The sequence below is a fragment of the Pseudomonas sp. ok272 genome (assembly GCF_900109995.1).
Lineage (GTDB): Bacteria > Pseudomonadota > Gammaproteobacteria > Pseudomonadales > Pseudomonadaceae > Aquipseudomonas.
In genome coordinates, this window is the sequence record NZ_FOCB01000010.1 from 1 (window position 1) to 115,343 (window position 115,343).

Sequence of the window (115,343 nt, forward strand, 5' to 3'; positions counted from 1 at the left end):
GCTGGAATATCTGAACCTTTGCTCGGGTGGCTTATTGGTGCTAAGGGACTCAAGGGTATGGAGGCGAAAAACTACATGGACCGTGCTAGTAGTGAAATAAAGAACATAACCATATCTAGAAAGCAGCAACACGATTTGTTTTTGCCCATATACGAATCTATGGTGAGTGAGGTATTGCGCATATCTAAAAGCACCGAGGCACTGGAGAAATATGGTGCGTTAAATTGGAGCAACACCAATAAAAAAATTCAAGACGTGACAGTTGATCTAATTTATCGAGGAGATTACACACGAGACACCAGAATATTTTTACAAACCCACATCATAAACAATGATATCCCTCGATTTTCAGAAACCATTCGTTCTCGTTCAAACTGGCCGACCGTACCACTGGATAGATTTAATAAGCGCTCACAACACCTGGAAAATAACAGATGAAAAAAACAATCACCACAACCCTCTTAACCCTACTGACATTTCAATTTGCAAAAGCCGACACGCCAAATTACTCAACTGTATATGAAGTAAAATCCGAGAGAGCGGGAGGGGAATTAGTTCGCCATATAAAGAGATTTGATGATGACTGCTTTGACATTGAGATTCTTAGTGCGAAACAAAAATGGAAAGTCACTTCAACGCTGAATTTGTGCAGCTTCGAAGGCAAGTCATTTTCAAACGGTTTCGCTGACGTTGAATTTAAAGATATTTCATTCAAAGCAGACGGCCTTCACTTCAATCTAAGTACAACCCCTCTAGAACCTATTGGCGAGCAAATACGAGAGTGCTTAATCCCCATATCAAATAACAAACTAGGCAAACTTCAATGCTCCGACGTAAGAACTCCGGAGTAAAAATATTGTGATCACTCCCACGCCCTGCGCGGGAATACAATAACGAAAGATTTCACTACAGAGAAGTAGCCTAGCGCTTAGTAAAAAAGATACCAACATGAATAAATACTCAAGACACCTCCTGTACCCAGCCCTGATAACACTATTCTCTGTTCCAGCTCAAAGCTGCGAAGAAAACTTGCGTCCACACTACCTCACTTTTAATCAGACAAAAAAATGGCGCACCGACCGAGTGCGCCAAAAGCCGTAGAACACACAACGAAGTGTTAGGTAAGCCGTATCAGTCCAGCAGGGCCAGTGCCTCGGCGGTGCATTCCTGGATGCGGGCCCAGTCACCGTTCTTGATCCACTCCGGATCCAGCATCCAGCTGCCGCCCACGCACATCACGTTTTTCAACGCCATGTAGCTCTTGATGTTGGCCGGGCTGACGCCGCCGGTGGGGCAGAATTTCACTTCACCGAACGGGCCGCCCAGGGCCTTGATCGCGGCCACGCCACCACTGACTTCGGCCGGGAACAGCTTGAAGCGACGATAGCCCAGGCCGTAGCCCTCCATGATCCCCGAGGCATTGCTGATGCCGGGCAACAGCGGAATCGGGCTGGCCACGCTGGCTTCCAGCAGGTCGCGGGTAATGCCGGGGGTGACGATGAACTGCGAGCCGGCGGCCTCGGCAGCGGCCAGCATGTTGCGATCCAGGATGGTGCCGGCACCGGTGACGAGTTCCGGACGCTGCGCGCGCAGGATCTCGATGGCCTTGAGGCCGAACGGTGAGCGCAAGGTCACTTCCAGCGCCGTCAAGCCACCCGCGGCGAGGGCATCGGCCAGGGGCAGGACATCTTGCTCGCGGGCAATGGTGATGACCGGCAGGATCCGCGCCTGGGCGCAGAGGCGGTCAATCAGGGCAACTTTATCCGCCATGGAAACGACTGGGGATGGGTTTGGCATAGCGGCTGATCCTTGGCTCATGGGCACCAGTAAATCTCTAACGTGGGTTGCAGAAATGCGCGAATCGGCATGGCGGCGACATCATCACCGGCCAGCGCGGCGTTCAGGGTGGTCAGCTTGGACTGACCGCAAATCGACAGGATCGTGACCTGTGCCGACGCCAGCAGGGCGCGGCTCATGGTCAGGCGCTGATGGGGCACGGTTGGCGCGAGCATCGGCCAGCAGCGGCGGGTGCCGTCGGCCTGCAGGGCCATCTCCAGGTTCGGGCTGCCGGGAAACAACGAAGCCGTGTGGCCGTCGTCGCCCATGCCCAGCACCAGCACATCGATGGCGGGCAGCTCTTCCAGCAATCGTTCAGCCCGCTGCGCCGCCTCTTCAAGGCTGGCGGCCGCGCTGTACAAACTCAGGAACTGCGCCTTGGCGGCTACGCCCTGGAGCAAGTGACGCTTGAGCAGGCCGGCATTGCTATCGGCATGCTCCACCGGCACCCAGCGTTCATCCGCCAGGCTGACCACCACCTTCGACCAGTCCAGCCCTTGCTTGGCCAGGCTCTGGAAAAACGCCACCGGGCTGCGGCCACCGGACACCACCAGGGTCGCCGCACCGCGCGCGCTGATCGCGTTGCGCAACTGCTCGGCAACCTCATTGGCCAGGCCTTCGGCGAGCAACGCAGGGCTACGAAAGCCGTGGGCGTTGACGCCCTGCGGCAGTTTCACTTCAGATATCGCCATACCACGACCTCCCATCCCGCGTGATCAGTGCAATGGAACTCATGGGCCCCCAGGACCCAGCCGCGTACGGCTTGGGCGCGTCGCCGGACTTCTTCCACCCGGCGATCAACTGGTCACACCACTTCCACGCGGCTTCGATTTCATCTTTACGGACAAACAGGTTCTGATTGCCGCGCATCACTTCCAACAACAGCCGCTCGTAGGCATCGGGAATCCGCGCACTGCGATAGGTATCGGAAAAATTCAGTTGCAACGGACCGCTGCGCAACTGCATGCCCTTGTCCAGGCCTTGTTCCTTGGTCATCACCCGCAGGGAAATACCTTCGTCCGGCTGCAGGCGGATGATCAGCTTGTTGCTGATCTGCAAACGCTGCTCGGGGGCGAAGATGTAGTGCGACGGTTCCTTGAAGTGGATGACGATCTGCGACAGCTTGTCCGGCATGCGCTTGCCGGTACGCAGGTAGAACGGCACGCCGGCCCAGCGCCAGTTGCGGATGTCGGCACGCAGCGCGACGAAGGTTTCGGTGTCGCTCTGGGTGTTGGAGTTTTCTTCCTCCAGGTAACCCGGCACCGGTTTCCCCGCGCTGTAGCCAGCGATGTACTGGCCGCGCACCACCTGGGTGGTCAGGCCTTCCGGGCTGATGGGCGCCAGGGCCTTGAGCACCTTGACCTTCTCATCGCGGATGCTGTCCGCCGAGAGGTCCGCCGGTGGGTCCATGGCGATCAGGCACAGCAACTGCAGCAGGTGATTCTGGATCATGTCCCGCAACTGGCCGGCCTTGTCGAAGTAGCCCCAACGGCCCTCGATCCCGACCTTCTCGGCCACGGTGATTTCGACGTGGGAGATGTAGTTCTGGTTCCACTGGGTTTCGAACAGGCTGTTGGCGAAACGCAGGGCGATCAGGTTCTGCACCGTCTCTTTGCCCAGGTAGTGATCGATGCGATAGGTGCGGTTTTCCGGGAAGAAACGCGCCACGGCGTCGTTGACCTTGCGCGACGACTCCAGGTCCGAGCCGATGGGCTTTTCCAGGACCACGCGGGTATTTTCACTCAAGCCAACCTGCGCCAGGTGTTCACAGATCGAACCGTAGACGGCCGCCGGGGTGGCGAAGTAGGCAATCATCCGTTGCGCGGTGCCGGCCTGTTCGGCCAGGGCGACGTAGTCATCCGCCTTGAGGAAGTCGACATGCAAGTAGCTCAGGCGGGCGAGGAAGCGCTCGAGCACGGCTTCGTCCAGTTCCTTGTCATCCACATAGTGGCGCAGGTCACGGGCGATGAAGGCCAGGTGTTCCTCTGCACTGCCCGGCTCACGGGCCAGCCCGATAATGCGGGTATCTTCGTGCAACAGACCGGCGCCATCGAGTTGATACAACGCGGGGAACAGCTTGCGCAGGGCCAGATCACCCAGGGCGCCGAACAAGGCAAAGGTGCACGGTTCAACCGTTATCGAAGGCATGATGTTGGTTCTTTTATCAAGTTAAGCTACAAATACCTTTTTTCAAGGCATCGCTCAAGGAAAAATGTAGTAATAACCACAACATTTTCTCAGAATGCAGATTCGAAGTGGTGGTCGGCCAAGGCCATCAGTAGGATAGGCCACCGTTATGGGCCATATCAAAGGCCCAATTTGCATAGCCGCCGGCTTATTTGCAGGGCAACACCCTGATGGGCCGCGCCGAACCAAGGAATTCCATATGGACCGCGTGCGAAATTTACTGGAACAGATCCAGAATCGCCTTGCCGACCTGAACAAGGCCGAGCGCAAGGTCGCTGAAGTGATCCTGCTCAACCCACAGCAAGCCACTCGCTTCAGCATCGCCGCCCTCGCCCAGGCCGCCTCGGTGAGTGAGCCGACGGTCAACCGCTTCTGCCGCTCATTCGGTGTCAGTGGCTACCCTGAACTCAAGCTGCAACTGGCCCAGAGCCTGGCCAGCGGCGCGGCCTATGTCAGCCGGGCCGTGGAGGCTGACGACAACCCCGAAGCCTACACCCGGAAGATTTTCGGCAGCGCCATCGCCTCCCTGGACAGCGCCTGCCAGGCCTTGGACCCGAACCTGATCAGCCGCGCCGTCGACCTGTTGATCCAGGCCCGGCAGATCCACTTCTTCGGCCTCGGCGCCTCGGCGCCCGTCGCCCTGGACGCGCAACACAAATTCTTCCGCTTCAACCTGGCCGTCACCGCCCACGCCGACGTGCTGATGCAACGCATGATTGCCTCGGTGGCCCACACCGGCGAATTGTTCGTGATCATTTCCTACACCGGACGCACCCGCGAGTTGGTGGAAGTGGCCCGCATCGCCCGCGCCAACGGTGCATCCGTACTGGGCTTGACCGCCGAAGGCTCGCCACTGGCCAAGGCCAGTACCCTGAGCCTGAACATTCCGCTGCCGGAAGACACCGACATCTACATGCCGATGACGTCGCGGATCATCCAGCTGACGGTGCTCGATGTACTCGCCACCGGCATGACCCTGCGCCGTGGCGTCGACTTCCAGCCGCACCTGCGCAAAATCAAGGAAAGCCTCAATGCCAGCCGGTACCCGGTGGGGGATGAGTTCAACTGATTAGCCGGCCTGACACATCGTCATCGCGAGCAGGCTCGCTCCCACAGGGGAACTCATTTTTCATGGGGCAACTGTGGGAGCGAGCCTGCTCGCGATAGCCCCAGCTGTAACCCCGCAACACCCAACCTAAGCCCCCCTCCGCGCCTGCAAACTCAAATGCGCCCGCTCCCCCGGCGCCAGGCTCAAGCTGTGGGTGCCGCCGCGCGTGGCTTCGACGCAGACGAACTCCGAGACTTCATTCCAGCTCACCCCCAGCAGCGGTCGCGAGCCGGGGTGCCAGACCACGGTGTCGGCGCTGTCGCCGGTGTCGATGCATAACTGACGCTGCCAGGCGTGATCCTTGAGCTGTAATTCGCCCTCGTGCTGGAACACCCGCTGACAGCCGCCCTCGACCCGCAGCTCGCCTTCCTGCTGGCAGACTTCGCGCTTGAGCTGGTCGTAACCTTGCACGCCATCCAGCCCAGACAGCGCTACCTCACCAACATCGCCAATCCGCCAGTAAGCGTGCAATGCATGGCTCAACTGGCACGGCTGGCTGTCCTGGTGCTCGGTGCACAGGCGCAAGTCCAACTGTTCGCCCAGGTGCGCATGCAGGTCCACTTGCCAGTCGCACAGTTGCAACTGCCAGTGCAGGTGCACACCGTCGTCATCGCTGCGGCTGTCAATCAGCTTCCAATCGAGCAACCGTGCCCAGCCATGGGATGGCCAGGCGTTTTCACTCGGGTGGCGGCCATACCACGGCCAGCACACCGGCACGCCACCGCGAATGGCCCCGACCTGCGGCCACTTCGCCGCGCACCACAGCCAGGGCTTCTGGCCCGCCGGTTGGAAGTGCAACAACTGCGCCCCCTGGCGACTGAACACCGCCTGGCACAGCGGATGATCGATCACCAGCACCTCGCGCTGCTGGTACCGTTCCCAGGCGAACACCGGTCGCTCGCGCAGGGATTTGAAGAAGCGTTGTAGCGGATGCTCATGCATGTACCGCAGTCCTGAAATCGTGTGCCCGCCAGAGGGTGCGCGTCGCGAAAAAAAAGCGGACAGCCTTGGCTGTCCGCACTCTGCGCACGTGTGGGAGGAGCTTATCGCAGCTGAAGTCAGAACACCGACTGAATTTTCAAGCCGGCAACGACCGCATTGTCGACTTGATCGACACCGCCTGGGTGCGTGATGTACTGCAGGTTCGGGCGCACGGTCAGCCAGTTGGTGACGTGGAAACCGTAGTTGATCTCGTAGTTGTACTCGGTGCTGCGCAGCGGCGAATACAGCGGATCGTCGTAGTTGCCCACGCCATTGGCGAGGTTGAGCAACTCGGCGTTTTTCTTCACGTCATCGTTGACATGGATACGGGCGAAACCGATACCGACATCATCCTTAGGACGCGCATCGAACGGCCCTTTGTAGACAAACATCAGCGACTGGTAGTTGTCGACGACGTTGGTGTCCTTGTCATGGAATGTGGCGTTGGCCGCAATGTTCAGGCCACGGGACGCATCGCCGTTATGACTGGTGAGCTGTTGCTGCACCACAAACCAGTAACCGTGCTTGCTGTCGTGGCTGCGATAGGCGTCGCCCGTCGTCGCGGCGTCCTGGCCATTGATGTCCTCGCGAACATCAGCCGCCGGCGCGGTGCTCTTGTAGTAACCGACACGGTACTCGCCCGGCAGGCTGTTGACCTTGGGCGACCAGACCAGCTCGACCGGCAACACGGTGCCCTGGGTGCCGCTGCCGCTGAGCTTGAAGCCGTTACCGTGTTCCAACTGCGAGGGGTTCTGGTTATAGGCGCCGATCTGCGCAAAGAACTCAGGCGTGATGTTGTACTTGATGCGGATCGCCGCCTGGCTGACCGGCCAGTTGTACCAGATGTTGGTGGCCCAGTTGCCCACCTGGGAGCCGCAGAACGCCAGGTTCTGGAAGTCGCAAGGGAAGGTGTTGAAGTCCTCGCCTTCACCGAAGTAACCGGCCTTGACGTCCAGTGTGTTGTCGAGGAACTGGTGCTGGATCCACAGCTGGGTCAGGCGGACCATGTGGCCACGGCCGTAGACTTCCTGGGACGAACTCAAGGTGCCCGCACGCGGGTCGCCGACACGGTCATTGGAGATGTTCTGACCATTACGGTTGGTGAGTTGGATCTTGGCCTGGGTGTTGTCCCAGCCCATCAGTTTTTGCAGGTCCAACGCCACACCCAGGCCAAACTGGTCGGCGTAGCGCGCGGTCTTGTCGTCGTTGTAGCCGCCGTGCAGATTAGCGCCCACTTCACCGACGTAATCCATCTTGATGTCGATGCCTTGCTCGATCAGCCTGGTACGCTCGCCGCCCCAGTCGCCGGTCATCCACTGCGAGTCGGTGCTGAACGCCTCGGCCGCGTGCACGCTGGCCGCCAGGCTCATCGCCGCCACCGCTGACAGCTGGCAGATGAGCTGAACGTTGTTCTTGATCTTCATCCCTACATCCTCGTTTTATTGTTATTAACTGAATCGATCTAACGCGATTTACATCAGGTGCGACGAGCGACAGGTCGCGTGCCGCATATCCCTTGTGGGAGCGGGCTTGCTCGCGAAGGCGGTACATCAGCTGACATCCGTTTTGAATGGCAGACCGCATTCGCGAGCAAGCCCGCTCCCACAGTTGATCTTCAGCGGCCTTTGAACTGCGCCACGTTTGCCCCACGGCTGTCGGCTTGAGGTTGCTCCGCCGCCGCCAACCGCTCACCCGTCGTCGCATCGAACAACAGCACCTTGGTCGGATCAAATTGCAGCATCAGGGTTTCGCCCACCTGCGGCGCCACGTCCGGGGCCAGGCGGCAACAGACCTTGGTGTTGTTCAGGTTGACGAACACCAGGGTGTCGGGGCCGGTGGGTTCAGTGACCTGGACTTCGGCGCGAACGGTCGGCAAGCCATTGGCCTCGCTGCCCGCCAGCACGATCTGCTCCGGGCGCATGCCGAGGATCACTTCGCGGTCCTCAAGGCCGGCGTCCTGCATCCCCAGCGGCAGCTCGCAACGCGCCTGGCCACTGTCGAGCAAGGCCAACAGACGGCCGTCCTTGCGCTGCAAACGCAGGGGGATGAAGTTCATCGGCGGCGAGCCGATGAAGCTCGCCACGAACAGGTTGGCCGGGTCGTTGTAGATCTGCTTGGGTGTGCCGAACTGCTGGATGATCCCGTCCTTCATCACCGCCACTTTGTCCCCCAGGGTCATGGCCTCGATCTGGTCATGGGTCACGTAGACCGTGGTGGTTTTCAGGCGCTGGTGCATCAGTTTCATTTCGGTGCGCATCTCGACCCGCAGCTTGGCGTCGAGGTTGGACAGCGGCTCGTCGAACAGATAAATCTTCGGCCGCCGCGCCAGCGCACGGCCCATTGCCACCCGTTGTTGTTGACCACCCGAAAGCTGGCCCGGCTTGCGCCCCAGCAGGTGCTCGATCTGCAACAGCTTGGCGACCCGCGCCACTTCCGCGTCGATGTCGGCAGCGGGCATCTTGCGGATCTTCAGGCCGAAGGCGATGTTGTCGCGCACGTTCATGGTCGGGTACAGCGCATAGGACTGGAACACCATGGCGATGTCGCGATCCTTGGGGCTCATGCCGCTGATGTCGGCGTCGTCCACCAGGATCGCCCCGCCGCTGATGTTCTCAAGGCCGGCGATGCAGTTCATCAAGGTCGACTTGCCGCACCCGGACGGGCCGACCAGGATCAGGAACTCACCGTCGTCGATCTTCAGCTCGATGTTCTTCAGGGTGTCCGGCAGGCCGGCACCGTAGGTCTTGTTGACGTTGCGTAACTCAAGCGTTGCCATGTTCTACCCCTTGACCGCGCCGGACGTCAGCCCGCGCAGGAAATACTTGCCGGCGAAGATGTACACCAGCAGTGTCGGCAACCCGGCGATCATCGCCGCCGCCATATCAACGTTGTATTCCTTGGCCCCGGTGCTGGTATTGACCAGGTTGTTCAGGGCCACGGTGATCGGTTGCGCGTCGCCACTGGCGAACACCACGCCAAACAGGAAATCGTTCCAGATCTGGGTGAACTGCCAGATCAGGCACACCATCACGATGGGGATCGACATCGGCAGCAGGATCTTCGCGAAGATGGTGAAGAAGCCCGCGCCGTCCAATCGCGCAGCCTTGACCAGCGCATCCGGGATGCTCACGTAGTAGTTGCGGAAGAACAGCGTGGTGAACGCCAGCCCATAGACGATGTGCACCAGCACCAGGCCGGTGGTGGTGTTGGCCAGGCCGAGCTTGCCGATGGTGAACGAGGCTGGCAGCAGCACGGTCTGGAACGGCAGGAAGCAGCCGAACAGCAGCAGGCCGAAGAACAACTGCGAGCCGCGAAAGCGCCACATCGACAGCACGTAGCCGTTCAGGGCACCGATAAAGGTGGAGATCAAGACCGCCGGCACGGTGATCTTCACCGAGTTCCAGAAGTAGCCACCCACCGCGTCCCAGGCCTTGATCCAGCCAATACCGTCGATCACGTGCGGCCAGCTCAACAGGTTGCCGGTGCGAATGTCCTCCGGGGTCTTGAAGCTGGTCAGCAGCATCACCACCAGCGGGATCAAGTACACGGCAGCGGCCAGCAGCAAGGTCGCGTAGATGGCGATGCGGCTGAGGTTCAAACGTGGCTGATCAGTCATGGCGCTTGCCCCGCAACTCGGAGTACAGGTACGGCACCAGGATTGTCAGCACCGCGCCCAGCATCAGCATGGCGCTGGCCGAACCGATGCCCATCTGGCCCCGACTGAAGGTGAACGAATACATGAACATCGCCGGCAGGTCGGAGGAGTAGCCGGGACCACCGGCCGTCATCGCGGCCACCAGGTCGAAGCTCTTGATCGCAATGTGGGACAGGATCATGAAGGCACTGAAGAACACCGGGCGCAGGCTCGGCAGCACGATCTTCAGGTAGATGGTCGGCAGGCTCGCGCCATCGACCTGGGCGGCGCGGATGATCGACTGATCAACCCCGCGCAGCCCGGCCAGGAACATCGCCATGACAAACCCCGAGGCCTGCCACACGGCGGCGATCACCAGGCAGTACACCACGCGGTCCTGATCCACCAGCCAGTCCAGGCGAAAGCCTTCCCAGCCCCAGTCGCGCAGCATTTTGTCCAGGCCCAGGCCCGGGTTGAGCAACCACTTCCAGGCCGTACCGGTGACGATCATCGACAGCGCCATCGGGTACAGGTAGATCGTGCGGATGAAGCCTTCCTTGCGGATGCGCTGGTCCAGCAACACCGCCAAGAACACCCCCAGCACCAGGCTGATGCCAATGAACAGGCCACCGAACAACGCGAGGTTCTTGCTCGCCACCCACCAGCGGTCGTTGTCCATCAAGCGCAGGTATTGCTGCAGGCCGACCCATTTGTAGCTCGGCATGAAACTGGAGTTGGTGAACGACAGGACGAAGGTCCAGAGGATGTAACCGTAGAAGCCCACCAGCACGATCAGCATGCTCGGCGCCAACACCAGTTTGGGCAGCCAGCGTTGCAACGCGTCGAACGGTGAGGCTTTGCTAAAAACCGCCACAGAGCTCATCGAAGTCATCCAGGCAAAAAAAGATCGGAGAGTGCCTTGTGTGGGAGCGGGCTTGCTCGCGAAGGCGATGGATCAGCAGACATCCATGTTGAATGTCAGCCCGCATTCGCGAGCAAGCCCGCTCCCACAAGGGGTCGAATTGTGTCGAGGATTACTGGGCCGCCTTGACGGCTGAAGCCAGTTGCTTGGCGGTCTTGGCCGGGTCGGCGTCTTTGTCGTTCATGAAGTTGGTCACGACATCGAAGATCGCGCCTTGCACCGCCAGGGACGTGGCCATGTTGTGCGCCATGCTCGGTTGCAGGCCGCCGGTCTTGTCGTCCGCCAGGAAGTCCTTGGCCGACGCCTGGGCGCAGGCGTCGAAGCCCAGCGCGCTCATGTCGTCGAGCATGTCGGTACGCACCGGGATCGAGCCTTTGTTGATGCTGAAGACCTTCTGGAAGTCCTTGCCCAGCGCGACCTTGGCCAAGTCCTGTTGGGCCGCCTGGGTACCGGCGTCCTTGACCTTGAACACCGCCAGGGAGTCGATGTTGTAGGTGAAGGCTTTTTCGGTGCCCGGGAATGGCACGCACTGGTAGTCCTTGCCGGCGACCTTGTGCGCGGCGGTCCACTCGCTCTTGGCCCAGTCGCCCATCATCTGCATGCCGGCCTTGCCATTGATCACGTCGGCGGCGGCGATGTTCCAGTCACGCCCGGCGCGGTTTGGGTCCATGTAGCCGGTGAGTTTCTTCAGTTCGGTGAAGGACTTGACCATCTGCGGCCCGGAGAGCGTGTTCTGGTCCAGATCGACCAGGGCTTTCTTGTAGCCCTCGGCGCCCATGACCGACAGCACCACGTCTTCGAACACGGTGCTGTCCTGCCACGGCTGGCCGCCATGGGCCAGGGCGATGAAGCCCGCAGCCTTGAGCTTGTCGCCGGCAGCGTAGAACTCGTCGAGGGTGGTCGGGGCTTTGTCGATACCGGCTTTCTTGAACACCTCGGGGTTGATCCACAGCCAGTTGACGCGGTGGATGTTCACCGGCACGGCGACGTAATCACCTTCGTACTTCACGGTGTCGGAGACTTTCCGGACCAGCAGGCTGTCCCACTTTTCGTCCTTGGCCACGCCTTTGAGCAGGTTGCTGTCCAACAGGCCGATGCTGGCCCATTCCTGGATGTCCGGGCCCTTGATCTGGGCCACGCCTGGCGGGTTGCCGGCCACGGCGCGGCTCTTGAGCACGGTCATCGCGGTTGCGCCACCGCCACCGGCGACGGCGCCGTCCTTCCAGGTGAAGCCGTCTTTTTCGACTTGGGCCTTGAGCACATCGACCGCGGCTTTTTCGCCACCGGAGGTCCACCAGTGCACGACTTCCACGGTGCCTTTGGCATCGGCAGCAAAAGCGCTCAAGGGAAACAGGGAGGCAACGGAAATGGCAGCCGCGAGGCGAGCAATCGAATTCATCTGGGAAGTACCTTTCTTGTTGTTATGCATGCAAGTCTGGTGCTTGCGCTGCAAACGAGTTTAGACAGCGTAGTCCGTGCGGCAGGTAACGAAGCGACGCCGGAATGTCACCGCTTGGTTACATCGCCCTTGAGATAACGCCCTGGGCCAAGGCTGTCGCCATGCTCGGGGCCAGCGGCAAGCGCGGAATCAGCACCGCCTGCCAGGCGTGATAGAGGTCGGGCTTGCCACCCCAGATCCGCGCGCTGGGACGGTTGTGTTCATCGAGTTCGTGGTGCCAGCTGCCGTGGGCCCGGTCGATCAGGTAGCGCTCGTTGTACGTCCACAGGCGCTGATACCACACCTGGTACGACGCCAGCCCGGTGCGTTGAAACAAGGCACTGGCCGCCGCGCTCGCCTCGCAATGCACCCAATGCAAGCGCTGGCGCACCACGGGGCGGTGGTCCCAATCGAGGGTGTAGACCAGGCCCGGCGCCCCATCGACGGCCCAGGCATGCAGGCTGTTGTTGGCAAACAACGACTGCGCGTCCGTCAGCAGCCACTCGGGAACCGGCAAGCCGGCCTGCGTCCGCGCCGCCTCCAGGTGCAACAGCAGTCGTGCCCACTCAAACCCGTGGCCCGGCGTGGTGCCGTAGGGCCGGAAGCCGTCGGCCGGATGGGCGTGGTTGTAGTCCTTGAGCGGTTGCCAGCGCCGGTCGAAATGCTCGACCACCAGGTAGTCGTTGGCGGCCGCGTGAGCGTGGATGACCCGCTCGACAATCCGCAGGGCGCGGTCCAGCCAGCGGTGGTCCTGGGTCGCATCGGCCAGGGCGAGGAAGGCCTCGGTGGCGTGCATGTTGCTGTTGGCACCGCGATAGGCCTCTTCAACACCCCAATCCCGACTGAAGGACTCGCGCATCGCTCCCTCCCCTTCGCTCCAGAAATGCCCCTCGATGATCCGGATCGCTTCGTCCAGCAACCCCTGGGCACCGGGTCTGAGGGCAACCACGGCGGAGCTGGCTGCCAGGGCGACAAAGGCATGCAGGTAGGCGGCCTTGTCGGTGTCGCCCGCGCGGTGCTCAGCAGCGGCGAACCAGCCACCGGACTCGGCGTCACGCAGCGGCCCGAGCAAGGCGCTGACCCCATGATCGACAAGCTCGGCGTAACCCGCCAGCCCCTGGAGATGGGCCAAGGCGAAACTGTGGGTCATGCGCGCGGTGTTCATGGTCTGGGCGCAGGCCCCGGCCGGCAGTTGCCCCCGTGCATCCAGATTGCCGAAGCCTTCGGCGAGCGCCGAGGCCTTGGCGAAGTCCAGCAGGCGCAGGCCTTCGTCGGCCAGCCAGCGGTGATGGGCAGGCGTGTCCAGCCAATGGCGGGAGGTCGATGGGGGAGTGTCCATGGTGTACCTGTTTTTGTTGTGATGACGGTGTAGGAGTCTAAACACGCGGGAGGTGGGTGCAGGTCACGAAGGGGGTGGGGTGTGTCACCGGGCAGTGACATTGGTGTTGAGGCGAGCGGCGCTTTCGCGAGCAGGCTCGCTCCCACAGGTGACTGAGCTGCGCCCCATATGTTGGACATTTAAGGGGGTAAGGCTAGGCGGCGAAGAACGATAACGCGGGCTCACTGGTCCGCACTGCGCGGCAACTGCAACGTCACCCGCAACCCGCCCTCGCGCAGGTTCTGCAGGCTGACTTCGCCGCCATGGCTGTGGGCGATGTTGCGGGCGATCCCCAGGCCCAAGCCATAGCCCTGCTGCTGGCCGGCCAGGCGAAAGTGCGGCTCGAACACTTGCTCCAGGCGTTGCTGTGGCACGCCTGGGCCTTCGTCATCGACGTGCACGACGAGGGCGTGCTCATCGTCTTCGATATGCAGGTGCGCGTTCTGCCCGTACTTGAGGGCGTTGTCGATCAGGTTGCCGATGCAGCGCTTGAGCGCCAGGGGCTTGCCCGGATAGGCCGCCAGCGCCCGGCCTTGCTGGGTCACACGCCCATTGCCGTTGGGCGCCAGGTAAGGCTCGACCAGGCAATCGAGCACATGATTGAGGTCCACCGGCTCGATGTTCTCGTGGATGTCGGTGTCCTTGACGCACTGCAACGCGCCCTTGACCAACAACTCCAGCTCATCCAGGTCACGGCCGAACTTCATCTGCAGTTGCTCGTCCTCCAGCAACTCGACGCGCAATCGCAGGCGGGTGATGGGCGTGCGCAAGTCATGGGAGATCGCGCTGAACAACTGGCTGCGCTCGGTCAGGTAGCGGCTGATGCGCTCGCGCATGCTGTTGAAGGCGCGGGCCACCTCAACCACTTCGCTACCACCAACCTCCGCCACCGGCTGTACGTCCGCACCCAGCGACAGGTCCCGGGCCGCCCGCGCCAGACGCTTGAGCGGCCGGCTTTGCCAGTGCACCAGCAGGCCAATGAACAGCAACAGGAAACTGCTGGTGAGCAGGATGAACCACACTTGCTGCGACGGCAGGCCCTGTTCTTCAAGGCTGGTGTAGGGCTCGGGCAACAACGACGCGATGTACAGCCATTCGCCCTCGCTCAGTTTGATCTGGGTCACCAGCACCGGCGGGTTGATCGGTTCCAGGGTCAGGGCGTAGTGCGCCCAGGAGCGCGGCAGTTCGTCCAGCTTCAAGCCACTGTTGAAGATGCGCAGGTCATCGGGGCTGACGAAGTTCACCGAGATATCGGTCGTCGCCCCCAGCGACTGGCGCAGCACGTCATCCACCGCCGCCAGCACCGCCTGCTTGCGCGGGGTGGGGGGCAGCAATTGCATGTCCAGGGGTTTGTCGTTGAGGGTCACCACAAACCGGGTGCCGCCCATGCTGCGCAGTTGGTCGAGGACCATCGGCCGATAGGCCACGGGCAGCGAGCGAAAGTAGCTGACGCTGGCCGTCATCGAATGGGCCAGGCTGCGGGCGGCGGTGACCAGCCCTGCGAGTTGGGTGGCGCGCAGTTGCGAGACCCAGATCACGCTGGACAACGCCTGGGCGAACAACACCGCCAGCAAGGTCAGCAGCAACATGCGCCCCAAGAGCGAACGCGGCACCGGCACCTTGCGGATCAACCGCCTGATCACCTCAGCGGCCATTGCCGGCGACCACGTTGGCCGCCAGTTGGTAGCCGCTGCCGCGCACGGTGCGGATCAACCGCGCCGGCTTCTCGGTGTCACGCAGGCGCTGACGCAGGCGGCTGACGGCCATGTCGACGATCCGGTCCAGCGGCATCAGGTCACGGCCACGGGTGGCGTTGCCGATGGTGTCGCGGTCGAGGATTTGCTGGGGGTGATCGAGGAATAGCTTGAGCAGGGCGAAGTCGGCGCCGGAGAGAATCACTTCCTCGCCGTCGGTGTGGAACAGCCGGTGGCTGACCATGTCCAGGTGCCACTCATCGAAGGCCAGCACCTCGCCACCGCTGCGCTCCTGACCGAACTGGGCCCGGCGCAACAAGGCCTTGATCCGCGCCTGCAACTCGCGCGGGCTGAAGGGCTTGCCCAGGTAATCGTCGGCGCCCAGTTCCAGGCCAATCACCCGGTCGGCCTCATCGGAACTGGCGGTGAGCATGATGATCGGCACGCAGGCCTGGCGCGGGTGTTGGCGGATCCAGCGGCACAAGCTGAAACCGTCCTCGTCCGGCAGCATCACGTCCAGGATCACCAGGTCGCTCGACGCCTCGTTCAACGCCTGGCGAAACCCCGCGCCATCGGGCGTGGTGCGTACCTGGAACCCGGCTCGGCTCAGGTAGGTGTCCAGCAACTCGCGTATCTCTTGATCGTCATCGACCAATAAAATCGACTTGTTGACTGCGCTCACTGGGTGGCGTCCTTGTTGTGATGAGTGGGGCGGATCATGCCTTAAACAGCGCATCGACAAACACTGCACAGACCCTGTGGGAGCGAGCCTGCTCGCGAAGCGTCCTGTCAGCCACCGTGTATTCACTGGATGGACACCTTCGCGAGCAGGCTCGCTCCCACACTGAACGGCATTTCAGGTCGGGATTGATTGCTCCAACGCCACGCCCGCGCCGGTCAGCCCGGAGTATGGCGCCGTCACCAACCACACTGGAATGCCGGCGAAATACTCGCTCATACATCCCTTGTCGGCAAAGCAGCGGGCGAAGCCGCTTGCCAGGAACAACTCGGCGAACCGCGGAATCACGCCACCGACGATGTACACACCGCCGCGCGCGCCCGTGGTCAACACGTTATTGCCGGCTACGCGCCCCAGCCAGCAACAGAACTGCTCCAGCACCTCCAGGGCCACCGGGTCGCCCGCCAGCGCCGCGGCGGTGATCGCCTCCGGGGTATCGAGCACCGGCCGGTGCCCGTCCACCGCACAGATCGCCCGGTAGACCCGCGGCAATCCTGCCCCGCTAAGGGCAGTCTCGGCGCTGACGTGGCCCATCTCCGCGTGAAGGTGCTGCCACAGTTGGGTTTCTCGCGGGTGGCTCAGCGGCAGGTCGACATGCCCGCCCTCGCCCGGCAGTGCGGCCCAGCGGCCCTCGCCAAGATCGAGCAACGTGCCGACCCCCAAGCCGGTGCCGGGGCCCATCACCACCGCCGGGCACAGCGGCTGCGGCGTGCCTTCGCACACCACGCGGAACTCGCCCGGCTGCAGGCGGGTCATCCCCAGGGCCATGGCCGAGAAGTCGTTGACCAGCAGCAGCCGCTCGACCTGCAAGGCCTGGCAGAACGCCCGGCGACTGAGGCGCCAGTGATTGTTGGTGAAGCGAAACTCATCGCCGCTGACGGGGCCCGCCACCGACAGGCACACCGCACCGATGGCGCCGAGGGCCAGGCCTTGCGCCTTCAGATACACCGCAATGGCGTCTTCCGGGCAGGCAAAGTCAGCGGTCGCCAACACCTGGACCGACGCCAGTTGCTGGTCTTTCCACACGGCAAAACGGGCATTGGTGCCACCGATGTCACCGACCAGCGCTAACGTCACTTAAGGTTCTCCAGGGCCGAGGTAAAGGCGCTGGCGCCCTGCTCCGCCGAGCTGAAGGCCATGCGCATGAAACCGAACAGCTCGCGTCCGCAGCCAATGCCGTTGTCCAGCAGGCCCTTGGCCGGTTCGCGGGCGGCAAACGCATCGGCGTCCACCAGCAGTTGCAGGGTGCCGTTGACGCCATCGACGCGGATCATATCGCCCTCGCGCACGCGCGCCAAAGCACCGCCGACAAACGCCTCGGGGCTGACGTGGATGGCCGCCGGGATTTTCCCCGAAGCCCCGGACATGCGCCCGTCAGTCACCAGCGCCACCTTGAACCCGCGGTCCTGCAGCACGCCCAGGAACGGCGTCATCTTGTGCAACTCCGGCATGCCGTTGGAGCGCGGGCCCTGGAAGCGCATCACCGCGACAAAGTCCTTCTCCAGCAACCCGGCCTGGAAGGCATCGGCCAGGTCCTGCTGGTCCTGGAACACCATCGCCGGCGCCTCGACCACTTGATGCTCCGGCGCCACGGCCGAGACTTTCATCACCCCGCGTCCCAGGTTGCCTTCCATCACCCGCAGGCCGCCTTCGGGCGAGAAAGCGCGGGCCACCGGGCGCAGGATGTTTTCATCGAGGCTCGCGATCGGGCCTTCGTGCCAGACCAACCGGCCATCCTCCAGGAATGGTTCCTGGGTGTACCGGCTCAGGCCATGGCCGGCGACGGTGTTGACGTCCTCGTGGAGCAGCCCGGCGTCGAGCAGCTCGCGGATCAGGAACGACATGCCACCCGCCGCCTGGAAGTGGTTGATATCGGCCTTGCCGTTCGGATAGACGTGGCTCAGGGTCGGCACCACCTCGGAGAGGTCGGCCATGTCCTGCCAGGTCAGTTGGATCCCCGCTGCCATGGCGATAGCCGGCATGTGCAAGGTGTGGTTGGTCGAGCCGCCGGTGGCGTGCAGGGCCACGATCGAGTTGACCAGCGAGCGCTCGTCGACGATTTCGCCGATGGGCATGAAGCTACCGCTTTGCTTGGTCAGGCGCGTGATCTGGTGCGCCGCTTCGCGGGTCAAGGCGTCGCGCAGCGGGGTGTTGGGATTGACGAACGAGGCACCGGGCAAGTGCAGGCCCATGACTTCCATCAACAACTGGTTGGTGTTGGCGGTGCCGTAGAACGTGCAGGTGCCGGGGCTGTGGTAGGACTTCATCTCCGACTCCAGCAACTCTTCGCGGCTGGCCTTGCCCTCGGCGTAGCGCTGGCGCACGTCGGCCTTTTGCTTGTTGGAGATCCCCGAGACCATCGGCCCGCCCGGCACGAAGATCGTCGGCAGGTGACCGAAACGCAGCGCGCCCATCATCAGGCCCGGCACGATCTTGTCGCAAATGCCCAGCATCATCGCCGCGTCGAACATGTTGTGCGACAGCGCCACGGCGGTGGACATCGCGATCACCTCGCGGCTGGCAATGCCCAACTCCATGCCCGGCTCACCCTGGGTCACGCCATCGCACATGGCCGGCACGCCACCGGCGAACTGGCCGACCGAGCCGATCTCGCGCAACGCCTGCTTGATTTGCTCCGGGTAGGTCTCGTAGGGCTGATGCGCCGACAGCATGTCGTTATAGGACGAAACAATCGCCACGTTGGCGGCATTCATCATCCGCAGGCTTTGCTTGTCCTCGGTGCCGCATCCGGCCACGCCATGGGCAAAGTTGGCGCACTGCAACTTGCCACGCATCGGCCCGTCACTGGCGGCGCCGCGAATCAATGCAAGGTAGGCCTCACGGGTAGCGCGGCTACGGGTGACGAGCCGTTCGGTGACCTCAAGAACGCGGGGATGCATGTGTTGAACTCCAGGCTAACGGATGTGGCGACCTGTGCAGTCCATTCTGCTCAAGAGGCATCGACGCCAGTGGCGGCGGACGGGATTCTTGAGCATGCGGACCCGTTGAATCAGGCCACTCGTTGTAGATAGAACAAAATATTGCCATCAAAAAGGCTTGTTTTCTATTTTTTTGCGAATAATCTTGTAATTCCAACAACAAAATAGCGAAGGCGCTTTCAAATGACTCTACGAATCGCAATCAATGGTTTTGGCCGTATCGGCCGTAACGTCCTTCGCGCACTGTATACCCAAGGCTATCGTCAGGATCTGCAGATCGTTGCCATCAACGATCTGGGTGACAGCGCAATCAACGCTCACTTGCTCAAATACGACACCGTTCACGGCATGTTCGCCGCCGATGTCCAGCATGACCTGGAAAGCCTGACCGTCAATGGCGACCGTATTGCCGTCAGCGCCATTCGCAACCCCGCCGACCTGCCGTGGGCCGCGGAAAAAATCGACGTGGTGTTCGAATGCACCGGCCTGTTCACCGACCGGGCCAAGGCCGCCGCCCATATTAGCGCCGGCGCGCGCAAAGTAATCATCTCGGCCCCGGCCAAGGGCGCCGATGCCACGGTGGTGTACGGGGTCAACCACGACATCCTGCGCCCGTCGCACCAGATCATCTCCAACGCCTCGTGCACCACCAATTGCCTGGCCCCGGTGGCCCAGGTGCTGCACCGCGAACTGGGGATCGAAAGCGGCCTGATGACCACCATTCACGCCTACACCAACGACCAGAACCTGACGGACGTCTACCACAGTGATCCGTACCGCGCCCGTTCGGCCACCCAGAACATGATCCCGAGCAAGACCGGCGCCGCCGAGGCGGTGGGCCTGGTCCTGCCGGAACTGGCGGGCAAGTTGACCGGCATGGCCGTGCGCGTGCCGGTGATCAACGTGTCGCTGGTGGACTTGACCGTACAGCTCAAACGCGAAGCCAGCGCCGAGGACGTCAACGCCTTGCTCAAGGAAGCCAGCCGGCACTCCAAGGTGCTGGGCTACAACAGCCTGCCGCTGGTCTCCAGTGATTTCAACCACAACCCGCTGTCGGCGATTTTCGACGCCAATCACACCAAATCCACCGGCAAGTTGCTCAAAGTCCTCGCCTGGTACGACAACGAGTGGGGCTTCTCCAACCGCATGCTCGATAATTGCCTGGCCTTGTGTCACGCCGAATAAGACCGTGCCGCTGCAAACCCTCGTCCCGGCCTGTGCATCAGGCCGTGCACATCCCCTGCAATAACTAACACTTGACCTTCGATATGGATGATAAGCATTATCATTCGCTCGAAATGGATCAGGTTCTCTTGTGAGTCAATCTCGCTTCAATCACGTTTTCCTCGCGCAGCGCGTGTCGCTGCTGCGCACGCTGGAGCGGATGGTCAATAACCACAGCACCGCCGAGGACCTGCTGCAGGAAACCTACCTGCGCGTGACCCGGGCGCTGAGCGAGCGCGCCATCGACCACCTGGAACCCTTCGTCTTCCAGACCGCCCGCAACCTGGCGCTGGACCACCTGCGGGCACGGCGCATTCAATCCCGGACGATGCTTGAGGACGTGCCCCTGGACGTCCTGCAAAGTGTCGTCGCACCGCTCAGCAGCGCCGAGGACGCCGCCCACGCCGAACAAATGCTCGAGCGCTTGAACATCAGCCTCAATCAACTGACCCCGCGCCAACAGCAGATGTTCATCCTCAGCCGCTTGCACGGGCACAGCTACCTGGAAATTGCCGAACGACTCGACGTCTCCCTGAGCACCGTGCAAAAGGATTTGAAGCTGATCATGGCGATTTGTGTCGGTGTGGCCGATCGCCTCAACGGCAACTGAATGTCCAGGCATGGGTTTTACGCCACTGCGTCAGCACGCAGGCTTTGCTACCCTTGACCGGCGTTTGCACCATCCCCATTAAAAACCAGCCGCGCGCAGACGTGGCCGAGGAACACCCGTGACGGACAGCCCACACTCCCACCCGCCGGACCCGGCGCGGGACTCAACCCGCGCCAGTGCGATGGACCAGGCACTGGACTGGCTGATCGTGCTGGACAGTCCGAGCGAGGCGCAACGGCGTGAGTTCCAGGGGTGGCTGGCGGCCGACCCGCGTAACGTCGAGGCCTACACCAAGGCCCAGGCCATTTGGGACGGCCCGCACGTGGCGCAATGCGCACACTCGCTCGACACCCGCCAACGCAAACCCAACCTGGTCGCCCGCCTGCGCCCGCACTGGAAACCGCTGACCACTGCAGCCATCCTGGTCCTCGGCCTGCTCAGTTTCAGTAACCTGCCCATGCGCCTGCAGGCCGATCACCTGACAGTGGTCGGTGAGCGCCAGCGCTTGCAGTTGGAGGACGGCTCCAACGTCCTGCTCAACACCAACTCGGCGTTCTCCAGCACCATCAACGAGCAAAAGCGCGTGGCCCGCCTGTATCAAGGCGAGGCTTACTTCGAAGTCGCGGCCAATCGCGGCCAGCCAATGGAAATCGCCGCCGGCCCGGTGACCGCCAGCGTGCGCGACACCACGTTCGCCGTACGCTACCTGGACGGCATCGCCCAGGTCCGCGTACAGCGTGGCGCCGTCGATCTGCGCAGCACGCAAAACGATGCCCGCGTGCGCTTGAGCGCCGGCGAAAGCATCCGCATCGGCCCCAATGGCTTTGATCAGCCGGCGCGACTCGACCCGCTCACTGAGCTGGCGTGGGTCCAGGGACGCCTGGTGTTCGAGAACTGCCCGCTGAACCAGGTGCTGGCCGAATTGAGCCGCTACTACCCTGGCTGGATCATCAACAACAACCAGCAATTGGCCAACGTCGCCGTGACGGGCAACTACCGCCTCGATCGACCGCTGGACGTGGTCCGCTCGCTGGCCCACATCACCCGCGCCAAGGTCCAGGAGTTCCCGGCCCTGGTGATCCTGAACTGAATGAGAATTATTTTTACTCGGTAGTCACTTCCCGTACGTCTCGTTATAGTCAATGCAACTTATTCGCATCCTTGATGCCAATTTGCACCTATTCAGATTCGTGCGACACGGAGCGCTATCGATGTCCTCTCGCCTTACCCGCCGGTCCTCTTCACCTTCCGCCCGCGTGCAGAACTGCACGTTGTCCCTGCTGACGGTCGCCCTCCTGGTCGCCGGCGCGCACGCCGCACCCGTCCTGGCCGCCACCGCGACCCCGCAACCAAGCAGCATGGGCGATTACGCCTTTGCCATTGCCCAGCAGCCGCTGGTGTCGGCACTCAACGCCTTCACCGCTGTCACCGGCTGGCAGGTCGGCCTACCGGCAGAACTGGCGGAAGGCATCGCTTCACCCGGCGTGCACGGCGCCTTGAGCCCGGAAAAAGCCCTGGACCGCCTGCTGGCAGGGACCAACCTGAGCTACCGCAAGCTGGGCAACAACACCATCGTGCTGGAGAAGCGCACCGCGGCCGGCACCCTCGCCCTGCAACAGACCACCATCAGCGCCACCCGCCAAGAACAGAGCATCGACAGCGTCCCGGCCACCGTCACCGTGCACACCCGCGAAGAACTGGACCGCAACAACGTCAACACCATCAAGGAACTGGTGCGCTATGAGCCGGGCGTGTCGGTCGGCGGCACCGGCACCCGTGGTGGCATCAGCGGCTACAACATCCGCGGCATCGATGGCGACCGGATCCTGACCCAGGTCGACGGCGTCGAGATCCCCAACGGTTTCTTCAACGGTCCCTACGCCAAGAGCCAGCGCAACTACGTCGACCCGGAGATCATCAAGCGCGTGGAAATCCTCCGCGGCCCGGCGTCGGTGCTGTATGGCAGCAACGCCATCGGCGGCGCGGTCAGCTACTACACCCTCGACCCGGACGACATCATCAAGCCCGGCAAGGACGTCGGTGCCCGCCTCAAGACCGGCTACAGCTCCGCCGATGACAGCTGGCTGAAGTCCGCCACCGTCGCCGGCCGCACCGGTCAGTTCGATGGCTTGCTGCACTTCAGCCAGCGCGACGGCCACGAGACTGAATCCTACGGCCACAACAACGGCACCGGCCTCGACCGCACCGCCGCCAACCCGGAGGACGTACGCACCACCAACGTACTGGCCAAGGCCGGCTGGAACTACGCCGACGACGCCCGCCTGGCCCTGACCTACGAGAAGTACAAGGACGACCGCGACAGCGACCAGCAAAGCGTCGTCGGTGGGCCGTTCGACAAGGGCCAACCGTTGGGCATGTACCGCTGGCGGACCGGCAATGACACTGTCAGCCGCGAGCGCTTCGGCCTGCAAAACACCTTCGCCCTCGACTCCCGGTGGGTCGATAACGTCAAGTGGAGCCTGAACCACCAGATCGCCAAGACCCACCAGACCACCGTGGAAGACTACTTCCCGGTAGTCCGTCACGTGATTCGCTCGCGTGAAACCGTGTATGAAGAAAAACAGTGGGTATTCGACGCCCAATTGGACAAAGCCTTCGACATCGCGAACACCAGCCATGTGCTGACCTACGGCACCACCCTCAAGCAAGAAAAAGTCACCGGCTCGCGCAGCGGCAGTGGCACGTGCCTGGCGGTCGGTCGTGGGTGCAGCGCCATCGGCGCCATCAGCCCCGGCGACGTGCTGAAAAAGTCCAGCGACTTCCCGGACCCGACCATCAACACCTACAGCCTGTTCGCCCAGGACCAGATCAGCTGGAACAACTGGACCTTCCTGCCGGGCGTGCGCTACGACTACACCCAGCTCAAGCCGCACATCACCCAGGAGTTCCTCAACACCGTGAACCCCGACGGCAAGGGCACGGTCAGCAGCGAGAACAAGACCTGGCACCGTGTCTCGCCCAAGTTCGGCCTGACCTACGCCCTGACCGACAACTACACCTGGTACGGCCAATACGCCGAAGGTTTCCGCACCCCGACCGCCAAGGCGCTGTACGGTCGCTTCGAGAACACCAGCACCGGCTATCGCGTCGCGCCTAACCCCGACCTGGAACCGGAAAAGAGCCAGAGCTACGAAACCGGCCTGCGCGGCAACTTCGAGTCGGGTAACTTCGGCGTGGCGGTGTTCTATAACAAGTACCGCGACTTCATCAACGAAGACGCGATCAAACCTGGCTACGACGAGCTGACGTTCAAGAGCGAGAACATCAAGCACGCGACCATCAAGGGCGTGGAAGTCAAAGGTCGCCTGAACCTCGACCCTTTCGGCGCGCCACAGGGCCTCTACACCCAGGGCTCGATTGCCTATGCCTACGGTCGCAACAACGACACCGGCGAGCCACTCAACTCCGTCAATCCGATGACCGGCGTGTTTGGCCTGGGTTACGACCAGGACAACTACGGCGCCTTGCTGAGCTGGACCCTGGTACAGAAGAAAAACCGCGTCGACGACAGCACGTTCAAGTCGCCAGACGGCATCAATGCGCAGTTCAAGACCCCTGGCTACGGCGTACTTGATCTGTCCGGTTTCTACAAGGTCACCGACGACGTCACCGTCAGCGCCGGCCTCTACAACCTGGCCGACAAGAAGTACTGGCAGTGGGACAACGTGCGCGGTTTCGACGCCTCGGGGGAAGCCGCCGTGCTCGCCCCCGCCAACCTCGACCGCCTGACCAACCCTGGCCGCAACGCCTCGATCAACGTGGTCTGGGATATCTGATTACCTGCACCCCCAAGAAACCCTCGCTGCGATTTTATGAAGTCGCCGCGAGGATTTTTTACTGTGCCGCGTCTCCTTGTTCGTCTAGTTACCAAGCGCCTCTCATTCTCAAGGACATTTTCATGACCGCCGCCGACACCTCCCAACGCCCGAGCCTGCGCTCACAACGCCTGAACCAGATCACCCACGAGCCGCACGCCAAGCTCGACGCCTTGGTCAAAGCTCACTCGCCGTTCGAGACCCAAGTCAGCTTCGCCCGTTTTGTGGTGGCCCAGTACCTGTTCCAATCGGAACTGGTGTCGCTGTACAACGACCCAGCGCTGATCGCCATCGTCCCGGACCTGGCGGCACGCTGCCGTGCCGAAGCGGCCAAGGCCGACCTGAGCGACCTGGACACCGAAGTCCCGGCCCCGGTGGCAGGCGCGGTGAACCACCCCAGCAAGGCCGAGGCCCTGGGCTGGCTGTTCGTTTCCGAAGGCTCGAAACTCGGTGCGGCTTTCCTGATCAAGCGTGCTGTTGGCTTGGGCCTGAGCGACACCTTCGGTGCCCGTCACCTGGGCGAGCCTGAAGGCGGCCGAGCCGAAGGCTGGAAGCGCTTCGTCAAGACCCTCGATGGCCTGGCGTTCACGGCCGAGGAAGAAGCAGCTGCCGACAAAGGCGCAATCGACGCCTTCAACCGCTTCACCGTCTTGCTGGAACAGGCCTACGCCAGCGCGCCAGAACTGGCCTGAGTCCCCTGTGGGAGCGAGCCTGCTCGCGATAGCGACCGGTCAGTCAATGATGATGTTGGATCGACGACCGCCTTCGCGAGCAGGCTCGCTGCCACAGGATCAACGCAAGCCAGGTTCCTCCCACCCAACCGCGCAGCCATTTGCCAAGACCTATGTCCCGCCCCGCCTCTTCGAAAATCGCCCGCCTACTCTACGGCCTGCTGGCCTACGTCAGCCTGGGCATAGGCCTGATCGCCATTGTGGTGCCAGGGCTGCCCACCACCGAGTTCATCCTGCTGGCCGCCTGGGCTGCCACCAAGAGTTCGCCGCGCCTGAGTGCCTGGCTGGAAAACCATCGCCTGTTCGGACCGATCCTGAGCAACTGGCGCAACGGCAAGATCATCGCTCGCCGGGCGAAAGTCAGCGCCACCGCCAGCATGCTGCTGTGCGCCGGCCTGATGCTGGTGATGCTCGACCACGGCTGGCCGATCTACCTGGCCATCGCCGGCATGGGCCTGGGTAACCTGTGGATCTGGTCGAGACCGGAGTCCCTGGCCCAGGTTTCCTGAGGCAGAATGTTAAATTTATTCAACGAAAAATGAGCTTTAGCGGCGAAAACACCCACTGATTCTGCCGAAACATCCTCTATTCACGACAAATCGATGACCGCACATCGATTTTCCCTCATGCATCTCATCTGTAAGCCGATGTGTCAGACATGGCGCCGAATGGACTTGACGAGCAGGTCGATCAAGACCCATTGCCAACCGGTCATTCATTCGCGAGATCACTCCATGCTCGACTCTCTTTCCATCCGCCTCAAAATCGTGCTGTTGTCCGGACTGTGCCTACTGGGTGTGGTCGGGTTGATTGTCGGCATGAACCTCTACCAGACCAATCAAAACGACGAACTGGTCAGCGACTCCAGTAGCAAAATGCTCACCCGCAGCGTCGAGAACCTGCTCCAGGCCAAGGCCGCCGAGCAGGCCGTGCGGGTGCAGAAGACCTTCGGTGAAACCCTGGCGCTGGTGACCGCCCTGGCCGACCAGTTGAGCGACCTGCGCACCATGGCCGGCACACGCTCGCTGGACGCCGGCAGCTTGCGTGAAGAACTCAACCAGAGCCTGAAAACCACCTTCGAGCGCAATGGCGGGGTGCTGGGCATCTGGCTGGCCTACGAACCCAACGCCCTGGATGGCAAGGACAGCGAGTTCGTCAACGATGAAGCGCGGATGTCCAACGAAATCGGGCGCTTCGCCAGCTATTGGAGCCGCGCCACCGGCCCCGGGCTCAACAGCGTGATGATCGAAGAGGACATGACCAAGACCACCCTGAACCTCAGCGGCAAGGCCTATAACGTCTGGTACACCTGCTCGCGCGACAGCAAGCGCACCTGCCTGCTCGACCCGTACTCCGACATCGCCGACGGCAAGGAGATGCTGATGACCACCATCACTGTCCCGTTGCTGGTCGAGGGCAAGGCCATCGGTGTGGTCGGTGTCGACCTGGCGCTGGACTCCCTGCAAGCCGCCGCCCTCGACTCCCAGAGCGAACTGTTCAACGGCGCCGGGAACATGCTGATCGTCTCCGGCAGCGGCGTGATGGCGGCCTACAGCAACAACGCCAAACAAGTGGGCAAGAACATCACCCAGACCCTGGGCAATGACGGCAAGGACGTGCTGCAACTGCTCGGCGCCAATACCCCGAAGATCCTCAAGCAGGGCGATCTGATCCGCGCCGTGTTCCCGGTCAGCCCGATACCCGACACCCAGCCCTGGGGCGTGGTGATCGACCTGCCCCAGCAAGTGCTGCTGGCCGATGCGCTGAAACTGCAAGGGGTACTCGATGACATGCGCAACAGCGGCACGCTCAAGACCCTGCTGGTCGCCAGCGTGGCGGGCGTGATCGGGTTGTTGCTGATCTGGCTGACGGCCTCCGGCGTGACGCGCCCCATCAACAGCGTGGCCGCCATGCTCAAGGCGATTGCCAGCGGTGACGGTGACCTGACCCAACGCCTGAACTACACCAAGAAGGACGAACTGGGTGAGTTGGTGAGCTGGTTCAACCGCTTCCTCGACAAGCTGCAACCGACCATTGCCCAGATCAAACAGAGCATCATCGAGGCACGCGGCACCGCCGACCAGTCTTCGGAAATCGCTCGCCAGACCAGCGAAGGCATGCAAGTGCAGTTCCGCGAAATCGATCAGGTCGCCACCGCCTCCAACGAGATGAGTGCCACCGCCCATGACGTTGCCAACAGCGCCTCGAATGCCGCCAGCGCCGCCAAAGGTGCCGACCAGTCGGCCCGTGACGGCATGTCGATCATCGAGCGCAGCACCCGCGACATCAGCCAACTGGCCGAGGAAGTCAGCAAGGCCGTGACCGAAGTCGAAGCCTTGGCGGTCAACAGTGAACAGATCGGCTCGGTACTGGAAGTGATCCGTAGCATCGCCGAGCAAACCAACTTGCTGGCCCTCAACGCCGCCATCGAGGCGGCCCGGGCTGGCGAGAGCGGTCGCGGCTTCGCGGTGGTCGCCGATGAAGTGCGCAACCTGGCCAAGCGCACCCAGGATTCGGTGGAGGAAATCCGCCTGGTGATCGAGCGTATCCAGACCGGCACCCGTGATGTGGTCGCCACCATGCATTCGAGCCAGACCCAGGCGCACAACAACGCCGGACAGATCCAGCAGGCCGTGCAAGCTCTGGGCAAGATCAGCGAGGCGGTCACGGTCATCAGCGACATGAACCTGCAAATCGCCAGCGCCGCCGAGCAACAAAGCGCCGTGGCCGAAGAGGTCAACCGCAATGTCTCGGCGATCCGCAGCGTCACCGAAACCCTGACCGAACAGGCCACCGAATCGGCGCAGATCAGCAGCCAACTCAACTCACTGGCCAGCCAGCAGATGAAATTGATGGATCAGTTCCGGGTGTAAGTGCCTCGACCTCTTGTATCCTCAGGCCCTCTTACCGGAGGGCCTTCGATGACGGATCTACTCACGTCCATTCAAGCCGCGCTCGGCTTGCCAGCAACCGCCATCCCCTGCACCGGCGAAGGCGCCCTGCCCTCGGCGTTTGCCGTCACCGAACTGGCCTGCGCCAGTATCGGCGCCGCGGGTCAGGCGGTCAGTGAACTGCTGCGCCAACACACCGGCCGCTCGCCCGCCCTGGAAGTGGACCGGCGCCTCGCTTCGTTCTGGTTTGCCCGTTCAATCCGCCCTATCGGCTGGAACGTACCGCCGTTATGGGACCCGATTGCCGGTGACTACGCGACGAAAGACGGTTGGATCCGCCTGCACACCAACGCGCCCCACCACCGCGCGGCGACTGAAACCGTACTCGGCGCCTGCACTGACCGCATCGCGATGGCGGCCAAGGTCGGCCGATGGACCGCAAGCGAGTTGGAACACGCGGTCGTCGACGCCGGCGGTTGCGCTGCGCAAATGCGCACCTGGCCAGCCTGGCAATCCCACCCCCAAGGCCTGGCCGTCAACGCCGAACCGCTGGTTCACGTCCAGGCCCACCCTGGCGAGCGCCCCGGCACCTGGCAGGGTTCGATTGCCCAGCCACTGGCGGGGATCAAAGTGCTGGACCTGACCCGTGTGCTGGCGGGGCCGATTGCCAGTCGGTTTCTTGCCGGCGTCGGCGCGGATGTGTTGCGCATCGATCCGCCGCACTGGAACGAGCCGGGGGTGATCCCGGAGGTGACCCTGGGTAAACGCTGCGCCTGCCTGGACCTGCGCAACCCCGACGAGCGCCGGGTCTTCGAAAGCCTGCTCAAGGACGCCGACATTCTGCTGCACGGCTACCGCGCCGACGCCCTGGACCAACTTGGCTACGGCAGCGACGAACGACAGGCGCTGGCCCCTGGGCTGATTGACGTCAGCCTCAATGCCTATGGCTGGAACGGCCCCTGGCGCAACCGCCGGGGCTTCGACAGCCTGGTGCAGATGAGTTGCGGTATCGCCGACGCCGGCATGCGCTACACACACGCCGACAACCCCACCCCCCTGCCGGTCCAGGCACTGGACCACGCCACCGGTTACTTGATGGCGGCCAGTGCGATCAAGGCATTGACCGAGCGCCTGGCAACCGGACACGGCCGTTCGGCCCGCCTATCGCTGGCGCGCACCGCAAAACTGTTGATTGAGCATGGGCCCGGCACTCAAGCGCCGCTACGCGCCGAAGACACGGACGATCACGGCCTGCTGGTGGAGCAAACCGCCTGGGGACCGGCGCATCGACTACAGGTGCCGCTGAAGATTAGCGGCAGCCCACTGCAGTGGGCATTGCCGGCCACAGAACTGGGATCACATCGCCCGCAGTGGCGGTGACAGTATGGACACCTTCGCCGGCAAGCCGGTCTCACTCCCACAGGGGGCCAGGGCCAGGCACTGGTGTTGTGTCGCTGATAGACCTTGTGGGAGCGAGCCTGCTCGCGAAAGCATCAGCCTGCGGCAATCAGTCAGCCCGGCCCAACGACGTCCACAACAGCTGCGCCGCATACCCCCGGTACGGTCGCCAGCGCTCGGCACGGGCCTGCAACGCCCGGGCCGTGAGCGGTGTGCCCTCCAGCGCCAGCAGCGCGTTGAGCAAGCCCACATCCCCCACGGGAAACCCATCCGGGTCGCGCAACTGACGCAAGGCAATGTACTGCGCCGTCCACTCGCCAATGCCCCATAACGCCAACAACTGCGTCACCTGCGCCTGCACATGCTGCGCCGGCTCGAACAACCGGGGCTCATCCAGCAACGCTTGCGCCACCCCCGACAACGTCCGCCCACGACTACGAGGCATGCCAAGGGTCGCCAGATCGGCATGAGCCAGGACACTGACCACAGGAAAGACATAGGTCAGTTGCGGCAACGCAGGCTGCGCAACCGCCAAGGGTTCACCATACTGCGCCACCAACTTGCCGGCCAACTTGATCGCCGCTACCACGCTGATCTGCTGCCCCAGCACCGCACGCATCGCCAACTCCAAGCCGTCCCACGCCCCGGGGACGCGCACGCCAGGGTGGCGGGCAATCAACCACGCCATCAGCGGATCCGCCGCCAGGTTCAGATGGACACGGGGCAGATCCGCATCCAGGTCGAACATCCGCCGCACCCGCGCCACGATTTCGGGCACGGCCGCCGGCTCAGGAAAATTCAGCGTCAACGCCAAGGCATCGCCCCTCGCCTGGGCTACCGAAAATGTACCCTGCACCCCATTTAGGCAGATGCTGCGCGAGTACACACCGTCGGCCACCCACTCAAGCCCGGTGATCGCCCGTGTCGAGAAGAACCCCAACATCGCCGGCCAGTCATAGAACCCTTGGTAGTCGAGCCGCAACTTCACAGCGTCAGGTGGCCGCTGTAGAGCCCATAAGCGGCCAGCACCGCGCCGATCACCACGCCGGTAAAAATGCCTTTTTCAATGTGGGTAAACAACGGCAGGTTCTGTTCACGCTTGGCCTTGGCGAACAGGATCACCCCCGGCGCATAGAGCAGGGCCGAGAGCAGCAGGTACTTCATCCCGCCGGCATACAACAACCAGACCGCATAGCTGAGTGCAACGGCGCCGATGATCAGGTCCTTGGTGCGCTCGGCGCTGGCGTGCTCATAAGTCTCGCCGCGCCCGCTCAACAGCACCGCATACGCCGCCGACCACAGGTACGGCACCAGGATCATCGAGGACGCGAGGTAAATCAGGCTGGTGTAGGTGCCGGCGGAAAACAGGGTGATCAGCAGGAAGATCTGGATCATCACATTGGTCAGCCACAGGGCGTTGACCGGCACGTGGTTGGCGTTTTCCTTCTTCAGGAACGCCGGCATCATCTTGTCCTTGGACGTGGCGAACAGGATCTCGGCGCACAGCAACGCCCATGACAACAGCGCCCCCAGCAACGACACCGCCAGGCCGATACTGATCAGCAACGCTCCCCACGGCCCGACGATATGCTCCAGCACCGCCGCCAGCGAAGGGTTTTGCAGCCGGGCCAGCTCCGGCTGACTCATGATCCCCAGCGACAGCACGTTGACCAGGACCAGCAACGCCAGCACCCCGATGAAACCGATGACCGTGGCCCGGCCGACGTCCGAACGCTTCTCGGCGCGGGCCGAGTACACACTGGCGCCTTCGATGCCAATGAACACGAAGACGGTGACCAGCATCATGTTGCGCACCTGGTTCATCACGCTGCCCAGGTCCGGGTTCTTCAGGCCCCAGATGTCGGCGGTAAAGATATCGGCCTTGAACCCCACTGCCGCAATCACGATGAACATCACCAGCGGCACGATCTTGGCCACGGTGGTCAGTTGATTGATGAACGCCGCCTCCTTGATCCCACGCATCACCAAAAAATGCACCGCCCACAGCAGCACAGACGCGCACGCGATGGCGATGGGCGTGTTGCCCTGGCCAAACACGGGAAAGAAATAGCCCAGGGTGCTGAACAGCAGCACGAAGTAACCGACGTTGCCCAGCCAGGCGCTGATCCAGTAGCCCCAGGCCGAGGAGAAACCCATGTAGTCGCCGAAACCGGCCTTGGCGTAGGCATACACCCCGGAGTCGAGTTCCGGCTTGCGATTGGCCAGGGTCTGGAACACAAAGGCCAGGGTCAGCATGCCCACCGCCGTGATGGACCAGCCAATCAGGATCGCACCGACGTCGGCCCGGGCGGCCATGTTTTGCGGCAGGGAAAAGATCCCGCCACCAATCATTGAGCCGACGACCAGGGCGATCAATGCCCCCAGTCGGAGTTTTTGTGCCGGTTGCGACATTTCTACCTCTTCATTCGGTGCGTTACGGCTGGTGAAAGCGTAACAAATGTTTGATCCACTAAATTCGTACAGCGTAATTACGTTTATCAGGTAACGCCAATGAAGATGCCGATATTTATAACTATTCCATCTATCGAAGGCCGGGCACTAAGTGTCATTTTCGTAACATTTTGACCCCGGCCTGTTACCTGGAAAAAATCACGACGAAAATTTGCACATTCCGGAAAACCAACTAGCGTCTAACTTCGCAACATTACGATCAATTCCCAAATATGACACACCAAGGCCTCTGGAAAGGGCCTTCCAGGCCAGCCGAAAGCCTATCGAAAGTCTTCCTAAGTCATTCATTAACAATGGAATGTGACAATGCACTGATCTAAGTCAGCTATTTAAATCGCACGCAGATTTACGCTGTGGTCTCTCTTCTCCTGCACTGGAGTCATGCAATGTCTGAATCACCCGGAAAACTACGACTAGGTGCCTTAGTCGCGCTGGTAGTCGGCTCAATGATTGGTGGCGGGATCTTTTCCCTGCCGCAAAACATGGCGGCCAGTGCTGACGTTGGCGCCGTACTGATTGGCTGGGCCATCACGGCCGTGGGCATGCTGACCCTGGCCTTTGTGTTCCAGACCCTGGCCAACCGAAAGCCTGATATCGATGGCGGTGTCTACGCCTATGCCAAGGCCGGTTTCGGCGACTACATGGGCTTTTCCTCGGCCTGGGGCTACTGGATCAGCGCCTGGCTGGGCAACGTCGGTTACTTCGTGCTGCTGTTCAGCACCTTGGGGTATTTCTTCCCGATCTTCGGCGAAGGCAACACTGTCGCGGCCGTGATCGGTGCCTCCGTGCTGCTGTGGGCCGTGCATTTTCTGGTACTGCGCGGGATCAAGGAAGCAGCCTTCATCAACCTGGTGACCACCGTCGCCAAGGTCGTTCCCCTGGTGCTGTTCGTGTTGATCGCGCTGTTCGCCTTCAAACTGGACATCTTCACCGCCGACATCTGGGGCATCAAGAACCCGGACCTGGGCAGTGTGATGAACCAGGTGCGCAACATGATGCTGGTCACCGTCTGGGTATTCATCGGTATCGAAGGCGCGAGTATTTTCTCCGCCCGCGCCGAGAAACGTTCGGACGTCGGCAAGGCCACCGTGATCGGCTTTATCACCGTGCTGCTGTTCCTGGTGCTGGTGAACGTTTTGTCCCTGGGCATCATGACCCAGCCTGAACTGGCCAAGCTGCAGAACCCGTCGATGGCTGCCGTGCTGGAGCACGTGGTCGGTCACTGGGGGGCGGTGCTGATCAGCGTCGGCTTGATCATTTCCTTGCTCGGTGCACTGCTGTCGTGGGTATTGCTGTGTGCGGAGATCATGTTCGCCGCCGCCAAAGACCACACCATGCCGGAGTTCCTGCGCAAGGAAAACGCCAACCACGTGCCGGTCAACGCCTTGTGGCTGACCAACGCGATGGTGCAGTTGTTCCTGATCATCACCCTGTTCTCCGCCAGTACCTACCTGTCGCTGATCTACCTCGCCACCTCGATGATCCTGGTGCCGTACCTGTGGTCTGCGGCCTACGCCCTGCTGCTGGCGGTGCGCGGCGAGACTTACGAGAACGCCCTGGCCGAACGCAAGAAGGACCTGATCATCGGCGCCATCGCCCTGATCTACGCGATCTGGCTGCTGTATGCCGGCGGCACCAAGTACCTGCTGCTGTCCGCCCTGCTCTATGCCCCTGGCGTGATTCTGTTCGCCAAGGCCAAGCGCGAGTTGGGCAAACCGATTTTCACTAATGTCGAGAAGCTGCTTTTTGCCGCAGTGGTTGTGGGTGCCCTGGTGGCTGCCTACGGCCTCTACGACGGTTTCCTGACCCTGTAACACCTGAGTTTTTTATGTCATCTGGAGGATCACTGTAATGACCACGGAAAAAGTTAAGTACGGCGTACATTCCGAAGCCGGCAAACTGCGCAAAGTCATGGTTTGCTCCCCAGGCCTGGCCCATCAGCGGCTGACCCCGAACAACTGTGACGAACTGCTTTTCGATGATGTGCTGTGGGTTGCCCAAGCCAAGCGCGACCATTTCGACTTCGTGACCAAGATGCGCGAGCGCGGCATCGATGTCCTGGAGATGCATAACCTGCTGACCGACATCGTTGCCATGCCCGAAGCGCTGGACTGGATCCTGGAGCGCAAGGTCACCGCGGACTCGGTGGGCCTGGGCCTGATCAATGAAGTGAAAACCTGGCTGCGCAGCCTGGAGCCACGCCAGATCGCCGAGTACCTGATTGGCGGCGTCTCCGCCGACGACCTGCCGGACAGCTTCGGCGGCAAGACCATTCAGATGTTCCGCGACTTCCTCGGGCACACCAGCTTCATCCTGCCACCGCTGCCCAACACTCAGTTCACCCGTGACACCACCTGCTGGATCTATGGCGGCGTGACGCTGAACCCGATGTACTGGCCAGCGCGACGTCAGGAAACCCTGCTGACCACCGCCATCTACAAGTTCCACCCGCAGTTCACCAATGCCGACTTCGAGATCTGGTACGGCGACCCGGACAAAGACCATGGCAGCTCCACCCTTGAAGGCGGCGACGTAATGCCGATCGGCAACGGTGTGGTCCTGATCGGCATGGGCGAGCGTTCGTCCCGCCAGGCCATCGGCCAACTGGCACTCAACCTGTTCAAGAACAAAGCGGTCGAAAAAGTAATCGTCGCCGGCCTGCCGAAATCCCGTGCCGCCATGCACCTGGACACCGTGTTCAGCTTCTGCGACCGCGACCTGGTGACCATCTTCCCGGAAGTGGTGAACCAGATCGTCGCCTTCACCCTGCGCCCGGATGAAAGCAAACAGGGCGGCATCGACATCCGCCGCGAAGAAGCCAGCTTCATCGACACCGTGGCCAAGGCCCTGAACCTCAAGGCCCTGCGCGTGGTGGAAACCGGCGGCAACAGCTTCGCCGCCGAACGCGAACAGTGGGACGACGGCAACAACGTGGTGGCCGTGGAGCCAGGCGTGGTCATCGGCTACGACCGCAACACCTACACCAACACCCTGCTGCGCAAGGCCGGGATCGAGGTGATCACCATCAGCGCCGGCGAACTCGGCCGGGGCCGTGGCGGCGGCCACTGCATGACCTGCCCAATCATCCGCGACCCAATCGACTACTAACCTTTAACCCTGGCCGACACCTATCCGGTGCGGCCAGGGGGATAACCGAAACCCAAGGAGATCCAAAATGGCTTTTAACATTCATAACCGCAACCTGCTGAGCCTGGAACACCACACCCCTCGCGAGTTGCGTTATCTGCTCGACCTGTCCCGCGACCTCAAGCGCGCCAAGTACACCGGTACCGAGCAGCAGCACCTCAAAGGCAACAACATCGCACTGATCTTCGAGAAGACGTCGACCCGCACCCGCTGCGCGTTCGAAGTGGCCGCTTATGACCAGGGCGCCAACGTGACCTACATCGACCCGAACTCCTCGCAGATCGGCCACAAAGAAAGCATGAAGGACACCGCCCGCGTCCTGGGGCGCATGTACGACGCCATCGAATACCGTGGCTTCAAGCAGGAAATCGTTGAAGAGCTGGCCAAGTTCGCCGGCGTGCCGGTGTTCAACGGCCTGACCGATGAATACCACCCGACGCAAATGATCGCCGATGTGCTGACCATGCGTGAGCACGCTGACAAGCCGATTCATGAGATCAGCTACGCCTACCTGGGCGACGCCCGCAACAACATGGGCAACTCGCTGCTGCTGGTGGGTTCCAAGCTGGGCATGGACGTGCGTATCTGCGCGCCCAAAGCCCTGTGGCCCCATGACGACCTGGTGGGGCGCTGCAAGAAGTACGCAGAAGAAAGTGGCGCACGCATCACCCTCACCGAAGACCCGAAAGCCGCGGTCAAGGGCGTCGACTTTATCCACACCGACGTCTGGGTCTCGATGGGCGAGCCGGTTGAAGCCTGGGCCGAGCGTATCCAGCAACTGCTGCCGTACCAGGTCAACGCCGAGCTGATGAAAGCCACGGGCAACCCGCGCACCAAGTTCATGCACTGCCTGCCAGCCTTCCACAACAGCGACACCAAGATCGGCAAACAGATCGCCGAACAGTACCCGCACCTGGCCAACGGCATCGAAGTGACCGATGACGTGTTCGAGTCGCCGGCCTGCATCGCCTTCGAGCAAGCGGAAAACCGCATGCACACGATCAAGGCGATCCTGGTATCGACCCTGGCTGATCTGTAAAGGGCCCGACTCCCACAGGGAACACCGCCCCTGTGGGAGCGAGCCTGCTCGCGAATGCAGACGGACATTCACTATGGATGTCGACAGGTACACCGCTTTCGCGAGCAGGCTCGCTCCCACACTGACCGGGTTCCAACAGGGAGACCGAGTCGCTGGTCACTACTCTGCTTATTAGAAGGACTGCAATTATGCGTATCGTCGTTGCACTGGGCGGTAACGCCCTCCTGCGTCGTGGTGAACCCATGACCGCCGAAAACCAACGCGCCAACATCCGAATCGCCACTGAACAGATCGCCAAGATCCACCCCGGCAATCAGTTGGTGATCGCCCACGGCAATGGCCCGCAAGTCGGCCTGCTGTCATTGCAGGCAGCCGCCTACACCGCCGTATCCCCTTACCCACTGGACGTGCTCGGTGCCGAGACCGAAGGCATGATCGGCTACATCATCGAACAAGAGCTGGGTAACCTGCTGGACTTCGAGGTGCCGTTCGCCACCCTGTTGACCCAGGTTGAAGTCGACGCCAACGACCCGGCGTTCAAGAACCCGACCAAGCCCATCGGGCCGGTCTACTCCAAGGCTGAAGCCGAGGCGCTGGCGAAGGAAAAAGGCTGGGCCATCGCCCCGGACGGCGACAAGTTCCGCCGCGTGGTGGCCAGCCCCAAACCCAAGCGCATCTTCGAGATCCGTCCGATCAAGTGGCTGCTGGACAAGGGCAGCATCGTGATCTGCGCCGGTGGCGGCGGCATTCCGACCATGTACGACGAGAACCGCAAGCTCAGGGGCATCGAGGCGGTGATCGACAAGGACCTGTGCTCGGCACTGCTGGCCGAACAACTCGACGCTGAACTGCTGGTGATTGCCACCGACGTCAGCGCGGCCTTCATCGACTTCGGCAAGCCGACCCAGAAAGCGATCGCCCAGGCCCACCCGGACGAACTGGAACGCCTGGGCTTCGCGGCTGGCTCCATGGGCCCGAAAGTCCAGGCCGCCTGCGACTTCGCCCGTAACACTGGCAAAGTCGCGGTGATCGGTTCACTGTCGGACATCGAGGCGATTGTCCAGGGCAAGGCCGGCACCCGTGTCAGCACCGCCAAGCCTGGCATCACCTATCTATAATTAACGCCGGGGCAGGACACGCGCCTGCCCCCCGCTTTCATGCCTTGAGGAGGAGACGCCTATGGCCACGTTTGAGCCTGGTCACCTGCACATCGAACGCCACGCGCTGGACAAGCACGATGTCAGCTACAACATCCACATCGACTATGAAGTGGTCCAGGATCCCAAGGAAGGCAAGGGCATGCAGTTCACGATGCATGGCACCATCCAGGGCAAGGAGGTCAACGAGCCCTTCTTCCTGCGCAAGGAAGAGGCCTACAACTTCGCGAAAAACGTGACCGACATTGCCGAGAAGTACGGCATCCCACGGGCGATGAGCAGCATCGGCTCGGTGCACAAGCACTACGACGCCATGTTCGAGGATGTCCGGGTGCAATTGAACATGAAGTCCGGCGACCCGGTCAGCCCTGAGTTGTTCGAGTAATCCCGGACCCCGCACACACTGCACCCGTGGGAGCGAGCCTGCTCGCGAAGGCACTAGATCCATGTCGGATGCCAGTGCGCTTTCGCGAGCAAGCCCGCTCCCACGAGGGGATTGGTGAAATCCCCTGCTGGATTTCACCAATCCCCCGCGCCAAGGCATACTGGCCACCCTCTGCTACCCAGACCACTGAACCGCCCCATGCGTATCCACGTCAGCTTCATCGACCGCGTCGGCATTACCCAGGAAGTCCTGGCCTTGCTCGGTGGGCGTAATCTCAACCTGGATGCGGTGGAAATGGTCCCGCCCAACGTCTACATCGACGCCCCGACCTTGAGCCCGCAAGTGCTCGATGAGCTGCGTGATGCGCTGTTCAGCGTGCGTGGCGTGCAGGCGGTGACCGTGGTCGACATCCTTCCCGGCCAGCGCCGGAACCTGCAACTCGATGCGCTGCTGGCCGCGATGACTGACCCGGTGCTGGCGCTCGACAGCGCCGGCAATATCCTGCTGGCCAACCCGGCGCTGATCGCCCTGTACGGCCGTGAGCCGGCCGGGGAAAACATCGCCGAACTGTTTGCCGACCCGGCGTTGCTCGACGCCTTGCTCGAACAGGGTTTGCGCCTGCCGCTGCGGGAAATCACGGTCAACGGCCAGACCTTGCTGCTGGATGCCACCCCGATCACCGACGCCGGCGCCCTGCTGACCCTGTACCAACCCAATCGCATCGGCGAACAGCTGTCGGCGTTGCACCACGACCACGCCGAAGGCTTCGACGCGCTGCGGGGCGAGTCGCCGGCCATCCGCACCCTCAAGGCCCGGGCGCAACGGGTGGCGACACTCGACGCGCCACTGTTGATCCAGGGCGAAACCGGCACCGGCAAAGAGCTGGTGGCCCGCGCCTGCCACGCCATCAGTGCACGCCACAGCGCACCGTTCCTTGCGCTGAACTGCGCGGCATTGCCGGAGAACCTCGCCGAAAGCGAACTGTTCGGCTACGCCCCCGGCGCGTTCACCGGCGCACAACGCGGTGGTAAGCCTGGGCTGATGGAACTGGCCAACCAGGGCACGGTGTTTCTCGATGAAATCGGCGAGATGTCGCCGTACCTGCAGGCCAAGTTGCTGCGCTTCCTCAACGATGGCAGCTTCCGCCGCGTGGGCGGTGACCGCGAGGTCAAGGTCAACGTGCGCATCCTCAGCGCGACCCACCGCGACCTGGAAAAAATGGTCAACGAAGGTACCTTCCGCGAAGACCTGTTCTACCGCCTCAACGTCCTCAACATCGAAGTCCCGCCATTGCGCGAACGCGGCCAGGACATCCTGCTGCTGGCACGCTACTTCATGCAGCAAGCCTGCGCACAGATCCAGCGCCCGGTCTGCCGCCTGGCGCCCGGCACCTACCCGGCCCTGCTGGGCAACCGCTGGCCGGGCAACGTGCGGCAACTGCAGAACGTCATCTTCCGCGCCGCGGCCATCTGCGAAAGCAACCTGGTGGACATCGGCGACCTGGACATCGCCGGCACCTCGGTCGCACGCCAAAGCGACAGCGAAGTCGACAGCCTCGAACAAGCCGTCGACGCATTCGAGAAAACCTTGCTGGAAAAGCTCTACGTCAACTACCCCTCGACCCGCCAACTGGCCAGCCGCCTGCAAACCTCCCACACCGCCATCGCCCACCGGCTGCGCAAATATGGGATACCGGGGAAGGTGTAAGGCCCGCGACCCGCACCAGGCCAGTATTGATGTTGAATGTGCTGACCTCATCGCCGGCAAGCCGGTCTCGCTCCCACAGAGGGGCAAAATCATTCCAAATGCGACCTGCACCTGTACTGAAAGCGCTACAGCGGAACGATATCGCTACAGACTCAATCCGACACGTCTGCGCAAGGCTTTGATCCGCCTTAACTTTTTTCCCCACCCGCAACTGTATCGATTTCGCTACAGCCCTCACTTTTCGTCCACCTGAAATAATCATCAACCCATTGATTTGTAACGACTTAATAACATTGGCCGCGATCTTGCTACGTAGCAATCCATTCAGCTCTGCCCTGCAAGAGCATTCAATCGCGTCCACCAGACAAGTCTGGCCCTGAGGAGTTTCCATGAGCGAGTTGCGTTTTACCGAAGATCACGAATGGCTGCGCACCGAAGCTAACGGCAGCGTTACCGTCGGCATCACCGCCTTCGCCCAGAACGCCCTGGGTGACGTGGTCTATGTGCAACTGCCGGAACTGCAGGCCTACGAACAAGGCGCCGAAGCCGCCACCGTCGAATCGGTCAAGGCCGCCAGCGGCGTCTACATGCCATTGACCGGTGAAGTGGTCGAAACCAACCCGGCGCTGGAAACATCCCCGGAACTGGTCAACGAAGACCCGCTGGGCGAGGGCTGGTTCTTCCGCTTCATGCCCGCGGATGCGAGCGCCGTGCGCGACCTGCTCGACCAGGACGCCTACGACCGCCTGATCAAAGCCCAAGCCGACGCCTGAGGAGAGCTGACATGACTCACGTCAACCTGACCACTGCCAACGAATTCATCGCCCGCCACATCGGCCCCCGTGCCGGTGACGAGCGCGCCATGCTGGGCACCCTGGGCTTTGATTCGCTGGAGGCGCTGAGCGCCAGCGTCATCCCCGACAGCATCAAGGGCACCAGCGTGCTGGGCCTGGAAGACGGCTTGAGCGAAGCCGATGCCCTGGCCTCGATCAAGGCCATCGCCGCCCAGAACCAACTGTTCAAGACCTACATCGGCCAGGGCTACTACGGCACCCACACACCGTCGCCGATCCTGCGCAACCTCCTGGAAAACCCGGCCTGGTACACCGCCTACACGCCCTACCAGCCAGAAATCTCCCAGGGCCGCCTTGAAGCGCTGCTGAACTTCCAGACCCTGATCAGCGACCTCACTGGCCTGCCGATTGCCAACGCCTCCCTGCTCGACGAAGCCACCGCTGCCGCCGAAGCCATGACCTTCTGCAAGCGCCTGAGCAAGAACAAGGGCAGCCAAGCGTTCTTCGCCTCCGCGCATTGCCACCCGCAAACCCTCGACGTGCTGCGCACCCGTGCCGAGCCACTGGGCATCGAGGTGGTGGTCGGTGATGAGCGCGAGTTGACTGACGTCAGCGCCTTCTTTGGCGCCCTGCTGCAATACCCGGCGAGCAACGGTGACCTGTTCGACTACCGCGAACTGACCGAGCGCTTCCACGCCGCCAACGCCCTGGTGGCCGTGGCCGCCGACCTGCTGGCCTTGACCGTGCTGACCCCGCCAGGCGAGTTCGGTGCCGACGTGGCCATCGGCAGCGCCCAACGCTTCGGCGTACCGCTGGGCTTCGGTGGCCCGCACGCGGCCTACTTCTCCACCAAGGATGCATTCAAGCGCGACATGCCGGGCCGCCTGGTCGGCGTGTCCGTGGACCGCTTCGGCAAGCCGGCCCTGCGCCTGGCCATGCAGACCCGCGAGCAACATATCCGCCGCGAGAAGGCCACCAGCAACATCTGCACCGCCCAGGTGCTGCTGGCCAACATCGCCAGCATGTACGCGGTGTACCACGGTCCCAAAGGCCTGGCCCAGATCGCCCTCCGCGTGCATCACCTGACCGCGATCCTTGCCCAGGGCTTGAGTGCCCTGGGCCAGACGGTCGAGCAAGAACATTTCTTCGACACCCTGACCCTGCACACCGGCGCGCACACCGCAGTCCTGCACGACAAGGCCCACGCCCAGCGCATCAACCTGCGCGTCGTGGACAGCGAACGCCTGGGCCTGTCCCTGGACGAAACCAGCACCCCGGCCGACGTCCAGGCCTTGTGGAGCCTGCTGGCCGCTGGCAAGGCGTTACCGGACTTCGCCGCGCTGGCCGCCTCGGTGCACAGCCGCCTGCCAGCAGCCCTGGTGCGTCAATCGCCGATCCTCAGCCACCCGGTGTTCAACCGCTATCATTCCGAAACCGAGCTGATGCGCTACCTGCGCAAGCTGGCCGACAAGGACCTGGCCCTGGACCGCACCATGATCCCGCTGGGGTCGTGCACCATGAAACTCAACGCCGCCAGCGAAATGATCCCTGTCACCTGGGCCGAATTTGGTGCCCTGCACCCCTTCGCCCCAGCCGAGCAAAGCGCCGGTTACCAGCAACTGACCACGGAACTGGAAGCGATGCTCTGCGCCGCCACCGGCTACGACGCGATCTCACTGCAACCGAACGCGGGCTCCCAGGGTGAGTACGCCGGCCTGCTGGCCATCCGTGCCTACCACCAGAGCCGCGGCGACGCCCTTCGCGACATCTGCCTGATCCCCTCCTCCGCCCACGGCACCAACCCGGCCACCGCCAACATGGCCGGTATGCGCGTGGTCGTGACGGCCTGCGATGCCCAGGGCAACGTCGACATCGAAGACCTGCGCGCCAAGGCCATCGAACACCGCGAACACCTCGCGGCCTTGATGATCACCTACCCCTCGACCCACGGCGTGTTCGAAGAAGGCATCCGCGAGATCTGCGCGCTGATTCACGACAACGGCGGCCAGGTGTACATCGACGGCGCCAACATGAACGCCATGGTCGGCCTGTGTGCACCGGGCAAGTTCGGGGGCGATGTGTCGCACCTGAACCTGCACAAGACGTTCTGTATTCCCCACGGCGGCGGTGGCCCGGGCGTCGGCCCGATTGGCGTCAAGTCGCACCTGACGCCGTTCCTGCCCGGCCACGCGGCCATGGAGCGCAAGGAAGGCGCGGTCTGCGCGGCACCGTTCGGCAGCGCGAGCATCCTGCCGATCACCTGGATGTACATCCGCATGATGGGCGGTGCCGGCCTCAAGCGCGCCTCGCAGCTGGCGATCCTCAACGCCAACTACATCGCGCGCCGCCTGCAAGCGCACTATCCCGTGCTGTACACCGGCAGCAACGGCCTGGTGGCCCATGAATGTATCCTTGACCTGCGTCCCCTCAAGGACAGCAGCGGCATCAGCGTCGATGACGTGGCCAAGCGCTTGATCGACTTCGGCTTCCACGCCCCGACCATGTCGTTCCCGGTCGCCGGCACCTTGATGATCGAGCCGACCGAGAGTGAATCCAAGGAAGAGCTGGATCGCTTCTGCAACGCCATGATCCACATCCGCGAAGAAATCCGCGCCGTGGAAAACGGCACCCTGGACCCGAACGACAACCCGCTGAAAAACGCCCCGCACACCGCCGCCGAAATCGTCGGCGAATGGACGCACCCCTACAGCCGCGAACAGGCGGTGTACCCAGTGGCGTCGTTGATCGACGGCAAGTACTGGCCGCCGGTTGGCCGGGTCGACAACGTGTTCGGCGATCGCAACCTGGTGTGTGCCTGCCCGTCGATCGAAAGCTACGCTTAACCCTGTGAGGGGCGGGTTCGCCCGTCTCTCGCAAGAACACCGCCTATCCCCTGTGGGAGCGGGCTTGCTCGCGAAAGCGTCAGTCCATTCAGCATCAACGGTGAGTGACACACCGCTTTCGCGAGCAAGCCCGCTCCCACAAGGGTTGTACCAAGTTCTTAGATCCCGCCAATCCCCATAACAAGAAACCGGAGAACCACTCATGTCGTTAAGCGTGTTCGACCTGTTCAAGATTGGCATCGGCCCCTCCAGCTCACACACCGTCGGCCCGATGCGGGCTGCTGCGCGCTTCGTCGAAGGCCTGCGCCGGGACGACCTGCTCACGGCCACCACCGGCGTCAAAGTCGAGCTGTACGGCTCGCTCGGCGCCACCGGCAAGGGCCACGGCAGCGACAAGGCGGTGTTGCTGGGCCTGGAAGGTGAGCACCCGGACACCGTGGACACCGAAACCGTGGCCGCACGCCTGGCGCAGATGCGCAGTGACGGCCGCTTGAACCTGCTCGGCGAACACCGCATTGCGTTCAACGAGAAAGAACACCTGGCGATGATTCGCAAACCGCTGGCCTATCACCCCAACGGCATGATCTTTCGGGCCTTCGACGCGGCCGGCATTCAGATTCGCAGCCGTGAGTACTACTCCGTGGGCGGCGGGTTCGTGGTCGACGAAGACGCGGCGGGCGCTGACCGCATCGTCGAGGACGCCACGCCGCTGACCTTCCCGTTCAAGAGCGCCAAGGACCTGCTCGGCCATTGCGCCACCTATGGCCTGTCGATCAGCCAGGTGATGCTGACCAACGAAAGTGCCTGGCGCCCGGAGGCGCAAACCCGCGCCGGCCTGCTGAACATCTGGCAAGTGATGCAGGACTGCGTCGATGCCGGTTGTCGCAACGAAGGCATCCTGCCCGGAGGCCTCAAGGTCAAGCGCCGGGCGGCGGCACTGCACCGGCAACTGTGCAAGCACCCGGAGTCTGCGTTGCGCGACCCGCTGTCGGTGCTGGACTGGGTCAACCTCTACGCCCTGGCCGTCAACGAAGAAAACGCCAACGGTGGCCGCGTAGTGACCGCGCCCACCAATGGTGCGGCGGGAATCATCCCGGCCGTGCTGCATTACTACATGCGCTTCATTCCCGGCGCCAACGAAGACGGCGTGGTGCGCTTTCTGCTGACCGCCGCCGCCATCGGCATCCTGTACAAGGAAAACGCCTCGATCTCCGGCGCCGAAGTCGGCTGCCAGGGCGAAGTCGGCGTTGCCTGTTCAATGGCGGCCGGGGCCTTGTGCGAAGTGCTGGGCGGCAGCGTCCAGCAGGTAGAGAACGCCGCCGAGATCGGCATGGAACACAACCTGGGCCTGACCTGCGACCCGATTGGCGGCCTGGTGCAAGTGCCGTGCATCGAGCGCAACGCCATGGGCTCGGTCAAGGCCATCAACGCCGTGCGCATGGCCCTGCGCGGCGACGGCCAGCACTTCGTATCCCTCGACAAGGTCATCCGCACCATGCGCCAGACCGGCGCCGACATGAAAAGCAAATACAAGGAAACCGCCCGTGGCGGTTTGGCGGTCAACATTATCGAGTGCTGACGTCCACGCACGTCCGTACGTTTTCAGGAGCTGCATATGTCCACCGAAACCCTGTTGAAAACCCCGTTGCATGCCTTGCACCTGGAGCTTGGCGCACGCATGGTGCCATTCGCCGGCTACGACATGCCGGTGCAGTACCCGTTGGGCGTGATGAAGGAGCACCAGCACACCCGTGAGCAGGCCGGGCTGTTCGATGTCTCGCACATGGGCCAGATCCGCCTGACCGGCGCCAACGCCGCCAAGGCCCTGGAAACCCTGGTGCCGGTGGACATCATCGACCTGCCGGTGGGCATGCAGCGCTACGCCATGTTCACCAACGACAAGGGCGGCATCCTCGATGACCTGATGGTCGCCAACCTGGGCAACGACGAACTGTTCCTGGTGGTCAATGCCGCGTGCAAGGACCAGGACCTGGCCCACTTGCGCCAGCACCTGGGCGATCAGTGCCAGATCGAGCCGCTGTTCGAAGAACGCGCCCTGCTCGCCCTGCAAGGCCCGGCGGCGGTGACGGTGCTCTCGCGCCTGGCGCCTGACGTGGCGAGCATGACCTTCATGCAGTTCACCCGCATAACCTTGCTCGGGGCGCCGTGCTTCGTCAGCCGTTCGGGCTACACCGGCGAAGACGGCTTCGAGATCTCCGTGCCCGCCGCCCACGCCGAAGCCCTGGCCCGCGCCCTGCTGGCCGAGCCAGAAGTTGCCGCCATCGGCCTCGGCGCCCGTGACTCGCTGCGCCTGGAAGCCGGGCTGTGCCTGTACGGCCACGACATGAATGCCGACACCACCCCCATCGAAGCCAGCCTGCTGTGGGCCATCTCCAAGCCACGACGTGCCGACGGCGCGCGTGCCGGTGGTTTCCCGGGGGCCGAGACGGTGTTTGCCCAGCAACAAAACGGCGTCAGCCGCAAACGCGTCGGCCTGCTGCCACAGGAGCGCACCCCGGTGCGCGAAGGCGCGGAGATCGTCAACGACGCCGGCGAGATCATCGGCCACGTCTGCAGCGGCGGTTTCGGGCCTACGTTGGGTGGCCCCCTGGCAATGGGTTACCTCGACACGGCGCACACCGCACTTGAAAGCCAAGTCTGGGCGATTGTTCGTGGGAAGAAGGTGCCAATGCTTGTAAGCAAACTGCCATTTGTTCCACAACGCTACTATCGCGGCTAGTTGACTGTTCCCATAAGTAACGCAGTTGCGTAACAGTGCACCACGCTGTCACGCAACTGCCACATAACAGTGCAAGGCACTGTTTTTTTTCGCTTATGAACTGTGCTTATAACAATCGAAAACAACTGAACCACGTTATCGAATAAGCCGCACTACACACCCACAACATGACCCCAAGCCCAGCAATACATGGCTTTCACGGGGGGTTGTTTTTCCTCCCGTAGTTGGCGTAGAGTTTGCCCACTGTGTTTGCATGGGTCCCTTGGAATCGTGACCTGGGCAGTAGCCAACAAGTTAGCTACACCCGTTCTACGTCGTTCTACTTCCTGCAACCAGCCCCAGTACTCTTTCATGAGAAAGAGGCTGTCATTAATTTTGTGTCATAGGAAATAAGAAATGTCCCAACGTCAGAGCGGCACCGTCAAGTGGTTTAACGACGAGAAAGGTTTTGGTTTTATCACGCCAGAAAGCGGCCCGGATCTGTTCGTACACTTCCGTGCCATTCAAGGCAACGGCTTCAAGAGCCTGAAAGAAGGCCAGAAAGTCACCTTCATCGCCGTGCAGGGCCAAAAAGGCATGCAGGCTGACGAAGTTCAAGCAGAAGCCTGATCATCGAGCAACAAAAAGCCCCTGATGCTGACATCAGGGGCTTTTTTATGGCCGTAAACCCGTAAAATGGCTTCTTTTTTCGCTCCGAGGCCATTCCATGTCGAAACACCTGCTCAGCCCCCAGGGTGAATTCCCTATCGCCGGTCTCGGCCGTCGCCTGGCAGCGATGTTCTACGACTTCCTGTTATGCACCGCCCTGCTGATCGTCACCGGCGGTCTCTACAAGATGGCGCAGATGGCCATCCTCGGCGAAGAACGCATGCGGGCCTTGACCGATGCCGGTGCCCTGGACGGCGACCCGCTGTTCTCGACCCTGCTGCTGTTTGTGCTGTTCGGCTTCTTCGCCAAGTTCTGGACCTACACCGGGCAGACACTGGGCATGCAGGTGTGGTGCATCCGCGTGCAGAACGCCGACGGTACAGCCATCAGCCTGTGGCAGGCGCTGCTGCGTTTCGTGGTGTCGATTGCCTCACTGCTGTGCGTGGGCCTGGGTTTTTTCTGGGTACTGCTGGACAAGAAGAAGCGCAGTTGGCATGACATCTATTCCGACAGCCAACTGGTACGGATCCCCAAGAAGAAGAAATAAGTCCTGTGGGAGCGAGCCTGCTCGCGAAAGCCATCTTACATTCAACATCACCGTTGACTGATCTGACGCCATCGCGAGCAGGCTCGCTCCCACAACGAGCCGTTGCTATCAGGCGTTGCCCGCCGCCAGCCTCATCCGCGCGGCGGCGGTGAAGTCGAGCATGCGCTTGAGCGGGCGAATCGCCTGGGGGATCAACGCCGGCTCGACGAAAATCTCCCCCGAACCCTCACGCAGGCACTGCAGCGTACGCTCCAGGGTGTTCATCGCCATCCACGGGCAGTGCGCGCAACTGCGGCAGGCCGCGCCGTTACCGGCGGTCGGGGCTTCGATGAAGACCTTGTCCGGGCACAGCTGCTGCATCTTGTAGAAGATGCCGCGATCGGTGGCCACGATCAGGGTCTGGTTGGGCAGGCTTTGCGCGGCGGCGATCAACTGGCTGGTGGAACCCACCGCGTCGGCCAGCTCGATCACCGCGGTCGGCGACTCCGGGTGCACCAGGATCGCGGCGTCCGGGTACAACGCCTTCATGTCTTCGAGCTGCTTGGCCTTGAACTCTTCGTGGACGATGCAGGCACCGTCCCACAGCAGCATGTCGGCACCGGTCTTGCGCTGGATGTAGGTGCCCAGGTGCTTGTCCGGGCCCCAGATGATCGTCTCGCCGTTGTCCATCAGGCTTTCGACGATCTCCAGTGCGCAACTGGACGTCACCACCCAGTCTGCCCGCGCCTTCACCGCCGCCGAGGTGTTGGCATACACCACCACCGTGCGCTCCGGGTGCTGGTCGCAGAACGCCGAGAACTCATCGACCGGGCAACCCAGGTCCAGGGAGCAGGTTGCTTCCAGGGTCGGCATCAGCACGCGTTTTTCGGGGTTGAGGATTTTGGCGGTCTCACCCATGAACTTCACGCCGGCAACCACCACGGTCTTGGCCGGATGGGCGTTGCCGAAGCGGGCCATTTCCAGGGAGTCGGAGACACAGCCACCGGTCTCTTCAGCCAGGGCCTGGATGATCGGATCGCAATAAAAGTGAGCCACCAGCACCGCGTCCTGAGCCTTGAGCTCGGCAGCGATGGCAGCGCGGTAATGGGCCTCCTCCTCGCTCGTCAGCGGCTTTGGCTGCTTGGCGTCGAGGTGGGCTTGAACCAGAAGGCGTTCGGAAATTTGCGTCATGATCGCAAGACCTGCGGGCGCTTTCGCGCGAAAGTCGAGTATACACCCGGCTCCGGACCACTAACGGGTACCGCCGGGAGAGTGAGTTTTCATCAGGAACGGACTGCATTGCAGGTGCGCAAGGCTACAGAATATCCCCGCGATGCAAAAGACCATTGTGACCGGTCGCCAGTCACCGTCTTCGCTCACTCGGTGGCGTCAAAGGCTGCGTGGTACTTCACCTCGCCGGTTGGCACCGCCCCCCCAAAGGAAATGGCCTGGAAGTATTGCGCCGGGATACCGGGCAGTTCGAGTCCCGGATAGACCTCAAATCCAAAGCGGTCATAGTAGCCAGGGTCCCCCAGTACCACACAGCCCGCCGCGCCAAGCTGCCGTAGCCGCTCAAGTGCCGCGCTCATCAAGGCCGAGCCGATGCCCTGGCCCTGACGATCCGGCCACACGGAAATCGGCCCCAGGCCATACCAACCGGGTGCGCCCGACGAAATGCTCACTGGGGAAACGGCAACATGCCCGACCACCTCCTCGCCCGCCACCGCTACCAGGGAGACGGTCAGTTGATCGGCGCGGCGCAACGCCGTGACGATGAATTGCTCAGTGTGGCTGGAGTGCTGCTCGTGTTGAAACGCCGCTTCGGTCAGTTGCGTGATGGTGTCGATGTCTGCGGCGGTTTCGTTGTGAATGCTGATGTTCATGCCGGGCCTCTTGGGAATGTCTTGGCCGATGATAGGCCAAGTGCCCGAGAAAACCTGCCCTGCGAAGTGAAACCGCTCACTCAACGCACCACGATCATCGCCGCCGCGACCGCCATGACTGCCGCCGCGCCCCGGAACAATCGCCGTTGCGCCCGTTGCCCCGACAGCAGGTGACGGATACGCACGGCGGCGAAGATGAACAGCGCGCCGACGCCCAGCAACACCAGGATCGTCAGCGGCACCAGGACCAGCGCCCAGGTGTGCAGCGAGACCGTTTCCAGGTTGATCGCCAGCGGCAGCAACGCCAGGTAGAAGGCGATGGTCTTCGGGTTACCCAGGGTGATGGTCAGCCCTGAAACCGCCGCCGACAGCAGCTCCGTCTTCTTCACCGGCCGGTCCATGTCGATCGCCTGATGGTCGGCGCGCCAGAACTGCCAGGCCAGGTAGCCCAGGTACAGCGCGGCGCCCCAGCGCACCACGTGAAACAGCGCCTGGAAGTGCTCGGCAATCATCGCCAGGCCAAACACGGCAAAGGAGAGGTAGGCCAGGTCCCCCAGGATCAAGCCCGACAACAGGCAAAAGCCCGACAACGTGCCGCCACTGACGCTGCGTGCAACCAGCGCCGCCATGCCAGGACCGGGAATGGCGGCAGCGATGCCCAGGGCGATCGAGTAGGTGAGTGCTTGTGTCAGATCGAGCATGGGGTGTCCCTTGGTGGATTGATCGAAGGCCTATGCGCCTTCACTTGACGGCTGGCTACTTGAACAACGCCAGGTTGCCGATCAGCGTGCGGATGGTTTTCTGTGTCCCGATCAAGCCGATGGCCAGCCGTCCGATGGCCGAACTCTCGGCCTCGGAGATCCAGCCCCAGGTCGCTATCGACCACGATCACGCACTTGTGAACCGCCGCATCAAAAATCATCTGCCCCCCGCTACCGCGCGCCAAAAGCCCTTGGAACTTCAACGGCAAACGCCTTGAAGTGGGAAAAATACTACGCGCTTCACCCAGGATTATTTTGTCTATGTTGATTGCCAGACATGCATAAATAGGTAGAACCTACCTCCATTCAAATAAAAAGTGGAATTTATGACCGGACCAGCCCTCAGCCTGACAGACATCAATATCCTCACCGCCCTGCAACAGGACGGTAGGGTCACCAACCAGACCCTGGCCGATCAGCTCGGCATGTCGGCCTCACCGTGCTGGCGACGGGTCAAGCAGTTGGAGGAGCATCGCTACATCCTGGGTTACCGCGCGGTGTTGGACCGACGCAAGATCGGCTTGGGCGTGATGGTGTTCGTGCGGGTCAGCATTGACCGCCACAGCGAAGCCGAAGCACGCAAGTTCGAGCAAGAGGTCATGCAGTTGGAGGACGTGGTGGCGTGCTACAGCATCGGTGGCGACGCCGATTTCCTGCTGCAAGTGGTGGCCCGCGACCTGGACGCCTACGCCGAGTTTTCCATGACCGTGGTGCGGCGATTAACCGGGATCAAGGAAATGCAGAGCATGTTCGTGCTCAAGGAAATCAAGCCCTTCATCGCGTTCCCGGTCAAGCAGCCCCCGGTGACAACCGAGGGCCGTTGAGCACGGGGGCTAGCGCGCGACGCTCAAGTGGATATCGGCACCGCGCTGGATCTGCTGCCAATCAATCTGCAGCCCCAGCCCTGTGCCATCCGGCGCGGTCACTTGCCCTTGCCGGTTGGTGCGGATCGGGTTGGCCGTGGCGAACTCGAACAGCTCGACCTCGCAGGCCTGCTCGAAGTAGCTGCACACCGGCTGCCCCAGCATCAGGTGCAGGTTGGCCGCTTGCGCCAAGGAGTGCCCCCAGCTTTGCAACTCGACCTTGATCCCGCTGGCGGCCGCGTGATGGATGATCTTTAGCGCAGGCGTGATCCCGCCGCAGGTCATCACATCCACACGCACTCGGCTCCAGCACTGTTGGCTGGCTGCGAATGCCACCAGTTGGTGGTCAGTGATCGCATTGCCCGCCGCCAGCACCGGTACGTCGAGCCGGGCGCTCAACTGCCGATAGCCCGCCAGGTCGTAGTCATCCAGCGGCGCTTCGAACCAGGCGTAATCCAACTCGCCCAGTACCCGCCCGACTTTCAGCGCGGCGTCCAGGTCGTAGCGTTGCTCGACATCCAACATCAAGGCCAAGCCCTTGTCCCCATGGGCCCGTTGCACCTGCTCAATCAATCGCAGGTCGCGCGCCGGGTCGCACCAGCAATGAAACTTGATCGCGCGAAACCCTTGCTCGACCAGGTGCTGCACGGTCTCGACATAGGCCTCGGGCGTTGCCAGTACTGGCGTGCTGGCGTAAGCGTCGATGCGCTCGCGGTAGCCGCCGAGCAACTTGAACAACGGCTGCCCGGCCGCCTGCGCGGCGATGTCCCACAGCGCCACATCGATCAACGCCTGGGCCTGGGCCGAGCGGGCGTAGGCCTTGGGCCGCAAGTGCGACCACAGCCCTTCGCGCTCCAGGGCCGAGCGCCCCAGCAGGTCGGGGATCATGTCGCGCAGGGTCTCGGCCAGGACCGCGTCGGCGTGATGGCTGGTGTAGGAGTCCGTCGCCGCGACGCCTACGATGCCATCCCGGGTGGTGACCCGGATAAAGGTGTGGGTCGTGCAGGGTTCGGGCTGCTCCGGGGTCCAGGTCGAGCCGCGCACCGGCGGTACGCAGGCGAACACCTCGACCCGGTCGATCAAAAGGTTGGTCATTGGTCTCTCCCAGGTTCAAGGCCGTACGCGATAGCGTTCGATCAGGGCTTCGTCCAGGACCACGCCCAGGCCCGGGGTATCCGGCACCGCGACATGACCGTCTTCAAGGGGCAGCAGGTTCTTCACCAGGCCCCGGAACAGCGGGCTGTCGCTTTGCGAGTACTCGATCAACTCACCGAACTCACTGGCCGCCAGAAAGTGCACAGTGGCCGCCAGCAGGATCCCGGTGCTGAAACCGTGGGGCACCAGTTGCGCGCCGTGCAATTGCGCCAGCTCATAGATGTGGCGCATCTCGCTGATGCCACCGCAGCGGGTGATGTCCGGCTGGATGATCGCCGGGCGCGAGGCCTCCAGGAAGTGGCGGAACTCATGCCGCGTCGCCAACCCTTCGCCGCCGGACACCCGCAGCCCGGAACGCTCGGCCAGGTGCGCCAGGCCTCGCGTGTCGTCGGACGGCAACGGTTCTTCGATCCAGTTCAGTTTGAACTCGCGCAGCGCCTCGCATTGCGCCAACGCGTGCGGGTAGTTGCGCCAGCGCCCCACCAGGTCGATCTGCAACTGCACGTCATCGCCGATCTCCTCGCGCACGACCCGCAGCAGCTCACGGTCCTTGCGCAGGTCTTCGCCAAACCCGGCACCGCCCAGCTTGATGCTGCGCAAGCCCTGGGCCAGCAGGCCGCGGACCAGCTCGCGGTTGCCGGCCTCGTCGGGACGCGGGATGAACGTGCCGTAGGCGGCGATGCGCGTGCGGTACTTGCCGCCCAGCAAGGTGTGCACCGGCACCCCGTAATGCTGCCCGGCGATGTCCCACAGGGCGATGTCCAGTGCGCTGATGGCATGGATCGCCGCGCCGCGCCGGCCCATGTACTCGGACTGGCGGTACATCTTCTTCCACAGCCGGTCGATTTCCAGCGGGTTTTCACCGATCAGCAGGTCGCGCAGGCCCTGGCAGGTTTCATGGGACGCCGGGGTTTCGATCAAGGCCTTGACCACGGCCGGCGAGCTGTCGGTTTCACCGATACCCACGAGGCCAGTGTCAGTGTGGATGCGCACGATCAACGCATCCTCGCCCCACTCACATGGCTGGTCGAGCGCCGGCACGCGCAACCAGATCGCTTCTACATCCACTATTTTCATGGCTGGGTTTCCAGGACTTTCGAGGCACCCTGACGGACCACGGATCGCGCTTGATTGACCTCGGCGGTGCTCATCGCCGCCAGGCGCGCGGACTGCTCTTCAATCAAGTGGGCCGGCATGGCCGCGTAGTCTTCACGCAGCCACTTGAGCAGGCCCCAGATCTTCACTATCAGGATAAAAATGAACGGGATCGCAGTGAGGATCACGGCGGTCTTGAGGGTGTTGAGGGAGGCGTTGATGTACAGCATCGCCAGCGGCAGCACCGCCAGCATCAGGCACCAGAACAGGCGCAGGTTGGGCGACGGGTCCTGGCCTTCACGCAGGTTGCGGGTACTGGTAGCCGCCACGGTGTAGGCCACCGCATCCAGGTGGGAAGCGAGGAACACCAGCATCAGCAGGAAGTACACCACCGACAGCAACTTGCCAAACGGCAGGCTGGTCAACAGCATCGAGACCGCCGCCTCACCGCCGGCCCCACTGAGCATGGCCGGCGCGTTGACCAGGTCCGTGACGAACTGGTGAATGGCAAAGCTCTGCAAACTGCCGAAGAAGAACCAGCACCCGCCGCAGCCGCCGAGGATCATCGCCAGCACCACTTCCTTGATCGTGCGGCCCTTGGACACACGGGTGACGAAGATCGCCACGCCCGGGGTGTAGGTGATCCAGTACAGCCAGTAGAACACCGTCCAGCCACGGGAGAATTCGCCATCCCCGGTCGGGTCGGTGAACAGACTCATGTGGATGAAGTTTTGCAGGGTCAGGCCAATCGCGTTGGCGATGTTGTTGACGCTGAACAGGGTCGGACCGAGGACCAGCACGATCAAGGCAAAGACCATGGTCATGCCGCACGCCAGCTTCGCCAGGCGCTGCATGCCGGAGCTGATGCCGATGTAGGAACTCAGGGAAAACACCACCGTCACCAGCAGCACCAGGCACGCCTTGAGCATGAAGCCGTCGGTGATGCCGGTCAGGTCCGACAGGCCCTTGGCCACGGTGGACGTGGTCAGGGTGGTGGTCAGCACCAGGCCGCCGAAGGTGGCGAATAGGAAGATCAGGTCGATGATCCGCCCGACCGGGCCGTGGGCCTTGAAGCCGGTGATCGACTCAATGATGCCGGCCAGGCTCAGGCCTTTGTTCTTGCGCACGTGGAAGTGATACGCCATCGCCAGCGACGCAATGCCGTAGATCGCCCACGGGGTGATGCCCCAGTGGAAGAACGAATAGGCGATGCTCATTTCCAGCGCTTGCTTGCTCGCGGCGGCGATGTTCAGCCCCGGCGTGAGGTAGTAATACGCCCACTCCATGAAGGCCCAGTACATGGTCGCCGACCCCAGGCCCGCGCAGATGAACATGAAGATCCAACTGGTGTTCTTGTACTCCGGCTTGCCCTCGCCCAGGCGAATGTTGCCGTACTTGCTAAAGCCCAGGCCGATGATCAGCACCACACAGGCAAAGCCGAGCACCTGCACCAGGGTGCCGAAGGTAGAGGTCGCGCTGGTGAAGAGTTGATCGGCCAGCACCTTGGCCTGATCGGGAAACATCATCAATCCGATGACCGTCATTGATATCACCACGATGCTGGTGAATATCAGGGTCAGGTCTTTCTGCGTGTTCTGCTGCATAGGGAGTCCCAACTATTGTAATTATTGGAGAGACCCCGTCTTGGCGGGATCTGCGGCTACTGTAAGCTGGCGTCCTGCGCCGAGAGAATCGCGTTTTGGTAATGGACTAATAACGAAGTCTTATGAATAAATTCACCGAACCGTTCGCCCTGACCCGCCTGCCGCACATGACCTTGCTGCTGGCGTTCAAGACCGTGGCCGAGCAAGGCAGCTTCACCCGGGCGGCGACCGTGCTGCACTTATCGCAGTCGGCCGTCAGCCAGCAAGTGGTCAAGCTGGAGGAAGCCCTGGGCGTGGTCCTGTTCGCCCGCTCGACCCGCACCGTCACCTTGACCAAGGCCGGCGCAGGACTGCTGCAGGATATCGGCGCGCCGTTCGAGCAACTGCTCAGCGCGTTTGAAAAGTGCGCCCGGCAGACCGCACCGCCAGTGCTGCACATCGAGGCGGAACCGGTGATGAGTGCATTCTGGCTGACCCCGCGCCTCAAGCATTTCACCCAACGCTTCCCCGCCCTGCGCATCCAGCAACTGTTGAGCACCCAGCGCGTCGAGTTCCCTGACGGGGTCGAGCTGGCGATCAAGTGGGGAACGGCCGAATGGCCAGGCTTCGACGCCGAGTTCCTGATGGGCCTGAACTACGCGCCGATGTGTTCGCCGTCCTTGCTCGATGGGCTGCGCGTACCGGCCGACCTGGCGCACCAGGCGCTGCTGCACGACCGGCATTATCACGACTGGGAAAGCTGGCAGGCGCTGTACCCCACGCCGGGGCTTGAGGTGCGCAGCGGCCACGTCGTCACCGACTCCAACGTCCTCGCCCAACTGGCCATCGAAGGCCACGGCGTGGCGCTGTGCGCGATCGAGTTGACCGAACGCGCGGTGCGCAATGGCGAGTTGGTCCTGCCCTTCCCCGACATGCTCATGCCGCACCCACTCGCCTACTACCTGCTGACGCAGCCGCAACGGGGCGTCAGTGAAATGACCCGTCAATTCATTGCCTGGCTCAGGGAAGAGGCGGCGGCCCTCAGCAGTTGACGCCGAGGTTGGCGCTCACCCCGCGCGACCCTGCCTATCACCGGACGTCAAGCCCGACAACAGCAGCCGGATGTCGCGGCGCACGAGGATAAGGGTGTCGGCGGTCAGGGCTGTGTCCGAGCACGCCAGGCTGCGGAAATGGAAGGCATAGATCGCGTAGACGACATCGATCAGCGCCTCGATGTCCACGCTTGCGGCGAACGTGCCACGGGCCACATACGCCTCAATCGCCAGCTTCAACGACGCCTTGAAACGATTGCGCGCCTGGCCGATCTGGGCGTGCTCTTCCACCGCAAACAACATGGCCGCCAGCAGTTCGCGCCATAGGCGTTTGTCTTCGAGCGTGTCCATGTCGCCATAGTCGGCGGCGATCATGTCGACGAACGCCTCTCGTGGGTCTTCCGGCAATGCGTTCACCACCTGGCTCACCGCCTCCTGGGCCAGCGCCACCTGGTTCTCGATGATGGCGATCAGCAAGGTGTGCTTGTTCGGGAAGTAGTTGTACACCGTGGTCACGCCGGATTCAGCGACGGCAGCGATGTCTTCCATGCGCGTGTGCGTGAAACCGCGCTCGCGAAACAGTTCGATCGCAGTGTTGATCAGCAACTGGCGAAACTTTTCTTTTTTTCGCTCGCGCAGCGATGGCGCGGGGTGGTTCGGGTGGGTGGGCATAGTCACTCCAGGGCTTGGGGCCGATGGCCGGCATTCTAGCGAATGTCGGACAGATATGGGCTCATCATTAAAAATGTAGTTGACTACATAATTGCACTCAAATACTTTTTAGCCACCCTCACCATTGAGATCGCTCGGGTTATGAACAGACTCACACTGCTATTTGGCATTGCCATCGCTGTCACTGCGTCGATCAGTTCGGCCGCACCGCAACAGGTACGAATCTTCAACTGGTCCGAGCTGATCGGGCAGAACACGCTCAAGGACTTCCAGGACCAGACCGGGATCCAGGTCCAGTACGACACCTTCGACAACGAGTCGACGCTGCAGGTGAAACTGCTCACCGGCAACAGCGGCTATGACGTGGTGGTGCCCTCTGGCTCGTCGCTGGATCAACTGATCACGGCCGGCGCCCTGGCCGAACTGGACCGCAGCAAGCTGCCCAACTGGAAGAACCTCGACCCCGAGCTGATGCAGTTCGTCGAAGGCAAGGACCCGGGCAATCGCCACGCCTTCATCTATGACTGGGGCACCACTGGCCTGGGCATCAACCAGGACCTGATCAAAGCGCGCATGAGCGACGCGCCACTGGACTCCTACGACCTGCTGTTCAAGCCCGAGGTGGTCAGCCGCTTCAAGGATTGCGGGGTCGGGATCATCGACAGCCCGGAAGACGTCTACCCGATCGTGCTCAATTACCTGGGGCTGGACCCGCAACAGCCGACACAGGAGAACCTTGCCAAGGCCAACACGCTGCTGGAGGCGATCCGGCCCAACCTGCGCTATATCAACTCGGGCAGCTACATCAACGACCTGGCCAACGCCAACATTTGCCTGATGCTGGGCTGGTCGGGCGATGTCGAGATCGCCGGGCGCCGCGCCCAGGAAGCCGGCAAGAACGACCACATCCGCTACATCGCACCACGGGAAGGCACTTCGGCCTGGTTCGGCTTCATGGCCATGCCCAAGGGGGCGCCCAATCCCGAGGCGGCCTATCGCTTCATGAACGAGATCCTCGAGCCACGGGTCAGCGCCGACTTCACCGCCACCGTCGGCTACGCCAACGCCGTGCCAGCCAGCCTCGCGCTGTTGCCCGAAGCCGTCGCACAGAACCCTACGATATTTCCCAGCCAGGCGGTGCGCAGCAAAATGTTCTGGCAGTCCAATCCGACCGCCACCGACCTGCGCCTGATGACCCGCGCCTGGAACCGCTTCAAGAGCGGCCTCTGACCTTAAGGAAACTGCAATGGCATTCACCTCCACTCACCCGGCCACGGTCCACACCGAGCAAGGCTCGCTGCGCGGTGCCTTCGACGCAACCTGCGGCCTGCACGGCTTCTTCGGTATTCCCTACGCCGAACCGCCACTGGGCGCCCTGCGCTTTCGCCCACCGCAGGCCCATCGCGGTTGGACCGGGGTGCGCGCCGCCGAGCGCTTCGGCTGCGCGTCGGCCCAACTCTTCGACTCGACCGAGGGCGAGTTCTGCGAGTTCAGCGACAGCGAAGCCGTCGAGGGGCAGCCGTGGGTCGGCGCCGAAGATTGCCTGACCCTGAACGTCTGGACGCCCTCGGTGGGCCCGGTTAAAAGACCGGTCATCGTGTGGATTCATGGCGGCGCCAACTGGCTGGAGAGCAGCCGCTTGAAGTGCTACCACGGTGACGTGCTGGCCAAGACCGGGGACGCGGTGTTCGTCTCGTTCAATTACCGGCTGGGGGTGTTCGGCTTCCTCGATGTCAGCGTGCTGGGCGACGACTCCTACGCCGGCGCCCACTCCCACGGGGTGCTCGATCAGCTCGAAGCGCTGCGCTGGGTGCGGCGCAACATTCAAGCGTTCGGCGGCGACCCGCAGAACATCACGCTGATGGGCGAGTCCGCCGGCAGCATCGACATCAGTTGGCTGCTGGCCGGCGGGCACCTGGGCGGGCTGGTCAAGCGCGTGGTGATGATGAGCGGCTATGCCGGCCTGCCCGGCCTGAGCGGCGACATTCGCGAAGGGCTCAGCGACGCCAGCGCGGGCGAGCTCGCACGCCAGTTCTTCGCCGATTGCGCCATCGACAGCGTCGAGCAACTCCAGCAGATGAGCACCGCGCAGGTGATGATGAAGGTGCACCACCTCGCTGAGTCCTCGGACATGCTGTTTCGCATGGACGCACTGTTTTGGCCCAAGACCTGCGCCCACTCATCGCCCGTGGACCCGATCGCGTTCGCCGAACAGGGCCGGGCGACCGGGATCGAGGTGATGATCGGCTTCACCCACTATGAAATGGGCCTGTGGCTGAACTGGGACGAGACCCTGGATCACCTGGGCCTGGACCGCATGGTCGAGCGCCTGGACATCATCCCGCCCGCGCTCAAGGACGCCGCCAAGGCCTTGTACCGCCAGACCTTCCCCGACGAAGACGAAGGCCAGCGCGCCATGCACCTGCTGGGCGATTGCGTGTTCGTCATGCCATCGTTGTGGGCGGCCGAGGGCCTGTCCAAGGGTAACGCGGTCAAGGTCTATCGCTTCGACCGCGAGACCGACCCCCGCCGCCGCGCCCAGCATGCGGCGGACCAGGTCTATTTCTTCGGCAAGCTCGACACCTACGTCGGCCGACTGCTGGCGGGAACCCCACGCGATGACGCCGAACAGGTCGAGCGCGAGGCATTGGCGAGCCTGATGCAAGGGCTGATCCTCAGCTTCGCCGGCGCTGCTGCAACGGACTCTGCGGCGTACCGCGACTGGGTTGGCTACGACGGTGAGTCACGCACGCTGCTGGCGCTGGATACCCAGCCACAGATGCTCAGCGACCCATACCGTCAGCGGCGGGCGTGGTGGTTTGAGCACATCTATCGTGGCTGAGCCAGGCGGCCCTGGGCGTCGCCTTCGGACACGCGGAATCGGACGGATCAAGCCGTCCGGGCCTTCAGGGGTGCGCCCACCGCGACAGGGCGACGCTGTCCTCGGTCGATAGCCTGGGATCAGGCCAGGCCTCTACGCTATCGGCCAACGCCCGGTACAACTGCATCGGCGATACCGGCTTATGCAGCAGCGGCACGCCGCTGTCACGCGCTTCGCGCAAGCGCTGCGTGGTGGTGTCGCCGGTGATGATCAAGGCCGGCACCGAGATCCCCAGCGCCTCGCGGACCTGGTGGATGACCTGGGTTCCGGTTTCGTTCTGGCGCAGGCAATAGTCACTGATCAGCATCTGTACCGGCCAGTGGGCCACGTGTTGCAGGGCCTCATCGATAAACTCCGCCGCCCGGCATTCGCAGCCCCAATCTTCCAGCAACTGGACCATGGCCTCGCGCACAAAGGCGTCATCCTCGACCACCAACACCCGCAGGCCTCCCAGGTGCATGGGCTGGCGCTGGGGAACATCGCTCAGGGAGAACACATCGTCCGCCCACACGGGATCGACCCTCGGCAAGCGCACCCGGAACACACTGCCACGCCCTGGCCGGGACACCAGGCTCAAACCATGATCGAGCGAACGTGCCAGCCCTTCGGTGATCGCCAGGCCCAGTCCCAGGCCCTTGAGGCGGTCACGCTCCGGGTTGCCTAACTGGTGGAACTCACGAAACACCTCCGACTGTTGCGCCGGCTCGATCCCAATGCCGGTATCGAACACCTCGATCGACACCTGCTCGCCCCGCTGCCGGGCGATCACCAGCAAGCCGCCGCACTCGGTGTAGCGAATGGCATTGGTGATCAGGTTGCGCAGGATCAGTTCCAGCAGCGCCGGGTCGGAGTCCACGGACAGGTGAGTCTCGCGGCACCGATAGACGATGCCCTTGGCATCCGCCTGGCCACCCAGTTCGTTCTCCAGGCGATTGAACAGCGGCTGTAATTGGAACCCGCGACGCTGCGGCTCGATCACGCCCGCCTCGATCCGCGAGAAGTCGAGCAAGGTGTTGAGCATCTGCGCCGACGCCTGGCTGGCGGCGCGCGCGTGGCCCAGCACCTTGCGCTGGACCTCGGACAGGTCACTGCGCTCCAGCACCTCCAGGAACAGCTCCTGGGCATGGATCGGCTGGCGCAGGTCATGACTGGCCGCGGCCAGGAACTTGGACTTGGCCAGGTTGGCTTCCTCGGCCTTGAGCCGGGCCTGATCGGCGCGCTCGGACTCGATCTTCAGGCACTCGACCAAGTCGCGGTTCTCGAAGCGCAAGGCAATGGCACTGCGCGAGGCCCGCTGGGCAATCATCGCCTGGCCGATCAGGCCCGCGACAAACAGGGTGCAACTGATGGCCAGGACGCGGTAGGACTCATCCCCGATCATCCACAACTTGCCGTTGATGGACGCCAGTTGTGCCAGTTGCATGCACAAGAACAGCGGCAGCACTGGCGCCAGCAACGAGGCGGCATTGCCGCTGATCCCGGCCAGAGCAGTCATGGCCAGCAGTTGCGCGGCGAGCGAGCCCTGGCCCATCACAACCCAGGCCAGGCCCCCCCAGACCAACCCTTCAAGTACCTTGATCAGGCCCATGTGGATCAGCAACCGTCGGCGATTGTCCACCGTCACGCCACGGCGCAAGGCCAGGCTCGCGTAACTCACGCACAGCACCCGTGCGCTCACCACGGCACCCAGCCAGAGCAGCAGCGGGGAACGGTCCTGCGGGGAATCGAAGGCCAGTACGAGCACCACCGCCAGGGCGCTGCCCAGGTACAGCGACTGCTTGATACCCGCCAACACCAGGCGCATCTGCTCGACGCGGATGTCGCTGTCCACGTCGCCGCCCGGCGCTACGCGGCTCAATCGATCAACCCCATGCGTCGCGCCACGAACGTCGCCTGGGAGCGGCTGGACACCTGCAACGCCAGCAACGTGGCCTGCACGTGCCCGCGCACGGTGTTCTCCGAGAGGTTGAGCTGGCGGCCGATCATTTTGTTCGACAGCCCCTGGCTGAGCAGGTCGAGCACTTCCCATTGGCGCGGCGTCAACTTGATCGAGGGGCCGCTGGCGTCAGACAACGGGGATTGGGCCTGCACATCGCCCGCGAGCATCTGGGTAATCAGTTCCAACATCCGCGCAGGTGCCTCGGCCTTGCAGACGAAGCCTTGGGCACCGTGGGCCAGCGCTTCCTGCTCCACCCGCGGCCCCTGCAAGCCGGACACCACCAGCACCTTCGCCAGCGGCCACCGGCGCTTGAGCAGGGCGATACCATTCAGGCCGTTAATGCCTTCGAGCTTGATGTCGAGCAAGACCAGATCGAGGGTGTCACTCGAACACAGCAACGCCTCTTCCAGTGAGGCCGCCTCGAATATCTGCACAGCCTTCAAGCCGGAGGTCAGCATCATGCTCACCCCGGAACGAAACAAAGCGTGGTCATCAACAAGCAGCAGGTGCGCAGTCATGCCGGCCATTCAATATCATCCATACCGCGCAAGCAACCAGTCCATGTGGACTATAGGAATGTCCCGTCGCAACTGATCAAGGTGGTCGGCACACCTTAAGGATGAGTTCATGAACCGCGCTGATCGAGGGCTGTCGCTACATGCGTGACGCCGTCGACGCGCCTGCGTTGATGATGTCACCGCATCAGGCCGGTGCTACGTGTTCCCCGCCTCGTACTTTTCCCCTTCGCCCCTCGCCAACCAAGATTCATTGACGCTGAGCAACTGGGCAATCTCCGGCAGGCGCTGCCTGGGCAAGCCACGGGCGAACCAGTTCGTCATGTTCTGGGGGCTGACCCGCAAAAACAACGCGAAATCCATGGGTGAGATATTGCACTGGGCCAGTAGCGCCCGAAAACGTGGACCGGATCCACGAAGACTGCCCGAGCGCCGTGTCAGAGATTGCTGTCCTGCACACGCGCCGATACCTTGATTGGCCATTCCTTTTCCCTTCTGTTGCTCCATGGGTTTACGGGTGCGCCCAACGCGTTGAGGTACCCGGCAACCAGTATAAACAAACGCTTGCGCTGCACGGAGCCGGCTACGGCAAGCGGTCCGCCCTAAAGCGGTTGTCCTGCTCACCTCCCAGCCCCGCGCGATCACCTTTTTAAAGGCAAAAAAAAACCCGGAAATCCTCACTTGCGTGGGCCTTCCGGATTTTCTAAACCGCCAAAAATGGTGGGTCGTGTGGGATTCGAACCTACGACCAATTGGTTAAAAGCCAACTGCTCTACCAACTGAGCTAACGACCCGCTGTGTGGTGGCGCGTATAATACTGATTTTTAAGGACTATTCAACACCTATTTTGAAATAAATCAAAAATAAGGTGTTGGGTCGCTGATTCCGGCCGCAGCGAAGCCTTCTGCACGCAGGCGGCAGCTGTCGCATTTGCCGCACGCATGGCCGCGCTCATCGGCCTGATAGCAAGAAACGGTCAGCCCGTAGTCGACCCCAAGCTTCACCCCAGCCTGAACGATTTGCGCCTTGCTGAGATTCTGTAGCGGGGCCTGGATGCGGAAGCCGTTGCCTTCAACCCCGGCCTTGGTCGCCAGGTTGGCCATGCGTTCAAAGGCCTCGATGAACTCAGGACGGCAATCCGGGTAGCCGGAGTAGTCCACCGCATTGACCCCGATGAAGATGTCACGGGCCCCCAGCACTTCAGCCCAACCCAGGGCAAGCGACAGGAACACCGTGTTGCGCGCAGGCACATAGGTAATCGGGATGCCTTCGCTGGGCGCTTCAGGTACATCGATGGCGCTATCGGTCAATGCCGAACCGCCAATACCGTTCAGGTCCAAACCGATGACTTTGTGCTCGACGACACCCAGATCCCGCGCCACACGCTCGGCAGCACGCAGCTCGGAGCGGTGACGCTGGCCATAGTCGAAGCTCATGGTGTAGCAGCTATAGCCTTGCGCGCGGGCCATCGCCACGACGGTCGCCGAGTCCAGGCCACCAGACAGCAGTATCACCGCACGTTTTTCGGTGGTGTTCAGTTGTTCAGTCATTTCAGCGCCCCGGCTCGTCATTCCAAAGATATTTGTGTAGCTGCAACTGCAGGCGTACCGGCAGGTTGTCGGCGACAACCCAGTCAGCCAGGTCGCGTGCGTTCAGATCGTGATGACTCGGCGAGAACAGGACCTCGCCGGCCCGCCGCTCCAGCCCGTACTGGATCAGCTTGGACACTGCCCAGTCATAGTCCGCGCGCGAGCAGATCACAAACTTGACCTGGTCATTGGCTGTCAGCAACGCGATATTTTCGTAGCGGTTACGCTGGGACTCTTTGGAGTCTGGGGTTTTCAGGTCAACGACGCGACTAACCCGCGGGTCGACCGCACTGATGTCCAAGGCGCCGCTGGTCTCCAGCGAGACCTCATAGCCTGCATCGCACAGTTGCTTGAGCAACGGGATGGCATTCGGTTGCGCCAACGGCTCACCGCCGGTGACACAGACATAGCGAGGCCGGAAGCCGGCAACTTGCTCAAGGATGTCGTCGAGGGTTCGCAAGGTGCCGCCGCTGAACGCGTAGGCACTGTCGCAGTATCCGCAACGCAATGGGCAACCGGTCAAGCGCACAAATACTGTGGGCAGCCCGGCAGTCCGCGTTTCACCCTGCAACGAGTAAAAAACTTCGGTGATTCTCAATGTGTCTTGCATAGTCGCCACGGGCGTAACAGCTAAACAGGCTGTCCGCCTCCGTCAGGCACTTGATGGAACCCCGCCAACGCGCGGACCCCAAAAAGCGGTGTTTCATAAAAAGGGCGTGAATTCTAACGAAAAAACCCGCGACAAGCGCGGGTTTCTTATGAACTGATCAAACAGCGCTACATGCGCTGCAGGTCGCGTTGAGCCAACTGAGCAGCGGAAGTGCCCGGATATTGGGAAACCACCTGCTGCAGAATGCCTTTGACCTTGTCGGTATGACCCAGGCGGCGCTCCACGTCAGCAAGCTTGTATAACGAATCCGGCACTTTGGCGTGCTTGGGGTACAACTGCGAAACCTTGGCGAAAGCCTGGCCAGCACCTTGTAAATCGCCCTTGGCCAAGTTCACTTCACCCAACCAATACTGGGCATTACCCGCGTACTGACTATTAGGGTACTTACGCAGGAAAGCGGAGAAGGCCTGGCTGGCCTTGTCGAAATCCTTGGCCTTGATCAGGTCGAAGGCAGCATCGTAATAGAGCTTTTCCTTCGCCGGATCAGCAGGCTCAGCGCTCGCCGCGGGTGCTTGGGCTGCTGCGCCCGCACCGGCGACTGTACCGGCGGCATTCATATCGCCACCGGCTGGAGAATTTTCAGGGGCTGCTGCGGATGTACCGCCACTCCCAATACGCCGATCAAGATCCTGGTATCGCTCCAGGCTTTCTTGCTTCATGCGTGCGACATCGTTTTGCAGAACCTCGATCACACCTTGTTGGCGTGCAATCTGCTCCTGCATTTGTTGCAGTTGGTTGAACAGCTCGCCCTGTGCCGAGACAGGGGTCGAAACCCCTCCCCCGGCATAGGCGCCGTTCGTACCGTAACCCGCAGGCGGATAACTGCTCCCGCTATTGTTATAACCGGAGTTGTTATCAACCACAGGAACCGCAGCCCACACCGCAAGCGGGGCGAGACTGAGAGCCAGGACAGTTACAGCACGACGGCACGTTCGCATGACGAATTACTTACGCAGTTCGACGCGACGGTTCTGAGCCCAGGACTGCTCGTCGTGGCCAGTAGCAACTGGACGCTCTTTACCGTAGGAAACCAGTTCCAGCTGAGCTGGGGAAACACCTTGCAGTACCAGGTAGCGTTGAACGGCTTTCGCACGACGCTCGCCCAGTGCCATGTTGTACTCACGAGTACCACGTTCGTCGGTGTTGCCTTCCAGAACAACGCGAGCGCCGTTTGCTTTCAGGTCTTTGGCGTGAACGTCCAGAGCGCGCATGGCTTCTGGCTTCAGGTCCGAGCTGTCGTATTCGAAGTAGAAGGTGGTGATTGCGCGCAGAGCAGCTTCTTCGCTCAGGGAGCCGTCAACAGCACCAGTGTTAGCGCCGTAACCAGCGTTTGGATCAACAGCGCCTTCACCGGCGTTGTCGCCGCCTTTGGACGAGCAACCTACAGCTACAGCCATGGCCAGAGCCAGCGCAGCAAACTTACCAAACTTCAGCATTTCCATCGTGAAACTCCTAATGAACCCCAATGTGTTAAGTAAAACGTGTAACGCCGCGTCAGTTCAGGTAAGGGGACCAGGAAGGTTCTCTGACTTCGCCTTGAGCGGTAGGAAGCGGGAGCCTTACGCGTCCATTGATAGACACGAGCATCAAGACTCCCCGGCCCTGCTGGGCGGTGGCGTAGATTACCATGGTGCCGTTGGGCGCAACAGTGGCTGACTCATCAAGGTTGGTGTCTGTAAGGATTTTTACGCTACCGCGTTGCAAATCCTGGGCCGCCACGCGGAAATTGGTGAAGCCATCCTGACGGTGAATCATTACCAGGGTCTTTTCATCTGCCGACAGTTTCGGGTTGGCGTTGTAGTTACCAATGAAGGTCACACGCTCAGCACCGCCGCCATTGACGTTGGCTTTGTAGATTTGCGGCTTGCCGCCACGGTCGGAGGTGAAGTAGATGGTCGAGCCATCCTTACCCCAGAACGGTTCGGTGTTGATGCCTGGACCTGCGGTGACACGGCTGATCTGGCGCGAGCCCAGGTTCATCACGTAGATGTCCGGGTTGCCATCCTTGGACAGCACGAATGCCAGGCGATTGCCATCTGGCGACCAGGCTGGAGCACCGTTCAGGCCTTCGAAGTTGGTGATCTGCTCGCGACGACCCGTATCGATGTTCTGCATGAAAATGCGCGGACGCTTCTGCTCGAACGACACATAGACGATACGCTTGCCATCCGGAGCAAAGCGCGGCGACAGGATCGGCTCGCGCGATTGCAGCAAGGTTACCGCACGGGCACCGTCATAATCCGAGCGCTGCAGGGTGTAGCGTGTGTTGTTCACCGAGAAACGTTCGGCCGTCACGTACAGCAGGCGGGTGGAGAACGCGCCCTTGATACCGGTGAGTTTCTCGAACGACTGGTCGGAGATGTAGTGCGCCATGTCGCGCAGTTGATCGACACCACCCGACACACTGCCCGTCAGCACTTGCTGCTCGGTGTTGACGTTGAACAGCGCATATTGCACCTGCAGGCGACCGCCCGATGGAACAATGCTACCGACCATGATGTATTGGGCGCCCAGGGCTTTCCAGTCACGGTAAATGACTTCGCTGGCCTGAGTCGGCTGGCTGATCATGTTCTGCTTTGGAATCGGCGCGTAGTAACCGGAGTTGCGCAAATCGTTGCCAATGATTTCTGCCATGTCGTCCGGCAGGACGCTACCGCCCTGCCATCCGAATGGAACGACCGCAATCGGCGTTGCCCGATCACTGCCGCTGGTAACCAGAATGTTCTTTTCATCCGCCGTCGCTATCCCTGCCATGCAGCAAATAACGACAAGCATTCCTCGAAGAAGGTTTCTCACAAGGCTAGATCCTCAGGTGTGAATGTCATCTTGAATGAACGATAGGGAGCGAAATCGCTCGGCTTCATTCCCTGCATTTCTGTCAAACGACCAATGTTCTTGACCGCTGCTACCGCCGAACTGTCGAAAGGACCGTCGCCACTGGACTTGGCCACGCTGACCGAAGTCACCGTACCATCGGGCAACATGCCAATTTGCAGCACGACCGTCATGTTCTTGCGTGCCGAAGGAGGACGAGCCCAACCTTCCGCTGCCCGAGCACGAATCAGATCATCGAAACTACCGGCGACTTCATCACCCTGCTCATCGGCCAAGGCCTGCTGACGCTGTGGCGTATCGGAAAGCAAATCTGCCAAGGCCTGGGCCTTTTTCTCTTCGGTAGATTTACGCGCCGCGTCCTGCGATTTTTTCTTCGCAGCATCGGCAGCCGCTTTCTTCTTCGCGTCCTCGGCGACTTTCTTCTTCGCCTCGTCTGCTTGCGCTTTCTTCTTGGCGTCTTCGGCGGCTTTTTTCTTCGCGTCTTCGACGATCTTTTTCTTCGCTTCTTCAGCGGCCGCTTTCTTGGCCTCTTCTTCAGCGGCTTTCTTGGCTTCTTCTTCGGACTTCTTCTTGGCTATATCAGCCAATTGTTTCTCTTCTGCCTTTTTGGCTTCGGCGGTCTTCTTTGCTTCGTCGGCTTTCTTGGCTTCATCAGCCTTTTTCGCCTCTTCCGCTTTTTTCGACTCGTCGGCCTTCTTGGCTTCCTCAGCTTTTTGAGCAGCGTCTTCTTTCTTTTGTTCCGCAGCCTTTATCGCTTCCTGCTCGACCTTTTTCTGCTCCATCTGTTCGACTTCGGTCTGGCGCGCAGCGGATTTCTTCGCTTCACCCGCAATCTTCTGATTGGTCTGGGTGGTCGCCTGACTTTTCGATTTCAACTGGTACAGGGTCGCCTGGACAATGGGCTTGGACGGCGGCAACTCTGGAGTAAAGGCAAAACTGACAAACAGCATGCCGAACACCAGCACATGCAGGCCAATTGCCCAAACACTAGGCCAGAAGTAGCTTTCCGAGGCTGTTGGCTCTCGTTGTTGCTGCATCAGGGCGCCTCGGTTATCAGGCCAACATTACCAACCCCGGCTTTCTGCAGCCCGCCCATGGCGCCCATGACGGAACCATAGTCGACGGTCTTGTCACCGCGAATGAACACCTGGGTGTGCTTGCCGCCTTCATTACCGTTGCGAATGATTTTGGTCACCGCGTCGGTCATCTGCGGCAACGTCATGGCCCGGTCCTGCTGCTTCTCGGTGTCGACTTCGCTGCCAAGGTTCCAGTAATAGGTCTTGTCAGCCTTGATCGAAATAGTCAGGACTTGGGTGTTGTTGTCTTGCGGCAAGGCTTCGCTGGAAACCTTGGGCAGATCAACCTTCACGCCCTGATTGAGCATCGGCGCGGTCACCATGAAGATAACCAGCAGCACCAACATCACGTCGATGTAAGGCACCACGTTCATCTCGGCAACCGGCTTGCGCTTTTTGCGAGCTCGAGCGATTAAAGCCATTGGGAAATACCTGCTTATTCTTCGCTGGTGTGCACTTTACGGTGCAGGATCGCCTGGAACTCATCGGCGAAGGTGTAGTAACGGCTGATCAGGGTTTCGCTACGCGCCGCAAAACGGTTGTAGGCGATAACCGCAGGAATAGCCGCGAACAGGCCGATTGCCGTGGCGATCAGCGCCTCGGCGATACCCGGGGCCACGGTGGCCAGGGTCGCTTGCTGGGCAGTGGCCAGGCCGCGGAAAGAGTTCATGATGCCCCACACCGTACCGAACAGGCCGATGTATGGGCTGACGGAGCCAACAGTCGCCAGGAACGGCAAGCTCTGCTCCAGTTTCTCTTCCTCGCGGGAAATCGCCACGCGCATGGCACGCGCCACGCCTTCCATGACCGCTTCAGGGTCGACACCAGGCTGCTGGCGCAGACGGGAGAACTCCTTGAAGCCGGCGCGGAAGATCTGCTCCACACCGGAGTCTGGATCAGGGTTGCTGCCCGCCTGACGGTACAACTTGGACAGATCGATACCCGACCAGAAGCGCTCCTCGAAGCTCTCCAGGGCACGTCGACCGGCGCGCAGCAAATTGCTGCGCTGAAAGATCATGATCCATGAAGTCACCGATGCGGCTACCAGGATCAGCATTACCAACTGTACAACGATGCTGGCATTGCTGACCAAGCTCCACATGGAGGAATGGTCGACGACGTTAGCTTCCACGCTTTATCTCCTGCTCTGAGTGTGTACCCGCGCCGCTCACGCCAGCAAAGGCTGCGCGTAGAGCTTCGGGAATGGCCCGGGGTTTTAAACTATGGGTGCGCACGCAGGCCACCAAAAACTGCCCTTCGCAGAGCAGTGCATTATCCGTGGCTCGCCTGACCTGCTGCTTGAAGCGCAGGCTGACACGGTTCAATTCAATTACTTGTGCACTTACCAGCAGTTCGTCGTCCAGTCGCGCCGGCGCGTGATAGCGCGCTTCGCTGGAATGCACGACAAACAACAGGTCCTCACCCGCCAGCTGTGATTGGGCAAAGCCCAGTTCACGTAGCCGCTCGGTTCGAGCCCGTTCCATAAACTTGAGGTAATTAACGTAATACACGATACCGCCGGCATCGGTGTCCTCGTAATAAACGCGACAACGATGCGCGAACGGCTCTAGCCCGTTTTGCGCGCGCATACTCTAGTGCTTACTCCTCGGGTTGCCAATCCGGCCAGGCAACTGTTTTTTCATTCTGCTGCGCCTTATCTGAAAAACCCCGACAATCGCAGCACCTAGGACCACACACAGCCGAATTAAATCGCCACGCGGCGATGATTAATCGTCTACCGCCCCCAAAAACGCGTCGACCACGGGCATCTCACCCAATCGGGACGGAATATTCAAACCAAAATGCAGATACGCATGCCGAGTCACCACCCGACCTCTGGGGGTCCGCATGATGTACCCCTGCTGGATCAAGTAAGGCTCCAGCACGTCTTCGATGGTATGGCGCTCTTCGCTGATCGCTGCCGCCAGGCTGTCCACACCTACCGGACCACCATCGAATTTCTCGATCATGGTCAATAGCAGGCGTCGATCTTGGTGATCGAAGCCATGCTCATCGACATCCAACAGGTTTAACGCCAGGTCGGCAACCGGCTTGGTGATATGGCCCTTGGCCCGGACTTCGGCGAAATCACGCACCCGACGCAGCAAGCGGTTGGCGATTCGCGGCGTACCACGGGCACGGCGCGCAATCTCGAACGCGCCCTCCGGGTCCAACGGTAGCCCAAGAATGCTCGCCGAGCGGCTGACGATGGTTGCCAGGTCCGCCGTGCTGTAGAACTCCAGGCGCTGGACGATACCAAAACGGTCACGCAACGGATTGGTCAACATGCCAGCCCGGGTGGTTGCCCCGACCAGGGTGAACGGTGGCAAGTCCAGCTTGATCGAGCGCGCCGCCGGCCCCTCGCCGATCATGATGTCGAGCTGGAAGTCCTCCATCGCCGGGTACAGCACTTCCTCGACAATCGGTGACAAACGATGGATTTCATCGATGAACAGCACGTCATGGGGTTCGAGATTGGTCAGCAACGCCGCCAGGTCACCCGGGCGCTCCAGCACCGGGCCCGAGGTGCTTTTGATCGACACGCCCATTTCCTGGGCGATAATGTTGGCCAGCGTGGTCTTGCCCAGCCCCGGCGGACCGAAAATCAGCGTGTGATCCAGGGATTCGCTACGCCCACGGGCGGCCTGGATGAACAACTCCATTTGCTCGCGGACCGTCGGCTGGCCGATGTACTCAGCCAGGCTGACCGGGCGAATCGCCCGATCCTGTACCTCTTCACGCTCACGCGGACCACCACCGGTGGCTGTAATCAGACGATCAGCTTCAATCACTTAGATCATTCCCTTCAGGGCGCGACGAATCAGGTCTTCACTGCTCAAGTCCTTCTCCTTGATACTGGCAATCGCCTTGCTGGCCTCCTGCGGCTTATACCCCAGGGAAATCAGCGCGCTGACCGCATCGTTTTCCGCGCTGTGCAGCGGCTGCGGCGCATCTGGCTGGTTCGGTACCAAGGCAAACATGCTCGGCACGGCTTCCCAGGCCTTGAAGCGATCCTTGAGCTCGACCAGCAACCGCTCGGCCGTCTTTTTGCCGACACCCGGCACCTTGGTCAGCGCCGACGTATCCTGCGCCTGCACGCACCGCACCAGCTCATCGACTTCCAGGCTGGACATCAACGCCAGCGCCAGCTTCGGCCCTACGCCGTTGAGGCGGATCAATTCACGGAAGAAGTCACGTTCGCGCTTGCCAATGAAACCATAGAGCAACTGAGCGTCTTCGCGCACCACCAGATGGGTGTGCAACGTTAGCGGTTCGCCGACCGACGGCAGCCTGTAAAGGGTGGTCATCGGCACTTCCAGCTCATAACCCAGGCCGTTTACATCCAGAATCAGGTGCGGCGGCAGTTTCTCAGCCAGGGTGCCGCGTAAACGTCCAATCACGTTTCAAATCCTTAAGCGTTGGCCAGATCTGGCTTTCGAGTACCAATAGTGAACGTGTTCGCCGACAGGACAGGCGCAAAACGCTCAATGGATAAAACAAGTGGGCTGATGCTATCAGATCACAGACGAAGGCGACCGCCACGACTGCGCGCCGCGCCCAACCCGTGGGGCAGAAGACTTGAACGGGTATGGGCATGGCAAATCGCGATGGCCAGGGCATCCGAGGCATCGATCTGCGGTTTGCTGGTCAGTTTCAGCATGTGCATGACCATCATCTGCACTTGCTCTTTGTTCGCCGCACCCGTGCCGGTCACCGCCTGCTTGACCTGGGTAGCCGTGTACTCGGCGATCTCCAGGCTTTCTTCCGCACCGGCCACGATCGCGGCACCCCGCGCCTGCCCGAGCTTAAGGGCCGAGTCGGCATTGCGGGCCATGAAGACCTTTTCGATGCCCATCGTGACGGGGCCGTAGGTCTGGATAATCTCGCGTACGCCCCGATAAACAATTTGCAACCGTTCGTGTAGCTCGCCGCTGCCGGTACGAATACATCCCGACGCTACGTAGACACAGCCACGGCCGGTATCGCGCACAACGCCGTAACCGGTGATGCGCGAACCAGGATCGATACCAAGAATTAAAGTCATAGCGCCTGCAAAGCTGATGCGAATATCTGAAGAATGGGCAGGAGCAAGCCCCTGCCCATCAGGGCGTAGCAATCAGCCTAGTTGCTCGGCGACCGACTCAGGGATGTCCGCGTTGGAATAGACGTTCTGCACGTCATCCAGGTCTTCAAGCATATCGATTAGCTTGAGCACCTTCTCGGCGCCTTCCAGGTCCAGTTCGGCACTGGTGGTCGGCAGCATGACGATCTCCGCATCGGTGCCCTTGAAGCCCGCGGCTTCGAGGGCATTGCGGACCGAATAGAAACCGGCGAACGAGGTAAATACGTCGATGGAGCCATCTTCGTTGGTCACCACGTCATCGGCGTCGGCTTCCATGGCCGCTTCCATCAGCGCGTCCTCATCCACGCCCGGCGCGAAGGAAATCTGCCCCTTGCGCTCGAACAGGTACGCCACCGAACCGTCGGTACCGAGGTTGCCACCACACTTGCTGAATGCGTGACGCACCGCCGCTGCGGTGCGATTGCGGTTGTCGGTCATGCATTCGACCATCACCGCCACGCCGCCCGGGCCGTACCCTTCATAGGTCAATTCGACCATGTCATCGGTATCGGCTGCGCCGGCACCACGGGCAACCGCACGGTCGATGATGTCACGGCTCATGTTCGCGCCAAGGGCTTTATCCAGCGCCAGGCGCAAACGTGGGTTGGAGCCCGGATCAGCGCCGCCCTGACGGGCCGCGACAGTCAGTTCACGAATCCACTTGGTGAAAATCTTGCCCTTCTTGGCATCCTGACGTTCTTTGCGGTGCTTGATGTTCGCCCACTTGGAATGACCCGCCATAACTCGCTCCGAATTCTCTATAAAACAATGCCCGCGCGCCCGTGAAGGCGAGCGGGCAATACTATCTGGTTTCGAAAAGGCGCATCGCAGGATGCGCCCTTGTCGCCAGTCTTACTCTGCCTTGGGTGCTTCACGCAGACGGATATGCAGCTCGCGCAATGCCTTGGCATCCACTACACCCGGTGCTTGCGTCATCACGTCGGCGGCACTCTGGGTTTTCGGGAAGGCAATCACTTCACGGATCGACTGCGCACCGGTCATCAGCATCACCAGACGATCAAGGCCAAAGGCCAAGCCGCCGTGGGGTGGCGCGCCGTATTTCAGGGCGTCGAGCAGGAAGCCAAACTTCTCTTCCTGTTCCGCTTCATTGATCCCCAGCAGGCGGAAAACCGATTGCTGCATTTCCTTGCGGTGGATACGGATCGAACCGCCACCCAGCTCGGTGCCGTTCAGGACCATGTCGTAGGCACGGGACAGAGCGGTAGCCGGGTTGGCCTCGAGCTCTTGCGGCGTGCACTTCGGCGCGGTGAACGGGTGGTGCAAGGCGCTGAAGCTGCCGTCGTCGTTCTCTTCGAACATCGGGAAGTCGACGACCCACATTGGCGCCCACTTGCAGGTCAGCAGGTCCAGGTCGTTGCCGACCTTGATCCGCAGTGCACCCAGGGCTTCGCTGACGATCTTCGCCTTGTCGGCGCCGAAGAATACGATGTCGCCGTCGACTGCACCGACGCGATCGAGGATCACGTTGAGGTTGGCTTCAGGGATGTTCTTGACGATTGGCGACTGCAAGCCTTCAACGCCCTTGGCGCGCTCGTTGACCTTGATGTACGCCAGGCCCTTGGCACCGTAGATACCGACAAACTTGGTGTAGTCGTCGATCTGCTTGCGCGGCATGCTCGCCGCGCCAGGCACGCGCAAGGCGGCGATGCGGCATTTCGGGTCGTTGGCCGGACCGCTGAATACCTTGAAGTCGACGTCCTTGAGCTGATCGGCAACGTCCACCAGTTCCAGCGGGTTGCGCAGGTCCGGCTTGTCGGAACCGTAGCGGCGCATGGCCTCTTCAAAAGTCATGTGCGGGAATTCACCGAACTCCAGGTCCAGCACTTCCTTGAACAGCTTGCGAATCATGCCTTCGGTCAGGCCCATGATGTCTTTTTCATCGAGGAAGCTGGTCTCGATGTCGATCTGGGTGAATTCCGGCTGGCGGTCCGCACGCAGGTCTTCGTCACGGAAGCACTTGGCGATCTGGTAGTAACGGTCGAAGCCGGCCACCATCAGCAGTTGCTTGAACAACTGCGGCGATTGCGGCAAGGCAAAGAACGAACCGGCGTGGGTACGGCTCGGCACCAGGTAGTCGCGAGCACCTTCCGGCGTCGCACGGGTCAGGATCGGCGTTTCGACGTCGAGGAAACCGTTCTCGTCCAGGTAGCGACGGATGCTGGTGGTCATGCGCGAACGCAGACGCAGCTTCTCGGCCATTTCCGGACGGCGCAGGTCAAGGAAGCGATAACGCAGGCGGGTTTCTTCGCCGACGTCGGAGAACTCGTTCAATGGGAACGGCGGGGTTTCCGACTCGTTCAACACTTCCAGTTCATAACCCAGCACTTCGATCATGCCCGACGCCATGTTGGCGTTGGTGGCACCGGCCGGACGCAAGCGCACCTTGCCGGTGATTTTCACGACGTATTCGCTACGCACGCGATCGGCGGCGGCGAAGCTCTCGGCGCGATCCGGATCGAACACTACCTGGGCCAGACCATCACGATCACGGATATCGAGGAAGATCACCCCGCCGTGGTCGCGGCGACGGTGAACCCATCCGCAAAGGGTAATTTCCTGACCTTCCAGGGTCTCGTTCAGTTGGCCGCAATAATGGCTGCGCATCATGGTAGTGGTTTCACTTCTCGTAATTCGAAATTCGGTGGGAGGTCTTGCTGCACCGCCGCATCTGGATGCGGGGTCAGATAATGCAAGAGCTCGATGGGTCATTCAACTTAGTCAGCTTTGTCGCCGCCAGCCAGATTCTTCTTCGAACCGGTCTTGAAATCGGTTTCGTACCATCCGGTGCCGCTGAGGCGGAAGCCCGGCATCGACAACATTTTCTTCAATTCAGGCGCCTGGCAGGCAGGGCAGTCGACCAACGGTGCTGCGCTGATCTTCTGAATGGCTTCCAACTGATGACCACAGGAAGCACATTGATAGTCGTACATCGGCATGGGGGTTGTCTCGGCGATCAGATTAATCCCGTGCAAACCGTGAGTTTGCCGGCAAAGAGCGCGATTATATCCATTAAATCGTGCCTGTGCAGCCGTAACGCTACACAGGCGAGTTGCCCCCCTTGATCCGTCGGCAGCCGGCACCGGGGCGGACCGGGCGTGGCAATCAATCCGGGACGTTGAAAGCCCCCCCATTCAAGCTGTGCACGACACACACCACCCGGATCAATCCACTGAAATTCTTCACCCCCCCATGCCTCAGGCGAACCTCCCTGTCGACATAGGACAACAAGGCACTCACCGAGCAACTATTGGTCTTGGCCATGTTGGCGAGAATATCCCAGTAGACCTGTTCCAACCTCAAGCACGTTGCAAACCCATTTAAACGAACCGAGCGTGATAGAGGTTGTACCAGCCCCATATCAAACTCACGCACAAACGGATTCACCCTTACACCTTTATGCTTCGTAAGTTCACCCGCAAAACACTCTATTTGTCGAACCATGCTACTGACACTCCTTTGTCATACCGCTTCAACAAGAACAACCATTTACGCTGTTATAGAAGCGCAACCGATTGACTACATCCAGATGTATTGATAACCATCCATGTAGGACAAGCCAACAGCAGCAAGGAGACTGTTAACGCAGTCCTACATCTATTCAGTGAACGGAATGCGTGTGTAGGAGAAGGCGAGGCCAGAAGCGGATAAAGCACATGCCAGGGGGTAGGACACCAACCCCTGGCACTGGAACGCGGAGTAGCGGGACGCCCGCTGGGTGCCGCCTGGGTTACCGATCATCCAACAGCGAGCGCAACATCCAGGCCGTTTTCTCATGCACCTGCATGCGCTGGGTGAGCAGGTCAGCGGTAGGCTCATCACTGACTTTATCCAGCAGTGGGAATATGCCCCGCGCCGTACGCGTGACGGCTTCTTGCCCTTGGACAAGTTGCTTAATCATGTCCTCTGCACTTGGCACGCCCTCCTCTTCTTTAATAGAAGAGAGACGCGCATAAATCGAATAAGCGCCCGGCGCCGGGAAGCCCAATGCACGAATACGCTCGGCAATGAGATCCACCGCCAGCGCCAACTCGTTATATTGCTCCTCAAACATTAAGTGGAGGGTACGAAACATCGGACCGGTCACATTCCAATGGAAGTTATGGGTCTTCAGATAGAGCACGTAGGTGTCTGACAACAAACGCGAAAGCCCTTCAACAATAGACTTGCGATCCGCTTCACTGATACCGATATCGATTGCCATGTTGTTCTCCCGAAGGTTAATGAATTCCTTTCCACCGTTGCGCAACCACTCTAGCAGCACCTCACAGGCTTGATTCATCTACCTTGCCGCGACAAATTGACCGACAGCCCTCCCATGCCCTGAAACCTGGCCCATGCCTGCCAAAAGCCAACCGAAACGCTCTGCAACAGGCGCTTACGACAGATTCGCGGCAACCCTCAGGCAAACCGGCGATCGCACTGGCCAGCACATTGTCAGCGCTGATTTGAGAAGCCCCGGCCTTTGCTGTTAAATAGGGACTGTGTCACTGCCGCTATTTTCCCGCGCGCAGTGCATAGGCTGATGCCCAGGCACGTGTCCACCGCCTCCCATTGTTCAGAAGCGAACCGCGCTCCATCAGCTCTTCCTTAGTGATCCGTCTTAATGTGAGCCAATCAAAATGTTGAAAATCGTCCACCTGCTAACGGGCGCAGCAGCTTTGCTGCTGTCCTTCATCCCTAGCTTGCAAGCCGAAGCTGTAGCCGCTGTACCTTACCTGCAACAACCTGACGCGCTGTACCTGGCGCTCTTCGGCCTGCTGAATCTGACCCTTGCCCCAGTGATTCCCTACTGGAACAAAGGGCCTCGTCACCAACTGCAAAACCTGGTCAGTGCCCTGCTGGTGCTTGCCGTTGTCCTGCAAACTCTAGCGCTGCTGGCGATGCCGGAAATCGGCGGCCACCCGACCGTTCTTTTCAGCCTCATCGTCGCGCTGGCCGCCGTATTGCTGCACCTGGCCGTCAGCTTCTACAAGTCCTCACCCGCCGCTGCCGCTCAAAACTACGACATGACCAACCGTGATACCGGCACCGTGAAGTGGTTCAACACCTCCAAGGGCTTTGGTTTCATTTCCCGGGACTCCGGTGATGACATCTTTGTGCACTTTCGCGCCATCCGCGGCGAAGGTCACCGCGTCCTGGTCGAAGGCCAGCGTGTGGAGTTTTCCGTGATGAACCGAGACAAAGGCCTGCAAGCTGAAGATGTGATCGCCGCCCTGCCGCGTCGCTGACCCCAGCCCCTTACCTTCGCCTCAAAAAAAACCGCGATGCAGCCAAGCTGCTCGCGGTTTTTTTATTACCTGCAATCGGTCATTACATTCAGTAATGAGGCGGCGGGGCTTCTTCTTCAAAAGACTCGAACTGGCCAGCCATATCCTCCTGACGCTTGAGCAATGCGGCCATCTGCAACTGCAGGCGCTCGACCACCCGCTGCTGTGTCACCAGCACATCGTTCATCGCCTCGATGGCGTCGTCCTGAAATGCCAGGCGACTCTCCAGATCCATGACCCGATCTTCCAGACTCATGACTCAACCCTCCACAAAGGTAAAATCATCGTTCAACACCAGGCGCAGGCGCTTGCGAATAGCCTCCACCTGTTCGGCCGTATAGGGCCGCGCCGGGTGCTTGCCCCAGACGGGCGCAGGCCAGGCCGCGTCCTCACGTTTACGCACAATGACATGCATGTGCAGTTGGCTGACGACGTTACCCAAGGTCGCGACGTTCAATTTGTCGGCATCGAATGAATCCTTGAGCGTTTCGGCCAACCGCGTGGTTTCAAGCCACAGCTGCTGCTGATCAGCCATTTCCAGCTGGAACAACTCACTGATATCCGCTCGGCGCGGCACCAGAATGAACCACGGATAGTTCGAATCGTTGGACAACAGCAACCGGCTCAAAGGAAAATCCCCAATGGGCAGGGTGTCTTGTTCAAGTCGTGGATCTAAAGCAAACACCGCACACTCCCGCCTACTCGATGAAATCGGTCCAGTGCCCACCATTGGACTGACTGGTACACCTATCGCGCCAGCATACCCGCGAACACGGCACGGTTCACGGCGAAATAACGCCGACGCCGATGCGCCGACCTGCTGACGAGTGCTCCAATACAGAACACTTACACCCTCCGCGCACCAGCCCGGCACTCCGACCTCTCGTACCCAGCATCCAGCGCCCCCACCGGCCCACGCCTTGGCTCACCGCAGTTGAACGGTAAACGCCCAATAAATTTATCTTTTCTTTGCAGCACAAATTGACCGTACGTCTACGCTATATCCCTCAAGCATCCGCCGTTTACACACAGCCGAGGGTGGACCGGTAACATTTTCGTGCTCTCACCAATGCACACTCATGGTGCAACACCAGAAGCACGATGGCGTCAAGCCCACACACATGACTGAGCAAAGCCCCGTATTTATTCGTCTTCGTAAAATAAAACGAACGCACTGAAGGAAAATGAATACAGAAAAGCGTTTTGTGCACGCTTGTTGCATTCATTCCCACATCGTCTATAAGCGGCCCACTGGAAGTGGCCTCCTATGGACCAGAATAAGAACAGCGGCAGGGTAGCCCAAGGAGATTCAAGTGCAGGTCAAGGACTACTTTTTCTGACACTCAAGCCTTGAAGTACAACGCTGAAGTTGTCTGTTGAAATGTACGAAATTTGCAAAATTACGACCTCTACCGCGCTTTTCGCGACAGGGTCGTAGAGATGCTGAAAGGTGAGATGCGCAACTATCGCCAACAATGTCGGCGTGATATAAGTTTGCGCCGACACAAAAAGAAAGAGCCGCCCAGATAATAAATCAGGTGGGACGGCAGAACTCTTCAAAAAACCAAAGGAGCAAATCACGATGCGCGTGATGAAGTGGAGCATGATCGCACTGGCTGTTTCAGCAGGCACCTCGCAGTTCGCAATCGCGTCCTCTCAGGACGATTCGAAGGGCTTTGTTGAAGACACTAGCCTGACCGCCAAGACTCGTATCGAGTACATGAATCGGGACTTCAAAAACGGCGCTGGCAACGTTCGTCGTGCAAACGGTAACTACACTACAGGCTCAACCAACAAAACCAGTGGCTATCGCCAGGACACCGGTATCAGCGAGCTGATCACCCTGGAATCCGGCTTTACTCAAGGCACCATTGGTGTCGGCGTCGACGCATTCGTGGGCGGTACCGCGAAGCTTGACGGTGGTGCGGGTCGTGCCGGCAACGGTCTGTTCGCTACCGATGGCGATGGCCAGCCAGAAGACACTCAATCGCGTGCCGGTGGTGCTGTAAAATTCCGCCTGTCGGACACCGTCCTGAAGTACGGTAACCAGTTCGTCGCCAGCCCGGTTTTCTCCACCGATGACAGCCGTCTGCTGCCAGAAGTCGCCACCGGCACCTTGATCACCAGCAAGGAAATCGCTGGCCTGGAACTGAGCGCAGGTCGTTTCACCGCGATGGGTTCGCAGACCGGCATGGGTCGCGACAGCATCAACGGTAAGGGCGCTGCAGGCCTGACCAGCGCCAACATCGCTGGCGCAACCTACCAGTTCACCGAGAACTTCGTCGGTGGTGTTGCTGCATCGGACGTTGATAACTACTTCAAGAAGCAGTACATCAACCTCAACTACACCTTGCCGATCGCTGAAAGCCAGTCGCTGAACTTCGACTTCAACGGCTATCGCACCAAGGGTGACGGCCAGGAACTGGCTGGCATCGTTGACAACAAAATCTGGAGCTTGGCAGCAGCCTACAGCCTCGGCGCTCACAAATTCACCCTCGCTCACCAGCGTTCTACCGGTGACGCTGGGTACTACTACGGCGTTGACGGCGGCGGCACGATCTTCCTGACCAACTCCATCCAGATCTCCGACTTCAACAACAAGGACGAGCGCTCCTGGCAGGGCCGTTACGACATCAACATGGCGTCGTACGGCGTTCCAGGCCTGAGCTTCATGACTCGCTACGTCAAGGGTGACAACATTGACACCGGCGGCACGAAGGAAGGCAAAGAAACTGAGTGGAACTACGAGGCCAAGTACGTGATGCAGGAAGGTCCGATCAAGGACATGTCCTTCCGCCTGCGTAGTGCTGTTTACCGTGCCAACAGCGATGTCGGTACCGACAACAACGACGTACGTATCATCGTCGAGTACCCACTGAGCATCTTGTAACTCTGTGGTAGTTCGATAGCGTCATAGAGCACTGCTCTAACAAAAAGCCGCTCACCTTAATCGGGTGAGCGGCTTTTTTATTACAGTTCGATGACACACCCTGCTTAATACTCGCTTCAAATTAAATAGCACGCTAATAATAAGCCTGCACACAATTAAGCCAAGCTACGCATAAACAATAAACATAAAAAAACCCAAGGGACTTATCGCCCCTTGAGTTCAACATCCGTACTTGACCTAAAAGCCAAGTATAAAACTTTACGCGGTTTCCTGAACCACACGAATCACACGCTGTGGAAACGGGATATCGATACCCGCCTCTTTCAAGCGATCACGGGAGTGTTCATTAAAATGGAACATGACGTCCCAGTAGTCCGCCGTCTTTACCCAGACTCGCAGGGAAACCGTGATTGAACTGTCTCCCAAAGTCGACACCACCGCTACCGGCTCGGGATCGGCCAACACACGCTCATCCTTGGCCAATTCCAACAACACGGCACGAGCGGCCTGCAGGTCGGCGTCATAGTTCACGCCCACATCAAACACCACCTTGCGGGTTGGCTGACGATTGGTGTTGGTAATGATGCCATTGGACAGCACGCCGTTCGGAACGATGACCGTCTTGTTGTCACCGGTACGGATGATCGTGTGGAAAATCTGGATGCTGTCGACTGTACCCGCCGTACCCTGGGCCTCAATGAAGTCACCGATACGGAATGGACGGAACAGCAGAATCAACACCCCACCCGCGAAATTCGCCAGGCTGCCCTGCAGTGCCAGGCCAATGGCCAAGCCTGCCGCACCGATTGCCGCGACGAACGAGGTGGTTTCGACACCGATCATCGAAGCGACGCTGACCACCAGCAGCACTTTGAGAATGATGTTCGCCAGGCTGCTGATAAACCCCTGCAGCGCCAAGTCGGCATTGCGCAGTGCCAGCAGCTTGCCAACCTTGTGGGTAAGCCTATTAATCAACCACCAGCCGATGGCCAGGGTCACGACCGCCAACAGCACACGGCTTCCGTATTCCATGATCATCGGAAGCCAGGCCTGGGACGCCTTGACCAGGTTGTCCACTTCAGCATTCAAATCCATCTTTTTCTCCTGATTCCCGGCTACCTGCCGTGTACAAAAAAGCGGCAGAACGATCAAACCACTTAAAGGCCAAATCTTTCTGCCGCTGCTTGGGGCTCGGACGCCAATAACGCCCGCAGGTTCCCTTAAAATGTATCAGTCGCGGAAATTATTGAACTGCAACGGCATGCCGAATTCCTTGGCACGCAGGGCCGCGATGGCATCTTGCAAATCGTCACGCTTCTTGCCGGTGATCCGCACCTGCTCGCCCTGGATGGCGGCCTGGACCTTCAGCTTGGCGTCCTTGACGTGAGCGACGATCTTCTTCGCCAGCTCCTTGTCGATACCTTCCTTGAGCACGGCTTCCTGCTTCACCAGCTTGCCGGAAGCGTAGGCGTCCTTGACCTCAAGGCACTGCACATCGATCTTGCGCTTGACCAATGCCAGCTTGAGGATTTCGATCATCGCTTCCAGCTGGAAATCGGCCTCGGCAGTCAGGTTGACCGTCAGGTCTTTTTCCTTGAACTCGAAGCTGCCCTTGCCTTTGAGGTCGTAACGACGATCGAGCTCCTTGACGGCGTTCTCGACCGCGTTGGTGAGTTCGTGTTTGTCCAGTTCGGATACCACGTCGAACGACGGCATGTAATCTCTCCAAATAAATAGGGCACGCACAATAAAGAAGGTGCACGCCTGGCTTGCGGTTAAAATCCGCGCTGATTATAACGGGTCTTTCCCCCTGCGAAGCTGCGAGCCTCACATGCATCTGCCAATCCGAGTCAAAATCTGATGTCGACCACCTGGCACGTCCTCGGCGCGGGTAGCCTGGGCACCCTTTGGGCCGCCCGCCTGGCCAGGGCTGGCACGCCGGTGAAGCTGATATTGCGCAATGCCGAGCGCCTGCAAGCTTATCAGGCGGCCGGCGGGTTGAGCCTGGTCGAACACGGCAACGCGCAACGCTATCAGGTGCCCGCCGAAACCATCGACAGCGCGCAGCCGATCCAACGCCTGCTCGTCGCCTGCAAAGCCTACGACGCCGAAGCGGCGGTGGCGCAACTGGCGCATCGGCTGAGCCCGGACGCCGAGCTGATTCTGTTGCAGAACGGCTTGGGCAGCCAGGATGCGGTCGCCGCACGCGTACCTCATGCTCGCTGCATCTTTGCGTCCAGCACCGAAGGTGCCTTTCGTGACGGCGACTGGCGCGTCGTGTTTGCCGGCCACGGCTACACCTGGCTGGGTGACGTCACCCACCCGGTGGCACCGATCTGGCTGGACGATCTGATCGGCGCAGGCATTCCCCACGAATGGAGCCCCGACATCCTGACCCGGTTGTGGCGCAAACTGGCGCTCAATTGCGCGATCAATCCTTTGACGGTCCTGCACGACTGCCGCAATGGCGGCCTGCAGCAACACCATTGCGAAGTCGCCACCCTGTGTGCGGAACTGGCCGAGTTGCTGGAGCGCTGCGGACAACCCGCTGCCGCGCAGGACCTGCAACAGGAGGTCGAACGGGTAATCCTGGCCACCGCGACCAATTACTCGTCGATGTACCAAGACGTCGCGAACCTGCGCCGCACTGAAATCAGCTACCTGCTGGGCCACGCTTGCGCGGTCGCATCCAGGCATCGGTTGGTGTTACCGCACCTCAACCAATTGCAGCAACGACTGATTACCCACCTGCGCACACGCGGATTGCCCAGCGACTGAGCAGCGGCTACGCTGCCTTCCTGTTCTCCTTCAGCGACGACTCCAATGCCATTGCGCCAGCGCCTCGAAAACCTTCCGGTCGGCCAGAAACTGCTGGCCGCCCTGCTGGTGCTGTTGATCACGATATTGCTGGTGGCCAACCTGACGTTCATCAGCGCCGCCTATTGGATCTCCCAGGAAAGCATGGCGCCGCAAGCCTTGCAGACCATCGGCCGACTGGTGAGCAACCCCGCGCTGACGGCCCAGGCACTGAACTCACCGCAAGACGCGGAAAAACTACTCAACGAGCTCAACAGCTATTCACCGTTGCGCGCCGCAGCGCTGTATGACGGTCGGGGCATGCGTATGGCCCAGGTGCAGCATGGCGACGCGCTGGAACTGCCCGAACACTATCGTCATATCGAAACCTGGCAGGCCACGGAGTTTCGCAGCAACCAGTTGATCACCTTGCCCCGCCCAGGCGAGGCCCCCGGCCACTTGTTACTGGTGGCCAGCAGCGAACTGCCGGTGGCGTTCTACACGGGCACGCTGACCGCCAGCCTGGGCATCCTGATCTTCAGCGTCCTGCTCTGGCTGGTGATTGCCCGGCAGATCAAGCGCCTGATCACCCAACCGATCCATCAACTTGAAGAGCTGTCCCGGCAAGTCACCCGCGAAGAGAACTACGCCCTGCGCGCCTCCCGTGGCAACCATGATGAAATCGGCAGCCTGGCCGAAGCCTTCAACACCATGCTCTCGCGTATCGAAGCCCGCGAGCAGCAGCTCAAACGTGCCCGCGACGACTCCCAGGCGGCCTATGACCAGGCACAGGGCCTGGCCGAGGAAACCCGGCATACCAACCGCAAACTGGAACTGGAAGTCCAGGTCCGCAGCAAGATCGAGAAGAAGCTCACGGGCTTTCAGAACTACCTCAACAGCATCATCGACTCGATGCCGTCGGCGCTGATCGCCCTTGATGAGCAGTTGTACGTCACGCAATGGAACCAGGAAGCCAGCGCCCTTTCCGGCACCCGCCTGGACAAAGCCCTGAACCAACCCGTGTTCCTGGCCTTCGAACCCCTCAAGCCGTTCCTGGCGCAGCTCAAGGAAACCGTCGAACAGCACAGCGTCGTCAAGATCGAACGCGTCACCTGGATCAAGGACGACGAGCCCAAGCACTATGCGCTGACCTTTTATCCGTTGATGGGCGGCGCCGGGCGCGGCGCGGTGATCCGGATCGATGACATCACCCAGCGCCTGTCCCTGGAAGAAATGATGGTGCAGTCCGAGAAAATGCTCTCGGTCGGAGGATTGGCCGCGGGCATGGCCCACGAGATCAATAACCCGCTAGGGGCGATCCTGCACAACGTGCAGAACATCCGCCGGCGATTGTCGGCGGACTTGCCCAAGAACATCGAAACCGCCGAACAACTGGGCGTTGAGCTGGACAACATCAATCAATACCTGCAAAGCCGCGAAGTGCCGCAACTGCTTGACGGCATTCAACAGGCCGGCGCCCGGGCGGCGAAGATCGTCACCCATATGCTCAGCTTCAGCCGTCGCAGCACCCGGCAAATGGCCCCGTGCGATCTACCGGCACTGATTGACCAGGCCGTGGAAATCGCCGGCAATGATTTCGACCTGACCCTTGGGTTCGACTTCAAGGGCCAAGACATCATTCGCCAGTTCGATCCGGAGCTCGGCCCCGTCCCGGGCACCGCCAACGAGCTGGAACAAGTGCTACTCAACCTGCTGAAGAACGCGGCACAGGCGATTCACCTGCGCGAGGACGACAGTGAGCCAGGGCGAATCACCCTGCGCACTCGACTGAACCCGCCGTGGGCCGAAATCCAGGTGGAAGACAACGGTATCGGCATGAGCGAAAACGTGCGCAAGCGTACCTTCGAACCGTTCTTCACCACCAAGGAAATCGGCCAGGGCACCGGCCTTGGGCTTTCCGTGTCGTACTTCATCATCACCAACAACCACAAGGGGCAGATGGAGGTGCAGTCCACCCTGGGCCAGGGCACTTGCTTCACCTTGCGCCTACCACTGGCGGGCTCACCGCTTGCCGCCCACGAACTCAAACAACTGGAGGGCTAGGCATGGGCTTTCGCCTGTCGAAGATCTACACCCGCACCGGCGACAAAGGTGAAACCGGGCTTGGCGATGGTCGCCGCGTCCCCAAGGACCATCCTCGGGTCGAGGCGATCGGCGAAGTCGATACGCTGAACAGTCAACTCGGGCTATTGCTGGCCGGATTAGCCGAACAGAGCCCGGTCAGCCCTGGGCTGGCCGAGGTGATCCAGGTGCTGGAACCTTGCCAGCACCGCTTGTTCGACCTGGGGGGTGAACTGGCGATGCCGGTGTATCAAGCGCTGAACAGCGCCGAAGTCGAGCGCCTGGAAACGGCCATCGATGCCTGGAACGAAGAACTGGGGCCACTGGAAAACTTCATCCTCCCCGGGGGCTCAGCCTTGATCGCCCAAGCCCACGTCTGCCGCAGCCTGGCCCGCAGCGCCGAGCGCCGGTGCCAGCACTTGAATGCCATCGAACCGCTGGCGGGTGTGGGATTGGCCTACATCAATCGCCTGTCGGACTTGTTGTTCGTCGCCGCACGGTTAATTGCCAAGCGCCAGGGAGTGGCCGAGATTCTTTGGCAGGCGGCAGCCAAGCCTGAAGTTTAGCCACAGGAGATTGATCGACTGTCAGGCCGTCATCGCGAGCAGGCTCGCTCCCACACCGGACCTATGTGCATCAATCCATTGTGGGAGCGAGCCCGCTCGCGATAGAGATTCAGATCACGCCAGGATCAAGCCTCAGGCCAGAACGCCCGAATCCCCGCCACGCCTTGCGCCCCGGCGTCCCAGGCTTTTTGCCGTTCGGCAGGGCCTACGCCACCCAGCAAAAACACCGGCTTGCTGAAGCCGGCGATCAGTTGTGAGGCTTGTTCCCAGCCAAGCGGCATGGCATCTGGATGGGTCTGGGTAGGTTGGACGGGAGACAGGGTGACAAAGTCCACGCCCATCTGCTCGGCCAGGCTCAGCTCCTCGGCGTTATGGCAGGACGCCGCCAGCCAGCGCGAAGCCGGTAATGGGCGCCCGGCGCTGGCATACTTGCGCAGTTGTGCCGCCGTGACGTGCCAGCCGGCAGACGGGAAGTCCCCCAGCCACTCGAATGGTCCCTTGAGCATCAGTTGCGCCTTGCCCGCGCACAAGCCGACGGCATCCACCGCCAGATCCCGGTACTTCGGGTCATAGCCGTTGGGCGCACGCAGCTGGATCAACTTGATGCCACCCGCAATGGCTTTCTGGATGCCGCGCAGCAAGACCGGCGTCTCCAGCCCCTCAGGTGTGATCAGGTACTCGCCTGGCAAGCGGGCCGCCGCGACGATGGGCTGGTTGGCGGCCGGGAACGGGTAATCGCCCAGGTCACGGGCACTGACCCAGGCCAAGGGCTGACCCTCGGCACCGTGTGGCTCACCGGTGAACGCCGACACTTCCCAGACATCCAGCAACACCTGTTTGTCCGGGTAGTCGTGCTGAACCTTGATCAACGGCCGAGCGGCGGTGACCACAATGCCCAGCTCTTCCTCAAGCTCCCGGGCCAGGGCCGCCTGCACGGTTTCACCGTCCTCGACCTTGCCCCCGGGAAACTCCCACAGGCCGCCCTGGTGCTGGGTATCGGCGCGGCGTGCAAGCAGAATCTTGCCGCTGGCATCACGGATGACGGCAGCCGCTACATGAACTCGTTTCACCGCACTACTTCCTCTAAACCGGCTGTGTGCCACGCCTTGAAGGCTGGCCACTGGTAAATGGTGTCGACATAGGCCGAGTCTATCGCCGGTAATTGCACCCGGTAGGTCCGCAGACGCACGGCAATGGGCGCAAAAAAGGCGTCGACCAAACTTGCACGACCGAACAGGAACGGGCCGGCTTCGCTGGACGCGGCGCGGCACTCGCCCCACAACGCCAGCATCCGCTCGATGTCTGCCTGCACTTCGGGTGGCATGGGCGACAACGCGGCATCACGGCTCACGTCGAACGGCATGTTGGCGCGCAAGGCGAAGAAACCGCTGTGCATCTGCGCACACGCCGAGCGAGCCTGGGCACGGGCCGCGATGTCTTTAGGCCAGAGGCCGGCTGCCGGGAACTGCTCGGCCAGGTATTCGGCAATGGCCAGCGAGTCGGCAATGGTGCCGTGCTCAGTCTTCAACAACGGCACTTTGGCGGTCGGCGAATGCTTGAGCAGGCGCTCACGGGTATCCGGCTGGTTGAGCTTGATCAGTTCTTCGGTGTAGCTCGCCCCCGCAAGCTCCAGCGCCAGGGCGCCACGCAGGGACCAGGAGGAATACAGTTTGTCGCCGATGATCAGGTGATAACTCATGTTCGGGTACCTTTTCGTCAAAGGGGAACAGGTCAGAATCTTTAGCGTCTGCGAGGTCCTCTTCGCGAGCAGGCTCGCTCCCACACGTGACCACGTTACTTCAGGTGGGAGCGAGCCTGCTCGCGAAAGGTCAACGCGATCTTAGGTACGGTACTCGGCGTTGATCTTCACGTACTCGTGGGACAGGTCGGTGGTCCAGATGGTTTCACTGCAATCACCGCGCCCCAGTTCGATCCGGATGGTGATTTCTTCACGCTGCATCACGGCCGAGCCCTGCGCTTCAGTGTAGGTGGCGGCACGCGCACCACGGCTGGCGATGCACACTTCGCCGAGGAACACGTCGATCTTGCTGACGTCCAGGTTTGGTACACCGGCACGGCCAACGGCTGCCAGGATACGGCCCCAGTTCGGATCAGAGGCAAACAGCGCGGTCTTGATCAGCGGCGAGTGCGCCACGGTGTAGCCAACGTCCAGGCATTCCTGGTGATTACCACCGCCGTTAACCTCGACGGTGACAAACTTGGTCGCGCCTTCGCCATCACGCACGATGGCCTGCGCTACCTCCATGCACACCTCGAACACCGCCTGTTTCAGCTTGGCGAACAACTCACCTTCGGCACGGGTGATGGCTGGCAGCGCGGCCTTGCCAGTGGCGATCAACATGCAGCAATCGTTGGTCGAGGTGTCGCCGTCGATGGTGATGCGATTGAACGACTTGTTGGCGCCGTCCAGCAGCAGGTTCTGCAACACCTCGCGCGACACGCTGGCGTCGGTGGCGATGTAACCGAGCATGGTCGCCATGTTCGGACGAATCATGCCCGCGCCTTTGCTGATGCCGGTGACCGTGACCGTCACGCCATCGTGCTGGAACTGGCGGCTCGCCCCCTTGGGCAAAGTGTCAGTGGTCATGATCCCGGTAGCGGCCGCTGCCCAGTTGTTTTCCGACAGATCATCCAGGGCCGCTTGCAGCGCGCCTTCGATTTTCTCGACCGGCAGTGGCTCGCCGATCACGCCGGTGGAGTACGGCAGCACCAGGCTGGCATCAACACCCGTCAGTTCAGCCAGCTTGGCACACGTGCGCTCGGCCGCAGCCAGGCCTGGCTCGCCGGTGCCGGCGTTGGCATTGCCGGTGTTAGTCAGCAGGTAGCGCACAGGCCCTTGCACGCGTTGCTTGGCCAGAATCACTGGCGCGGCGCAAAAAGCATTCAGCGTGAACACACCGGCAACAGTCGAACCTTCGACGCAGCGCATCACCACGACATCCTTGCGCCCCGGGCGCTTGATGCCAGCCGAGGCAATACCGAGCTCAAAACCGGCAACCGGGTGCAACGTGGGCAAAGGACCAAGACCAACAGCCATGAATGCGCTCCTCAATAGGTGATGTCTGCACCGTCGCCGCTCTTTTTAACGTGGCATCGGTGATTTGAATGGAAAAACGCCGCGACGGCGTAAGCCAGTCGCGGCGCGGGTATTTCAGCAGTGAGTACGGGGTTTACTGGATCTGCCCGTGGCAATGCTTGAATTTCTTGCCCGAACCGCAGTAGCACAACTCGTTGCGGCCCAGCTTCTGCTCATTGCGTACCGGTGCGGCGGCCAGGGCGACATCGACGTCCTCGCCCAACAGCTCCGGCTGGTCCAGGCCAGGGGGGGCGTCATGCTGGAACTGCATGCGTGCCGCCAGTGCCTCGGCTTCCTGGCGCAGGCGCGCTTCTTCTTCGATCGGATCTTCGCGGCGAACCTGAACGTGCGACAGCACACGGATCGAGTCGCGCTTGATCGAATCCAGCAAGTCGGAGAACAGGGCGAACGACTCGCGCTTGTACTCCTGCTTCGGGTTCTTCTGGGCATAGCCACGCAAATGGATGCCGTGACGCAGGTGGTCCATGGTCGCCAGGTGGTCTTTCCACAGGTCGTCCAGAACGCGCAGTACGATTTGCTTCTCGAACGTGCGCAGCGCTTCGGCGCCCGCCTGTTCTTCTTTCTCGTTGTACGCCGCGATCAACGCCTGCATCAGTTTCTCGCGCAGGGTTTCCTCGTACAGGTGATCGTCTTCGTCGAGCCATTGCTGGATCGGCAACTTCACCCCGAAACCACTCTCCAGGGCAGCTTCCAGGCCGGCAACGTCCCACTGTTCTGGCAGCGATTGCGGTGGAATGTGTGCGCTGACCGTGGAGTTGAGCACGTCCTGACGGAAGTCGGCGATGGTCTCGCCGATGTTGTCAGCGGCCAGCAACGTGTTACGCATGTGATAGATCACTTTACGTTGTTCGTTGTTGACGTCATCGAACTCAAGCAATTGCTTGCGAATGTCGAAGTTACGACCTTCAACCTTGCGCTGGGCCTTCTCGATCGCGTTGGTCACCATGCGGTGCTCGATCGCTTCGCCAGGCTGCATGCCCAGCGCCTTCATGAAGTTCTTCACCCGGTCAGAGGCGAAGATGCGCATCAGGCTGTCTTCCAGCGACAGGTAGAAGCGGCTGGAGCCGGCGTCGCCCTGGCGACCGGCACGGCCACGCAGTTGGTTGTCGATACGACGGGATTCATGGCGCTCGGAAGCAATGACCTGCAAGCCGCCCGATTCGAGCACTTGCTGGTGGCGCTTCTGCCAATCGGCCTTGATCTGGGCAATCTGCTCAGGGGTTGGATCTTCCAGGGACGCCACTTCGACTTCCCAGTTACCGCCCAACAGGATGTCGGTACCACGACCGGCCATGTTGGTGGCGATGGTCAGCGCACCCGGGCGACCGGCCTGGGCAATGATCTCGGCTTCTTTTTCGTGGAACTTGGCGTTCAGGACCTTGTGTTCGATGCCTTCCTTTTCCAGCAGGCGCGACATGTGCTCGGAAGTTTCGATGGTCGCGGTGCCAACCAGTACCGGGCGCCCCGCTGCCATGCTTTCCTTGATGTCGGCGACGATGGCGGTGTACTTCTCTTCGGCCGTGAGGAACACCAGGTCGTTGTAGTCTTTACGCGCCAACGGCTTGTTCGGCGGGATCACCATGACCTGCAGGCCGTAGATCTGGTGGAACTCGAACGCTTCGGTGTCGGCGGTACCGGTCATGCCGGACAGCTTGTTGTACAGGCGGAAGTAGTTCTGGAACGTGGTCGAGGCCAGGGTCTGGCTCTCGGCCTGGATGTTCAGGTTTTCCTTGGCTTCGATGGCCTGGTGCAGGCCTTCGGACAAACGACGGCCCGGCATGGTACGACCGGTGTGTTCGTCGACCAGGACAACCTGGCCGTCCTGCACGATGTATTCGACGTTGCGATGGAACAGCTTGTGCGCACGCAGGCCGGCATAGACGTGGGTCAACAGGCCCAGGTTGTGCGCCGAATAGAGGCTCTCGCCTTCAGCCAGCAGACCGATGCCCGTCAGCACTTCTTCGATGTACTGGTGACCGGCCTCGTTGAGTTCGACCTGGCGGGTCTTCTCGTCAACGGTGTAATGACCTGCCTTGGTAACGACGCCTTCCACTTCCTCGACATGCAGCTCCAGTTGCGGGATCAATTTGTTGATCTCGATGTAGAGCTTGGAGCTGTCTTCGGCCTGACCGGAAATGATCAGTGGGGTACGGGCTTCGTCGATGAGGATCGAGTCGACTTCGTCGATCACGGCAAAGTTGAGTTCGCGCTGGAATTTTTCTTCCATGCTGAACGCCATGTTGTCGCGCAGGTAATCGAAACCGAATTCGTTGTTGGTGCCGTAGGTGATGTCGGCGGCGTAGGCGGCGCGTTTTTCTTCCGGTGGCTGGAACGGGGTGACCACGCCGACCGTCAGGCCGAGGAACTCGTACAGGGGACGCATCCAGTTGGCGTCACGACGGGCCAGGTAGTCGTTCACCGTCACCACGTGCACGCCCTTGCCGGACAGTGCGTTGAGGTAAACGCCCAGTGTTGCCACCAGGGTCTTGCCTTCACCGGTACGCATTTCGGCAATCATGCCTTCGTGCAAGGTCATGCCACCGATCAGCTGAACGTCGAAGTGACGCATGCCCATGACACGCTTGCCGGCTTCGCGGGCAACCGCAAAGGCTTCGGGAAGCAGCTTGTCGAGGGACTCACCTTTGGCGATACGGGCCTTGAACTCTTCAGTCTTGGCACGCAGTTGATCGTCCGAAAGGGCCACCATTTGCTCTTCGAAGGCATTGACGATCTGTACCGTCTTGAGCATGCGTTTGACTTCACGCTCGTTCTTGCTTCCAAAAAGTTTCTTTAACAAAGGTGCAAACATATCGGCAGGATCTTCCACACAAAGGGATGGAGGGCGGCCCCGTGAGTCGCCCGTGCAGCCCTCATGGCCGCATGCGAACGAGCATTCTACCCGGAAACGATGGTGAGGAAAGTGGCGTTGTTCCACGATACTTGCACAGCGCTGTGACGGGGCTCACTTAAAATAAGGGCTTTTTACTGAACTTCAAGTGACTTGGCGCACAAGTTACTCATTGATTTAATGGGTAAAGCGCTCACAAAGCAATGGGGCAGGTGCATCCAGTGCTTTCTGCTACCATGGCGACTCTGTTACTTCAGGTATTGAATCATGGCATTTCGCCCTCTTACGGCCAAAGTACCCGCCGTTTTATTACGCGAAGCCAAGCCATTAAAAGCCATATTCGGCCATGCGCAACGCCTGGGCCATTTACAGCGTCTGCTGGAAAGCCAGTTGCAACCCGCCGCCCGCGAACATTGCCACGTGGCCTCATGGCGCGAGGGCAGTTTGCTGTTGATCGTCACCGACGGCCACTGGGCAACCCGCTTGCGCTATCAACAAAAGCGCCTGCAACGACAACTACTGGCGTTCGACGAGTTCGCCAGCCTGACGCGAATTCTGTTCAAGGTGCAACCGCCCACCGTGCAACAAGGCGCGATAGGGCACACCATGGATTTGTCGAGCGATGCGGCGGCCACCATCCAGGCCACCGCCGATGGCATCAACGACCCGAATCTGCGGGCCGCACTGGAGCGACTGGCGGCGCACGCCAAGCCCAAGGCCTGACATCGCGCCGACAGGCGCCTGAAGGTGCCCGCGTTACTTGCGCTTGGTGCCCAGTAACGATCCCATCAAGCCACGTACCAATTCGCGGCCCAACTTGTTCGCGGCCTGGCGCATTGCCGACTTCAACGCCTGCCCTGCTGCGGTGCCCAGGAACTCACCGGCCTTGTCAGCCAGGCTCGGCTCCTCGGCAGCCGCCTTGCCAGGCACCACTGCGGCGTCAGGCGCCAGGCCCTTGCGCGCCATCAGCACCTCATACGCCGATTCACGGTCGATGGGCTTGTCGTAACGCCCAAGCAACGGCGAACTGGCGATCAACGCCGCACGCTCGGCCTCGCTCAACGGGCCGATCCGCGATTGCGGAGGCGCCACCAACACGCGCCGGACCATTTCTGGCGTGCCTTTTTCCTGGAGTGTGCCCACCAACGCTTCACCAATCCCCAGTTCGGTCAACACGCCAAGGGTGCTGAACGCCGGGTTCGGCCGAAAACCGTCCGCCACCGCCTTGAGGGACTTCTGCTCCTTGGCCGTGAATGCCCGCAAGCCGTGTTGAATGCGCAAGCCCAATTGGGCCAACACGTTATCCGGCAAATCACCGGGGGACTGGGTGACGAAGTACACGCCGACACCTTTGGAACGAATCAGGCGCACCACCTGCTCCAAGCGGTCCTGCAAGGCCTTGGGGGTGTCGGCGAAGAGCAAATGCGCCTCGTCGAAGAACAGCGCCAGCAGTGGTTTTTCCGCGTCGCCGCGTTCCGGAAGCTGCTCGAACAACTCGGCCAGCAACCACAGCAGAAAGGTCGCGTAGACCTTGGGGGCCTCATGCACCAAGCGGCTGGCATCGAGCAGGTGAATCCGGCCACGCCCATCGCTGGTCGGCGTCAGGAGGTCTTGCAACTGCAAGGCCGGCTCGCCAAACAATGCCTCGGCGCCCTGCTGTTCCAGGGTCGCCAGGCGGCGCAACAGCGCCTGGCTGGAGCCGGTGGTCATCAGCGCCGCGTCATCACCCAGCAACTCAGGATTGTCCCGCAGGTGGTTGAGCAGCGCCTTGAGGTCCTTGAGGTCCAGCAACAACAACCCTTCGCGATCGGCCACCTTGAATGCGGCATAGAGCGTCGACTGCTGGCTGTCGGTCAGTTCCAGCAGACTGCCCAGCAACAGCGGGCCCATGTCACTCAAGGTCGTGCGCAGCGGATGACCCGACTGTCCGTGGATATCCCACAGCGTCACCGGATAGGCCTTGGGCGTGTAGTTGAGCCATGGCATCCCGGAAATCCGCTCGGCGACCTTGCCCTGGGGATTTGCCGCCGCTCCCAAGCCACACAAGTCGCCCTTGATATCGGCGGCGAATACCGCAACGCCGGCATCACTGAACGCTTCCGCAAGCCGTTGCAAGGTGACGGTCTTCCCGGTCCCGGTAGCGCCGGCCACCAGTCCGTGGCGGTTCGCCAGGCGCATGGCCTGGGTTATCGGCTGCCCTTGAAGGTCGGCGCCGATAACGAGTTGCAATGAGTCAGGCATTTTGTCACCCATGGTTAAGCTTGGCCCTACACAGCCGATAGAGATGAGCGAGAGACCAAGCTTCAAGCTTGGTCAGGTGATTCCCTAAAGCACGACGAAAATCTCCGCTTACGCGCACCCCTAGTTTGCACGCATTTGCACCGCAATACGCCCCATACAATAAGACCTTAGCGGACCCCAAAAGCCATGAACAAAAATCTGCGCTTCAGCCATAAAATACTTCTGGCTGCCACCCTTGTCGTCATTGCCGCATTTGCCTCGTTCAGCCTGTACAACGACTCCCTACAGCGCCAGGCAATTACCCAGGACCTGGATAATTACCTGCATGAAATGGGTGATGTCACCGCAAACAACATTCAAACCTGGCTGGCCGGGCGCATTCTGCTGATCGACAACCTCGCCCAGAACATCGCCCTCAACCCTGACGATGCCCATGTTGCCCAGTTGCTGGAGCAGAAAACCCTGACATCCACCTTCATGGCGACCTACATGGCCGCCGTCGGTGGCAGCTTCGCTATCCGGCCGGACGTGACGATGCCCGCCAGCTTCGACCCGCGCACCCGTCCCTGGTACAAAGGTGCCGAGAACAGCTCCACCGCGACACTCACCGAACCCTACGTCGACGCGGCCACCGGCCAGACCATCATTTCCATTGCCACCGCCTCGCGCAAAGCCGGAGAGATGGTTGGCGTGGTGGGTGGCGACCTGAACCTGCAGACCCTGATCGACAACCTCAAGGCCCTGACGTTCGACGGTATCGGGTATGCGTTCCTGGTCAACGCCGACGGCCGGATCCTGGTGCACCCGGATAAAGCCCTGCTGACGAAGACCCTCAGCCAAGCGTATCCACACGACACGCCTGGCATCAGTCGCCAGATCTCGGAGACCGAGGTCGACGGCAACACGCGCATCTTCACCTTCTCCCAGATCAAGGGCCTGCCGTCCGTCGACTGGTACATCGGCCTGTCCGTGGACAAGGACAAAGCCTTCGGGATGCTCAGCGCGTTCCGGGCCTCGGCGCTGGTGGCGACCCTGATTGCCGTGGCGTCGATCATCGCCCTGCTCGGCATGTTGATCCGCGTCCTGATCCGGCCACTGCACATCATGACCCGCGCCATGCAGGACATCGCCGACGGTGAAGGCGACCTGACCCGCCGCCTGACCATCCAGAACCAGGACGAGTTCGGCATGCTGGGCAACGCCTTCAACCGTTTCGTCGAGCGTATCCACGGTTCGATCCGCGAGGTGTCGTCGGCCACCGAACGGGTCAACGAAGTCGCCTTGCGCGTCGTCAGCGCCTCGAACTCATCGATGCTCAACAGCGACGAACAGGCCAGCCGTACCAACAGCGTCGCCGCCGCCATCAACCAATTGGGAGCCGCCGCCCAGGAAATCGCCCACAACGCCGCACAAGCATCGCACCAGGCCAGCGATGCCCGCAGCCTGGCCGAAGATGGCCAGCAAGTGGTCGAGCGCAGTATTGCGGCGATGAATCAACTGTCGAGCATGCTCAGCGCCTCCAGCAGCAACATCGAATCGCTGAACAGCAAGACCGTGAACATCGGGCAGATCCTCGAAGTCATCACCAGCATTTCCCAGCAAACCAACTTACTGGCACTCAACGCCGCCATTGAGGCGGCGCGCGCCGGCGAGGCGGGGCGTGGGTTTGCGGTCGTGGCCGATGAGGTACGCAACCTGGCACACCGCACACAAGAGTCAGCGCAGCAGGTACAGACCATGATTGAAGAGCTGCAGGTCGGCGCCCGCGAGTCCGTCAGCACCATGGGCGACAGCCAGCGCCACAGCCAGGACAGCGTGGAGATCGCCAACCTGGCCGGTGAACGCCTGAACAGCGTAACCCTGCGCATTGGCGAAATCGACGGCATGAACCAGTCGGTAGCCACCGCCACCGAGGAGCAGACCGCGGTCGTGGAGTCGATCAACATGGACATCACCCACATCAACACCCTCAATCAGGAAGGTGTCGAGAACCTGCAGTCCACGTTGCGCGCCTGCTCCGACCTGGCACAGCAGGCCGCACGCCTGAAACAATTGGTCGGCAGTTTTCGGATCTAGCGGTCGGACAACCTCAGGGTTTTGAGTCTGGCTCAGACTTTTCCTGCCGTTGCTCCCAAAGCTCGGCGGCACCGGGAAACTCGGTGCCGTCTTCGGTGCTCAACGCATCCGGGTCGTAACGACTCAGGCAGCCCTCCCCCAACGTAGCGGGGGCCTTGGCAGTGGCTTTATCCAGTGGATCGCTCATGGCCCACACCTTAAAACGAAAAAGGGCCCCAAGCGTACAACGCTTGGGGCCCTTTGGCATTCCGGCGATGTATCAGAACACCACGGTCTTGTTGCCGTGTACCAGCACGCGGTCTTCCAGGTGATAGCGCAGGCCACGGGCCAGCACCATTTTCTCGACGTCACGGCCGAAACGCACCATGTCTTCGATACTGTCACTGTGGCTGACACGCACCACGTCCTGCTCGATGATAGGACCGGCGTCCAGTTCCTCGGTGACGTAGTGGCAGGTTGCGCCAATCAGCTTCACGCCGCGCATCGAGGCCTGGTGGTAAGGCTTGGCGCCCACAAATGAAGGCAGGAAGCTGTGGTGGATGTTGATGACCTTGTGCGCGTACTCGGTGCACAACGCCGGCGGCAGGATTTGCATGTAGCGCGCCAGCACCACCACTTCGGCGTCGTGCTGCTTGACCAGGCGCGAGACTTCGGCGAATGCCGGTTCTTTATCCTGCGGGTCTACCGGTACGTGGTAGTAAGGAATACCGTGCCACTCGACCATGCTACGCAAGTCGTTGTGGTTGGAAATCACGCAAGAGATTTCACAGTCCAACTCGTCGCTGTGCCAGCGGTGCAGCAGGTCCGCCAGGCAGTGAGACTCGCGGCTGGCCATCAGTACAACGCGTTTCTTTTGTGCCGTGTCGGTGATCCGCCAGTTCATCGAGAACTCTTCGGCTATTGGCGCAAACGCCTCACGAAACGCTTCGAGACCAAATGGCAGCGAGTCGGCACGAATTTCGTGACGCATGAAGAACCAGCCACTGAGATTGTCCGAGTGATGGCTCGCTTCAGTGATCCAGCCATTGTGTGACGCCAGAAAGTTACTGACCTTAGCAACAATACCGACGCCGTCCGGGCAAGCGATCACTAGCCGAAAGGTACGCATGGGGGGAGAACTCCAGAACTTCGCAAAGTCCGCCATTCTAGCGATTGCGCAGCAAAACTGCAGTATTCCTTCAGCGGTTGTCGATCTACCCACCGCTCGGCCCGAGGGGCCAGCCAGCAGGTTTCCTATGCTAGTGTCCTGTCTTGGAAATACGTTACCTTTTTGACGAGCATCTGTTGCTGCCAGGCAAGGCGCCGCGACGAGTCATAGCAGGGCTATGGCGAGGAGTGGCAACGCAGCATGGCGGCGACAGGTGCCGTCAAAAGGGAACAGCTTATTTCCGAGACAGGACACTAGAACCTCAATCATTCATTGTTGAAAATAGACAAGAAGGTTTTTGTGAATAACTGTGAGCCGTCTCACGGTATTTTAAGTGTGAAACGATTTTTCACGGCGCCTTACATTAATTACATCAAATAAAAACCCGCTTAATTGTTTACTTGATGAAACACCCTGACTATTATTACGCCACTGTCCCCTGTCATTCAGCCTCAAAGATAAGGTAAGCCTCATGTCCCTGATCAACGAATACCGCGCCACCGAAGAAGCAATCAAAGAGCTACAAGCCCGTTTGAAGAACCTGTCCCAAGACGACAAACTGCAAACCGAGCTGGAATTCGAAGGCAAACTGCGCACCCTGATGGGCGAATACTCCAAATCCCTGCGCGACATCATCGCCCTGCTGGATCCGGAATCCAAAGTTAAAGCGCCACGCGGCGCAGTGAAAACTACCGGCACCAAGCGCGCTCGCAAGGTTAAACAATACAAAAACCCGCACAACGGCGAAGTCATCGAAACCAAAGGCGGCAACCACAAGACGCTGAAAGAGTGGAAAGCCAAGTGGGGCGGCGACGTGGTTGAAGGCTGGGCTACCCTGCTGGGCTAAGCCGCTCCCCCTGTCGCAGGGTTCATTTGCGAACAAAAAAACGCCAGCGAACGCTGGCTTTTTTTTGGCTGTTATTCAGCCCGTGTATGCACGGTATTCAAAGTCCCAGGCGTTCACCCAGTGAATCGGCATAGGCGTTCCACTCATTGAGTATCTGACGCTCAATATCGCTCGCACTTAGTGAGCATTGTGCCGCCGCCTCATTAAAACCGTGCAAGGTATTGGGTGCTCCCCATCGAGCATCTGACAAACGTTGCTGACAGAATAATCGCCAGCGCTCCTGTTCCTGTGCACTCAACGTGTCAGGAAAGTTACGAGCGCGATAACGAAATAATAATTCCGGCAAACGTTCATCATCGAACGGCCATTGCTCTTGCGCTAATTGCTTTGGATCCGACCCGCGCACTTGCTCACATAAACGCCGGTCCCGATCACCCATGAAGCCGTCGTACAACTGTTGCTCCGGGTCTTCACTGGGGACAAAGTCTTCGCGGGCATAAATCGCCTGAACTTTATCTTTCCAAACAGCCTGTGCGTCACTTAGCCGCAACGCTCGCGCTTGATAGAGGTCCATGTCCAACTGCAGTCGTTGCTGATCGGCGGCACGCAACACCGACAGCGGTGCCACCACCGGACAGCGATTGATGTGAATCAGCTTCAGCGGCACCGGCAACTCACCGGCAGGCAAGTCCTCGCGACGGGTGTACAAGCGTTCGCGCAGGGTCTCGGCATCCTGATCGAGCAGACACTGGGGGTCCAGGTGCAGGTCGCAGACGATCAAGGCATTGCGATTGCGCGGATGCCAAGCCAGCGGCAGGACCACGCCAACATAGCTGCGCGCCGCGGAAAAGCGCCCGGAGATATGCACCATCGGTTGCAGCAGGCGGATCTGGTCCATGACGTTCTGCTTGCTGCGCAGCTTGAACAGCCAATCGTAGAGCTTCGGCTGCCGGTCACGGACCAAGCGCGCCAGGGCGATGGTCGCGCGCACGTCGGACAAGGCATCGTGGGCCTGGCCATGGTCGATGCCGTTGGCCGCCGTCAGGCGTTCGAGTTTCAGCGTGACCCGGCCCTCGTCTTCCGGCCACACAATGCCGTCCGGGCGCAATGCGTAGGCGGCGCGCACCACATCAATCAGGTCCCAGCGACTGTTACCGCCCTGCCACTCCCGCGCATAGGGGTCAAAGAAGTTGCGATAGAGGCTGTAGCGAGTGACTTCATCGTCGAAACGCAACGTGTTGTAACCGGCGCCGCAGGTACCCGGGGCCGCGAGTTGCGCATGCACCCGGGTCATAAAGTCTGCTTCGCTCAACCCCCGCTCGGCCAGGCGACTGGGGGTAATCCCGGTGATCAGGCAGGCGACCGGGTGCGGCAGGATGTCGTCACTGGGCTGGCAATAGAGATTGACCGGCTCATCGATTTCGTTGAGGTCAACGTCCGTGCGAATGCCGGCCATTTGCAGCGCACGGTCACAGCGCGGTGAGATACCGGTGGTTTCGTAGTCGTACCAGAAGATAGAGGTCACGGGCTGTTCCTGTACTTGAGACCGGCAAAGTCTAGGCGTTCAAGCACCGCGCCGACCAGCACTGTTGCCATCGAGCCATTTCTGATCTTGTCTCACAGGGTTATGTCGTTCGTCGCTGCGCTGCTCAATGGCGTCGACTACTTGAATACACGCACGGGCCGATTTGGGCAGCGCCTTGGTGACGCGCTACCTGAGCGGGAAGAAAGCCAGCGTGCTCTGACTGGACTACGCCGAAGCCGACACCGGATTAAAGCTGAAGTAGCGCTGCAAGGCCTCCACCAGTTGCCCGTACTCCGCCGGCGCACGCTGCACGACAAACCCGGCATCGTAGTGCTGGGGCGTGGCGTCTTCATGGCACCACAGGCAACAGGCCCGAAGGTCGATCACCTGCGAGAGACCGTCGCTGGCAGGAACCTTCAAACGCAGGTCAAACACCGCGCCCACCATCATCGGCAACTGGCTGATCAGCATCAGCCCATCCTCGGACACATTGCCAATAAAGCCCACGGGCTTGTCGGTGACGCTGTTGAACACTTTCAGAAAACACGGCAACTGGTGCCGCTCGATCCGGCGCTCTGTGAACATGCTGAGTATCGCTTTGCCTTGACCCTTAAGCAGGGTCGCACTAATGCTTCGCAACAAACCCGCCTGGCAGGCCCGCTGTCCCCGATCCCGGTGCGAACAGCTGTGCTGCCCGTTCGCGCTACCTCTGCCGATCACAGGTATTAACAACCTTCAGGCGCAACACGCCAGAACGTCGTCATCAAAGATTAGCTCAAGGCTGACACACGGCCAGCCTTTAAATGACAGTCAGCATTACAACGCCGCAGGAAGGCTCTTGGCGCTGCTGCGCGGTGGGTACCAGCCCAGTGACTGCAAGGTTTCCAGGCGGGCCCGGGCGCGATAGGCGTACTCGTTGTTCGGGTACTGGGCCATGATGAACTGATAGGTCTGCGCGGCATCGACGTACAGCTTCTGGCGCTCCAGGCACTGCCCTCGCAGCATCGACACCTCAGGCTGGATGTACCGCCGGGCGCGGCTGTCGCGGTCGACCTGGGACAATTCGAGCATCACGTCCTCGCACCGGCCCCGATCATAGGCCCGGTAGGCATTGTTCAAATGATGGTCCATCGACCAACGGGTGCAGCCCACGGCACTGAGGGCAAGGGCGGCTATAAGCACGAATCGCATGAGGGTTCTCCTGTCTTGAGCGTTATATCGACCTGCCGGCAAAAATCTTCAATGCGCCGCGCTCAACAAAGAAAGCAATAAGTAGTGCACACGAACAATGACTACAACTGCGGAGCATAGTAGCCTCACTCAGCGCTTGAACTCAGGAGTCTTTGCATGTCCGTCCGTCGTACCAAAATCGTCGCTACCCTTGGCCCGGCCAGTAACTCGCCGGAAGTTCTCGAACAACTGATCCTGGCTGGCCTGGACGTTGCCCGCCTGAACTTCTCCCACGGCACCCCCGACGAGCACAAGGCTCGCGCCAAACTGGTCCGTGACCTGGCCGCCAAGCACGGCCGTTTCGTTGCCCTGCTGGGTGACCTGCAAGGCCCGAAAATCCGTATCGCCAAGTTCGCCAACAAGCGCATCGAGCTCAAGATTGGTGATCAATTCACCTTCTCCACCAGCCATCCGCTGACCGACGGCAACCAGCACGTGGTCGGTATCGACTACCCGGACCTGGTCAAGGATTGCGGTGTGGGCGACGAGCTGCTGCTCGACGACGGCCGCGTGGTCATGCGTGTCGACACCGCCACCGTCACCGAACTGAACTGCACCGTGATCATCGGCGGCCCGCTGTCGGATCACAAAGGCATCAACCGTCGTGGTGGCGGCCTGACCGCGCCAGCGCTGACGGAGAAAGACAAGGCCGACATCAAGCTCGCCGCCGAAATGGAAGTCGACTACCTCGCGGTGTCCTTCCCACGTGACGCTGCCGACATGGAATACGCCCGTCAACTGCGCGACGAAGCCGGCGGCACCGCCTGGCTGGTGGCGAAGATCGAACGCGCCGAAGCCGTGGCCGACGACGAAACCCTCGACGGCCTGATCAAGGCGTCCGACGCCGTGATGGTGGCCCGTGGCGACCTGGGCGTGGAAATCGGTGACGCCGAACTGATCGGTATCCAGAAGAAAATCATCCTGCACGCCCGCCGCCACAATAAAGCGGTGATCGTGGCGACCCAGATGATGGAGTCGATGATCCAGAACCCGATGCCGACCCGTGCCGAAGTGTCCGACGTGGCCAACGCCGTGCTCGACTACACCGACGCCGTGATGCTCTCGGCTGAAAGTGCTGCCGGCCCGTACCCGCTGGAAGCGGTCCAGGCCATGGCGCGCATCTGTGTCGGTGCCGAGAAGCACCCGACCAGCAAGACCTCCAGCCACCGCATCGGCAAGGTGTTCGAAAGCTGCGACCAGAGCATCGCCCTGGCCGCCATGTACACCGCCAACCACTTCCCCGGTGTAAAGGCGATCATCGCCCTGACCGAAAGTGGCTACACGCCGCTGATCATGTCGCGCATCCGTTCCTCGATACCGATCTACGCGTTCTCCCCGCACCGCGAGGCACAGGCCCGTGCGGCCATGTTCCGTGGCGTCTACACCGTGCCGTTCGACCCGGCATCGCTGCCGCCAGAGCAAGTCAGCCAGGCCGCGATCGACGAGTTGCTCAAGCGCGGCGTCGTGGAAAAAGGCGACTGGGTCATCCTGACCAAGGGCGACAGCTACCACACTACCGGTGGCACCAACGGCATGAAGATCCTGCACGTTGGCGACAAGATGGTCTAAGTAAGCCAGCGCTGAAACGAAAAAGCCCCGCCATGTGAATGGCGGGGCTTTTTGCGTTCTGACTCAATGATTGCGGTGACGGGTCGACCCTCTTCGCGAGCAGGCTCGCTCCCACAGGGATTTAGGGTGAGACATCGATCCAGTGTGGGAGCGAGCCTGCTCGCGAACGGGTCACCTCGATCATGATCGATTGATAAACCCCATCAACGCCGCAACGGCCTCCGGCGAACGCAAGCGCTGGACGAACAGTTTGCCCTCGTCCTCCACCACCTTACGCAATAGCTCCCTGTCCGGCGCCTTCATCAGTTGCTTGCTGATGCGCACCGCTTCGGGTGGCAGCGTGTCGAAGCGCAGCGCCATCTCCCGCGCCTTGGCGAACGCCGCTTCGCCATTGGGCAGGGCTTGGGTGGCAATGCCCCAGGCCGCCGCCTGTTCACCGTTGAAACCTTCGCCCAACAGCAGCAACTCGGCGGCTTTGGCCTGGCCGAGCAGGCGCGGCAGGATCAGGCTGGAGCCGAACTCCGGGCACAGTCCCAGGTTGACGAACGGCATGCGCAACTTGGCGTCGACGCTGATGTACACCAGGTCGCAATGCAGCAACAGGGTGGTGCCGATACCCACGGCGGCGCCTGCAACGGCGGCGATCACCGGCTTGCGGCACTCCAGCAGGCTGCGCATGAACTGGAACACCGGGCTGGTGAGGTCGCTGGGCGGCTCCTGGAGGAAGTCGCCGATGTCGTTGCCGGCGGTAAAGCACGTGTGACTGCCGGTGATCAGGATCGCGTTGATCCCGGGGTCGCTATCAGCCTGTTGCAGCGCGTCGGCCAACTGGCTGTACATGGCGCGGGTCAGGGCGTTTTTCTTGTCCGGGCGATTCAGGCGCAGCGTCAGCAACCCGCCCTCGCGTTCCAGCAAAATGGCGTTGGTCATGGTGAGTCTCAGGATTTGAACGTCAGCGCTCAACCACGGGGCAGGAACACATCGGCCAGCAGTTGGTTACGCGGCAGCCCTGCCAGGTACAAACGCCGGGCGAAGGCATCGACGCGGTCAGGGTGTCCGCAGAGTAAGGCCAGGGTTTGCCGGGAAACAAGGCGCAATTGCGCCAAAGCCGCTGTCAGCTCGGCCGCCGTCAGCAGCTCGATGGTCAGGTTGGGGTGATTGACGGCCAGTGCGGCCAAGGGTTTGGCCAGGTAGTGTTCGCTCGCGTCATGGGCCAGGTGGATCACCCGGATCGGCCCTTGATGGCCCTGGCGCAGCGCCTCGCGCAACACCCCGAACAGCGGCCCCAGGCCGGTGCCCGCCGCCAGCAACCAGAGCGGTCGGGCGCACCAGTCGGGGTCGTAGTGCAAGGCACCACCGCGCAACTCGCCCAAGCGGATCGAGTCGCCGACCTCCAGGCGCCGTGCCGCATCGCTGAATGCCCCCGGCAGGCGACAGTCGAGGTGAAACTCCAGGAAGCGATCCTCCAGCGGCAGGCTGGCCAGCGAGTACGGGCGTGCCACGCTGCCTGCCCACAGCACCAGATGCTGCCCGGCCCGGTAGCGCAACGGCCGCTCGGGTGCCAGGCGCAGGCGCAGGACACTGGGGCTCAGCCAGTCTGCGGCCTCGACCACGGCGGGCGAGCCATCGAGCAGCGGATCGAACACCGCCACCTGCACGTCATCCACCACCTCGCACTGACAGGCCAGGCGCCAACCTTGCTCGCGCTGTGCGGCGCTCAGGGCGTCGGGGCGACGGTCGCTGACCTCGCCACGCAGGCAGTGCACCAGACACGCATGACAACTGCCGGCACGACAGCTATAGGGCACCGACACGCCGTTGCGATTCAAGGCGTCCAGCAGATTACTGCCCGGCGCCACGCTGAACCGATGCTCTCCCACCTGCAGTTCAGGCATGGCTGTTCTCCCACGCCGCCGCGCAGCGATTACGGCCATCGCGCTTGGCGCGGTACAGCGCCTGGTCGGCACGTTGCAGGGCCTCATCCAGGTCATCGCCGTAGCCCAGCAAGGTCATGCCGGCCGACAGGCTCAATGGCTTGACGTTCAGCCCGATCAGCTCGACGTCGGTAAAGGCCACCCGCAGCCGCTCGCAACAGGCGGTCAGCCGTTCGGCATCACAATCGGGCAACAACAATACAAATTCTTCGCCACCGTAGCGCGCCAACACATCCCCCTCACGTACACAGGCACTGGCCACGGCAGCGAAGGCTTGCAACACCTGGTCGCCCGCCGCATGGCCGTGGACATCGTTGATCCGCTTGAAGTGGTCGAGGTCGATCAGCGCCAGGCCATGCACCGCGCCCTCTTCCATGCTGTGCAGCTCACGGCTGGCCAGGCGCAGAAAGTGTCGGCGGTTGAACAACCCGGTCAGTTCATCGGTGGCCACCAGGTCTTCAAGCTGGCGCATCATCCCGCGCAGGGTGTCTTGATGCGCCTGCAAGGCAAAGCGCCGTTGGCGCATACGCAGGCGCGAGGCCTGGACATAGCTGGCATACAACGCCAGCCACACCAGCACGATGAACAGGACACACACCTGCAGCGCCGCCAGCGCCGGGTCAACCAGTTGGAAGGTGTAACCCTCCCACAGGTTGATGCTGGCAAAACTGAAGAACACCAGGGCCGCGCAGCGGACAAACACCCGACGCGGCAGGTGAAACAAGCCGAACAGCAGGATCAACACGTAGAACACCAGAAAAGCGCCACGGGCCGGGCCCAGGTGGGCGATCAGCCAGGTTTGCCAGCCCAGGCCCAGCAGCACTTGCACTTCAGTCAGGCTCGGGTCGGAGAACCGCAGGTTGCGCCCGCTGAAGAACAGCGCGAACAGCACCGACTGGCTGAGCATCACCAGCACCGTCGCCACCAGCGCGCTGCGCACTGAGCCTTGGAAGTGTCCGCTGAAGATCGCCAGCCAGACCAGCAGCAACGCCAGCGCATAGGTGCCCGTCGCCAGGATAAAGCGCTTGAGCAACAGGTTCTGGATAGCGTTATCGGTCAATCGAGGGCTCACCGTGCAAAGGGAGGCGGACACGCGCCCCCCTAGAGGTTAGTGGCCACTGTAGTGGCGCGGCTGAAAAATGACCAATCAATTTTTGGACCGTCCCAGGTGGCCGGCAATCGCCCCAATGCGACCTTCGTTTGACTGCCGGCGGATGTGCCCGACCTGGATGCACGGTATACTGCCGCGCCTTTTTAGCGTCGCGCCAGCAACCTCGGCGTGGCTTCAAAGGTGCTTGCGACCGACCGATGCACCCAAGCCGCAGGCACCTTATTAAATGTTCCCGTCTTTTAGAGGAGCGCGACTCATGACCGTGATCAAGCAAGACGACCTGATTCAGAGCGTTGCTGACGCCCTGCAGTTCATTTCCTACTACCATCCCGTGGATTTCATCCAGGCGATGCACGAGGCCTACCTGCGCGAAGAGTCGCCGGCAGCCCGCGACTCGATCGCTCAGATCCTGATCAACTCGCGCATGTGTGCCACCGGCCACCGCCCGATCTGCCAGGACACCGGCATCGTCACCGTGTTCGTGCGCGTGGGCATGGACGTGCGCTGGGATGGCGCCACCATGGGCCTGGACGACATGATCAACGAAGGCGTGCGTCGCGCCTACAATCTACCGGAAAACGTCCTGCGGGCCTCGATCCTCGCCGACCCGGCCGGTGCTCGCAAGAACACCAAGGACAACACCCCGGCCGTGATCCACTATTCCATCGTCCCGGGTAACACCGTGGAAGTGGACGTGGCGGCCAAGGGCGGCGGTTCCGAGAACAAGTCGAAAATGGCCATGCTCAACCCGTCCGACTCGATCGTCGACTGGGTGCTCAAGACCGTTCCGACCATGGGCGCTGGCTGGTGCCCGCCGGGCATGCTGGGCATTGGTATCGGCGGCACCGCCGAGAAAGCCGCAGTGATGGCCAAGCAAGTGTTGATGGAGTCCATCGACATCCACGAACTCAAGGCCCGTGGCCCACAGAACCGTCTCGAAGAGATGCGCCTGGAGCTGTTCGAGAAGGTCAACCAACTGGGCATCGGCGCCCAGGGCCTGGGCGGCCTGACCACCGTGCTCGACGTCAAGATCATGGACTACCCGACCCACGCCGCCTCCCTGCCGGTGTGCATGATCCCGAACTGCGCCGCCACTCGTCACGCGCACTTCGTGCTCGACGGCAGCGGCCCGGCGTCCCTGGAAGCGCCGCCGTTGGACGCCTACCCGGAAATCGTCTGGGAAGCTGGCCCATCGGCCCGTCGCGTCAACCTCGACACCCTGACGCCAGAAGACGTACAGAGCTGGAAGCCGGGCGAAACCGTGTTGCTCAACGGCAAAATGCTCACCGGTCGCGACGCCGCGCACAAGCGCATGGTCGAGATGCTGAACAAGGGCGAAACCCTGCCGGTGGACCTCAAGGGTCGCTTCATCTACTACGTCGGCCCGGTTGATCCGGTGCGCGAAGAAGTGGTTGGCCCGGCGGGCCCGACGACCGCGACGCGGATGGACAAGTTCACCCGCCAGATCCTCGAACAAACCGGCCTGCTGGGCATGATCGGCAAGTCCGAGCGCGGCCCGACCGCCATCGAAGCGATCAAGGACCACAAGGCCGTCTACCTGATGGCCGTCGGCGGCGCGGCTTACCTGGTGGCGCAAGCCATCAAGAAATCCCGCGTGGTGGCATTCGCCGAGCTGGGCATGGAAGCGATCTACGAGTTCGACGTCAAGGACATGCCCGTGACCGTTGCCGTCGACAGCAATGGCGAATCGGTGCACATCACCGGTCCAGCCATCTGGCAGAAGAAGATCAGCGAGAGCCTGGCGGTCGAAGTGCAGTAAGCCTTCCGACCCACCGATAAAGGCGCCCGGGGCTCAATGCCCCGGGCGCCTTTTTTATTGCCCGCCTCCGCGCAAGACAAAGGTTGCTGAATGGTTCAGGGCAACTTCGGTCACGTCCTGGCAGCGCACCGCATGCTATCGTGCGCCCCCCGAACTTGTAGCCTGTGTCCACCGCATGCCGCCTATCTATCGTTCCCTGCGCCTGTCGCTCTACATCCTGCTGATCGTGGCCGGCACCGTCCTGGTGACCACCGCCGCGATGCGCCACGCCGAGCGCCAGGCCCTGAAGGACGACGCCCAGCGCGCCAGCCAGCAGCTTGGGCTGTATGGCAATGCCCTGCACACCCTGATCGAACGCTACCGCGCCCTGCCCGCCGTGCTGGCGCTGGACCCGCAGCTACGCACCGCGCTGGCCGGGCCCGTGACACCTGCGCAACAAGACCTGCTCAACCGCAAGCTGGAAAAGATCAACGGCGCGGCCGAGTCCTCGACCCTGGAGTTGCTCGATCACACCGGCCTGGCCGTGGCCGCCAGTAACTGGCGCTTGCCCAGCAGCTACGTCGGCCACAACTACGGCTTTCGCCCCTACTTCCGCCAGACCCGCAGCCAGGGCAGCGGGCGGTTTTATGCGGTGGGCGTGACCAGCGGGATCCCCGGCTACTTCCTGTCGAGTGCGGTGACCGGCGACAACGACGAGTTTCTCGGCGCCATGGTGGTCAAGCTTGAGTTCCCGGAACTGGAGCGCGAATGGCAGCAAGGCACCGACACCCTGCTGGTCAGCGACGCCAAAGGCATTGTGTTCATCGCCAACCAGCCCGGCTGGCGCTATCGGCTGCTGGGCGCGCTCTCCGACAGCGACCGGGCCGAGATCACGAGCACGCGCCAATACGACAAACAAACACTCATCCCGCTGGCCTACCGCGAAGTCCGGCGCTTTGACGACAACAGCTACCTGGCCCGTGTCGACGGCCCCCAGGGTTCGGCCGAGTACCTGTGGGAATCCCTGCCCCTGAACGCCGAAGGCTGGACCCTGCACCTGCTGCGCCGGCCACAGGTGGCCTTCGAAGACGTGCGCAATGCCGGGCTGGCCGCCGCCGGTGTGTGGCTGACCCTGGTGTTTGTGCTGCTATTCCTCAGCCAGCGCTGGCGCATCGCCAAGCTGCGCCAGCGCAGCCGCGAAGAGCTCGAGCGCCTGGTTGAAGAACGCACCCGCGAACTGCGCACCGCCCAGGACGGCCTGGTGCAATCGGCCAAGCTGGCGGCGCTGGGACAGATGTCGGCAGCCCTGGCCCATGAGATCAACCAGCCGCTCACCGCCCAACGCATGCAGCTCGCGACCTTGCGCCTGCTGCTCGATCACGGCCGGGTCGATGACGCCTACAAGGCCCTCAAGCCGGTGGACGAGATGCTGACCCGCATGGCCGCCCTCACCAGCCACCTCAAGACCTTCGCCCGCAAGAGCCCCAGCGGCCTGCGCGAGCGCCTGGACCTGGCGGCCGTGGTCGACCAGTCGCTGCACTTGCTCGAAGCACGCCTGCGCGATGAACAGATCGACTGCACGGTGCAACTGACCCGCCCGGCCTGGGTGCGCGGTGATGCGATTCGCCTGGAACAGGTGCTGATCAACCTGTTGCGCAATGCCCTGGACGCCATGCGCGACAAGCCCGGCAAACGCCTGCGGGTCGAGCTGGAAGCCGACCAACAGCTGTGGCGCCTGAGTGTTTCCGACAGCGGCGGCGGGATCGCCGAGCAGAACCTGGTGAACGTGTTCGACCCGTTCTTCACCACCAAGCCCGTGGGCGATGGCCTGGGCCTGGGGCTGGCGGTCTCGTTTGCCATCGTGCATGAACTGGGTGGACGCCTGACCGCCGCCAACCAGGGCGACGGTGCGGTCTTTACCCTGACCCTGCCGATCGACCTGGAGGCGCACATCCCATGCTGAACGCGGTGATTGTGGTCGATGACGAACGCAGCATTCGTGAGGCCGTCGAACAATGGCTCAGCCTCTCGGGCTTCGAGGTGACGCTGTTCAGCCGCGCCGAAGAGTGCCTGGCGCAACTGCCGGCGAACTTCCCCGGGGTGATCTTGAGCGATGTGCGCATGCCCGGCATCAGCGGCCTTGAGCTGCTGGCCCGGGTGCAACAGCTCGATCGCGACTTGCCGGTGATCCTGCTGACCGGCCACGGCGACGTGCCGATGGCGGTGGAAGCCATGCGCGACGGCGCCTACGACTTCCTCGAAAAACCCTTCAGCCCCGAGACCCTGCTCAACGGCCTGCGCCGGGCGCTGGACAAGCGTCGCCTGATCCTGGAGAACCGCGCCCTGCACGAACAGGCCGACAACCGCAGCAAACTCGATAGCACCTTGCTGGGCGTGTCCCGCAGCTTGCAGACCCTGCGTCGCCAGGTGCTGGACCTCGCCGCGTTGCCGGTGAACGTGGTGATTCGCGGCGAAACCGGCAGCGGCAAGGAACTGGTCGCCCGCTGCCTGCATGATTTCGGCCCGCGCGCCGACAAGCCGTTCGTGGCGCTGAACTGTGCGGCGATCCCCGAACAACTGTTCGAAGCCGAGCTGTTCGGTCATGAGAGCGGCGCCTTTACCGGCGCCCAGGGCAAGCGCATCGGCAAGTTGGAATACGCGCACGGCGGCACCTTGTTCCTCGATGAAATCGAAAGCATGCCGCTGGCCCAGCAGGTCAAGCTGCTGCGGGTGTTGCAGGAGCAGAAGCTCGAACGACTGGGGTCCAACCAGAGCATTGACGTGGACCTGCGGATCATCGCCGCGACCAAGCCCGATCTGCTCGATGAGGCCCGTGCCGGGCGTTTTCGCGAAGACCTGGCGTACCGGCTCAACGTCGCGCAACTGCGCCTGCCGCCGGTGCGCGAGCGGCGCGAAGACATTCCCTTGCTGTACGAACACTTCGCCTACACCGCGGCGCAACGCCTGGGACGCAGCGTCAACCCCTTGAGCGGCGCACAGCTGAGCCGGTTGCTGAGCCACGACTGGCCAGGCAACGTCCGTGAACTGGCCAACGCCGCCGAACGCCAGGTGCTGGGGCTGGATGAACCCGAACTGGCCGGCAGCGAGCCCGGCCATTCCCTGGCGGCCCAACAGGAAGCCTTCGAGGCCCAATGCCTGCGCGCCGCCCTGACCCGGCACAAAGGTGAGATCAAGGCCGTGCTCGAAGAGCTGCAACTGCCGCGACGCACCTTCAATGAGAAGATGCAGCGCCATGGGTTGAGCCGGGAGATGTTTGTCCCCGGGCAGTGATTTTTGTGCTGTCTGTACCGGCCTCTTCGCGAGCGGGTTCGCTCCCACATTGGAGGGATGGTGCACCTGAGAACCCGGTCACCTGTGGGCGCGAGCCTGCTCGCGAAGGGGCCGGCCCACACACCGCTATCCACCCGCCCTGCACTAAGCGGATTTCCGCTCACCCACCACAGGCCATGAGCGGATTACCGCTCAAAAAGATTGCCAAACCCCTCTAAACCGCCCCTTCCAGACTTGGCACAGGTCCTGCTATCCCCTGTGCAGGCTGCGCTTCAACGCGCTCCACAAAAACAATTAAATGAAGGATCCGTCATGGATAACTCGCAAACCCTGCCCCTTGGCTCGGCCGCTTCGCCTGCCAAGGAAAGAACCACTGCCAGCCGCATCAAATCCATCTTCAGCGGCTCGGTCGGCAACATGGTCGAGTGGTACGACTGGTACGTCTACGCCGCGTTCTCCCTGTACTTCGCCAAGACCTTCTTCCCCGCCGGCTCCAGCACCGCGCAACTGATGAACACCGCCGCGATCTTCGCCGTGGGCTTCCTGATGCGCCCAATCGGTGGCTGGCTGATGGGCCTCTACGCCGACCGCAAGGGGCGCAAGGCTGCCTTGATGGCCTCGGTGCTGTTGATGTGCTTCGGCTCCCTGCTGATCGCCCTGAGCCCGGGCTATGAAACCATCGGCATCGGCGCGCCGATCCTGCTGATCTTCGCCCGCTTGCTCCAAGGCCTGTCGGTCGGCGGCGAGTACGGCACCTCGGCGACCTACCTGAGCGAGATGGCGACCAAGGAACGTCGCGGCTTCTTCTCCAGCTTCCAATACGTGACCCTGATCTCCGGCCAGCTCATCGCCCTGGCGGTGCTGATCGTGCTGCAACAAACCCTGACCACCGAGCAGCTGTATGCCTGGGGCTGGCGTATCCCGTTCGCCATCGGTGCCCTGTGCGCCGTCGTCGCGCTGTACCTGCGTCGCGGCATGGAAGAAACCGAGTCGTTCACCAAGAAGGAAAAGTCCAAGGAAAGCGCGATGCGCACCTTGATGCGTCACCCCAAGGAACTGATGACCGTGGTCGGCCTGACCATGGGTGGCACCCTGGCCTTCTACACCTACACCACGTACATGCAGAAGTACCTGGTGAACACCGTGGGCATGAGCATCAGCGACTCCACCACCATCTCGGCGGCGACGCTGTTCCTGTTCATGTGCATCCAGCCACTGGTGGGCGGGCTGTCGGACAAGATCGGCCGTCGCCCGATTCTGATTGCCTTCGGCGTGCTGGGGACCTTGTTCACCGTGCCGATCCTGATGACCCTGCACACCATCCAGACCTGGTGGGGTGCGTTCTTCCTGATCATGGCGGCGCTGATCATCGTCAGCGGCTACACCTCGATCAACGCGGTGGTCAAGGCCGAGCTGTTCCCCACCGAGATCCGCGCCCTGGGCGTCGGCCTGCCGTATGCACTGACCGTGTCGATCTTCGGCGGCACCGCTGAATACATCGCGCTGTGGTTCAAGAGCATCGGCATGGAAACCGGCTACTACTGGTACGTGACCGCGTGCATCGCCGTGTCGTTGGTGGTCTACCTGACCATGAAGGACACCCGCAAGCACTCGCGGATCGAGACCGACTGAATCACTGAGCACGCCTCCTGCCCCAGTGCCCGTTAGCTAGGGCACTCAACACCTGTGGGCGCGAGCCTGCTCGCGAAAGCGCTGTGTCAGCCGACATCAATGTCACTGACCGATAGCCTTCGCGAGCAGGCTCGCTCCCACAGGGACTTCGCGTCACGGACTGGAATGACTCCAGCCTCCCCCCGCCTCGCAAAATTAATCATCGGTTAATTCCCCTGCCCCATTCTGTGCGTGTGAGAGCCCTGATCGAGGTCTGATCCGGCCCCACACAGCAGGCCCTGAAAGCGCCGTTTGGGCACCGATGCCGACGGACATAACATCGAATAATTCGATTGTTATTAACGTTATTTTGCACTTTTTAATCAATTTTACAGGCGTAGTATGAATTCCATACCCAACGCACAACACGCAAACGAACCTGGAGTACACACCATGAAAACCAAACTGATCCTTGCCCTGACCCTGTCCGTACTGGCTGCCAACACCTTCGCCGCGGATGGTTTTGACCGCACAGGTTCTGCTGTCGCCGCCGATGGCTACGACCGCACCGGTTCCGCGACCCTCGCCGCTGATGGCTACGACCGCACCGGTTCCGCAACCCTCGCCGCTGATGGCTACGACCGCACCGGTTCCGCGACTCTCGCCGCTGATGGCTACGACCGCACCGGTTCCGCAACCCTCGCCGCTGATGGCTATGACCGCACCCCACAAGGCCAGACCGTTGCCGCCGATGGCTATGATCGTACTGACTCGGCCCATTTCAGCTAACACCTGATGCTGACTTCACAGCCCGGCTTCCGCCGGGCTTAGTTGTTTCTGGAGGGGGTGTTTTATGCGGCCCCAGCGCTGGAATTAACCGCGCCCGCCCGGCACTATTGCCGCCCTCACCTGCTCAGGAATCCACACCATGTCCGACGATATCCATTTCTACGAACCGGCCCAGGGCCACGGCCTGCCCCACGACCCGTTCAACGCCATCGTCGGCCCGCGCCCCATCGGCTGGATTTCCTCCCAGGACGCCGCAGGCCGGCTGAACCTGGCGCCCTACAGCTTCTTCAACGCGTTCAACTACATCCCGCCGATCATCGGGTTCTCAAGCGTCGGGCGCAAAGACAGCCTGAACAACATCGAGCAGACCGGCGAGTTCGCCTGGAACCTGGCCACGCGGCCGCTGGCCGAGCAGATGAACCAGAGCTGCGCCATGGTCGGGCCCCAGGTCAACGAATTCGAACTGGCAGGGCTGACGCCGGTGGCGTCGAACATCATTCAGGTACCACGGGTCGCTGAAAGCCCGGTGTCCTTCGAATGCAAGGTCACGCAGATCATTCAGTTGCAGCGCGCAGACAAGCAGTTGGTGCCCAGTTGGTTGATCCTCGGCGAAGTGGTCGCCGTGCATATCGCCAAGTGGCTGCTCAAGGATGGGGTGTACGACACCGCCGCCGCAGAACCGATTCTGCGCGGCGGCGGGCCGGCGGACTATTTTCAGGTGGGACCGGAGGCCTTGTTCAAGATGCACCGCCCGGGCGCAAACAAGGCCTGAGGTCGCGAGTTACCAGAGCAACTCACCCTCTTCGTCCACCCCGCTCAGGTGGGCGAGCTGTTGCTCGGCAGCCTGGTCGGCCTCAAGCGCGGTCTTGAAGGTCTGGTCGATGAGAACTTTGTGAAAGCGCGGGGCGCCTGGTCCGCCGAGTGCCTTGACGGCGATGGCGGCGTTATAGCCGGCGTCGCCACGGACAGCGGCGGAAACGGCTTCGAACTGATCAAACTCTTTACGTGCCATGTTGTTGCGGATCCTGGCCAATGGAAAGTCGGTCATTCTAAACCCTCAACTGGCCATCTGCTGCAGGGAGCATGCCTTGAGCGGTGGATAGTCGCCCCACGGCCTCATCGCGAGCAGGCTCGCTCCCACAGGGCAATCCTGTTCACTTCAGGGCGTCCCGATATTGAAGAGACACCCGTGGGAGCGAACCTGCTCGCGAAGGGGCCCGGTCAGGCGCTGAGTACGCGGCAGGCCTCGGACGGGATGGTGACTGACACCGGGTTGCCGATGCTCAGGCCGATGCCCTGGCACGGGGTGCTCAGGGCGGTCAGCGAAACCCCAGAGCACTCGACCGTGGTTTCGATGGTCGCGCCGATGTCACGCACGAACGTCACTTTACCCAGCAACCGATTCCCCGCCGACGCCTGCGGATGGGAGAGTTGCAGGTCTTCGGGGCGCACCAGCATCTTGACCTTCTCCCCGACCACAATGCTGCTGCAAATCGGCACATGCAGTGCATCGCCACCGGGCAGGCCGACTTTGCCATCACCCAGGGCGATGGCCGGGAAAATATTGCCGGAGCCGATAAAGTCGGCCACGAACGCATTGGCCGGATGACGGTAGATTTCAATCGGCGTACCGACCTGCTGGATCCGGTGCTCGCCCAGTACCACCACGATGTCGGCCATGGTCATGGCTTCGCGCTGGTCATGGGTGACGAGGATGGTGGTGATGTTCAAGCGCTGTTGCAGTTGACGAATTTCCACCTGCATCGATTCACGCAACTTGGCGTCCAGGGCCGAGAGCGGCTCATCCAGCAACAGAAGCTTGGGGTGCGAGGCAATCGCCCGGGCAATCGCCACGCGCTGGCGCTGGCCACCGGAGAGTTTCGACACCGGACGGTCAACCATCTCCTGTAACTGGATCAGTTGCAGCAACTCCTTGACCCGCGCCTGCTGGTCCGCCTTGCTCACGCCGCGCAGCTTCAGTGGATAGGCAATGTTCTCGCCGACCGTCATGTGCGGGAACAATGCCAACGACTGGAACACCATGCCGAAGTTGCGCAGGTGCGCCGGGGTGTTGCCTATGTCGGCGCCATCCAGGCGGATCTCGCCACCGCTCAGGGTCTCGAGGCCGGCAATCATGCGCAGCAAGGTGGTCTTGCCGCAGCCCGAAGGCCCGAGGAAGCACACCAGCTTGCCCTCGGGCAAATGCAGATTGACGTCTTTTACCGCACAGGCCGCGCCGTAATATTTCTCGACGTTTTCCAGAATCAGACCAGTCATGTGAATCACCTCAAGAAATCAGAACGAAACGCCACCTTCACCGACCAGCTTCTCCAACGCCCAGATCAGGACGAAGTCGATCAGCACGATCAGCACGGCAAACGAAAACACGGTGGGGTCCAGCGATGACACGGTGCGGCTGTACATCCAGATCGGCACGGTCATGACATCGATGGTGTAGAGGAAGTAGGTCACGGTGAATTCGTTGAACGAAACGATGAACGCCAACAGCATCCCCGCCAGGATCCCCGACTTCATCAACGGCACCACCACATCGAAAATCGCCCGGGTCGGTGAAGCCCCGAGCATCCGCGCGGCCTCTTCGACTTCACTGCCGATGGAGAGCATCGCCGCCGTGCAGTTCTTGACCACAAACGGCAGGGCCAGGATCACGTGGGCAATGACCAGCCGCGAGGTGGTGATGTGGAACGGCAGGCTGTCGAACACCAGCAGCAAGGCCAGGCCCAACACCACCATCGGGAACACCAGCGGCAACGACATCAATTGCAGTGCCACCGCCTTGCCCCGGAACTCGCAACGGGTCAACGCATAGGCGGCCGGGACCGCGATCAGCGTGGCAAAGACCATGGTCAGGCACGCGACCATCAGGCTGGTGGTCATGGCCTTGCCCAGGCTCAGCACGTCACTGGAG

The 115,343-nt window shown here is 61.4% G+C and carries 102 protein-coding genes, 1 tRNA gene and 4 pseudogenes (1 of these 107 running past the window's edge); 44 read left to right on the forward strand and 63 right to left on the reverse strand.

The annotated features are described in order from the left end of the window. Both BMW74_RS25230 and BMW74_RS24850 read left to right on the forward strand, forming a co-directional pair. Nucleotides 1-438: pseudogene (locus BMW74_RS25230) on the forward strand (hypothetical protein); the annotation flags it as partial. Further along, the gene (locus tag BMW74_RS24850) at nucleotides 435-851 is read left to right on the forward strand and encodes a hypothetical protein (protein WP_139208415.1); all 417 of its coding nucleotides are present in this window, start codon (nucleotides 435-437) and stop codon (nucleotides 849-851) included. The pseudogene BMW74_RS25230 and the gene BMW74_RS24850, both read left to right, overlap by 4 nt. Before the next feature lie 280 nt (nucleotides 852-1,131). Here the strand turns inward: BMW74_RS24850 and BMW74_RS15295 are convergent, their stop codons facing one another. Genes BMW74_RS15295 through zwf form a run of 3 tightly spaced genes read right to left on the reverse strand, consistent with a single transcriptional unit; the run spans nucleotide 1,132 to nucleotide 3,984 of the window. Beyond that, nucleotides 1,132-1,797 (reverse strand): bifunctional 4-hydroxy-2-oxoglutarate aldolase/2-dehydro-3-deoxy-phosphogluconate aldolase, encoded by a 666-nt coding sequence (locus tag BMW74_RS15295; protein ID WP_093422458.1) that lies wholly within the window; start codon nucleotides 1,795-1,797, stop codon nucleotides 1,132-1,134. A gap of 17 nt (nucleotides 1,798-1,814) precedes the next feature. Next, on the reverse strand, nucleotides 1,815-2,528 hold the full coding sequence (gene pgl, locus BMW74_RS15300) for a 6-phosphogluconolactonase (protein WP_093422462.1): 714 nt from the start codon (nucleotides 2,526-2,528) through the stop codon (nucleotides 1,815-1,817). After that, the gene (gene zwf, locus BMW74_RS15305) at nucleotides 2,515-3,984 is read right to left on the reverse strand and encodes a glucose-6-phosphate dehydrogenase (RefSeq protein ID WP_093422466.1); all 1,470 of its coding nucleotides are present in this window, start codon (nucleotides 3,982-3,984) and stop codon (nucleotides 2,515-2,517) included. Before zwf ends, pgl begins: the two co-directional genes overlap by 14 nt. 247 nt (nucleotides 3,985-4,231) lie before the next feature. Here zwf and BMW74_RS15310 point away from each other — a divergent pair, with 247 nt between their 5' ends. Then, nucleotides 4,232-5,092, forward strand: coding sequence for a MurR/RpiR family transcriptional regulator (locus BMW74_RS15310; protein ID WP_175479238.1), 861 nt, complete (start codon nucleotides 4,232-4,234; stop codon nucleotides 5,090-5,092). A gap of 126 nt (nucleotides 5,093-5,218) precedes the next feature. Here BMW74_RS15310 and BMW74_RS15315 read toward each other — a convergent pair whose 3' ends face one another. The 11 genes from BMW74_RS15315 to edd form a co-directional block, all read right to left on the reverse strand. Beyond that, nucleotides 5,219-6,073 carry a D-hexose-6-phosphate mutarotase gene (locus BMW74_RS15315; protein WP_093422476.1) on the reverse strand — a complete coding sequence of 285 codons (855 nt, stop codon included), beginning with the start codon at nucleotides 6,071-6,073 and terminating at the stop codon, nucleotides 5,219-5,221. Nucleotides 6,074-6,189: 116 nt separating this feature from the next. After that, a complete protein-coding gene (locus BMW74_RS15320; RefSeq protein ID WP_093422481.1) occupies nucleotides 6,190-7,536 on the reverse strand; it encodes a carbohydrate porin in 1,347 nt (448 codons plus the stop codon). 191 nt (nucleotides 7,537-7,727) lie between these two features. Then, complete coding sequence (locus BMW74_RS15325) at nucleotides 7,728-8,888, reverse strand: ABC transporter ATP-binding protein (protein WP_093422486.1); 1,161 nt, start codon at nucleotides 8,886-8,888, stop codon at nucleotides 7,728-7,730. A gap of 3 nt (nucleotides 8,889-8,891) precedes the next feature. Beyond that, nucleotides 8,892-9,728, reverse strand: a complete 837-nt coding sequence (locus tag BMW74_RS15330; protein ID WP_093422490.1) for a carbohydrate ABC transporter permease — start codon at nucleotides 9,726-9,728, stop codon at nucleotides 8,892-8,894. Then, entirely contained in the window at nucleotides 9,721-10,629 is a 909-nt protein-coding gene (locus BMW74_RS15335; RefSeq protein WP_093422496.1) for a carbohydrate ABC transporter permease, read from the reverse strand. The genes BMW74_RS15330 and BMW74_RS15335 overlap by 8 nt, the downstream gene beginning before the upstream one ends. Before the next feature lie 151 nt (nucleotides 10,630-10,780). Then, nucleotides 10,781-12,067 (reverse strand): ABC transporter substrate-binding protein, encoded by a 1,287-nt coding sequence (locus tag BMW74_RS15340; protein ID WP_093422501.1) that lies wholly within the window; start codon nucleotides 12,065-12,067, stop codon nucleotides 10,781-10,783. 118 nt (nucleotides 12,068-12,185) lie between these two features. Beyond that, nucleotides 12,186-13,445, reverse strand: coding sequence for a D-mannose isomerase (locus BMW74_RS15345; protein ID WP_093422505.1), 1,260 nt, complete (start codon nucleotides 13,443-13,445; stop codon nucleotides 12,186-12,188). A gap of 221 nt (nucleotides 13,446-13,666) precedes the next feature. Next, entirely contained in the window at nucleotides 13,667-15,139 is a 1,473-nt protein-coding gene (locus BMW74_RS15350) for an ATP-binding protein (protein ID WP_093422509.1), read from the reverse strand. Continuing rightward, complete coding sequence (locus BMW74_RS15355; protein WP_093422513.1) at nucleotides 15,129-15,860, reverse strand: response regulator; 732 nt, start codon at nucleotides 15,858-15,860, stop codon at nucleotides 15,129-15,131. The genes BMW74_RS15350 and BMW74_RS15355 overlap by 11 nt, the downstream gene beginning before the upstream one ends. 174 nt (nucleotides 15,861-16,034) lie before the next feature. After that, the gene (locus BMW74_RS15360; protein ID WP_093422518.1) at nucleotides 16,035-16,994 is read right to left on the reverse strand and encodes a glucokinase; all 960 of its coding nucleotides are present in this window, start codon (nucleotides 16,992-16,994) and stop codon (nucleotides 16,035-16,037) included. Next, nucleotides 16,991-18,817, reverse strand: coding sequence for a phosphogluconate dehydratase (gene edd, locus BMW74_RS15365; protein WP_093422523.1), 1,827 nt, complete (start codon nucleotides 18,815-18,817; stop codon nucleotides 16,991-16,993). The genes BMW74_RS15360 and edd overlap by 4 nt, the downstream gene beginning before the upstream one ends. Before the next feature lie 222 nt (nucleotides 18,818-19,039). Between edd and gap the strand changes: the two genes are divergently transcribed. The 9 genes and pseudogenes from gap to BMW74_RS15405 all read left to right on the forward strand — a co-directional run bounded on the left by gap (nucleotide 19,040) and on the right by BMW74_RS15405 (nucleotide 29,528). Next, the gene (gene gap, locus BMW74_RS15370) at nucleotides 19,040-20,041 is read left to right on the forward strand and encodes a type I glyceraldehyde-3-phosphate dehydrogenase (RefSeq protein ID WP_093422528.1); all 1,002 of its coding nucleotides are present in this window, start codon (nucleotides 19,040-19,042) and stop codon (nucleotides 20,039-20,041) included. A 130-nt stretch (nucleotides 20,042-20,171) separates the two neighbouring features. After that, nucleotides 20,172-20,690: an RNA polymerase sigma factor gene (locus tag BMW74_RS15375; RefSeq protein WP_093422533.1), complete on the forward strand. Its 519-nt coding sequence runs from the start codon at nucleotides 20,172-20,174 to the stop codon at nucleotides 20,688-20,690. A gap of 118 nt (nucleotides 20,691-20,808) precedes the next feature. Beyond that, complete coding sequence (locus tag BMW74_RS15380) at nucleotides 20,809-21,780, forward strand: FecR family protein (RefSeq protein ID WP_093422538.1); 972 nt, start codon at nucleotides 20,809-20,811, stop codon at nucleotides 21,778-21,780. Nucleotides 21,781-21,901: 121 nt separating this feature from the next. Continuing rightward, nucleotides 21,902-24,487 (forward strand): TonB-dependent receptor, encoded by a 2,586-nt coding sequence (locus BMW74_RS15385; RefSeq protein ID WP_093422542.1) that lies wholly within the window; start codon nucleotides 21,902-21,904, stop codon nucleotides 24,485-24,487. A gap of 122 nt (nucleotides 24,488-24,609) precedes the next feature. Next, nucleotides 24,610-25,218, forward strand: coding sequence for a biliverdin-producing heme oxygenase (locus BMW74_RS15390; protein WP_093422547.1), 609 nt, complete (start codon nucleotides 24,610-24,612; stop codon nucleotides 25,216-25,218). A gap of 152 nt (nucleotides 25,219-25,370) precedes the next feature. Continuing rightward, complete coding sequence (locus BMW74_RS15395; protein WP_093422552.1) at nucleotides 25,371-25,766, forward strand: YbaN family protein; 396 nt, start codon at nucleotides 25,371-25,373, stop codon at nucleotides 25,764-25,766. A gap of 498 nt (nucleotides 25,767-26,264) precedes the next feature. Further along, a pseudogene (locus tag BMW74_RS25725) lies at nucleotides 26,265-27,224 on the forward strand (chemotaxis protein); the annotation flags it as partial. Between the two features lie 372 nt (nucleotides 27,225-27,596). Next, nucleotides 27,597-28,130: pseudogene (locus tag BMW74_RS25730) on the forward strand (methyl-accepting chemotaxis protein); the annotation flags it as partial. Nucleotides 28,131-28,178: 48 nt separating this feature from the next. Beyond that, a complete protein-coding gene (locus BMW74_RS15405; protein WP_093422555.1) occupies nucleotides 28,179-29,528 on the forward strand; it encodes a CoA transferase in 1,350 nt (449 codons plus the stop codon). Nucleotides 29,529-29,655: 127 nt separating this feature from the next. Here BMW74_RS15405 and BMW74_RS15410 read toward each other — a convergent pair whose 3' ends face one another. Then, the gene (locus tag BMW74_RS15410) at nucleotides 29,656-30,534 is read right to left on the reverse strand and encodes a DNA-3-methyladenine glycosylase family protein (protein ID WP_093422558.1); all 879 of its coding nucleotides are present in this window, start codon (nucleotides 30,532-30,534) and stop codon (nucleotides 29,656-29,658) included. Continuing rightward, nucleotides 30,531-31,958, reverse strand: a complete 1,428-nt coding sequence (gene arcD / locus BMW74_RS15415; protein ID WP_093422562.1) for an arginine-ornithine antiporter — start codon at nucleotides 31,956-31,958, stop codon at nucleotides 30,531-30,533. The genes BMW74_RS15410 and arcD (BMW74_RS15415) overlap by 4 nt, the downstream gene beginning before the upstream one ends. A 446-nt stretch (nucleotides 31,959-32,404) precedes the next feature. Between arcD (BMW74_RS15415) and arcD (BMW74_RS15420) the strand changes: the two genes are divergently transcribed. From arcD (BMW74_RS15420) to BMW74_RS15480, 12 genes are all read left to right on the forward strand, one after another. Next, nucleotides 32,405-33,832, forward strand: a complete 1,428-nt coding sequence (gene arcD / locus BMW74_RS15420; protein WP_093422565.1) for an arginine-ornithine antiporter — start codon at nucleotides 32,405-32,407, stop codon at nucleotides 33,830-33,832. A gap of 37 nt (nucleotides 33,833-33,869) precedes the next feature. After that, nucleotides 33,870-35,126, forward strand: a complete 1,257-nt coding sequence (arcA, locus tag BMW74_RS15425) for an arginine deiminase (protein WP_093422569.1) — start codon at nucleotides 33,870-33,872, stop codon at nucleotides 35,124-35,126. A gap of 67 nt (nucleotides 35,127-35,193) precedes the next feature. Further along, nucleotides 35,194-36,204: an ornithine carbamoyltransferase gene (locus BMW74_RS15430; RefSeq protein ID WP_093422574.1), complete on the forward strand. Its 1,011-nt coding sequence runs from the start codon at nucleotides 35,194-35,196 to the stop codon at nucleotides 36,202-36,204. Nucleotides 36,205-36,392: 188 nt separating this feature from the next. Then, entirely contained in the window at nucleotides 36,393-37,322 is a 930-nt protein-coding gene (gene arcC / locus BMW74_RS15440) for a carbamate kinase (protein ID WP_093422584.1), read from the forward strand. 61 nt (nucleotides 37,323-37,383) lie between these two features. Next, a complete protein-coding gene (locus BMW74_RS15445; RefSeq protein WP_093422589.1) occupies nucleotides 37,384-37,746 on the forward strand; it encodes a DUF5064 family protein in 363 nt (120 codons plus the stop codon). Nucleotides 37,747-37,944: 198 nt separating this feature from the next. Further along, nucleotides 37,945-39,453 (forward strand): sigma-54-dependent transcriptional regulator, encoded by a 1,509-nt coding sequence (locus BMW74_RS15450; protein WP_093422594.1) that lies wholly within the window; start codon nucleotides 37,945-37,947, stop codon nucleotides 39,451-39,453. Between the two features lie 389 nt (nucleotides 39,454-39,842). Beyond that, nucleotides 39,843-40,226 carry a glycine cleavage system protein GcvH gene (gcvH, locus tag BMW74_RS15455; protein ID WP_093422599.1) on the forward strand — a complete coding sequence of 128 codons (384 nt, stop codon included), beginning with the start codon at nucleotides 39,843-39,845 and terminating at the stop codon, nucleotides 40,224-40,226. A gap of 11 nt (nucleotides 40,227-40,237) precedes the next feature. Then, on the forward strand, nucleotides 40,238-43,090 hold the full coding sequence (gene gcvP, locus BMW74_RS15460) for an aminomethyl-transferring glycine dehydrogenase (protein WP_093422603.1): 2,853 nt from the start codon (nucleotides 40,238-40,240) through the stop codon (nucleotides 43,088-43,090). Nucleotides 43,091-43,292: 202 nt separating this feature from the next. Next, complete coding sequence (locus BMW74_RS15465) at nucleotides 43,293-44,669, forward strand: L-serine ammonia-lyase (RefSeq protein ID WP_093422608.1); 1,377 nt, start codon at nucleotides 43,293-43,295, stop codon at nucleotides 44,667-44,669. A gap of 36 nt (nucleotides 44,670-44,705) precedes the next feature. Further along, on the forward strand, nucleotides 44,706-45,830 hold the full coding sequence (gene gcvT, locus BMW74_RS15470) for a glycine cleavage system aminomethyltransferase GcvT (protein ID WP_093422613.1): 1,125 nt from the start codon (nucleotides 44,706-44,708) through the stop codon (nucleotides 45,828-45,830). A 396-nt stretch (nucleotides 45,831-46,226) separates the two neighbouring features. Continuing rightward, complete coding sequence (locus BMW74_RS15475) at nucleotides 46,227-46,439, forward strand: cold-shock protein (protein WP_007977299.1); 213 nt, start codon at nucleotides 46,227-46,229, stop codon at nucleotides 46,437-46,439. A 97-nt stretch (nucleotides 46,440-46,536) separates the two neighbouring features. Beyond that, the gene (locus BMW74_RS15480) at nucleotides 46,537-47,025 is read left to right on the forward strand and encodes an RDD family protein (RefSeq protein WP_093422617.1); all 489 of its coding nucleotides are present in this window, start codon (nucleotides 46,537-46,539) and stop codon (nucleotides 47,023-47,025) included. A 108-nt stretch (nucleotides 47,026-47,133) separates the two neighbouring features. Here BMW74_RS15480 and nadA read toward each other — a convergent pair whose 3' ends face one another. The 3 genes from nadA to BMW74_RS15495 all read right to left on the reverse strand — a co-directional run bounded on the left by nadA (nucleotide 47,134) and on the right by BMW74_RS15495 (nucleotide 49,588). Next, nucleotides 47,134-48,195 (reverse strand): quinolinate synthase NadA, encoded by a 1,062-nt coding sequence (gene nadA, locus BMW74_RS15485; RefSeq protein WP_093422621.1) that lies wholly within the window; start codon nucleotides 48,193-48,195, stop codon nucleotides 47,134-47,136. A gap of 185 nt (nucleotides 48,196-48,380) precedes the next feature. After that, nucleotides 48,381-48,887: a GNAT family N-acetyltransferase gene (locus BMW74_RS15490; protein WP_093422626.1), complete on the reverse strand. Its 507-nt coding sequence runs from the start codon at nucleotides 48,885-48,887 to the stop codon at nucleotides 48,381-48,383. 80 nt (nucleotides 48,888-48,967) lie between these two features. Next, nucleotides 48,968-49,588 (reverse strand): LysE family translocator, encoded by a 621-nt coding sequence (locus BMW74_RS15495; RefSeq protein WP_093422630.1) that lies wholly within the window; start codon nucleotides 49,586-49,588, stop codon nucleotides 48,968-48,970. Between the two features lie 386 nt (nucleotides 49,589-49,974). On the opposite strand from BMW74_RS15495, the gene BMW74_RS15505 reads away from it, so the two are divergent. Then, nucleotides 49,975-50,472 carry an Lrp/AsnC family transcriptional regulator gene (locus tag BMW74_RS15505; RefSeq protein WP_093422638.1) on the forward strand — a complete coding sequence of 166 codons (498 nt, stop codon included), beginning with the start codon at nucleotides 49,975-49,977 and terminating at the stop codon, nucleotides 50,470-50,472. Between the two features lie 9 nt (nucleotides 50,473-50,481). Here BMW74_RS15505 and BMW74_RS15510 read toward each other — a convergent pair whose 3' ends face one another. The 3 genes from BMW74_RS15510 to BMW74_RS15520 are packed head-to-tail and all read right to left on the reverse strand — an operon-like array spanning nucleotide 50,482 to nucleotide 54,365. Beyond that, a complete protein-coding gene (locus BMW74_RS15510; protein WP_093422643.1) occupies nucleotides 50,482-51,606 on the reverse strand; it encodes a mandelate racemase/muconate lactonizing enzyme family protein in 1,125 nt (374 codons plus the stop codon). A 15-nt stretch (nucleotides 51,607-51,621) separates the two neighbouring features. Continuing rightward, nucleotides 51,622-52,743, reverse strand: a complete 1,122-nt coding sequence (locus BMW74_RS15515) for a mandelate racemase/muconate lactonizing enzyme family protein (protein ID WP_093422649.1) — start codon at nucleotides 52,741-52,743, stop codon at nucleotides 51,622-51,624. After that, on the reverse strand, nucleotides 52,740-54,365 hold the full coding sequence (locus BMW74_RS15520) for a BCCT family transporter (protein WP_093422654.1): 1,626 nt from the start codon (nucleotides 54,363-54,365) through the stop codon (nucleotides 52,740-52,742). The genes BMW74_RS15515 and BMW74_RS15520 overlap by 4 nt, the downstream gene beginning before the upstream one ends. Nucleotides 54,366-54,487: 122 nt before the next feature. Between BMW74_RS15520 and BMW74_RS15525 the strand changes: the two genes are divergently transcribed. After that, complete coding sequence (locus BMW74_RS15525) at nucleotides 54,488-55,396, forward strand: LysR substrate-binding domain-containing protein (protein WP_093422658.1); 909 nt, start codon at nucleotides 54,488-54,490, stop codon at nucleotides 55,394-55,396. Between the two features lie 15 nt (nucleotides 55,397-55,411). On the opposite strand, the gene BMW74_RS15530 is transcribed toward BMW74_RS15525, so the two are convergent. Continuing rightward, nucleotides 55,412-56,068: a TetR/AcrR family transcriptional regulator gene (locus BMW74_RS15530; RefSeq protein ID WP_093422662.1), complete on the reverse strand. Its 657-nt coding sequence runs from the start codon at nucleotides 56,066-56,068 to the stop codon at nucleotides 55,412-55,414. Between the two features lie 141 nt (nucleotides 56,069-56,209). Between BMW74_RS15530 and BMW74_RS15535 the strand changes: the two genes are divergently transcribed. Together BMW74_RS15535 and BMW74_RS15540 are read left to right on the forward strand one after the other, a co-directional pair. Further along, nucleotides 56,210-57,298, forward strand: coding sequence for a polyamine ABC transporter substrate-binding protein (locus BMW74_RS15535; RefSeq protein WP_175479232.1), 1,089 nt, complete (start codon nucleotides 56,210-56,212; stop codon nucleotides 57,296-57,298). A 16-nt stretch (nucleotides 57,299-57,314) separates the two neighbouring features. Then, the gene (locus BMW74_RS15540) at nucleotides 57,315-58,910 is read left to right on the forward strand and encodes a carboxylesterase/lipase family protein (RefSeq protein ID WP_093422672.1); all 1,596 of its coding nucleotides are present in this window, start codon (nucleotides 57,315-57,317) and stop codon (nucleotides 58,908-58,910) included. A gap of 64 nt (nucleotides 58,911-58,974) precedes the next feature. On the opposite strand, the gene BMW74_RS15545 is transcribed toward BMW74_RS15540, so the two are convergent. From BMW74_RS15545 to BMW74_RS15640, 20 genes are all read right to left on the reverse strand, one after another. Then, complete coding sequence (locus BMW74_RS15545) at nucleotides 58,975-60,807, reverse strand: ATP-binding response regulator (RefSeq protein WP_218189039.1); 1,833 nt, start codon at nucleotides 60,805-60,807, stop codon at nucleotides 58,975-58,977. Then, a complete protein-coding gene (locus BMW74_RS15550; RefSeq protein ID WP_218189040.1) occupies nucleotides 60,804-61,415 on the reverse strand; it encodes a response regulator in 612 nt (203 codons plus the stop codon). The genes BMW74_RS15545 and BMW74_RS15550 overlap by 4 nt, the downstream gene beginning before the upstream one ends. Nucleotides 61,416-62,121: 706 nt before the next feature. Continuing rightward, a tRNA-Lys gene (locus BMW74_RS15555) sits at nucleotides 62,122-62,197 on the reverse strand. 63 nt (nucleotides 62,198-62,260) lie between these two features. Beyond that, complete coding sequence (queC, locus tag BMW74_RS15560; RefSeq protein WP_093422677.1) at nucleotides 62,261-62,953, reverse strand: 7-cyano-7-deazaguanine synthase QueC; 693 nt, start codon at nucleotides 62,951-62,953, stop codon at nucleotides 62,261-62,263. 1 nt (nucleotide 62,954) lies between these two features. Next, nucleotides 62,955-63,602 (reverse strand): 7-carboxy-7-deazaguanine synthase QueE, encoded by a 648-nt coding sequence (gene queE / locus BMW74_RS15565; protein ID WP_093422682.1) that lies wholly within the window; start codon nucleotides 63,600-63,602, stop codon nucleotides 62,955-62,957. Between the two features lie 167 nt (nucleotides 63,603-63,769). Next, a complete protein-coding gene (ybgF, locus tag BMW74_RS15570) occupies nucleotides 63,770-64,600 on the reverse strand; it encodes a tol-pal system protein YbgF (protein ID WP_093422687.1) in 831 nt (276 codons plus the stop codon). Nucleotides 64,601-64,606: 6 nt separating this feature from the next. Beyond that, complete coding sequence (gene pal / locus BMW74_RS15575; RefSeq protein ID WP_003227510.1) at nucleotides 64,607-65,104, reverse strand: peptidoglycan-associated lipoprotein Pal; 498 nt, start codon at nucleotides 65,102-65,104, stop codon at nucleotides 64,607-64,609. Between the two features lie 52 nt (nucleotides 65,105-65,156). Beyond that, nucleotides 65,157-66,437 (reverse strand): Tol-Pal system beta propeller repeat protein TolB, encoded by a 1,281-nt coding sequence (gene tolB / locus BMW74_RS15580; RefSeq protein ID WP_175479233.1) that lies wholly within the window; start codon nucleotides 66,435-66,437, stop codon nucleotides 65,157-65,159. Between the two features lie 17 nt (nucleotides 66,438-66,454). Beyond that, a complete protein-coding gene (tolA, locus tag BMW74_RS15585) occupies nucleotides 66,455-67,534 on the reverse strand; it encodes a cell envelope integrity protein TolA (protein WP_093422697.1) in 1,080 nt (359 codons plus the stop codon). Further along, a complete protein-coding gene (tolR, locus tag BMW74_RS15590) occupies nucleotides 67,534-67,986 on the reverse strand; it encodes a protein TolR (RefSeq protein WP_175479239.1) in 453 nt (150 codons plus the stop codon). The genes tolA and tolR overlap by 1 nt, the downstream gene beginning before the upstream one ends. Nucleotides 67,987-68,009: 23 nt before the next feature. Continuing rightward, nucleotides 68,010-68,705, reverse strand: coding sequence for a protein TolQ (tolQ, locus tag BMW74_RS15595; protein WP_017340467.1), 696 nt, complete (start codon nucleotides 68,703-68,705; stop codon nucleotides 68,010-68,012). Continuing rightward, entirely contained in the window at nucleotides 68,695-69,162 is a 468-nt protein-coding gene (gene ybgC / locus BMW74_RS15600; protein ID WP_093422704.1) for a tol-pal system-associated acyl-CoA thioesterase, read from the reverse strand. The genes tolQ and ybgC overlap by 11 nt, the downstream gene beginning before the upstream one ends. A gap of 138 nt (nucleotides 69,163-69,300) precedes the next feature. Continuing rightward, complete coding sequence (gene ruvB / locus BMW74_RS15605; RefSeq protein ID WP_093422708.1) at nucleotides 69,301-70,365, reverse strand: Holliday junction branch migration DNA helicase RuvB; 1,065 nt, start codon at nucleotides 70,363-70,365, stop codon at nucleotides 69,301-69,303. Next, a complete protein-coding gene (ruvA, locus tag BMW74_RS15610; protein WP_093422714.1) occupies nucleotides 70,366-70,974 on the reverse strand; it encodes a Holliday junction branch migration protein RuvA in 609 nt (202 codons plus the stop codon). It lies immediately after the preceding gene. Nucleotides 70,975-71,093: 119 nt separating this feature from the next. After that, nucleotides 71,094-71,618 carry a crossover junction endodeoxyribonuclease RuvC gene (gene ruvC, locus BMW74_RS15615; protein ID WP_093422718.1) on the reverse strand — a complete coding sequence of 175 codons (525 nt, stop codon included), beginning with the start codon at nucleotides 71,616-71,618 and terminating at the stop codon, nucleotides 71,094-71,096. 72 nt (nucleotides 71,619-71,690) lie between these two features. After that, complete coding sequence (locus BMW74_RS15620) at nucleotides 71,691-72,437, reverse strand: YebC/PmpR family DNA-binding transcriptional regulator (RefSeq protein WP_093422728.1); 747 nt, start codon at nucleotides 72,435-72,437, stop codon at nucleotides 71,691-71,693. A 111-nt stretch (nucleotides 72,438-72,548) separates the two neighbouring features. Beyond that, on the reverse strand, nucleotides 72,549-74,324 hold the full coding sequence (gene aspS, locus BMW74_RS15625; RefSeq protein ID WP_093422734.1) for an aspartate--tRNA ligase: 1,776 nt from the start codon (nucleotides 74,322-74,324) through the stop codon (nucleotides 72,549-72,551). A gap of 107 nt (nucleotides 74,325-74,431) precedes the next feature. After that, a complete protein-coding gene (locus BMW74_RS15630; RefSeq protein ID WP_010457489.1) occupies nucleotides 74,432-74,653 on the reverse strand; it encodes an FmdB family zinc ribbon protein in 222 nt (73 codons plus the stop codon). 166 nt (nucleotides 74,654-74,819) lie between these two features. After that, nucleotides 74,820-75,158 carry a ribbon-helix-helix domain-containing protein gene (locus tag BMW74_RS15635; RefSeq protein ID WP_093422738.1) on the reverse strand — a complete coding sequence of 113 codons (339 nt, stop codon included), beginning with the start codon at nucleotides 75,156-75,158 and terminating at the stop codon, nucleotides 74,820-74,822. A 286-nt stretch (nucleotides 75,159-75,444) separates the two neighbouring features. Continuing rightward, nucleotides 75,445-75,918 carry a Dps family protein gene (locus BMW74_RS15640; protein ID WP_093423227.1) on the reverse strand — a complete coding sequence of 158 codons (474 nt, stop codon included), beginning with the start codon at nucleotides 75,916-75,918 and terminating at the stop codon, nucleotides 75,445-75,447. Between the two features lie 418 nt (nucleotides 75,919-76,336). Here BMW74_RS15640 and BMW74_RS25620 point away from each other — a divergent pair, with 418 nt between their 5' ends. Continuing rightward, on the forward strand, nucleotides 76,337-76,945 hold the full coding sequence (locus tag BMW74_RS25620) for a cold-shock protein (protein WP_093422743.1): 609 nt from the start codon (nucleotides 76,337-76,339) through the stop codon (nucleotides 76,943-76,945). Nucleotides 76,946-77,033: 88 nt separating this feature from the next. Here the strand turns inward: BMW74_RS25620 and BMW74_RS15650 are convergent, their stop codons facing one another. Together BMW74_RS15650 and BMW74_RS15655 are read right to left on the reverse strand one after the other, a co-directional pair. Continuing rightward, on the reverse strand, nucleotides 77,034-77,240 hold the full coding sequence (locus BMW74_RS15650) for a SlyX family protein (protein ID WP_093422748.1): 207 nt from the start codon (nucleotides 77,238-77,240) through the stop codon (nucleotides 77,034-77,036). Between the two features lie 3 nt (nucleotides 77,241-77,243). After that, a complete protein-coding gene (locus BMW74_RS15655) occupies nucleotides 77,244-77,669 on the reverse strand; it encodes an HIT family protein (protein WP_093422752.1) in 426 nt (141 codons plus the stop codon). A gap of 897 nt (nucleotides 77,670-78,566) precedes the next feature. Between BMW74_RS15655 and BMW74_RS15660 the strand changes: the two genes are divergently transcribed. After that, on the forward strand, nucleotides 78,567-79,874 hold the full coding sequence (locus BMW74_RS15660; RefSeq protein WP_093422757.1) for an OprD family porin: 1,308 nt from the start codon (nucleotides 78,567-78,569) through the stop codon (nucleotides 79,872-79,874). Between the two features lie 258 nt (nucleotides 79,875-80,132). On the opposite strand, the gene BMW74_RS15665 is transcribed toward BMW74_RS15660, so the two are convergent. Next, on the reverse strand, nucleotides 80,133-80,969 hold the full coding sequence (locus BMW74_RS15665; protein WP_093422761.1) for a mechanosensitive ion channel family protein: 837 nt from the start codon (nucleotides 80,967-80,969) through the stop codon (nucleotides 80,133-80,135). 135 nt (nucleotides 80,970-81,104) lie between these two features. Beyond that, the gene (locus BMW74_RS15670) at nucleotides 81,105-81,590 is read right to left on the reverse strand and encodes a YajQ family cyclic di-GMP-binding protein (RefSeq protein WP_093422766.1); all 486 of its coding nucleotides are present in this window, start codon (nucleotides 81,588-81,590) and stop codon (nucleotides 81,105-81,107) included. Nucleotides 81,591-81,734: 144 nt separating this feature from the next. On the opposite strand from BMW74_RS15670, the gene BMW74_RS15675 reads away from it, so the two are divergent. The 3 genes from BMW74_RS15675 to BMW74_RS15685 are packed head-to-tail and all read left to right on the forward strand — an operon-like array spanning nucleotide 81,735 to nucleotide 85,318. Further along, entirely contained in the window at nucleotides 81,735-82,652 is a 918-nt protein-coding gene (locus BMW74_RS15675; protein ID WP_093422772.1) for a putative 2-dehydropantoate 2-reductase, read from the forward strand. 45 nt (nucleotides 82,653-82,697) lie between these two features. Then, nucleotides 82,698-84,734 (forward strand): sensor histidine kinase, encoded by a 2,037-nt coding sequence (locus BMW74_RS15680; RefSeq protein WP_093422777.1) that lies wholly within the window; start codon nucleotides 82,698-82,700, stop codon nucleotides 84,732-84,734. 2 nt (nucleotides 84,735-84,736) lie between these two features. Then, nucleotides 84,737-85,318, forward strand: coding sequence for a cob(I)yrinic acid a,c-diamide adenosyltransferase (locus BMW74_RS15685; protein WP_093422782.1), 582 nt, complete (start codon nucleotides 84,737-84,739; stop codon nucleotides 85,316-85,318). A gap of 125 nt (nucleotides 85,319-85,443) precedes the next feature. Here the strand turns inward: BMW74_RS15685 and BMW74_RS15690 are convergent, their stop codons facing one another. The 4 genes from BMW74_RS15690 to secA all read right to left on the reverse strand — a co-directional run bounded on the left by BMW74_RS15690 (nucleotide 85,444) and on the right by secA (nucleotide 91,245). Further along, on the reverse strand, nucleotides 85,444-86,388 hold the full coding sequence (locus BMW74_RS15690) for a Nudix family hydrolase (RefSeq protein ID WP_093422787.1): 945 nt from the start codon (nucleotides 86,386-86,388) through the stop codon (nucleotides 85,444-85,446). Continuing rightward, nucleotides 86,385-87,017, reverse strand: a complete 633-nt coding sequence (locus BMW74_RS15695; RefSeq protein WP_093422792.1) for a glutathione S-transferase family protein — start codon at nucleotides 87,015-87,017, stop codon at nucleotides 86,385-86,387. Before BMW74_RS15695 ends, BMW74_RS15690 begins: the two co-directional genes overlap by 4 nt. A gap of 141 nt (nucleotides 87,018-87,158) precedes the next feature. Further along, a complete protein-coding gene (gene argJ / locus BMW74_RS15700) occupies nucleotides 87,159-88,376 on the reverse strand; it encodes a bifunctional glutamate N-acetyltransferase/amino-acid acetyltransferase ArgJ (protein ID WP_093422798.1) in 1,218 nt (405 codons plus the stop codon). Between the two features lie 133 nt (nucleotides 88,377-88,509). Next, entirely contained in the window at nucleotides 88,510-91,245 is a 2,736-nt protein-coding gene (gene secA / locus BMW74_RS15705; RefSeq protein WP_093422808.1) for a preprotein translocase subunit SecA, read from the reverse strand. Between the two features lie 306 nt (nucleotides 91,246-91,551). On the opposite strand from secA, the gene BMW74_RS15710 reads away from it, so the two are divergent. Then, a complete protein-coding gene (locus BMW74_RS15710) occupies nucleotides 91,552-92,007 on the forward strand; it encodes a DUF721 domain-containing protein (RefSeq protein ID WP_093422813.1) in 456 nt (151 codons plus the stop codon). Nucleotides 92,008-92,040: 33 nt separating this feature from the next. On the opposite strand, the gene BMW74_RS15715 is transcribed toward BMW74_RS15710, so the two are convergent. Then, the gene (locus BMW74_RS15715; protein WP_093423230.1) at nucleotides 92,041-93,525 is read right to left on the reverse strand and encodes a helicase HerA-like domain-containing protein; all 1,485 of its coding nucleotides are present in this window, start codon (nucleotides 93,523-93,525) and stop codon (nucleotides 92,041-92,043) included. A gap of 186 nt (nucleotides 93,526-93,711) precedes the next feature. On the opposite strand from BMW74_RS15715, the pseudogene BMW74_RS25735 reads away from it, so the two are divergent. Continuing rightward, nucleotides 93,712-94,743: pseudogene (locus BMW74_RS25735) on the forward strand (cache domain-containing protein); the annotation flags it as partial. 93 nt (nucleotides 94,744-94,836) lie between these two features. Next, nucleotides 94,837-95,601 (forward strand): methyl-accepting chemotaxis protein, encoded by a 765-nt coding sequence (locus BMW74_RS25740; protein ID WP_371911757.1) that lies wholly within the window; start codon nucleotides 94,837-94,839, stop codon nucleotides 95,599-95,601. A gap of 13 nt (nucleotides 95,602-95,614) precedes the next feature. Here BMW74_RS25740 and BMW74_RS25235 read toward each other — a convergent pair whose 3' ends face one another. After that, a complete protein-coding gene (locus BMW74_RS25235) occupies nucleotides 95,615-95,788 on the reverse strand; it encodes a hypothetical protein (RefSeq protein ID WP_175479234.1) in 174 nt (57 codons plus the stop codon). 72 nt (nucleotides 95,789-95,860) lie between these two features. After that, a complete protein-coding gene (purU, locus tag BMW74_RS15725; protein ID WP_093422822.1) occupies nucleotides 95,861-96,709 on the reverse strand; it encodes a formyltetrahydrofolate deformylase in 849 nt (282 codons plus the stop codon). Between the two features lie 511 nt (nucleotides 96,710-97,220). Between purU and mvaT the strand changes: the two genes are divergently transcribed. Beyond that, a complete protein-coding gene (gene mvaT, locus BMW74_RS15730; RefSeq protein WP_005790963.1) occupies nucleotides 97,221-97,595 on the forward strand; it encodes a histone-like nucleoid-structuring protein MvaT in 375 nt (124 codons plus the stop codon). 97 nt (nucleotides 97,596-97,692) lie between these two features. Here mvaT and sbcB read toward each other — a convergent pair whose 3' ends face one another. From sbcB to BMW74_RS15745, 3 genes are all read right to left on the reverse strand, one after another. Beyond that, complete coding sequence (sbcB, locus tag BMW74_RS15735) at nucleotides 97,693-99,120, reverse strand: exodeoxyribonuclease I (RefSeq protein WP_093422826.1); 1,428 nt, start codon at nucleotides 99,118-99,120, stop codon at nucleotides 97,693-97,695. Between the two features lie 225 nt (nucleotides 99,121-99,345). Next, complete coding sequence (locus BMW74_RS15740) at nucleotides 99,346-99,705, reverse strand: PilZ domain-containing protein (RefSeq protein ID WP_093422830.1); 360 nt, start codon at nucleotides 99,703-99,705, stop codon at nucleotides 99,346-99,348. Between the two features lie 231 nt (nucleotides 99,706-99,936). Beyond that, complete coding sequence (locus BMW74_RS15745; RefSeq protein ID WP_093422834.1) at nucleotides 99,937-100,311, reverse strand: tetratricopeptide repeat protein; 375 nt, start codon at nucleotides 100,309-100,311, stop codon at nucleotides 99,937-99,939. Between the two features lie 156 nt (nucleotides 100,312-100,467). On the opposite strand from BMW74_RS15745, the gene pyk reads away from it, so the two are divergent. Next, nucleotides 100,468-101,919 carry a pyruvate kinase gene (pyk, locus tag BMW74_RS15750; protein ID WP_093422838.1) on the forward strand — a complete coding sequence of 484 codons (1,452 nt, stop codon included), beginning with the start codon at nucleotides 100,468-100,470 and terminating at the stop codon, nucleotides 101,917-101,919. A 180-nt stretch (nucleotides 101,920-102,099) separates the two neighbouring features. Here pyk and BMW74_RS15755 read toward each other — a convergent pair whose 3' ends face one another. The 3 genes from BMW74_RS15755 to BMW74_RS15765 are packed head-to-tail and all read right to left on the reverse strand — an operon-like array spanning nucleotide 102,100 to nucleotide 104,913. Next, complete coding sequence (locus tag BMW74_RS15755; RefSeq protein ID WP_093422842.1) at nucleotides 102,100-102,849, reverse strand: enoyl-CoA hydratase-related protein; 750 nt, start codon at nucleotides 102,847-102,849, stop codon at nucleotides 102,100-102,102. Between the two features lie 29 nt (nucleotides 102,850-102,878). Then, complete coding sequence (locus BMW74_RS15760; RefSeq protein WP_093422848.1) at nucleotides 102,879-103,814, reverse strand: iron-sulfur-binding ferredoxin reductase; 936 nt, start codon at nucleotides 103,812-103,814, stop codon at nucleotides 102,879-102,881. Beyond that, entirely contained in the window at nucleotides 103,807-104,913 is a 1,107-nt protein-coding gene (locus BMW74_RS15765; RefSeq protein ID WP_093422852.1) for a GGDEF domain-containing protein, read from the reverse strand. The genes BMW74_RS15760 and BMW74_RS15765 overlap by 8 nt, the downstream gene beginning before the upstream one ends. 307 nt (nucleotides 104,914-105,220) lie before the next feature. On the opposite strand from BMW74_RS15765, the gene BMW74_RS15770 reads away from it, so the two are divergent. The 6 genes from BMW74_RS15770 to BMW74_RS15795 all read left to right on the forward strand — a co-directional run bounded on the left by BMW74_RS15770 (nucleotide 105,221) and on the right by BMW74_RS15795 (nucleotide 113,186). Further along, nucleotides 105,221-106,744, forward strand: coding sequence for a fumarate hydratase (locus tag BMW74_RS15770; RefSeq protein WP_093422856.1), 1,524 nt, complete (start codon nucleotides 105,221-105,223; stop codon nucleotides 106,742-106,744). Between the two features lie 175 nt (nucleotides 106,745-106,919). Continuing rightward, a complete protein-coding gene (locus BMW74_RS15775; RefSeq protein WP_093422860.1) occupies nucleotides 106,920-108,686 on the forward strand; it encodes an ATP-binding protein in 1,767 nt (588 codons plus the stop codon). Next, a complete protein-coding gene (locus BMW74_RS15780; RefSeq protein ID WP_093422865.1) occupies nucleotides 108,680-110,014 on the forward strand; it encodes a sigma-54-dependent transcriptional regulator in 1,335 nt (444 codons plus the stop codon). Before BMW74_RS15775 ends, BMW74_RS15780 begins: the two co-directional genes overlap by 7 nt. A 312-nt stretch (nucleotides 110,015-110,326) precedes the next feature. Further along, entirely contained in the window at nucleotides 110,327-111,646 is a 1,320-nt protein-coding gene (locus BMW74_RS15785) for an MFS transporter (protein ID WP_093422870.1), read from the forward strand. Nucleotides 111,647-112,078: 432 nt separating this feature from the next. Next, complete coding sequence (locus BMW74_RS15790; protein ID WP_093422875.1) at nucleotides 112,079-112,414, forward strand: hypothetical protein; 336 nt, start codon at nucleotides 112,079-112,081, stop codon at nucleotides 112,412-112,414. Nucleotides 112,415-112,553: 139 nt separating this feature from the next. Next, entirely contained in the window at nucleotides 112,554-113,186 is a 633-nt protein-coding gene (locus tag BMW74_RS15795; RefSeq protein ID WP_093422880.1) for a flavin reductase family protein, read from the forward strand. A gap of 9 nt (nucleotides 113,187-113,195) precedes the next feature. On the opposite strand, the gene BMW74_RS15800 is transcribed toward BMW74_RS15795, so the two are convergent. The 3 genes from BMW74_RS15800 to BMW74_RS15810 all read right to left on the reverse strand — a co-directional run. Continuing rightward, a complete protein-coding gene (locus BMW74_RS15800) occupies nucleotides 113,196-113,426 on the reverse strand; it encodes a hypothetical protein (RefSeq protein WP_093423233.1) in 231 nt (76 codons plus the stop codon). Between the two features lie 209 nt (nucleotides 113,427-113,635). Then, a complete protein-coding gene (locus tag BMW74_RS15805) occupies nucleotides 113,636-114,691 on the reverse strand; it encodes an ABC transporter ATP-binding protein (RefSeq protein ID WP_093422884.1) in 1,056 nt (351 codons plus the stop codon). 18 nt (nucleotides 114,692-114,709) lie between these two features. Next, a protein-coding gene (locus BMW74_RS15810; protein WP_093422889.1) for an ABC transporter permease crosses the window boundary here: on the reverse strand, nucleotides 114,710-115,343 show its 3' portion. 215 nt of this gene lie beyond the right edge of the window; the window shows 634 of its 849 coding nt (coding positions 216-849); its start codon lies off the right edge, out of view; the stop codon is at nucleotides 114,710-114,712.

Excerpts from the sequence above, each read along its gene's own strand:
- ybgF (WP_093422687.1), bottom strand. The coding sequence starts at position 64,600 with ATGCGAACGTGCCGTCGTGCTGTAACTGTCCTGGCTCTCAGTCTCGCC.
- BMW74_RS15770 (WP_093422856.1), top strand. The coding sequence starts at position 105,221 with ATGACCGTGATCAAGCAAGACGACCTGATTCAGAGCGTTGCTGACGCC.
- BMW74_RS15405 (WP_093422555.1), top strand. The coding sequence starts at position 28,179 with ATGACGGATCTACTCACGTCCATTCAAGCCGCGCTCGGCTTGCCAGCA.
- BMW74_RS15330 (WP_093422490.1), bottom strand. The coding sequence starts at position 9,728 with ATGACTGATCAGCCACGTTTGAACCTCAGCCGCATCGCCATCTACGCG.
- zwf (WP_093422466.1), bottom strand. The coding sequence starts at position 3,984 with ATGCCTTCGATAACGGTTGAACCGTGCACCTTTGCCTTGTTCGGCGCC.
- edd (WP_093422523.1), bottom strand. The coding sequence starts at position 18,817 with ATGCATCCCCGCGTTCTTGAGGTCACCGAACGGCTCGTCACCCGTAGC.
- BMW74_RS15660 (WP_093422757.1), top strand. The coding sequence starts at position 78,567 with ATGCGCGTGATGAAGTGGAGCATGATCGCACTGGCTGTTTCAGCAGGC.
- BMW74_RS15550 (WP_218189040.1), bottom strand. The coding sequence starts at position 61,415 with ATGGCCGGCATGACTGCGCACCTGCTGCTTGTTGATGACCACGCTTTG.
- pgl (WP_093422462.1), bottom strand. The coding sequence starts at position 2,528 with ATGGCGATATCTGAAGTGAAACTGCCGCAGGGCGTCAACGCCCACGGC.
- BMW74_RS15390 (WP_093422547.1), top strand. The coding sequence starts at position 24,610 with ATGACCGCCGCCGACACCTCCCAACGCCCGAGCCTGCGCTCACAACGC.
- BMW74_RS15790 (WP_093422875.1), top strand. The coding sequence starts at position 112,079 with ATGAAAACCAAACTGATCCTTGCCCTGACCCTGTCCGTACTGGCTGCC.
- BMW74_RS15525 (WP_093422658.1), top strand. The coding sequence starts at position 54,488 with ATGAATAAATTCACCGAACCGTTCGCCCTGACCCGCCTGCCGCACATG.
- BMW74_RS15335 (WP_093422496.1), bottom strand. The coding sequence starts at position 10,629 with ATGAGCTCTGTGGCGGTTTTTAGCAAAGCCTCACCGTTCGACGCGTTG.
- BMW74_RS15325 (WP_093422486.1), bottom strand. The coding sequence starts at position 8,888 with ATGGCAACGCTTGAGTTACGCAACGTCAACAAGACCTACGGTGCCGGC.
- BMW74_RS15665 (WP_093422761.1), bottom strand. The coding sequence starts at position 80,969 with ATGGATTTGAATGCTGAAGTGGACAACCTGGTCAAGGCGTCCCAGGCC.
- BMW74_RS15755 (WP_093422842.1), bottom strand. The coding sequence starts at position 102,849 with ATGACCAACGCCATTTTGCTGGAACGCGAGGGCGGGTTGCTGACGCTG.
- BMW74_RS25740 (WP_371911757.1), top strand. The coding sequence starts at position 94,837 with ATGCTCAACAGCGACGAACAGGCCAGCCGTACCAACAGCGTCGCCGCC.
- gcvP (WP_093422603.1), top strand. The coding sequence starts at position 40,238 with ATGACTCACGTCAACCTGACCACTGCCAACGAATTCATCGCCCGCCAC.
- BMW74_RS15340 (WP_093422501.1), bottom strand. The coding sequence starts at position 12,067 with ATGAATTCGATTGCTCGCCTCGCGGCTGCCATTTCCGTTGCCTCCCTG.
- BMW74_RS15430 (WP_093422574.1), top strand. The coding sequence starts at position 35,194 with ATGGCTTTTAACATTCATAACCGCAACCTGCTGAGCCTGGAACACCAC.
- BMW74_RS15805 (WP_093422884.1), bottom strand. The coding sequence starts at position 114,691 with ATGACTGGTCTGATTCTGGAAAACGTCGAGAAATATTACGGCGCGGCC.
- tolB (WP_175479233.1), bottom strand. The coding sequence starts at position 66,437 with ATGCTTGTCGTTATTTGCTGCATGGCAGGGATAGCGACGGCGGATGAA.
- BMW74_RS15670 (WP_093422766.1), bottom strand. The coding sequence starts at position 81,590 with ATGCCGTCGTTCGACGTGGTATCCGAACTGGACAAACACGAACTCACC.
- BMW74_RS15795 (WP_093422880.1), top strand. The coding sequence starts at position 112,554 with ATGTCCGACGATATCCATTTCTACGAACCGGCCCAGGGCCACGGCCTG.
- BMW74_RS15650 (WP_093422748.1), bottom strand. The coding sequence starts at position 77,240 with ATGAGTCTGGAAGATCGGGTCATGGATCTGGAGAGTCGCCTGGCATTT.
- BMW74_RS24850 (WP_139208415.1), top strand. The coding sequence starts at position 435 with ATGAAAAAAACAATCACCACAACCCTCTTAACCCTACTGACATTTCAA.
- BMW74_RS15695 (WP_093422792.1), bottom strand. The coding sequence starts at position 87,017 with ATGAGTTATCACCTGATCATCGGCGACAAACTGTATTCCTCCTGGTCC.
- ybgC (WP_093422704.1), bottom strand. The coding sequence starts at position 69,162 with ATGCGCGCGCAAAACGGGCTAGAGCCGTTCGCGCATCGTTGTCGCGTT.
- aspS (WP_093422734.1), bottom strand. The coding sequence starts at position 74,324 with ATGATGCGCAGCCATTATTGCGGCCAACTGAACGAGACCCTGGAAGGT.
- purU (WP_093422822.1), bottom strand. The coding sequence starts at position 96,709 with ATGCGTACCTTTCGGCTAGTGATCGCTTGCCCGGACGGCGTCGGTATT.
- arcD (WP_093422562.1), bottom strand. The coding sequence starts at position 31,958 with ATGTCGCAACCGGCACAAAAACTCCGACTGGGGGCATTGATCGCCCTG.
- pyk (WP_093422838.1), top strand. The coding sequence starts at position 100,468 with ATGTCCGTCCGTCGTACCAAAATCGTCGCTACCCTTGGCCCGGCCAGT.
- arcD (WP_093422565.1), top strand. The coding sequence starts at position 32,405 with ATGTCTGAATCACCCGGAAAACTACGACTAGGTGCCTTAGTCGCGCTG.
- BMW74_RS15630 (WP_010457489.1), bottom strand. The coding sequence starts at position 74,653 with ATGCCGATGTACGACTATCAATGTGCTTCCTGTGGTCATCAGTTGGAA.
- BMW74_RS15480 (WP_093422617.1), top strand. The coding sequence starts at position 46,537 with ATGTCGAAACACCTGCTCAGCCCCCAGGGTGAATTCCCTATCGCCGGT.
- BMW74_RS15640 (WP_093423227.1), bottom strand. The coding sequence starts at position 75,918 with ATGGCAATCGATATCGGTATCAGTGAAGCGGATCGCAAGTCTATTGTT.
- BMW74_RS15350 (WP_093422509.1), bottom strand. The coding sequence starts at position 15,139 with ATGGCCGCTGAGGTGATCAGGCGGTTGATCCGCAAGGTGCCGGTGCCG.
- BMW74_RS15505 (WP_093422638.1), top strand. The coding sequence starts at position 49,975 with ATGACCGGACCAGCCCTCAGCCTGACAGACATCAATATCCTCACCGCC.
- BMW74_RS15775 (WP_093422860.1), top strand. The coding sequence starts at position 106,920 with ATGCCGCCTATCTATCGTTCCCTGCGCCTGTCGCTCTACATCCTGCTG.
- ruvC (WP_093422718.1), bottom strand. The coding sequence starts at position 71,618 with ATGACTTTAATTCTTGGTATCGATCCTGGTTCGCGCATCACCGGTTAC.
- BMW74_RS15680 (WP_093422777.1), top strand. The coding sequence starts at position 82,698 with ATGCCATTGCGCCAGCGCCTCGAAAACCTTCCGGTCGGCCAGAAACTG.
- queC (WP_093422677.1), bottom strand. The coding sequence starts at position 62,953 with ATGACTGAACAACTGAACACCACCGAAAAACGTGCGGTGATACTGCTG.
- BMW74_RS15530 (WP_093422662.1), bottom strand. The coding sequence starts at position 56,068 with ATGCCCACCCACCCGAACCACCCCGCGCCATCGCTGCGCGAGCGAAAA.
- BMW74_RS15715 (WP_093423230.1), bottom strand. The coding sequence starts at position 93,525 with ATGCCTGACTCATTGCAACTCGTTATCGGCGCCGACCTTCAAGGGCAG.
- BMW74_RS15685 (WP_093422782.1), top strand. The coding sequence starts at position 84,737 with ATGGGCTTTCGCCTGTCGAAGATCTACACCCGCACCGGCGACAAAGGT.
- arcC (WP_093422584.1), top strand. The coding sequence starts at position 36,393 with ATGCGTATCGTCGTTGCACTGGGCGGTAACGCCCTCCTGCGTCGTGGT.
- BMW74_RS25235 (WP_175479234.1), bottom strand. The coding sequence starts at position 95,788 with ATGAGCGATCCACTGGATAAAGCCACTGCCAAGGCCCCCGCTACGTTG.
- BMW74_RS15450 (WP_093422594.1), top strand. The coding sequence starts at position 37,945 with ATGCGTATCCACGTCAGCTTCATCGACCGCGTCGGCATTACCCAGGAA.
- BMW74_RS15675 (WP_093422772.1), top strand. The coding sequence starts at position 81,735 with ATGTCGACCACCTGGCACGTCCTCGGCGCGGGTAGCCTGGGCACCCTT.
- BMW74_RS15780 (WP_093422865.1), top strand. The coding sequence starts at position 108,680 with ATGCTGAACGCGGTGATTGTGGTCGATGACGAACGCAGCATTCGTGAG.
- BMW74_RS15345 (WP_093422505.1), bottom strand. The coding sequence starts at position 13,445 with ATGGACACTCCCCCATCGACCTCCCGCCATTGGCTGGACACGCCTGCC.
- tolA (WP_093422697.1), bottom strand. The coding sequence starts at position 67,534 with ATGCAGCAACAACGAGAGCCAACAGCCTCGGAAAGCTACTTCTGGCCT.
- BMW74_RS15495 (WP_093422630.1), bottom strand. The coding sequence starts at position 49,588 with ATGCTCGATCTGACACAAGCACTCACCTACTCGATCGCCCTGGGCATC.
- BMW74_RS15535 (WP_175479232.1), top strand. The coding sequence starts at position 56,210 with ATGAACAGACTCACACTGCTATTTGGCATTGCCATCGCTGTCACTGCG.
- mvaT (WP_005790963.1), top strand. The coding sequence starts at position 97,221 with ATGTCCCTGATCAACGAATACCGCGCCACCGAAGAAGCAATCAAAGAG.
- BMW74_RS15465 (WP_093422608.1), top strand. The coding sequence starts at position 43,293 with ATGTCGTTAAGCGTGTTCGACCTGTTCAAGATTGGCATCGGCCCCTCC.
- BMW74_RS15515 (WP_093422649.1), bottom strand. The coding sequence starts at position 52,743 with ATGAAAATAGTGGATGTAGAAGCGATCTGGTTGCGCGTGCCGGCGCTC.
- BMW74_RS15620 (WP_093422728.1), bottom strand. The coding sequence starts at position 72,437 with ATGGCGGGTCATTCCAAGTGGGCGAACATCAAGCACCGCAAAGAACGT.
- BMW74_RS15800 (WP_093423233.1), bottom strand. The coding sequence starts at position 113,426 with ATGGCACGTAAAGAGTTTGATCAGTTCGAAGCCGTTTCCGCCGCTGTC.
- BMW74_RS15520 (WP_093422654.1), bottom strand. The coding sequence starts at position 54,365 with ATGCAGCAGAACACGCAGAAAGACCTGACCCTGATATTCACCAGCATC.
- BMW74_RS15320 (WP_093422481.1), bottom strand. The coding sequence starts at position 7,536 with ATGAAGATCAAGAACAACGTTCAGCTCATCTGCCAGCTGTCAGCGGTG.
- arcA (WP_093422569.1), top strand. The coding sequence starts at position 33,870 with ATGACCACGGAAAAAGTTAAGTACGGCGTACATTCCGAAGCCGGCAAA.
- secA (WP_093422808.1), bottom strand. The coding sequence starts at position 91,245 with ATGTTTGCACCTTTGTTAAAGAAACTTTTTGGAAGCAAGAACGAGCGT.
- BMW74_RS15710 (WP_093422813.1), top strand. The coding sequence starts at position 91,552 with ATGGCATTTCGCCCTCTTACGGCCAAAGTACCCGCCGTTTTATTACGC.
- BMW74_RS15315 (WP_093422476.1), bottom strand. The coding sequence starts at position 6,073 with ATGCATGAGCATCCGCTACAACGCTTCTTCAAATCCCTGCGCGAGCGA.
- BMW74_RS15745 (WP_093422834.1), bottom strand. The coding sequence starts at position 100,311 with ATGCGATTCGTGCTTATAGCCGCCCTTGCCCTCAGTGCCGTGGGCTGC.
- BMW74_RS15475 (WP_007977299.1), top strand. The coding sequence starts at position 46,227 with ATGTCCCAACGTCAGAGCGGCACCGTCAAGTGGTTTAACGACGAGAAA.
- gcvH (WP_093422599.1), top strand. The coding sequence starts at position 39,843 with ATGAGCGAGTTGCGTTTTACCGAAGATCACGAATGGCTGCGCACCGAA.
- gap (WP_093422528.1), top strand. The coding sequence starts at position 19,040 with ATGACTCTACGAATCGCAATCAATGGTTTTGGCCGTATCGGCCGTAAC.
- BMW74_RS15385 (WP_093422542.1), top strand. The coding sequence starts at position 21,902 with ATGTCCTCTCGCCTTACCCGCCGGTCCTCTTCACCTTCCGCCCGCGTG.
- BMW74_RS15510 (WP_093422643.1), bottom strand. The coding sequence starts at position 51,606 with ATGACCAACCTTTTGATCGACCGGGTCGAGGTGTTCGCCTGCGTACCG.
- argJ (WP_093422798.1), bottom strand. The coding sequence starts at position 88,376 with ATGGCTGTTGGTCTTGGTCCTTTGCCCACGTTGCACCCGGTTGCCGGT.
- BMW74_RS15760 (WP_093422848.1), bottom strand. The coding sequence starts at position 103,814 with ATGCCTGAACTGCAGGTGGGAGAGCATCGGTTCAGCGTGGCGCCGGGC.
- BMW74_RS15445 (WP_093422589.1), top strand. The coding sequence starts at position 37,384 with ATGGCCACGTTTGAGCCTGGTCACCTGCACATCGAACGCCACGCGCTG.
- gcvT (WP_093422613.1), top strand. The coding sequence starts at position 44,706 with ATGTCCACCGAAACCCTGTTGAAAACCCCGTTGCATGCCTTGCACCTG.
- pal (WP_003227510.1), bottom strand. The coding sequence starts at position 65,104 with ATGGAAATGCTGAAGTTTGGTAAGTTTGCTGCGCTGGCTCTGGCCATG.
- BMW74_RS15540 (WP_093422672.1), top strand. The coding sequence starts at position 57,315 with ATGGCATTCACCTCCACTCACCCGGCCACGGTCCACACCGAGCAAGGC.
- nadA (WP_093422621.1), bottom strand. The coding sequence starts at position 48,195 with ATGACGCAAATTTCCGAACGCCTTCTGGTTCAAGCCCACCTCGACGCC.
- BMW74_RS15785 (WP_093422870.1), top strand. The coding sequence starts at position 110,327 with ATGGATAACTCGCAAACCCTGCCCCTTGGCTCGGCCGCTTCGCCTGCC.
- queE (WP_093422682.1), bottom strand. The coding sequence starts at position 63,602 with ATGCAAGACACATTGAGAATCACCGAAGTTTTTTACTCGTTGCAGGGT.
- BMW74_RS15395 (WP_093422552.1), top strand. The coding sequence starts at position 25,371 with ATGTCCCGCCCCGCCTCTTCGAAAATCGCCCGCCTACTCTACGGCCTG.
- BMW74_RS15295 (WP_093422458.1), bottom strand. The coding sequence starts at position 1,797 with ATGCCAAACCCATCCCCAGTCGTTTCCATGGCGGATAAAGTTGCCCTG.
- BMW74_RS15635 (WP_093422738.1), bottom strand. The coding sequence starts at position 75,158 with ATGGTTCGACAAATAGAGTGTTTTGCGGGTGAACTTACGAAGCATAAA.
- BMW74_RS15490 (WP_093422626.1), bottom strand. The coding sequence starts at position 48,887 with ATGAACATCAGCATTCACAACGAAACCGCCGCAGACATCGACACCATC.
- BMW74_RS15740 (WP_093422830.1), bottom strand. The coding sequence starts at position 99,705 with ATGTTCACAGAGCGCCGGATCGAGCGGCACCAGTTGCCGTGTTTTCTG.
- BMW74_RS25620 (WP_093422743.1), top strand. The coding sequence starts at position 76,337 with ATGTTGAAAATCGTCCACCTGCTAACGGGCGCAGCAGCTTTGCTGCTG.